This window comes from uncultured Paracoccus sp., assembly GCF_937873615.1.
Taxonomy (GTDB): domain Bacteria; phylum Pseudomonadota; class Alphaproteobacteria; order Rhodobacterales; family Rhodobacteraceae; genus Paracoccus.
The window spans coordinates 1-106,316 of sequence record NZ_CALMYP010000012.1; the positions used below are offsets into that span (position 1 = coordinate 1).

Sequence of the window (106,316 nt, forward strand, 5' to 3'; positions counted from 1 at the left end):
ACGTCGCCCGGATAGGCTTCACGCCCCGGCGGACGGCGCAGCAGCAGCGACATCTGGCGATAGGCGACGGCCTGCTTGCTGAGATCGTCATAGATCATCAGCGCGTCCATGCCATTGTCGCGGAAATACTCGCCCATGGCGGTCGCCGAATAGGGGGCCAGATACTGCATCGGCGCCGGGTCCGAGGCGGTCGCGGCGACGATGATCGAATAGGCCATCGCGCCGGTCTCTTCCAGCTTCTGCACCAGTTGCGCCACGGTCGAGCGCTTCTGGCCGACGGCGACATAGATGCAGTAGAGCGACTTCATGCCCTCGGCCTCGCGGCCGTTATAGTTCTTCTGGTTCAGGATCGTGTCCAGAGCCACGGCGGTCTTGCCGGTCTGGCGGTCGCCGATGATCAGCTCGCGCTGACCGCGACCGACCGGGATCATGGCGTCGACGGCTTTCAGGCCGGTCGCCATCGGCTCATGCACCGATTTGCGCGGCATGATGCCCGGGGCCTTCACGTCGGCGATGGACTGGGTCACGTCCGTCAGCGGGCCCTTGCCGTCGATCGGGTTGCCGAGCGCGTCGACGACGCGGCCCAGCAAGCCCTTGCCGACCGGCACTTCCACGATGGCACCGGTCCGCTTGACGGTGTCGCCTTCCTTGATCGAACGGTCGTCGCCGAAGATCACGACGCCGACGTTGTCGGTCTCCAAGTTCAGCACCATGCCGCGGATGCCGCCGGGGAATTCCACCATCTCGCCGGCCTGCACCTTGTCGAGACCGTAGATCCGGGCAATCCCGTCACCGACCGACAGCACCTGGCCCACTTCGGCCACTTCGGCATCCTGACCGAAGTTCTTGATCTGATCCTTGAGGATCGCCGAAATTTCGGCAGCCTGGATTCCCATTATCCGACCTCTTTCATAGCATTCTGAAGGGAAGCGAGCTTGGATTTGATCGAACTGTCGATCATCTGCGAGCCCAGCCTGACAATCATGCCGCCGATGAGGGTCTCATCGACGCGCGTATTCAGTTTGACCGTCTTGCCCGATTTCTCGGCCAGCGTGGCGGTCAGACGCTGTTTCTGTTCGTCGTTCAACGCAACCGCCGACACGACATCGGCGGTCACCTCGCCGCGTGCCTCGGCAATCAGTTCCTGCAGGCGCGACAGCAGTTGCGGCAGCGCGAACAGGCGGCGATTCTGCGCCATCAGCGCCAGCGTATTGGCAAGGGCGGCGGACAGGCCCATCTTTTTGGCAATGGCGGCGATCCCGTCCTGCTGCTGCTGGCGGCTGTAGAGCGGCGAGGCGATCAGGCCGCGCAGATCGTCGCTATCCGCCAGTGCGGTGCCAAGCTCTGCGATCTGGTCGGAGAGCTGATCGATCCCCCCTGATTCCTTGACGACATCGAACAGGGCCAGGGCATAGCGCCCGGCAATCGAGGCGGAAATCGAAGCGGAATTGGCCACGGTCATCCTTCCGGTTAGCGCGTAACCCCGTCGTCTGGCCGTCCTCCTCGGGGCGGTCGAGCGCGGGGTGCAGCATGTCCTGAGGCCAGTCTTCACCGGCCCGTTATCTCGCGGAGGTCTCTAGCAATTGTTTTCCCCACCCGCAACCGCCTTGAGGCCGGTTCCGGCAGGGTTTTTGCGACATATGGGTGCCCGGACGCGACCGCCCGCCCCCGGACCCGGCGGCGGCTTGCGCAAAGCGGTCGGGCACAGAGGATTGGAACCGGACCGAAATCCCGGCCCGATCATTTGGTCGCAGCAATGATTGCAGGCGATTTCAGCCCACAGAAGGCGCAGATGGCCAGCACCTGCGACGGATTGCCCTGCCCCCGCCGGTTCAGTCCGGGTCGCGGTCCCTTGGGCTGCGCTGACCGATTCCATCGACGACCGGGCCCCGCGCCGGGCGCGGACGGGCGATTCCCTCCAGCACGTCCAGCGGGCTCGGCACCAGCACCCGCCGACCCGGCCCGACCGGCGCCGGCACCTGCTTGGAAAACTCGGCCCAGGTCACCCCGGCCACCAGCATCGAGGCGATCCGCCCCCCGACGCCTTCCCACCACATCGCGCTGCGCAGCCAGAAGCGCCGGTCCGAGGGCGGAATATAGATCGCAGCGCCGCTGTGTTCGGTGACGAAACCCGCCGCCTCGGCCTGCCGTTCCAGCTGACCGGCGGTATAGCTGCGGCCGAAACCGAAAGGCGTGCTGTCGGTCCGCGCCCAAAGCCCGGCCCGGTTCGGCACCATCGCCACCATCCGCCCGCCGGGGCCGAGCACCCGCCAGGCCTCGGCCAGAAGTGCCGCCGGATGATCCGAGGTCTCCAGCCCGTGCAGAATCACCAGCCGGTCGACGCTGCCTGTCTCCAGCGGCCAGGCGGTCTCGTCGCAGAGCAGGCTGTGATTGGCCATGCCGGCGGGCCAGGCCATGACGCCCTGCGGCCCCGGCATCAGCCCAATGACCCGCCGCGCCTGCGCCAGATAGGGCCGAAGCAGCGGCACCGCGAATCCGTAACCGGCCACGGTCATCCCGGTCGCCGCTTCGGCGGGCCAGTTCGCCAGCAGCCGCTCGCGCAGGATGCGCTGCGCCACCCGCCCGAGGGCGCGGGTATAATAGAAGCGGCGCAGGTCGATAACGTCGTGATGCATGGGTCCGGGTTGCAGCGGCTGCCTTCCGCGTCCAGACTGCCCGCAAAAGACCGGAGGTTGCAATGTCCCAGACCGAGATCGTCACCATTCGCTGCCTCAGGGACAATTACGCCTATCTGCTGCGCGCAAACGGCCTGACCGCGCTGTTCGACGCGCCCGAGGCGGCACCGATTCTGGATGCCCTCGCAGAACGCGGCTGGGGGCTGGATCAGATCTTTCTGACCCATCACCATGCCGATCACATCGACGGTGTGGCCGAACTGGTGGCGAATACCGGCGCCAAGATCGTCGGTGCCCAGGCGGACGCGCATCGCCTGCCGGCACTGGATGTCTCGGTTTCCCCCGGCGCGGCGACCGAAGCCGCCGGCCTGCCGGCACAGATCATCGACGTCTCAGGCCATACGGTCGGCCATATCGCGGTTCATGTCCCCGCCGCGCGGGCGGCCTTTACCGGCGACAGCCTGATGGCGCTTGGCTGCGGCCGCATTTTCGAGGGCGATCCGGCGATGATGTGGGCAAGCCTTCAGCGCCTGAACGCCCTGCCTGCCGAAACGCTGATCTGTTCCGGCCATGATTACTGCGCCGGCAACGGTGCCTTTGCGTTAAGCGTCGATCCGGATAACGCCGCCCTCGCATCGCGCCTGCAGGCGGTGGCCTCATCCGCCCGCCCCTGCGCGCCGGCGACGCTGGCGGAGGAGCGCGAGACCAACCCCTTCCTGCGCGCCCCTGCCCTTGCCAGTGCCCTTGGCGTCCCGGATGCGGCCACCGCCTTCGCGGAATTGCGCGCCATGAAGGATCGGTTCTGAACCCTGTTCCCCTGCCTTGAAACCGGACGGAGGCACGCCCAAATTACCATCACTCACGAATGATTTCCTCGCCGGATCGCAGAATTGACTTGAAACGCGGCGAAATCCACCAATCCTTAATATGATGATGACAGTCTGTGCAGGTGGGCCTTCCGGTCCAAACCGCCGGACAGACTGACAGGAGACGCAAGTGCCTTCTTTTACAACCTCGCTGGAACAGGCCATCCACGCAGCGCTCGCGCTTGCCAATGAACGCCGGCACGAGCTTGCGACCCTTGAACACCTGCTGCTCGCCCTGCTGGACGAGCCCGATGCGGTGCGCGTCATGCGCGCCTGCAATGTCGATCTGGACGAGCTGCGCCAGAACCTCAACGATTTCATCGACGACGACCTGTCGACGCTGATCTCGGATGTGGACGGCTCGGAAGCCGTGCCCACGGCCGCCTTCCAGCGCGTGATCCAGCGCGCGGCGATCCATGTCCAATCCTCGGGCCGGGCCGAGGTGACGGGGGCGAATGTGCTGGTCGCGATCTTCGCCGAACGCGAATCCCACGCCGCCTATTTCCTGCAGGAACTGGACATGACGCGCTATGACGCGGTGAATTTCATCGCCCATGGCGTCGCCAAGAACCCCGATTTCAACGAGGCCCGACCGGTCACCGGATCCGATCCCCATGCCGAGGAACCGGCGGCCCCGCAAAGCCAGAAGGAAGAAACGGCGCTGGAAAAATACTGCGTCGATCTGAATGCCAAGGCGATGGAAGGCGAGGTCGACCCGCTGATCGGCCGCGAGATGGAGGTCGAGCGCTGCATTCAGGTGCTCTGCCGCCGGCGCAAGAACAACCCGCTTCTGGTCGGCGATCCCGGCGTCGGCAAGACCGCCATCGCCGAAGGTCTTGCCAAGAAGATCGTCGAGGGCGAGACCCCGGATGTGCTGGCTGGCGCCACCATCTTTTCGCTCGACATGGGCTCGCTTCTGGCCGGCACCCGCTATCGCGGCGATTTCGAGGAACGCCTGAAAGCCGTGGTGAAGGAACTTGAAAACCACGAGGACGCGATCCTGTTCATCGACGAGATCCATACCGTGATCGGCGCGGGCGCGACCTCGGGGGGCGCGATGGATGCCTCGAACCTGCTGAAACCGGCCCTTGCCGGGGGCAAGCTGCGCTGCATGGGCTCGACCACCTACAAGGAGTTCCGGCAGCATTTCGAGAAGGACCGCGCGCTCAGCCGCCGGTTCCAGAAGATCGACGTGAACGAGCCTTCGGTCCCGGATTCGATCAAGATCCTCATGGGTCTGAAACCGCATTTCGAGGCCCATCACGAATTGCGCTACACCAATGACGCGATCAAGGCGGCGGTGGAACTGGCCAGCCGCTATATCAACGACCGCAAGCTGCCGGATTCGGCCATCGACGTGATCGACGAGGCCGGGGCGGCGCAGCATCTGGTCGCGGAATCGAAGCGGCGCAAGACCATCTCTCCGAAGGAGATCGAGGCCGTGGTGGCCAAGATCGCCCGCATCCCGCCGAAGAATGTCTCGAAGGACGATGCCGAGTTGCTGCGCGATCTCGACCGCACGCTGAAACGCGTGGTCTTCGGTCAGGACGCGGCCATCGACGCGCTGACCTCGGCGATCAAGCTGGCCCGCGCCGGATTGCGCGAACCCGAAAAGCCCATCGGCAATTACCTGTTCGCCGGCCCCACCGGCGTCGGCAAGACCGAGGTCGCCAAGCAACTGGCGGATTCGCTGGGGGTGGAGCTGCTGCGCTTCGACATGTCGGAATACATGGAAAAGCACGCGGTTTCGCGCCTGATCGGCGCGCCGCCCGGCTATGTCGGCTTCGACCAGGGCGGGCTTCTGACCGATGGCGTCGACCAGAACCCGCATTGCGTGCTGCTGCTGGACGAGATCGAGAAGGCGCATCCCGATGTCTACAACATCCTTCTGCAGGTCATGGATCACGGCAAGCTGACCGACCATAACGGCCGCACCACCGATTTCCGCAACGTGGTCCTGATCATGACCTCGAATGCGGGGGCGTCGGATCTGGCCAAGGCCGCCATCGGTTTCGGCCGCGACCGGCGCGAGGGCGAGGATACCGAGGCGATCGAGAAGACCTTCACCCCGGAATTCCGCAACCGTCTGGACGCGGTAATCAGTTTCGCACCGCTCTCGCCCGAGGTGATCGTGCAGGTGGTCGAGAAGTTCATCCTGCAGCTTGAGGCGCAGCTGATCGACCGCAATGTCCATATCGAACTGACCGACGAAGCGGCGCATTGGCTGGCCGGCAAAGGTTACGACGACAAGATGGGCGCCCGCCCGCTTGGCCGCGTGATCCAGGAGACCATCAAGAAGCCGCTGGCCGAGGAACTGCTGTTCGGCCGCCTGACCAAGGGCGGCGTGGTCAAGGTTCGGATCGAGGACGACAAGCCCGCCTTCGACATCACCGGCCCCGAAGCCCCGCGCATCGGCGGCAGGTCGAAACCGCCTCTGCTGACTGCGGACTGAGCGCAAGCTGGGGCGTGGCCGCTAGTCACCAATCGGTGTTGCGGGGGCTTTCGGCGCGATATCCGGCATATCGGCCGCCCCGCCGGGCGGTATGTCGGGATCGAAAAGGTCCTCGATGAACAGGCTCAGCAGTTGGTGGCGGTTGGCAACGCCCGCCTTGCGATAGACCGCCGCCGTCTGCGCCTTCACCGTGCCTTCCGAGGTGCCGCGCAGCCCGGCGATCTCGGCCACGCTCAACCCCTTGATCGCAAACAGCGCCACGTCGCTTTCCGCCGGCGACAGGCCCCAGTCGGAAAAGCGCTGCTCGACATGGTCCATGAAGGCGCTCTGGGCGCGATGCAGCCGCGCCTCGGCCTCGCGGCGGCGGCGCAGTGACAGGACCAGCATCCGCGCGCCCAGCCCGATCCCGGCGATCAGCCCCAAAGCCGCGCCGATCTCCAGATATTCCTGATATTGCCAGGCCAGCGGCTCGTAATAGATGCCCATGACCGACAGCAGCATGTCGCTGACGAGATACAGACAGCAGACCACCTGCAAGGCCAGAATGGCCAGCAGCGGCAGATGCCGAAACCAGGCGGTTCGCGCCGCCCGGCGTTTATCAGTCGTCGTCATCACTGTCGTCGCTGTCGCTGTCGTCGCTATCGCGGTCGTCGCGGTCGTTGTCACTATCGTCGTCGCCATCTCCGTCGTCGCGATCGTCATCATCGCTGTCGTCATCATCGTCGCTGCTGCCGGAGCTTTCGCCACCTGAACCGCTGCCAGAACCGCTGCCGCTCGATCCGCTGCGCGAAGCGTTGTCGCTGTCGGACCCGCCGTCAGAGCGGCTGCCACCCTCTCGGCGGAGGAGGTCGCGCAGCAATTCTCCGCTGCGCGGATCGACGACGATTTCCCGGCGCATATCGCCCCGCCGCGCGCTGATGATGACCTTGCCCAGCAACGAGCGGCGCACCTGAATCTGCCTGTATCCCTGGGCCTGCAATTGCGACGCCACCTGCCCGGCCACATCGCGCGTCTGGGCAAGCCCGCTGAACGGCACGACCGCCAGCATCAGGCTCAGGATCAGCCGCCGCAACATGATCGACATGGTCCGATACAACATCACACCGGCAACCCCTTGAAAGAACCGAAGGCGGGCGCGGTCGCACCGCCCCACCCCGTTCTGCCGCAAGAGCAGTACTGCGGCAAGAAATCCCTGCCGCAGTGCCGTTCATCAGTCGTCGTCACCATCGTCATCGCTGTCGTCGTCATCGCTGTCGTCACCGTCGCTGTCGCCGTCACGACCGTCATTATCATCATCGTTGCCATCGTCACTGTCATCGTCACGATCATTGGCGCCGTCGTCACGATCATCGCCATCGTCGCGGTCATCGCGGTCCCGGTCACCATCGTCCCGGTCATCGCTGTCCCGGTCGTCGCTGCCATCGCGACCGTCATCACCGTCATCGTCGCGGTCACGCGGGTCATTGCGATCATCCGCGGCATCGGCGCGGTCATCGGCCCGCTTGCCACCCGAAATCGTCTCGCTCTCGCTCTTGACCACTTCGCCGGTCGCGAGGTCATAGGTGATCTCGACCTTCTGATCCCCGCGCCAGGCTTCGACCTCCATCTGGCCGTCATCGCGGCTGATCTCGATATCGGTAAAGCCCTGATCGGTCAGCGAGCGTGTGACCCGCTCGTCATTGCTCTGCGCCTGCGCGGCACCAAAGCTCAGCATCAAGGCGGTGGCGGCCAATCCGAATGTCATACGCATGTCAGTCCCTTTCTGTCCGTCGCCGGCAAGCCCCGGCGCCCGATCAGCCTGCGCTTTCCCTCGGCTGCCGGCCATTCGCCCAAGGGCCTAAAATCCGGCTATAAACGAAAGTTTATCCCGCCCACCGCCCGGTCTGGCGGCCCTGACCGGGACATGCAAAAAGGCCCGGCATCGCTGCCGGGCCCCGCAATCTCGATCAGACGTCGCTTCAGCTTTCGTCGATCAATTGCTGGCGGGCGACATCGACCAGTTCGGCCATCTTGGCGCGAATCGTGGCCTCGTCGGCCTTGCCGTCCAGGTCCGCTGCCAGCTTGCGATACACATCCTCGTCGCCCGGCTCGTCGAAATCGCTGCTGACCACGGTCAGCGCATAGGCCTTGGCCTCCTCGCCGCTCTTGCCAAGCAGCTCTGCCGCCCATTCGCCCAGCAGGCGGTTGCGGCGGGCCTCGGCCTTGAACTGCAGATCGGCGTCGCGGGCGAATTTCGCCTCGTAAGAGCGTTCACGGTCGTCAAAGGTGGTCATTCAGGTCTCCTTAAACTTCATCCCCACATATGCCCATAGCGCCGTTATATCACAAGCCTGTATCACGCATTCCGGTCCGAACTATTGCCGCGCCGCCGCTTTGCGCCTATAGCCGGGACCAGACCCCCTGCACCCCCCGAAAGGACGGCGGAACCCATGGCACCCCGGCGCAAGAAGATCTACGAAGGCAAGGCCAAGATCCTTTACGAAGGCACCGAGCCCGGCACCCTCATCCAGTATTTCAAGGATGACGCCACCGCCTTCAACGCGCAGAAGAAAGCCACCATCGAAGGCAAGGGCGTGCTGAACAACCGCCTGAGCGAGTTCTTCATGAACGGGCTGACCAATATCGGCGTGCCCAATCACTTCATCCGCCGCATCAACATGCGCGAGCAGCTGATCCGCCAGGTCGAGATCATCCCGCTGGAAGTGATCGTGCGCAATTTCGCCGCAGGCTCGCTGTCAAAGCGCCTCGGGCTGGAGGAAGGCACCCAACTGCCCCGCCCCATCGTCGAATATTCCTTCAAGAATGACGAGTTGGGCGATCCGATGGTCTCCGAGGAATATATCATCGCCTTCGGCTGGGCCGCCCAGCAGGATCTCGACGACATCGTCTCGCTGGCTTTGCGCGTGAACGACTTCCTGTCCGGCGTGTTCTTCGGCGTCGGCATCAAGCTGGTGGATTTCAAGATCGAGATCGGCCGCATCTGGGACGGCGATTTCATGCGCCTGATCGTCGCCGACGAGATCAGCCCGGACAGCTGCCGCCTCTGGGACGTGAAGACCGGCCAGAAGCTCGACAAGGACGTGTTCCGCCGCGATCTCGGCAGCCTGACCGACGCCTATACCGAGGTCGCCCGCCGCCTTGGCCTGATGCCGGCCAATGCCACGCCGATGAACAAGCCCACGCTGATCAACTGAGGACCGCCCGATGAAAGCCCGCGTCACCATCATGCTGAAAGACGGCGTCCTCGATCCCCAGGGCGAGGCCATCCGCCACGCCCTGACCGGCCTCGGCCACAAGGGCGTGGGTGGCGTCCGCCAGGGCAAGGTGATCGAGCTGGACCTTACGGCCACCGACCCCGCCGAGGCCGAAACCGAGGTCAAGCGCATGTGCGAGACCCTGCTGGCCAATACCGTGATCGAAAAATACGCGGTCGAGATCGTCTGAACGGAAGCCCCGCACCGGGGCGCGCCGATCTCTGCCGCACGGCCCCGCCCGAGATTCGGCGGCTGACTTCACACGGCTTGCTTGATCTTCCGTCAGCGACGATCCTCGCCGCGAGCGCGGCAATGAAGACCTGTCCCAAAGGTTGCACAGGACAAAACTGCAGACCGGCTCCGCAGTTTCATTGATGGAGCCTGCAACGGAAGATGGCCCTGCCTTTTGTCAATAAAACCAAGGCATTCTGACAGGTTGTTGATGTCTTGCCGCGATAGCGCGATGTCATTCGCGCCAGGCAACCCGATACCAAAAACAAATGGCCGGAAGGCGACAAACCCTCCGGCCAAATTGGATTCAGGCCTTACAGCAGGAAATTGTCTGCATGAAGCTCTGATGTTTGAACGCCAATGAGCGTGATGCTCGATCCGCCGCCCGTGGTGATAAAGTTGATAACGACATCGCCACCGCTATTGGCGATGGTGCCATCGGCGATCAGGTCGGTCATCTGACCTTCCAGACCGAGCGCCGACAGGTCGATGACATCGCCGTCGTAACCGTCTTCGAAATTGTAGACGACGTCGTGACCATGCCCGGAAATGAAGCCGAAGGTGTCATGGCTGCCGTCGCCGCCATAAAGCTCATCATCCCCGGTGCCGCCCCAAAGCTCGTCCGTACCTGAGCCGGCATAGAGCGTATCCTCTCCGTCGCCGCCGAAAATCACGTCGTCGCCACTGCCGCCGCCAAGCAGGTCATGCCCGTTATAGCCGTACATCTCATCATTGCCGTCCTGGCCCCAGAGGCTGTCATTCCCGGTGCCTGCGCCGATCAGGTCATCTCCGCCACCGCCGACGATAATGTCAGTGCCGGTGCCGCCCCAGATGGTGTCCATCCCTTCGCCGCCGAGCAGGTAGTCGTTATCCGCACCACCGCCCAGAAGATCGTTGCCATTGCCTCCGCTGAGCGTGTCGGCGCCGGTGCCACCCCAAAGGGAATCGTTGCCCTCACCGCCCTCAAGCGAATCATCGCCCGCGCCGCCGCCGAGGTTGTCATCGCCAGTGCCACCCCAGAGAGAATCGTCCCCCATGTCGCCCGCGCCGGCCCAGATCATGTCATCGCCGGCATTGCCGAACATCCGGTCGGCACCTTCGTAACCGATGATCGTGTCGTTGCCAGGAAGACCGGCAATCAGGTCGTCAAGCTCGGTGCCAAGAATCTCATCATTTTCGTTTGTTCCGTAAAGGGTCGCCATTTCAAATCTCCTGCCGAATCTTATCACAACGGAACGTTAACACAGTATGAATATAAATCTATTGCGGATTGCCGCGCCTGAGAAATTAGAAAATCCGCATTGAAAATATGGATAAATCGCTGAGCGACGCACAGATGGCCGGACCTTCATTTCTTGAAGCGCCTCGCCTCAGTTCGAAACTGCCCCCCATTCTCCTGCCAGTCCAAGGATGGAGGGTTGGCTATCCATAGTCTTGCGGCCTATGGCATTATCCGGACATCATCCGCGCGACCCGCCGGTCCATGACGCGCCGCCAAAGTGGCGGCACCATCGCCATCGCCCCCATCACTGGCAGCGACCAGGGCAGCATCGGGCGGGCGTCCTCCCCCTCCAGCCGCAGCGAGGGATAGGGTCGGGACGGATGGGCATGGTGGTCGGAATGGCGCGGCGCGTTGACCATGGCCAACGAGGACAGCGGATGGGGCGCGTCCCAGCTGTGGCGCGGGCCGACCGGCTCGGCCCGGCCATTCCTGATCTGCCGGCGCAGCCCGTAATGCTGGACATAATCCGACAGCATCAACTGCATCTGCGCGTAAAGACACAGCAGCAGGTAATCGAGCCCCGCCCGCAGCCCGAACACCGCCAGCACCAGCACCAGACACAGCAGCCCGCCACCGATCCAGACCGCATAGGGATCGAGCCTGCCCGAACGGCTGATCCGCCGCCGCTCGGCCTCTCGGCCGGCGCGGAAGGAACCGATCCAGGCGCGCGGGAAGAAATGCCAGAAGCTTTCGCCGAAGCGGGCCGAGTTCGGATCGGCATCGGTGGCGACATGGATGTGGTGAACCAGCCGATGGGCGCTGACATGGTGGCCGAACAGCAGGCTGACATAGACCCCCGCGCCCAGCCGGAACAGCAGGCGGCTGCCGCGATGGATCAGCTCATGCGCGCAGGAATTCGAGACCTGCCCGAACCACATGCCGGTGCCCAGAAACAGCGCCACGCGCTCAGCGCCGGTCAGACCGTCGCCGGCAAAGCCGCGCAGGGCCGAGATCAGCAGCACCAGATGGCAGATGGCCAGCAGCGCCAGCAGCGCATCTGCACCGGGAAAGCGCCGGCCTTCCTCGGCATCGCCGAAGCCGCGGGCGATGATCGTATCGGCCAGGGGCGATGCCAGCGCCATCCACAGGAACCCGACCCAGAGCGGCCAGCCGCCCGAGGCCCCGCCCCGGATCAGCAGCAATGCCGGGGCAAGCGCGACAAAGCCGAAAGCCGCGACCGGCGGGACCAGACCCCAGGCCGCCCGCGAGCTCATCACAGCCCGACGAGGGCGCGGGCGAATTCGTCCGGCTCGAAAGCGTCGAGATCGTCGATCTGCTCGCCCACGCCGATGGCATGGATGGGCAGGCCGAAGCGGTCGGCAAGCGCCACCAACACCCCGCCCCGCGCCGTGCCGTCGAGCTTGGTCATCACCAGCCCCGAGACATCGGCGAGCTTCTGGAAGGTCTCGACCTGGGACAGCGCGTTCTGGCCGGTGGTCGCGTCCAGCACCAGCAGCGTGTTATGCGGCGCGGACGGGTCCTTCTTGCGGATGACGCGGACGATCTTGGCCAGTTCCTCCATCAGGTCGGCGCGGTTCTGCAGGCGGCCGGCGGTGTCGATCATCAGCAGGTCGGCGCCCTCGGCCTCGGCGCGCGTCATGGCGTCGAAGGCGAGGCTGGCGGGGTCGGATCCTTCGGGCGCGGTCATCACCGGCACGCCGGCCCGCTGGCCCCAGACCTGCAACTGTTCCACCGCCGCCGCGCGGAAGGTGTCGCCCGCCGCGATCACCACATTCTTGCCGGCGGCCTTGAACTGGCTGGCCAGCTTGCCGATGGTCGTGGTCTTGCCGGAACCGTTGACGCCCACCACCAGCACCACCTGCGGCTTCTTCGGATAAAGCGGCAGGGGCTTGGCGACCGGGGTCATGATCCGGGTGATCTCGGTGGCCAGAAGGGTCTTGAGTTCGGTCGAGGAAACCCGGCGGCCCATGCGCCCCTCGGCGATATTGGCGGTCACGCGCAGCGCGGTATCGACGCCCATATCGGCAGCGACAAGGGTATCCTCCAACTCCTCCAGCATCTCGTCGTCGAGTTCGCGTCGCGGCTCGGCAGGCGCAGCGGCACCACCGCCGAAAAGACGGCCCATCAGGCCCGGCTTCTTCGCCGGCTCTGGCGTGGGCGCGGGCATGGGCTGCGGTGCGGGCTGCGGTGCGGGGGCCGGCTGCGTTTCCGGGATGGGCTGCGGTGCCGGCGCAGGCTCTGGCGCGGGTTCGGGCGCAGGCTCGGGTTCAGGCGGCGGCGCGGCGGGTTCCGGGACCGCTGCCGGTTGCGGATCGGACGCGGGGGTCCCGGCCAAAGGCTCGGGCGAGCCTTCGCCGACCAGATCGTCCAGCCCCTGCCCGATCTTCGAGGATGATTTGGTCAGCCGCTCGCGCAGCTTGGAAAAGAACGACATGGGGACCTCTTTCGCTTGGCCGCGAACCTAAGGCCTCGGGGCGCAAAGGGAAAGGCTCAGAACGCCTTGAAGGTCATCGTGGTCAGGGTGCGCTGGATACCTTCGATGTCGAAGAGGTTCTCGTTCAGCCAATGCCCGGCATCGGCATCCTCGGGCACATAGACCTTGGCCAGCAGGTCGTAATCGCCCGAGGTCGAGTAAAGCTCGGACACGACCTCGCGGTCATAGATGGCGTCGGCGACGGCATAGGTCCGGCCGGGGGCGCAGCGGAGTTGCACGAAGACGGGGCGCATGATCAGCCTTTCCTTGGGTTCGGGCGAAAGATTAGCCCGCCGCGCGCGCCCGGGTCCAGTCCCCGCGCGCAAGCCCGGCATAGAAGCGGCGCAGCATCAGCACGGCGGCGACGCAAAGCCCGATCAGCAGCCCGGCCCAAAGACCGGCCGGCCCCATTCCCAGCGGGAAGGCCAGCAGATACCCCGCCGGCAGGCCGATGGCCCAATAACTGATCCCCGCCAGCCACATCGGCACCCGCGTATCCTGCACCCCGCGCAACAGGCCAAGCGCCTGCACCTGCAGCGCATCGGCCAGCTGGAACAGCGCCGCCCAGAACATCAGCACCGTGGCCAGCGACAGGATCGCGGCGGAATCGGGATTGGCCGGGTCGAGATAGAGCGACACCAGCGGCCCCGGCAGCGCGATGAACAGCAGGCTGGTCAGCACGCCGAATCCGGTTGCGATCCAGATCACCACCTTCGCGGCATCGCGCATCATCGCCCCGTCGCCACGCCCCTGCGCCTGCCCGGCCCGGATGGTCGCGGCATTGGAAATGCCAAGCTGGAACATGAAGGTGATCGAGGCGATCTGCAGCGCGATCCCATGCGCCGCCAGCGCCACGGTGCCGAACCAGCCCATCATGATATTGCTGCCGACGAACATGCCGATCTCGGCCACCAGCGTCAGCCCGACCGGCAGGCCGAGGCGCAGGATGGCACGGAAGGCCGGCCAGTCGGGGCGCCAGAACCGCTTCATCAGCGCGATGGGCCGGGTCTGCGGCAGCCACAGCGCATAGGCCACGATCGCCGCCAGCGTCAGCCCCTGCGTGGTGACCGAGGCGATGGCCGCCCCCCTGACCCCCAGTTCGGGCGCGCCGAAATGGCCGAAGATCAGCGCATAGTTCAGCACGATGTTCAGCGGCAGCCCGGCCAGCGTGATCCAGAGCACGACCTGCGTCCGCTCCATCGAGGCGAGGTAGGAATTCAGCACCATCGCCCAGAGCGTCAGCCCCGCGCCCCAGCCGGCGATGCGCAGGTAATCCTGCGACAGCTGCGCCACGATCTCCTGCTGACCGAGCGCCAGCAGCACCGGCTTCGAGAACCAGAACAGCGGCATGATCAGCCCGGCATGGATCGTCGACAGCCACAGCGCCATGCGGGTGGCGCGGCGGATCTCGGTCCGGTCGTCGCGGGCATGGGCGGCGGCCAGAAGTCCCAGCACGCCGATGCCGAACCCCGCGCCCAGCATCATCAGGATGAACAGGAACGAGGTCGCCAGCACAAGCGCCGCCAGCGCATCGACACCGTACCAGCCGACCATCACCGTATCGCTGATGCCGATGGCCATACGCGCCAGATGCCCGCCGACAAGCGGCAGGCCAAGCGACAGCGTCGCAATGACATGAGGGCGGTAACGCGCGAAATCCATCAGCAGCGATTATCGACTGCCCGAGGATTGGGCAAGAGGGTCAGCCGACCGGGTGGAAGACAGTTGCGGCGGCGGCAGCGATTCGCCGGTCCGCCTCCTCCTCGGGGCCGGTGGCGCCGGGTCGGAAGCGCAGGCGGAAGGCGGCCAACCGGGCCTCGGGATCGGCCTCGGGATAGCCGATCCGGGTCAGGCTGTCGGCAAGGGCCACGTCCTCGCCGGCATTTTCCGGATGCAGCGCCAGCCCCTGCCGCGCCAGCCGCGCCCAGTCGAAGCGCGGGCCGGGGTCGATCTTGCGGCCCGGGGCCATGTCGGAATGGCCGATCACGCCCTCAGGGCCGATCTGCCAGCGGGCCATGATCGCGGGCAACAACGCCTCCAGCGCATCCATCTGGGCGGCGGCGAAGGGGCGGTCGCCGGGATTGACCAGCTCTATCCCGATGGAACGGGAGTTCACGTCCTCCTGCCCCTGCCACGCCCCGGCACCGGCATGCCAGGCGCGCCGATCCTCGGGGACCAGGGGTTCGGTCTCGCCATCCTCATGGATCAGCCAATGGGCCGAGACCTCGGCCTCTGGATCGCAAAGACGGGCGCGGGCCGACGGGCCGTCCTCCATACCGGTGTAATGGATGACGATCAGCGACGGGCGCGCGCCGCCGCGCCGGTCGCCGTGATTGGGGGAGGGGTGGGTCATTCCGGCCCGCAACCCGGCATCGACGCCGGGCGGCAGCCCATCGACAGAATCACCGGCGTTCGGCCATATAATAGGTCGGGTCCCAGCCGCAGACAAAGCCGTCCCCGTCCGGGTCCATACCCATCGGATCCTGCTGCGGTCCGCCCGAGGTGAGGAACATCAGTTGCGCCGCCTCGGCATTGGGATAGCGGGCGCAGGCATGAGCCGCCGTCGCCTCGCTGCCGCCGGCGCGGCTATAGACCTCGGTTCCCGGCAACTGGCTTTGGCTCGCGGCATAGCGGGCAAGCGCATCGGTCTCGGTCTTGACCGGGGCGGGTGCTGGCTGCGCGGCAGCGGGGGCCGCAGCGGTCGCGGTCGCAGCCGGGACGGGTGCCGCAGAAGCCATGCTCTGGCTCAGGGTCGCCGTATTCGAGGGCAGCATCTGCCCGGTATCCGGGTCGTAATAGCCACCGCCGGTGGGGGCGCGGCCCGTCGCCGTGGCCGTGGTCGATGACACACGCTGATAGGCCGTCGGGCTTTTGATTTCTTCAGGCGCGGGGGCGTCGAATGGCCGCTTCTTCGGTACGGTCTGCGGAACCGCGCCCTGCCCGGTCAGCGCCATTTCGCGAGATGCGCGATATTCGTCATAGGGCCGGTCGCTGCCGAAGCGATAGCGCGGGTCCAGCACCTGTCCGGTGCCATCCGCGCAAGCCGAAAGACCCGCAATGCAAGCCAGTCCCAAAAGCACTTTCTTCATCGCGCGTCCTCCTGCATTCGTTATTACCACCATTGTTCCGGTTTTGCGCCAAAACCGGCGGCCCGTTCAAGGGCATAAGCGTGATTCAGCAGATCGCCCTCTTCGAAAGGCCGGCCGATCAGTTGCAGCCCGAGCGGCAGCCCCTGCCCGTCCAGCCCGACGGGGACCGAGATCCCGGGCAGTCCGGCCAGGTTCACCGTCACCGTGAACACGTCCAGCAGATACATCTCGACCGGGTCCTTGTCGGCCATGTCGCCCAGCCCGAAGGCCGCCGAGGGCGTGGCCGGGGTCAGGATCGCATCCACGCCCGAGGCGTAGGCCTGATCGAAATCGCGCTTGATCAGCGCGCGCACCTTGCGGGCGCGGTTGTAATAGGCGTCATAGAAGCCCGCCGACAGCACATAGGTGCCGATCATCAACCGGCGCTGCACTTCCGGGCCGAAACCCTCGGCGCGGGTCTTTTCATACATCTCAACAATGCCATCGCCCTGCCCCAGCTTGGCGCGGCGGCCATAGCGCACCCCGTCATAGCGGGCGAGGTTCGAGGACGCCTCGGCAGGCGCAATGACATAATAGGCCGGCAGCGCGTATTTCGTATGCGGCAGCGAGATATCGACGATCTCGGCCCCGGCATCGCGCAGCATGTCGGCGCCCTGTTTCCACAGCGCGTCGATCTCGGCGGGCATGCCCTCCATGCGGTATTCGCGCGGAATGCCGATCTTCTTGCCGCGAATATCGCCGGTCAGCGCCGCCTCGAAATCCGGCACCGGGATCTCGGCACTGGTCGAATCCTTCGGATCGACCGAGGCCATGGCGCCCAGCATGATCGCCGCGTCGCGCACCGTCTTGGTCATCGGCCCGGCCTGATCGAGGCTGGAGGCGAAGGCGATGGTGCCCCAGCGGCTGACCCGCCCATAGGTCGGCTTCAGCCCCACGGTCCCGGTAAAGGCCGCTGGCTGGCGGATCGAGCCGCCGGTATCGGTGCCGGTCGCCGCCAGACACAGATCGGCGGCCACCGCAGCGGCGGAACCGCCCGAGGATCCGCCGGGCGTCAGCTGCCTGTCGCCCAGCTTCCACGGGTTCACGGCATTGCCATAGGTGCTGGTCTCGTTCGAGGAGCCCATGGCGAATTCGTCCATGTTCAACTTGCCCAGCATCACCGCGCCCGCATCCCAGAGGTTCTGGGTCACGGTCGATTCGTATTCGGGCCGGAACCCGTCGAGGATCCGGCTGGCGGCCTGCGTGGCCACGCCGCGCGTCGCGAACAGATCCTTGATCCCGAGGGGGATCCCGGTCATCGCGGCACCGTCGCCGGCCTTGATGCGATGATCGGCAGCCTTGGCCATCTCTCGCGCCAGTTCGGGGGTCTTGTGCACGAAGGCGTTCAGCGCCCCCGCCCCCTCGATGGCGGTCAGGCAGGCATCGGTCAGTTCCACCGAGGACAGCTTGCCGGCGCGCATCGCGTCGCGGGCCTCGGCAATGGTCAGGGAGTTCAGATCGCTCATTCCACCACCTTCGGCACGGCAAAGAAGCCTTCGCGCGCATCTGGCGCATTGGCGAGGATCTTTTCGGGATAACCGCCATCGGTGACGACATCCTCGCGACGTTTCAGGCGCATGGGCGTGACGCCGGTCATCGACTCGACCCCTTCGACATCGACCTCGTTCAGCTGCTCCATGAAATGCAGGATATTGTTCAGCTCTCCGGCGAGCGCGGGAAGATGTTCCTCCTCGACCGCGATCCGGGCCAGATGGGCGACCTTGCGCGCCTCGTCTTCGGTGATCGACATGGATGCTCCTTTAACCTTGCGGCGGGTTTAGCCGCGCCGGCCCGGCGCTGCAAGCGGGCCGCGCCTTCAGGGCGTGAACGGCACCATCACCTCGGCCTCGATCAGCTTCGCCCCGAGATCGCGCAGCGGCGAGACATCGAGTTCGAGAAGCGGGAAGGTCCGGTAATGCGAGCAGATGATCGTGTCGAAATCGAACCAGCGTTTCGCCGCATAGGCCGCCCGCGCCGGATCCATGGTGAAATGGCCGCCGACGCTGAGAATACCGATATCGGGCCGGTGCAGATCGCCCATCCATTCCATGTCGGCCATGATGTCGGTATCGCCCGAGAAATAGATCACGCGACCCTCGCCCGCGATCATGTAACCGGATTCGCGCCCGGCATAGACCGGCGCGCCGTCCGACCCCGAAAAGGCCGAGGAATGGCAGGCAGCGACCATCGTCACCCTGGCACCGCCCAGATCGACCGTGCCCCCCTTGTTGAAGCCGATGGTCGCGACGCCCTGGCTGCTTTCCCAATATTGCATCAGGTCGTAGATGCCGACGATGGGAATCCCCAGTTCCTTCGACAGGGCCACGGCATCGCTGCTGTGATCGGAATGGCCGTGGGTGATCAGGATATGGGTGGCCCCCGCCAGTGCCTCGGCCCGCTTTTCGGCGGGGAATGACGGGTTTCCGGTCAGCCACGGGTCGATGAGGATCGCCGCATTCTCGATTTCCAGCCGCCAGCTACCATGACCGAGCCAAGTCAGACGCATCGCACTCTCCCATCCTGATCTCACCTATATCGAGAGACTACGTTGGCCTCCCCCAAAAGGACAGCCTGAACCGATTCAGCCAAAAAATGTTAACCGATTTTTAATCAACTTATAGTTGAGTTAACCATCTTTGACCGATGGGGGCGGAAACCGGACATGGCATATCTGATCAAGACCTACACCTTTTCTAGCCCCGTTCCAGTCGCGTCCAACCACCCCTTCGCCGGGCAAGCCAACATCTCGTTCAGCGAGGCGCAGGAAGAGATCATATATCTCGACGACAGAGACAATAAATTTGTTCCGGTAGACGTGAACACCGGCAGGGACCAAAAGCTGCTCAAGGAAACCGAGATAGGCGGCGTCACCCTGCCCGAAGGCACGATGCTCACCTACAGGTCAAATTTGGTGACCATGATCATCGACCCGCAAACAGGCTATCGCTATCTTGTGATGTTTCCCCAACAGGCCGGAACCGCCGTATCTAATATGACAGAGATCGGCGACAGAACGACGGTCATGGTCATTCCGGAAACACCCGATACACCGGAATTCGACCCAAGCCGCACCTACAATTATCATACGGCCCCGCAGAAGCTAGAGATCGTCGTGCAGCCCGCCGCGATCCCGCCCAATTACCTCAGCGGGATGTGTTTCGCGGCCGGCACGCTGATCGAAACCGCGAATGGGTCGCGCCCGGTCGAAACGCTGCGCCTGGGCGATCTGATCCTGACCCGCGATCATGGGCTGCGTCCGCTCAGTTGGATCGGCGGGCGGAAGGTTTCGGCGCGGCTGCTGGACGTGGCCCCGAACCTGCGCCCGGTTACGATCCGCAAGGGCGCGCTCGGTCCCGGCCTGCCGGCGCAGGATCTGGTGCTGTCGCCGCAGCATCGGGTGCTGATGACCTCGACCATTGCCGAGCGAATCGCCGGAACTTCCGAGACCCTGATCGCGGTGAAGCATCTGTGCGGAATGCCGGGAATCGCGGCCAGCCCGACGCCGAAGGGCATCGACTATCATCACCTGCTTTTCGACCGGCACGAGCTGGTCCTGTCCAACGGTTGCTGGACCGAATCGCTGTTCACCGGGCCGCAGGCGATGCGCAGCATGGGACCATCCGCCCGGCGCGAGATCGCCCTGCTGTTCCCGCAGCTTCTCGCCGGAACCGGCTTCGCCCCGGCACGCCCCTTCCTGTCTGGCCGCGACGGGCGCGAACTGGCCCGGCGCCATCTGAAGAACGCAAAGCCGCTTCTGGTCTGAGCGCGCAGCCGCTCAGCGCCGGATCACCACCAGCGTCGACCAGTCGCCGATATCGTCGCGCCGCTCCAGATCGAAACTGGCGGCCTCATAGGCGGCGATGACCTGATCCGCCTGCGTGGTCAGCAGGCCCGACAGGATCGCGCGACCGGCCGGGGCGACATGGCGGGCCATGTCCGGGGCAAGGTCGATCAGCGGCTGTTTCAGGATATTGGCGAAGACCAGATCGAAGGGTGCTGCATCGTCCAGCATCGGGTGATCGAAACCCACGGCCTCGATACATTCGACGCGGCCATCCAGCCCGTTGGCGATCACATTCGCCGCCGCCACATCGACCGCCACCGGGTCGATATCCGAGGCCAGGATCGTGCCCGGCCAGACCCGCGCCGCCGCCATCGCCAGAACCGCCGTGCCGCAGCCGATATCGGCCACGCGATGCGGCTGCCAGCCCGCGCCGACCAAGCGGTCGAGCGCTTCCAGACAGCCCTTGGTGGTGCCGTGATGGCCGGTGCCGAAAGCCATGGCGGCCTCGATCAGCAGCGGCTCGACCCCGGCGGGCAGCTTGTCGGCATCGTGGCTGCCATAGACGAAGAAGCGCCCGGCCTCGACCGGGGTCAACTCGCGCCGGACATGGGCGACCCAGTCGACCTCAGGCAATTCGCTGATGACAAAGGGCTGCGCGCCCTGGGCGGCGGCCAGAAGCGTCAGGCCGATCTCGTCGGGGGCCTCGGTGAAATAGATGCCGACCTCCCAGCGGTCGGAGCCGTCCTCGATCTCGAAGACGCCGGACCCGACCGGCTCGGGCGTCAGTTCGTCACAAAGCTCGGCCAGCCTGTCGGCAGCCTCGCGTCCGGAAACCTGGCTCAGTGCGGTCCATGTCGGCATCAGGGCAACTCATGTCCTTCGGGCATCGAGGCTTCGACGCCGGTGCCACGCATATTGCAATAGCCGTCGGGAACCTTGTGCAGATATTGCTGGTGATCCTCTTCCCGGGCCGGATAGAACGGCCCCGCCGGCAGGATCTGGGTGGTGATCCGGCCCTTGCCGGCAACGGCAAGGCGGTTGCCGTAATCGACCTTCGAGGCCTCGGCCTGCGCCATCTGCGTATCGCTGTGGCACATGATCATCGAGCGATACTGGTCGCCCACGTCATTGTGCTGGCGGTTGCCCTGGGTCGGATCGTGATTGTCCCAGAACAGTTTCAGCAGATGCTCATAGCTGATCCGGGCCGGGTCGAAGGCGATATGGACGACCTCGGCATGGCCGGTACCACCCTGACAGACCTGACGATAGCTCGGGTCGGGAACGGTCCCGCCGGCGAAGCCGACCTGGGTCATCCAGACGCCGTCCTGTTCCCAGAACAGGCGCTCCACCCCCCAATAGCAGCCCATGCCGAAGGTCGCCTGCTCGAATCCCTTGGGGATCGGGGCATCCATCGGGCGGTTGAAGATCGCGTGATTGGCCATCGTCTCACCTCTTGTCCTAATGCCGGTCGCGCCTGACAGCCCCGAAAGTTCAGGCCGGGCGCCGGCGTGCTTCCCCGTTCATTAAGGTATTCGCGGCGTCATTGACCAGAGGCAGGGCGCATTCGGGCGTCAGGCAAAGAAAAACCCCGGCCGCATCACTGCTGGACCGGGGTTCGGTTCGGGCGCGCGGTGGCGCCGCGGTTACACACTCTGGCTCACCACGGCGTCGATATCCGCACGGCAGAGGCCGATATCGTCCAGCTCGCGCTCGGACAGGCGCTCCAGCTCGGCGCGGGTTTCGCGGCGATGCTGCCAGCTGCGCAGGGCTTCGGCAATACGGGCCAGCGGGCCTTGGGCGGCGACGGGGGCGTGGTTCAGGGTCATCATGGTCATCGGAGTATCCTCACTTCCTTCTGCGCCAGGATCGGCGCGTTTCGTCAGTGATCCAAAGATAGGGCCATGCTGCATCTGCAACCAGCCCCGAACGACGCAAAGCCGCTATGCAGAAACCAGATAAGTGTTAGACTTAACAGTGTTTTTTATCACAGAAATGTGAGTGGAACTGTAATATTTCGCCGTATTCCGTGACCGCTAACGCTGCAACGCAGCGTTACCAGTCGCCCAAATGCGCCTGAAACAGCGTCAGGGCCGCCACGGCAGCCGTATCGGCCCGCAGGATGCGCGGGCCGAGGCTGATCGGCGAAACGAACGTAGCGTCACGAAGCCGTTTCTGTTCGGCGGGCGAAAATCCGCCTTCCGGCCCGATCAGCACCGCCCATTTGCCCCGAGCGAGCCCCGACAGCGCATCCGCCGGCCCGACCCGCGATTCGTCGGCCCAGAGAATCCGGCGCGTCTGGTCCCAGCTGTCCAGCAGCCGGGCCAGCGGCACCAGATCGGCCACTTCGGGCACAAAGGTGCCGCCGCATTGCTCGGCGGCCTCGACGGCATGGGCCTGCAGGCGGTCCTGGCGGATACGCTCGGAATTGGTGAAATCGGTCTGCACCGGCAGGATGCGGGCGGCCCCCATCTCAGCCGCCTTCTCGACGATGAAATCGGTGCGCGCCTTCTTGATCGGCGCGAAGATCAGCCAGAGATCCGGCGGATCGCGCTGCGGCGCCACCTGTGCGATGGCCCGCAACTCTCCGCCGCGTTTGGAGGCGGCCAGCAGTTCCGCATCCCAGGCCCCGTCCCGGCCATTGAAGACCTGGATCACCGCGCCCGGTTTCAGCCGCATCACCCCGGAAAGGTAATGCGCCTGATCCGCGCCCAGAGGGACGGCTTGCCCCGGGGCAAGCGGGTGATCTATGAACAGCCTGACTTTCGACATGGGCCATTCCTATGAAACCCGCCTTGCAAATACCAGATGCCGTGCGCGACGCGGTCAACGGAAACTGGGTCGACAACGCGGCGCCGCCGCATTGGCGGCCCTGGCTGCGGCTGAGCCGGATCGACCGGCCGATCGGCACCTGGCTTTTACTGCTGCCCTGCTGGTGGGGGATCGGGCTGGCGATGATGGCGACCGGGCCACGCTGGTTCGACCTCTGGATCGGCATCGCCTGCGCGGTCGGCGCGGTGGCCATGCGCGGTGCCGGCTGCACCTGGAACGACATCACCGACCGCCATATCGACGGCTCGGTCGACCGCACGGCGAAACGGCCGATCCCTTCGGGGCAGGTCAGCGTTCGCGGGGCGGTGATCTGGATGGTGCTGCAGGCGCTGCTGGGGCTGGCCATGCTGCTGACGCTGGGGGGGGCGGCGATCTGGCTCGGCGTTCTCAGCCTGCTGCCGGTGGCCATCTATCCCTTCGCCAAGCGCTTCACCTGGTGGCCGCAGGTATTTCTGGGCATCGCCTTCAACTGGGGGGTGATGCTGGCCTATGCCGCCCATCGCGGCGGGCTGGATCTCGCGCCGATCATCGCCTGGCTGGGCGGGATCGCCTGGACGGTCTTTTACGACACCATCTATGCCCATCAGGATTACGAATTCGACGCGCTGATCGGGGTGAAATCGACGGCGCGCCTGTTCGGCGAGAACACAAAGACCTGGCTTCTGGCCTTTGGCGCGCTGACGCTGGTGCTGCTGGCGCTTGCCATTGCCGCGACCGGGGCCGCAGGTTTCAGCTGGACACTGGCCATGATCGGGCTGGCAGGTTTCGCCGCACATCTGGTCTGGCAGCTTTACACGCTCGATCTGAACAGTTCCGACGTGCAGTTGATGCTGTTCCGGTCCAATCGCGACGCCGGGCTGATCATGGCCCTTTTCCTGATTCTTGCCGGGATCGTGTAGCGGGCCGCGATTTACAACCTGTTCCCATCCGACTAACTCAAGCCTATGGACGAGTTGCAGAAATCCAGTGAGGCCCCCGAGGCCGCGAGGACCGGCGGGCGCATGGCCCGCCTGACCCTGACCGTCCTGACGCTTGTCGTGGCCGGTGCCGGCAGTTGGCTGGCGGCAACCCGCATCGCCGATGAGATCGAGGCGCAGAGCCTCGCCCAGGCCCGCGCCGCCCTGACCGGGGAGGAACTGCCCTGGGCGCGTATCTCGACCAACGGGCTGAACGTGCAGCTTTCCGGCACCGCCCCGGATGAGATGGCCCGGTTCCGCGCGCTCAGCGCTGTCGGCAGCCGCATCGACGACCGCCGGATCGAGGATCGGATGGAGGTGGCGGAACGCGCCCTGCTCGACCCGCCGGATTTCTCGCTGGAACTGATGCGGCAAGGCCCGACCCTGTCGCTGATCGGCCTGCTGCCCGAGCGCACCGACCGCAAGGCCATGGCCGAACGTCTCTCAAAGGCCGGAACCGAGATCACCGACCTGACCGGAACCGCCGCCTTCCCGCCGCCCGAAAGCTGGCGACCGGCGCTGGATTTCGGGTTGCAGGCAGCCGAGGCGCTGGAGCAGGGCACGATCTCGGTCACGCCGGGTCTCGTGCAGATCACCGCCAATGCCGCCTCGCCCGAGGAAAAAGCGCAGATCGAGGCGGCGTTGTCTGCGGCGCAGCCCGAAGGCGTGAAGCTTGCGATGACGGTTTCCTCACCGCTGCCGATCATCGCACCCTATCGCCTGCGCCTGGTGCGCACAGATGGCGTCGCGCGCCTGGAAAACTGCGCCGCCGAGACCGCCCAGTCGCGCGAGCGTATCCTCGCCGCCGCCATTGCCGCCGGCGCCGATCCGGCATCGGACTGCATGCTTGGCATCGGCGCGCCCTCGGGCTGGGAGCGGGCGGTTCTGGCCGCCCTGGACGCGGCCGGTCAGGGCCGGATCGACATGATCGACGAGACCCTGCACCTGACCCTGCCGGTCGAGATGGCGGATGACACCCTGACCGCCGTGCAAGCGGAACTCGACAGCACTCTGCCGGCCAATTTCAAGCTGGACCTCCAGCGGGCCGAAGCCGCGCCAGAGGAAGGCCCCGCCCGCTTCACCGCCGAGATCGGCACCACCCCGCCGGCCAGCATTGCCGGCGTCCTGCCCAATGCCACCATGCGCCAGACCGTGCAATCGCTGGCCCGCGCCCAGCTCGGCCCGGTAGAGGGAGAGCTGAAGCTCGACCCGGACATTCCGGACGACTGGCCGCTCCGGGTCATGGCCGGGCTTGACGCGATGGGGGCGCTCGACCGGGGCCGGCTGCTGGTCACGCCGCAGCGCATCGAGGTTTCGGGCGTCAGCGGCGATCCCTTCGCGACCGAAAAGGCGGTGACGGCGCTTGCCGTGCGGATTGGCGCCGGCGTCGATTACGCCATCGCCATCGCCTATGACCGCAGGCTCGACCCCGAGATCGAGCAGCCCGATGGCACCACCTGCGTCGACCGGCTGAATACCGTCATGCTGGAATCGGAGATCGGTTTCGAACCCGGCGGCGCCCGTATTGCCGGCGATATCGCCCCGGTTCTGGACGACATGCGCCAGATCATGAAGAATTGCGCCGATTTCCGCATCGAGATCGGCGGACATACCGACGCCCAGGGCAGTGAGGCAACGAATATGGCGCTCTCGCTCGGCCGGGCCGAGGCGGTGCTGGACGCGTTGAACACCGCCGGTCTGCCCGTGCAGAACATGGTCGCCGCCGGTTATGGCGAGACCCGACCCATCGCCGAGAACGACACCCAGGAGGGCCGCGACGCCAATCGCCGGATCGAGATGGTGCTGCTGTCGCCCGATCCGGTGCCGCTGCCTGAGCCAGAGGTGCAGCCGGTGACCGGCAGGACCCTTTCAGCCGAAGCTGCGACCGAGGCATTGATGGCCGCAGTCAACGCCGTTCCGCTGCAGGGCGACATCTTGCCCGAACCGCTTTTCGGCACCGAGGCGCTTGCCGCGCCGCCAAAGATCGAACCCGCCGCCGAGGTGCTGGTGGCCACCCCCGATACCCCGCGCCCGCCGGACCGGCCAGATGCGCATCAGCCTGCGGATGCATCCGCCAAGGAGGCGCAATGACTCGTGACGACCTCATTCTCGCCACCGCCCTGATCCTGTTCGCGGCCTTCGCGCTCGGCTGGATCTGCTGTTGGATCATCGGTCGGCTGACGCGGCCGGGCCGGGCCGAATTCGACCGCCACGACCGGCTTGCCGCCGATCTTCACGAGGCCGAATCCGCCCGCGATCAGGCCGTCGCCGAAGCCAAGGAGCGCGAGGCGGCGCTGCATGAACGGCTGGCCTTCGCCAGCAACGAACTGGCACAGGGCCGCGCTGCCCTGCAGGAAGCCGCGGTCGAGATCGAGGAGTTGCGCGACTATATCGACCGCCATGTGGTGAAATAACCGGCCCGATCCCTGCATATGAAAGATCCGCGCCCAGCCCTGCCGCGCGCGGATTTGTGTTACGGCATCACCGTCTCGCCGGGGCTCAGACCCCGGCTTCGACGATGGCGCGGGCCAGAACCGGCACCGAATCCCTGTTCAGCCCGGCAATGTTCAGCCGCGAATCGCCGATCATGTAGATCGCCGCGTCTTGCTTCATCTTCGCCACCTGTTCCGGCGTCGCCCCGAGGCGCGAGAACATGCCGCGATGGCGGGCGATGAAATCGAACTTGTCGGTCCCGGTCAGATTGCGAAGCTCGTCCGCCAGCTGGTTGCGCAGGCTCAGCATGGACAGGCGCACCTCTTCCAGCTCGGTCTTCCAGTCGGTGTGCAACGCCGCGTCGCCGAGGATGGTCGAGACGATCCGCGCCCCGTGATCGGGCGGGAAGCTGTAATTCTGGCGGTTCAGATAGGCCATCGCGCCCTGCGACATCTCGCGGGCGTGATTGTCGCCGGTCAGCGCCATCAGGATGCCGGTCCGTTCGCGATAGATGCCGAAATTCTTGGAACACGAGGCCGCGATCAGCACCTCGGGCAGGCGCATGGCGATCATCCGCGTGGCGGCGGCGTCTTCCAGAAGACCGTCGCCGAAACCCTGATAGGCAAGGTCGATCAGCGGCGTGGCACCGGTCTTTTCCAGCACCTCGGCAATGGCATCCCACTGTTCCGCCGTCGGGTTGGCGCCGGTCGGGTTGTGGCAGCAGCCATGCAGCAGCACCACATCGCCCTTTCTGGCGCGACCGATCCCCTCCAGCATCGCCTCGAAGGCGACGCCACGGGTGGCATTGTCGAAATAGGGATACATCTCGTAAGCCTGACCCATGAAGTTCAGGATCGAGACATGGTTCGGCCAGGTCGGGTCCGAGACATGGATCACCGCATCCGGGTTGGCCATGCGCACCAGTTCCAGCGCCTGCCGAATGGCCCCGGTGCCGCCGACCGTGCCGACCGAGGCAACGCGGCCGCCGGCCACATCGCCCAGCACCAGCGAGGTCATCGCGGCGCGATATTCCTCGGTCCCGGCGAGGCTGGTATAGGCCTTGCTGTCCTGGCTCTCCCAGATCTTCTGCTCGGCCGCCTTGACCGCGCGCATGACCGGCGTCAGCCCGGTCGGGTCCTTGTAGACACCGACCCCGAGGTCGATCTTGCCCTGCCGCGTATCGGCCTTGAATTCGCCCATCAGGGCCAGGATCTTGTCAGGGGCTTGCGGCTTGAGATTGCCCAGCATCATGAGTCTCCGGTTGCGATCTTGCTGTCGGGATGTGCGCCCCATTCGGTCCAGGACCCGTCATAGAGCGCGTGGTTGCGATGCCCCAGCCGTTCCAGGGCAAGCGAAAGCGAGGCGGCGGTGATGCCCGACCCGCAGGTCGTGATCACCGGGCGCGTCATGTCGACGAAGGCGGCGGAAAACAGCGCGCCGAGTTCCTCGGTCGGCTTCATGGTGCCGTCTTCGGCATAGAGACGGTCGAAGGGCAGGTTCTTCGCGCCCGGCATATGACCGGCGCGCAAGCCTTCGCGCGGCTCGGGCGCTTCGCCGCGGAAACGCGGTGCGCCGCGCGCATCGACGATCTCATGGGTGCGCAGATGCGAGGCCTCGGCGATCTGGGCGCGGTCGCGCAGTAGCGCATCGTCGCGGCGCGGGGTCATCCGCGCCGGCGCATGGCGGGGGGCGGCGTCATCGACGGGCCGCGCCTCGGCCAGCCATTTGCCCAGCCCGCCATCCAGCACCGCGACATTGCTCATGCCCATCAGCCGGAAGGTCCACCAAGCGCGTGCCGCGCTGCGGGTCGCGGCCTGATCGTAGATCACCAGCTGATGCCCGTCGCCGATGCCCATGGCGCCGATCCGCTCGGCAAAGAAATCCTCGGGCGGGGCCATATGCGGCAGGTCGCTGTCGGGATCGGACAGGGCGTCGGTATCGAAGAAGATCGCGCCGGGAATGTGGCGGGCGGCATATTCGGCCCGCGCATCGCGCCCGGCGGCGGGCATGTGCCAACTGGCATCGAGGATGCGGATATCCTTGTCCCCCAGCCGGGCGGCAAGCCATGCGGTCGATACCAGCGTCTTCGGATCGTCGATCATGCGCGCCCCCTTCGCCAGCAGATCATGCGCCCCCCGATCTAGCCCCGACAGGGGCGCGGGGCAATGGAAATGCGCATGATTTCCTGCCCCCGTTGCCGCACGCGCCTCAATTGTCGCGCTGCATCAGGCGCACGTCGCGCAGCGCCTCGACCAGAAGCGCGGTCATCACCCCGATGTTCAGAAGCCCGTTCGCCGCCGCCAGCCCGCCCATCAGCCGCCATTCCTCGGGCAGCAGCACATCGCCGAATCCCAGCGTGGTAAAGCAGACGAGCGAGAAATAGACCGCATGTTCCAGATCCTCGAACAGGCCCAACCCCCGGAAGGTCAGCGCCCAAAGCCAGACCCCCGCCGTCATGATTCCCAGCACCCAGAGAACGGCCACCATCATCACCGCCATGCGCTTGGCGTGATAGGGTTTCTGGGTCAGCCAGGGGCGGAAACGCTCGAAGGCGGCCTCCATCAGCGGAAAGGACAGACCCGCGATCAGCATCGTCCCCAGCATCACCGCCGAGCCGAGAATGATCTGATGCAGCATCGCCTGACCTCGTGATTGGGATGTCCAGCATAGGCATCTCCAAATCCAAGCGAAAGACCGCAGGCCATCCGTCTTTACTTCGCCGCCGCCCGCCCCTATCTCTGCCCGACCATGGCCAAGAAAAACGACGATCCGAACTATAAAATCATCGCGGAGAACCGCCGGGCACGCTTCGATTACGCCATCGAAAGCGATCTGGAGGTCGGCATCATGCTGACCGGGTCCGAGGTGAAGGCGCTGCGGACCGGTCAGGCCAATATCGCCGAAAGCTATGCCTCGATCGAGAATGGCGAATTATGGCTGATCAATGCCTATATCTCGACCTATCTTCAGGCCGGGGTCTTCGGGCATGAGGAACGCCGGCATCGCAAGCTGCTGGTGTCGAAGAAGGAACTGGCCCGGCTCTGGGCCTCGGTCGGGCGCGAGGGCATGACGCTGGTGCCGCTGGTGATGTATTTCAACCATCGCGGGCTGGTGAAGCTGAAGATCGGCGTGGCCAAGGGCAAGAAGCTGGCCGACAAGCGCGAGACCTCGGCCAAGCGCGACTGGAACCGCCAGAAGCAGCGGCTGCTGAAGCAGAACCTTTAGGCCTCAGTCCGGCCTGCGGATCTGACGGATGCGCAGGGTGACACGCTGGCGGGTCTCGTCGGGTTCCTCGGCAAGGGCCGACATCAGCGCCTGCATCTCGCCGCGCAGCCCGTGCATCTCGTCCAGCACCGACATCATCAGCGTCAGCGCATCGCCGTCCAGCCCGTAATCCTCGGTCAGGTTGCACAGCAATTGCACCCGGGCCCGGTCGATCTCGCGATAGCTGTCGCCGGCATCCGACACGACCGGCCGGACCACCTGCAGCGCGACATAGCGGGCCAGACGCGGCTCGGTCAGGTCTTCGATCAGGGCGATCAGTTCCTCGGCGGTATAGCGTGCCATGGCTCAGCCCCCCATTCCCTGACGCGGATCATAGCCGTGATCCTGCCGCCACTTTCCCATGAATTCGGCCAGATCGTCGTCGATTTCGGCCGGCATCACCACTTTCAGCTCGACATATTGATTGCCGCCCTTGATGCCCTTGCCCTTCAGGCGCAGCTTCTGGCCGGTCGTCGCCCCCTTGGGCAGGTTCATCGCCACCTTGCCGGTCAGCGTCGGCACCTCGACCCGCGCGCCCAGCACCGCCTCGTCCAGCGAGACCGGCAGGGTGATGGTCACGTCATTGCCGTCGCGCGACCAGTCGGGATGGGCGCCGACATGCAGGCTCAGATAGGCGTCGCCGCGCCCGCCCTCGCCATAGCCCTCGCCGCCCTTGCCGCGCAGCCGGATCACCTGACCGTCGGCAGCCCCCTCGGGGATCTTCACGTCCAGCGTATTGCCGTCGGGCAGCGTGATCCGCGTGGTGCCGCCCTTGGCGGCGGTCATGAAGTCGATATCGAGGTCATAGCGCAGGTCCTGCCCGCGCATGTCGAAGTTCTGACGGGTGCCGCCGCTGCGGCGGAAACCCTGAAACTCCTCGCCCCCGGCGAAATCGCGCGGGTCGAAGCCGCTACCGCCGCGCCGGTTGCCGAACAGATCCTCGAACACATCCGAATAATCGCCGTAACCGGCGCTCGATTGCTGCCGATAGGGGTTGCCGCCCTGTTCGGCGAAATCGCGGTAATAGCGCTGCTGCGGGCGTTCCTGGCCCTGGGCGTCGATCTCGCCGGCATCGAAGCGCGCCCGCTGCCCGGGATCCTTCAGCAGGTCATAGGCGACCGAGGCGGCCTTGAAGCGTTCGCCCGCCGCCGGGTCCGGGTTCAGGTCCGGGTGATCGGTCTTGGCGATCTTGCGATAGGCCTTCTTGATCTCGTCCTGGCTGGCTGTCTTCGACACGCCAAGCGCCTTGTAGGGGTCGTCCATCACCCTGCCCTCATCGTTTCGCGGTCAATGCCGGTCGCTGCACAGGTTTCAACGCGGCGCGCCCGGGTTCAAGCCCTGAAATGCGCCGCCAGCGGTTCCGGCACGGCGAAGTCCTGCAAGGCCCGCGCCCGCGCCATCGGCGACATCTTGCGCGCCGTCAGACGGACGATGCGGTCCATCTCCTCCTCGGTCTGGGTCGTGGAAAACGGGGCCATGTAGTGGCGCATGAAGGTGAAGACGGCGACATCCTCCAGCGCCTGCACCTCGTCGTCGCGCTTGATGCCGTCCTTGCGCAGCATCTTTTCGGCCCGGGCGGCGTCCTCCTCGGGATAGCCCACCTCGCGCATGATCGCACCGACGCGGGCGGCATGGCGGCGGCCCTGCTCGACCCGCCATTGCAGATAGCCGGTGCGGCCCTCGGGGTAATCCTTGCGCGGCAGGGTCCAGCGTTCGACATGCTGGCCACGGCAGGCGATGCGCAGGGCTTCCGAGGCCTCGGGATACAGCTTTTCCTGCTCGGCGCTCATGCGCTGACCGTAAAGCAGTTCCACGGGTTGCCCGTTGTCGAGATTGGGATCGGCGGCATTGGCGGCGTCGATCCGGGCGAAGGCTTGGTCGAGTTTCTGTGTCATGGCGCCATCTTGCCGCGCCGGCCTGGCCATGTCATGCCCAATTCATGCCGCGCGCTGCCGATATCGTCGCACCGACCGCGCCGCGCCGCAAAACTGACCACAAGACGGCACTTTCAGGCGCCGCGCGCGGTTGCGGCACTGGGGACCACCACATGTCAGGCCGCTGCCAATCCCTGCATTGATCCCGGCCCGCCCACGCGTTACCCCCAAACCACAGACGGGGAGACATGAATGAGCCGAATCGACGCCACCTTCGCCCGGCTTCGCGCCGAGAACCGCAAGGCCTTCGTGGCCTATATCATGGCCGGCGATCCCGACCGCGAGACCTCGGCCCGGGTGCTGGCCGGTCTGCCCGGTGCCGGCGTGGATATTGTCGAGCTTGGCATTCCCTTCACCGACCCGATGGCCGATGGCCCGACCATCGAGGCCGCCGGCCACCGCGCCCTTGCCGCCGGTGGCAGCGTCACCCAGACGCTCGACATGGTGCGCGAATTCCGCAAGACCGATAACGAGACGCCCATTGTGCTGATGGGCTATTACAACCCGATCTATGCCCGCGCGGGCGGGGTCGAGCAATTTCTGACCGAGGCGGTCGAGGTGGGTGTTGACGGCATGATCGTCGTCGATCTGCCGCCCGAGGAAGATGCCGAACTGTGCCTGCCCGCACAGGCGGCGGGGCTGAACTTCATCCGGCTGGCCACACCCACGACCGATGACCGCCGCTTGCCGGCGGTGGTCGCGAATACCTCGGGCTTCGTCTATTATGTGGCCGTGACCGGCGTGACCGGCGGCGCGTCCGCCGATGCCGCGACCGTCGGCCCCGATGTCGCCCGCATCCGCAAGGCGGCAGGCCTGCCGGTCGTCGTGGGCTTCGGCATCTCGAGCCCCGACGCGGCCGAGGCCATTGCCGGCGTCGCCGACGGTGCGGTGGTGGGTTCGGCCATCGTCAAGCAGATCGGCGCAGGCAAGCCGGTGGCCGAGGTGCTGGATTTCGTGCGCAGCCTCGCCGACGGCGCCCATCGGGGCTGAACCATGGCCGGTCTCGAATTCGATCATCTGGTCGTCGGTTGCACCGATCTGGGCGCGGGCGAGGTCTGGCTGTCGGGCCTGCTGGGCACAGCCCCCGAACCCGGCGGACGGCACGGCTTCATGGGCACGCATAACCGGCTCTGGCGCATGGGCGTGCGCGAATATATCGAACTGATCGCCATCGACCCCGAAGCCGAGGCCCCGCCCTATCCGCGCTGGTTCGGACTCGACCGGTTCAACGGCGCGCCCCGGCTGGTCGCTTGGGTCTGCCGGATGCAGCCGCTGAAAGCGCCCGAGCACAGCCGGATCATGGAGGCCGCGCGCGGCGATCTGCGCTGGCGCATCTCCATCCCCGAAAGCGGGGTATCCGGCAGCGACGGGCTCGATCCCCTGCGCATCGACTGGGCGGGCGGCCCGCATCCCGCCGATGCCATGCCCGATCACGGCTTCCGGCTGCTCGGGCTGGACCTGAGCCATCCGAAGCCGCCGAAACTGCAGATCGCCGATCCGCGCGTGAAGATCAAAACCGGGGATATCGGGCTGAGGGCCCATATCTCGACCCCGCATGGCAAGGTCACGCTGTGATCCTGCAATGATCGTCAGGGCAGCATTGTCGTGACCCTCGGCTTGGCAATGGCGGCGATCCTGCTCGGCTATCCCTAGCGCAGCGCGGCAAATCCAGTTAGCATCCGCAGCATGCTGGACGCCGTCCCCGCCCCCGCCCCGGAACTTCCCCGCCCGCGCAGCTTCTGGCGGCGTATTGTCGACCGCATGGCCGCCTTTATCGGCGCACGCCGTCCGGCGATCCCGCCCGAGAAATCGGTGGCCTTCACCATCGCGGTAATCGCACTTGGCGCCAAGCTGGCCAAGGCGGATGGCCGCGTCGACAAGGCCGAGGTCGCGGCCTTCCGGCGCGTCTTCACGATTCCCCGTTCCGAGGAAAAGAATGCCGGCCGGGTCTTCGATCTGGCCCGGCAGGATGTGGCCGGCTTTGACGCTTGGGCGCGGCGCATCGCGCGCATGTTCTCCCCCGGCGATCCGGTGCTGGAAAACGTCATCGAAGGCCTGATCATCGTCGCCACCGCAGATGGCGCCATGCATACCGCCGAACGCGACATGCTGGACGAGATCGCCGAAATCTTCGGCGTCCCGCAGGCGCGGCTGGCCACGATCATCGACCGCCACGACCCCGATGCGGCCTGCCCGCCCTGCAAGATCCTTGGCCTTTCGCCCGATGCCACGCTGGAAGAAGGCCGCCGCCGTTGGCGCGAGCTGATCCGCGAACATCACCCCGACCGCGCCATTGCCGCCGGCCTGCCGAAAGAGGCGATCCGCCTGGCCGAAACCCGCACCCGTGCCATCAACGACGCCTGGCAGCGCTTCCGCGCCACCCACGAGCCGCGCACGACCTGAGCACGGGAACCGCAGCAGCGCTGCTGCCGTTTCCTTCACTGGTGACGAAAGGGATGCCCAAAATGCTGATGAAATCACTTTCCGCCCTGCCTCTTGTCGCGCTCCTGGCCCTGCCGGTCGCGGCTCAGGACTGGCAGATGCCCCGCGACGAAGCGCCGCCAAGGGGCCAGCAGGACGAACCGCTCGGCGATCTCGGGGATGAGATCGACAATGCCATGAACCAGCTTTTCAACCGGTTGCAGCCGCATCTGAACGCGCTCGGCGACGAGTTGGCCAATACGATGAACGAATTCACCCCGGCGCTGAACGAAATCTCGGGCCTGATCGACGATATCGGCAATTACGAACGGCCCGAACGGCTGGAAAACGGCGATATCATCATCCGCCGCCGTGCCGATGCGCCCCCGCCCCCGCCGATGGGCGAATTGCAGCGCCTGCTGCCGGATCGCGACGGGGCCGAGACACCCGACACGCCTTGGGAGCCGCTCGATCCCTGGAACCGGCTCGACAAGGGCGAGAGCATGGATGTGCCGCAGACCGAATTGTGATCCGGCGGCTGTCGCCATGAGAAAAGGGGCGGTCGAACCGCCCCTTTTTTGTTCTGAAGCTCGGCTCAGCGCAGAATCATCACGCTGATCGGCGAATGCCGCAACACCCTGTCGGCCTGACTGCCGATCAGGAAGGTGCGCATCTCGTCAGGCGAATGTGACGACATGACGATCAACTCGGCACCCAGCTTCTCGGACATGTCCAGGATCGTCTCGGCGACATGGCCGTGGCCGACATGGGTGGTGACGCGATTATCGCCGGGCAGTTCGCGGGCAACCAGTTCCGTCAGGCTGGCCTTCATCCCGTTCAATGCCTGCTTCTCATAGCCCTTGGGCAGATAGCTGGCGACCCAGGCATTGCCGACATCGTGAACGATGCCCAGCACATGCAGCTTGCCGCCCTCGTCCAGAAGCTGCTGGGCCACCGGGATGGCCTTTTGCCAACTGGCCTCGTGCTGAACGTCGATGGGCAGAAGGATGGTCTTGTACATGATCCTCTCCTTTCACTCAGGCCGTCGCCGCCAGGCGGCGGTCGGGGCTGGCATCGCCGGGGCCGGCCCGGCGACGCTGCATCCAGATGACCAGGGCCAGAAGCGCAAGGGCCGGGATATACATCCAGTATTTCGACGGCGCCGAAGCCGGCTGGCGAACCAGCAGGATCTTCTGATCCCAGTCGAGGCCGGCGGCCTGTGCGGGGCTGTCGAAATTGACGTTGTCGATGACGACCTCGTCCCCGTTCTGGACCACCTCCAGCCCGAGCGCCGCCATGCGGTCGGCACCCGTGGCACCTTCGGGCACGTTCATCTGGACCCGGAACTCGACCGGCTTGCCGACGTCGTCAAGCCCGGCGATGACCAGCCGGAAGGGCTGGCCGACCGTGGATTCGCCCAGAGCCTGCTCGATCTCGGTCGGCGGGCGGTCGTTCCAGGGCGGGGCCACCGTGTCCATCCAGAAGCCGGGACGGAAGATGGTGAAGGCCACCACCAGCAGGATCAGCGTTTCCACGATATTGCTGCGGGTCAGGAACCAGCCCTGCGTCGCCGCCGCGAACAGCAGCATGGCCACGGTCGCGGTGATGAAGACGAAGATGCCATGCACCCATCCCACATCGATCAGCAACAGATCGGTGTTGAAGATGAACAGGAAGGGCAGCGCCGCCGTCCTGAGGCTGTAGAAGAAGGCCACCACCCCGGTCTTGATCGGGTCCCCGCCCGAAACTGCGGCCGCCGCGAAGCTGGCCAGACCCACCGGCGGCGTCACATCGGCCATGATGCCGAAGTAGAACACGAACAGATGGACCGCGATCAGCGGCACGATCAGCCCGTTCTGCTGGCCGAGCGTGACGATGACCGGCGCCAGCAGCGCCGAGACGACGATATAGTTCGCCGTGGTCGGCAGGCCCATGCCCAGGATCAGCGACAGCACAGCCGTCAGGAACAGGATCGCCAGCAGGTTGCCGCCCGACAGCACCTCGACCACATCGGCCAGGGCCGAGCCGACGCCGGTCTGGCTGACCACGCCCACGATGATGCCGGCGGTCGCCGTGGCGATGCCGATGCCGATCATGTTGCGCGCGCCCGCGATCATGCCGTCGACCAGATCGTTGACCCCGGCCCGGAAGCTGGAGGCCAGCGTGCTGTTGCCGTTGTAATCCTCGCCCCGCAGCATCATCATCAGCGGACGCTGGGTCAGCAGGATGAAGATCATGAACGCGGTGGCCCAGAAGGCCGACAGGCCGGGCGACAGACGATCGACCATCAGCGCCCAGACCAGCACCACCACCGGCAGGATATAGTAAAGCCCCGAACGCACGGTCGGACCGGGCAAGGGCAGTTCCTTCACCTCGGCATTCGGGTCTTCGAGCTTCAGCGGCTCTTCCCGCGATCCGACCCAGAGCAGCGCCACATAGACCGCGACGAGCGCGCCGAAGATGACGTAATTGGCCGCCGCGCCAAAGGTCGGACGCACCCAGCCCATGCCGTAGTAAAGCAGGATCGACAGCGCCGAGATCAGCATGATGCCGAAGACGAAGCCGACCAGCCGGCGCAGCCATGGCCCCGGCGTATAGGCGCGCGGCAGGCCCTGCATACCGGCCTTCATCGCCTCAAGATGGACGATATAGACGAGCGCGATATAGGAGATCGTCGCCGGGATGAAGGCGTGCTTGACCACGTCGAAATAGGGGATACCCACATATTCGACCATCAGGAAGGCCGCAGCCCCCATGACCGGCGGCATGATCTGGCCGTTCACCGAAGACGCGACCTCGACCGCGCCGGCCTTCTCGGACGAGAAGCCCACCTTCTTCATCAGCGGGATGGTGAAGGTGCCGGTGGTGACCACATTGGCGATGGACGAGCCCGAGATCAGCCCGGTCATGGCCGAACTGACAACGGCGGCCTTGGCCGGCCCGCCGCGCATGTGACCCATCAGCGAGAAGGCGACCTGGATGAAGTAATTGCCCGCCCCGGCCTTGTCCAGAAGCGCGCCGAACAGCACGAACAGGAAGACGAAGCTGGTCGAGACGCCAAGCGCGATGCCGAAGACGCCCTCGGTGGTGATCCACTGGTGGTTGATTACTTCGGTCAGCGAATTGCCCTTATGGGCGATGATCTCGGGCATGAAGGGCCCGAGGAAGGTATAGACCAGGAAGACCGAGGCCACGATCATCAGCGCCGGGCCAAGCGCGCGGCGCGTGACCTCCAACAGCAGCAGCAGGCCGATGACGCCGACCACCAGGTCCTGCGTGATCGGCGCGCCGATCCGGGTCGCGATATCGCGATAGTAGATATAGATATATAGTGCCGCGAAGACCGAGACGATGGCCATGGCCCATTCCCAGGGCGGCACGAAGTTCTTCGGGCTGCCCGCCAGAATGGCCGCGATCACGACGGCACCGATCAGCGCGATCCACCAGGCCGAACCCGCCGGCCCGCCATGGATGAACATCGCCGTCAGCACCAGCGGCACGGCCAGCGCCAGCCCAAGCTGGACCGGCGTGCGTTCCGCAGGATAGGCCAGATAGGCCAGGAACATCGCGAAGGCGAGGTGGACGGAACGCGTCTCGGTATCGTTGAGGATGCCGAATTCGAACATGAAGGGCAGCGGCGAGGCGATCCAGATCTGGAACAGCGACCAACAGAAGGCCACGATCAGGATGGTCTTGCCGACCCAGCCCGCCGGCGTCCGCGCGCCGGTATCGGAAGAGGCGACGAGTTCGTCCAGTTCGGACTGGCTCAACCCGCCGGCACCGGCTGCGGCATTTTCGATCGCCGCTGCCTCCATCTGGTGATGGCTATGCGTGCCAAGGCCGTCCCCGCCGGCCCCACGCTTTGGATCTTCGTCACTATTCATGTCCAAATCCCTGATACTGGCCGGTTTTGCCCGGCGTCACCTTGGTCTTTATTCTTAGACTGTCATAAAAAAGCGGCCCCGCTGCAAGAGCGGAGCCGCAATTTCGCATTATCAAGTCAGGACAGGCCCCGATTCAGATCACTGAATCCAGCCCTGCTCCTTGTAATACTTCTCGGCGCCGGGATGCAGCGGGGCCGAGTTGCCTTCGCTGACCATGGCTTCCGGGGTCAGGTTGGCGAAGGCCGGGTGCAGGCCCTTGAAGCGGTCGAAATTGTCGAAGACGGCTTTCACGACTTCATAGACGACATCGTCAGAGACATCGGCCGAGGTCACGAAGGTCGCCTTCACGCCGAAGGTGTTGGTGTCAGCGTCGGTGCCGGCATACATGCCGCCCGGGATGACCGCCTTGGCGTAATAGGGGTTTTCCTCGACCAGCTTGTCGATTTCCGGGCCTTCGACCGGCACCAGGTTGGCCTCGACCGTCGAGGTCGCTTCCTGGATCGAGCCGTTCGGGTGGCCGACGGTATAGACGATGGCATCGACCTTGTTGTCGCCGAGCGCCGCCGACTGTTCGGCCGGCTTCAGTTCCGAGGCGAGCGAGAAGTCACCCATGGTCCAGCCCTTGGCATCCAGCACGACCTGCATGGTCGCCAGCTGGCCCGAGCCCGGGTTGCCGACGTTCACGCGCTTGCCCTTGAGGTCGTCGAAGCTGGCGATGCTGGCATCCTTGCGGGCGACGACGGTGAAAGGCTCCGGGTGGACCGAGAAGATCGCCCGTTCCTTGTCGAATTTCTTGTCGCCGGCGAATTCGTCCGAGGTGCCGTTATAGGCGTGATACTGGATGTCGGACTGGGCGACGCCCATGGTCATGTCGCCGGCCTTGATGGCGTTCACGTTGGCGACCGAGCCGCCGGTCGACGGCGCGGTGCACTTGATGCCGGTGGTGGCGGTGTCGCGGTTCACCAGACGGCAGATCGACTGGCCGACGACGTAATACACGCCGGTCTGACCGCCGGTGCCGATGGTGATGAAGGTTTCTTCCTGCGCGCTGGCGGCCCCGGCCACGGTCGCGAAGGCAAATGCCGCTGTTACGGTCTTTACGAAGTTCATTCTGGTCTCCCCAGTTGGTTAGATGCTCAAGCGTCCGATATCTGCGCGAAAAGTGCAACAGTCGACTGCATTACCATGAATTTCTTAATTTTTTGCTGGAATTATCTTGATTTATTGAGTTTTTATTGGCCGCCACGACACTCGATACAAACGAATCCCCATTTCCTGAGACAAGGTGACGTCAGGGCAGGTTCGCGGCTGCTCAAGCACCGTAAAGGGCTTTGGCGCGGGTCTCGAAGGCGCGGACGATGCGGCTCATGGCCTCGTCGAAGACCACACCGATCAGGCGGCCGAGAATGGCGTTCTTGAACTCGAAATCGACGAAGAAATCGACATTCGAGCCGCCCTCGGGCAGATCCTGGAAGGCCCAGCCGGAATGCAGATAGCGGAACGGGCCGTCGAGATAGTCGGTGTCGATCTTCAGCGTCTCGGGCCAGAGGGTGACGCGGCTGCCGAAACGCTCGCGGAAGACCTTGAAGGAGATCACCAGATCGGCTTCGATCACCTCGCTGCCATCCGGTTGCGGCTGGCGCGCCCGGATCCGGGCCGCACTGTTCCAGGGCAGGAATTCGGGGTAGCGTTCGACATCGGCGACCAGATCGTACATCTGGCGGGCCGAGTAAGGCAGCTTGCGGGTTTCGGAGCGTTTCGGCAAATCGGATCCGTCAGTGGCAGGGCGCGGCAGCAATAACCGAAGGTGGAAAGATGAACAACCTGACTTGGCTGATCCGGGCCTCGCGTTGGGCGCGCAAACCGCCCAGCCGGAAGATGGTGATCCTGGTCTTCTCCATCCTCGCCGCCGGGCTGGTCATGCTGGGCCTTGAAAAGCTGGGGCTCTGGCCGGAATGGGCAACGATGGACAGACCCCGGGGTCCGCGCCTGCCGCGCTGATCGGTCGCGGCAGGCTTTCCGGTCAAAGCCCGGCTTCGGCGAAGCTGTTGCACGACGACAGGGTGCCGCCCTCGTATCCGCGCAGGAACCATTTCTGCCGGTCGGCCGAAGACCCATGGGTGAACGCATCGGGCACCACCGCGCGGCCCGCGCTTTGCATCAGCGCATCGTCGCCCACGGCGGCGGCGGCGTTGATCGCCTCGGCAAGATCGTCCCGGTCGATCCGCAGATCCTGGGTCGAGCTACGCGCCCACATGCCGGCAAAGCAATCCGCCTGCAATTCGGTCAGCACCGAGAGGTAATTCGAATCCTCCTTGCTGGCGCTCTGGCGCATCTGGGTCACCTTGGGCAGGATGCCAAGCTGGTTCTGGACGTGATGGCCGACCTCATGGGCGATGACATAGGCGGCGGCCAGGTCGCCCCCGGCCCCCATCCGCTGCGACATCACCTTGAAGAAATCGGTGTCGAGATAGATCCTCTGATCCGCCGGGCAATAGAACGGCCCCATCTGCGCCGAGGCGCCGCCGCAGCCCGATTGCGTGACCCCGGAATAGAGCACCATCTGCGGTTCGCCATAGGCGCGGCCGGTCACCGCCGGCACCGCCTCGCCGAAGACGGTCTCGGTCTCGCGCAGGATCACGCCGGCGAAATCGCCCATCTGGCGGTCTTCCGCCGTCAACTCTCTGGGCTGGCCCGGGCTTTGGCCGGTCTCGCTGACCAGGGGCGAAATATCTATGCCGAAGAAATACCCGAAGGCCAGCACCGCCAGCATGCCGACCAGGCCGATGCTGCCCGCACCGCCCGATCCCATCCTGCGCCGATCCTCGACATTGCGGCTGCCTTGCCGTCCGCGCCATTCCATCTGTTGCACTCCCGCAAAATACCCGCCCCGGACCATCGGCGCGGCGTTCGTAACGCCTGACAACCCTAGGCGGGCTTGACGGTTCCGGCAAGCCGGGCGAGACGGGGGTGCGAAAAGGGATTTTTCAATGCTCAGACGGCTCTACGACTGGACCATGGACCTCGCTGCGCGCCCCTATGCGATGTGGGCGCTGTTTGCGGTGGCCTTCATCGAAAGCTCGTTCTTTCCGATTCCGCCGGATGTGCTGATCATCCCGATGGTGCTGGCGAATCGCCCGGCCTGGCTGCGAATCGCGCTTGTGGCGACGCTGGGTTCGGTGCTGGGTGGGCTTTTCGGCTATTGGATCGGGGCCGCGCTGATGGACAGCGTAGGCCAGCATATACTTGCCGCCTATGGGAAAGAGGCCGATTACGCCGCCCTATCCGCACGTTTCGACGAATGGGGCGTCTGGGCGGTGCTGATCGCCGGGCTGACCCCCTTCCCCTTCAAGGTGATCACGATCTTTTCAGGCGCGGTGCACCTGAACCTCGTGGTCTTCGTCCTTGCCGCCATCGCCGCCCGGGCCACGCGCTTCTTCATCGTCGCCTGGCTGCTGTGGCGATACGGCGCACCGATCCGTGATTTCATCGAGAAGCGGCTTGGCCTTATCTTCACGCTGTTCCTTGTCGGCCTGATCGGCGGCTTCTATCTGGTGAAATACCTATGACCACCCTGACCTCACGACAGCTTGCGATCCTGGCCGGTGCGGGATCGGCAGGCATGCTGCTGGCGGCGCTGTTCTTTCAGTGGCTGGGCTATGCGCCCTGCGAGCTTTGCATCCTGCAACGCTGGCCGCATCTGGCCGCCGCCATCATCGCCGCGCTGATCGCCTTCCACGACGCCCGGCTGCTGCGCTGGCTGGGTGCGATCGCGGCGGGTCTTGCCTGCGCCTTCGCCATCTATCACTCCGGGGTCGAGTTCGGCTGGTGGCAGGGGCCGGTGGCCTGCACCGGCGGTCTTGGCGATATCGGCGCCATGTCCACGCAGGACCTGATGGCGCGGCTGCAGACCGCCCAGGTGGTGCGCTGCGATCAGCCGCAATGGTATTTCCTCGGCCTCAGCATGGCCGCCTGGAACGCCATCCTCTCGGCCATGCTGACGGGGATGTGGCTGCGCGCCGCATTTGGGCGCGGGATCGGCCGCTAGCGGCGTTGCACCCAACCAAGTGCAGGTGCTATACCACGCGGCAACAAGATATTGAGGCGTAAGACGTGGCGGATACCCCCGAAGACGAGTTGGAAGTGGGCAATGGCATCGACGGCGATGACGGCGAGGCCCCGGCCCGCGAGGTCATGCATCACGACGGCCCGCAGATCGACATCACCAACGAAATGCGGTCGAGCTATCTCGACTATGCGATGTCGGTCATCGTCAGCCGGGCCATCCCGGATCTGCGCGACGGGCTGAAGCCGGTTCACCGCCGCATCCTCTATGCGATGCACGAGACCGGCAACACCCATGACAAGCCCTATCGCAAATCGGCACGGCCCGTCGGCGATGTCATGGGGAAATATCACCCTCATGGCGATGCCGCGATCTACGACGCGCTCGTGCGGATGGCGCAGGGCTTTTCCATGTCGCTGCCGCTTCTGGATGGGCAGGGCAATTTCGGCTCCATGGATGGCGATCCGCCGGCGGCGATGCGTTACACCGAAGTGCGCATGGCCAAGCCCGCCGATTACATCCTGGCCGATATCGACAAGGACACGGTCGATTTTCAGGACAATTACGACGGCAAGGACCGCGAGCCCACGGTTCTGCCCTCGCGCTTCCCGAACATGCTGGTCAATGGCGCCGGCGGCATCGCCGTCGGCATGGCCACCAATATCCCGCCCCATAACCTGGGCGAGGTCGTCGATGCGACGCTGGCCCTGATCGAGAACCCGGACCTTTCGACCGAGCGCCTGATGGAGATCGTGCCCGGCCCCGACTTCCCGACCGGCGCCACGATCCTTGGCCGCTCGGGCATCCGCAAGGCATATCTGGAAGGCCGCGGCTCGATCATCATGCGGGCCAAGACCCGGATCGAGGAGATCCGCAAGGATCGCTTCGCCATCGTGATCGAGGAGATCCCCTATCAGGTCAACAAGGCCACGATGATCGAGAAGATCGCCGAACTGGCCAAGGAAAAGCGGATCGAGGGCATCGCCCATGTCCAGGACGAATCCGACCGCCACGGGGTGCGCGTCGTCGTCGAGTTGAAACGCGATGCGACGCCGGATGTGGTCTTGAACCAGCTGTTCCGCTTCACGCCGATGCAGACCACATTCGGGGCGAACATGCTGGCCCTGAACGGCGGCCGACCTGAACAACTGACCCTGCGCGACTTCCTGACCTATTTCATCCAGTTCCGCGAGGAAGTGGTCGCCCGCCGCACCGCGTTCGAGCTGCGCAAGGCGCGCGAGCGCAGCCATATCCTCTGCGGTCTGGCGGTCGCGGTGTCGAACGTGGATGAGGTGGTGGAAACCATCCGTTCGTCGGCCGATGCCGCCGAGGCCCGCGAGCGCCTGATGAGCCGCCGCTGGCCGGCGCATACGATCCTCGAATATCTCAAGCTGATCGACGATCCGCGCCACCCGGTCAACGACGATGGCACCTATAACCTGTCGGAAACCCAGGCCCGTGCGATCCTCGATCTGCGCTTGCAGCGCCTGACCCAGCTTGGCGTGCAGGAAATCACCGAGGAACTGAAATCGCTGGCCGATTCGATCCGCGAATACCTGGCGATCCTCGGCTCGCGAGAGCGGATCATGGGCATCATCGCCGATGAGCTGACCGAGGTGAAAACCCTCTTTGCCGTGCCGCGTCGCACCGAGATCGGCGAATGGTCCGGCGACATGGACGACGAGGACCTGATCGAGCGCGAGGACATGGTCGTGACCATCACCTCGGGCGGCTATATCAAGCGCACCGCGCTTGCCGAATTCCGCGCCCAGAAGCGCGGCGGCAAGGGCCTGTCGGGCATGGCCACCAAGGAAGACGATGTCGTCACCACGCTTTTCGTGGCCAATACCCATACCGAACTGCTGTTCTTCACCACCGGCGGCATGGTCTACCGGCTGAAGACCTGGCGGCTGCCGCTTGGCGGGCGCACGGCCCGGGGCAAGGCGCTTGTGAACATCCTGCCCATCGACGGCGGCACCTCGATCGCCGCACTTCTGCCGATGGATGCGCCGGAAACCGAATGGGACGATTATCAGGTCATCTTCGCCACCGATGGCGGCGAGGTGCGGCGCAACGCGCTGTCGGATTTCACCAATATCATGCGCAACGGCAAGATCGCCATGAAGCTGCCCGAAGGCACCAGCCTGATCGGCGTGCGCATGGCAACCGATGACGACGATGTCATGCTGGTCACCGCCAGGGGCCGCGCCATCCGCTTTGCCGCGACCGATATCCGCGTCTTCCAGAGCCGCGCCTCGACCGGGGTGCGCGGCATCCGGCTGGGGGCCGGCGACAGCGTCGTCAGCATGTCCGTCATCCGCCATTTCGAGGCCGACCCGGCCGAACGCGCCGCCTATCTGAAGATGCGCCGCGCGGTTGCCGGCGCGCTCGATGACGGGGCCGAACCCGACGAGGACGAGGATGCCGTGGCCGAGGGCAGCATCACCCAGGAACGCTATGCCGAAATGTCGGCGGCCGAGGACCTGATCCTGACCATTACCGCCAAGGGCTCGGGCAAGATCAGTTCCAGCTTCGATTATCCGCTGCGCGGGCGTGGCGGCCAGGGGGTCATGGCGATGGACAAGGCGCTGCGCGGCGGCCAGCTTGTCGCCTCGTTCCCGGTCGAGCCGGACGATCAGATCATGCTGGCGACCTCGACCGGGCAGTCGATCCGGGTGCCGGTGGACGGGATCAGCTTCCGCTCGCGCTCGGCCGGCGGGGTGCGGGTTTTCAACACCACCAATGGCGAAACTGTTGTTTCCGTTGCACGGATCGCGGATCAAGGCGAGGATGAGGGTGACGAATCCGCCGAATCCTGACCGAGAGGACTGACTTGGAGCAACAGAATCAACTGCTGCGCGACAGGCTGCAGACCGGCTTTCTGGGCATCATCGCCTTCGCATTGCTGATGTTTCTGTTGGTTCAGGCCCGGTTCATCCTGATCTGCCTGGCCATTGCGATCATCATCTTCTCGCTGACCTCGGACGCCATCGGCGCCATCGCCCGCCAGCGGGTGCCGAACTGGCTGGCCACGGCGCTGGCTCTGCTGCTGATCGCGGGCGGCCTGCTCTGGGCCTCGACCACGGTGGTCAACCAGATCAACCAGGTGGTCACCACCTCGATCTCCTATGCCGAGCAGTTTCAGGCCGCCCTGCCCTCATTGCTGGAATGGATGGGCCCCGAGGCGCAGCAGACCGCCGAGACGGTGATCCGCACCATCAACCTGACCGGCTGGATGCGCAGCATGGCCGGCAGCGTCGCCGGCAGCGCCTCGACGCTGCTGTCGGCGGCGGTGCTGATCATCCTTTTCGTCGGCTTCATGTTCGCCGAGCGGGTCTGGTTCCCGCTGAAGATCGACAGCCTGCTGAGCGGCGACAAGGTCGCCGCCGCCCATGTCCGCCAGATCATCGCCTCGATCATGCGACGGGTGAACCGCTATCTGGTCGTGAAAACGCTGGTCAGCGCCGCGACCGCGCTTTGTGTCTTCGGGATTTTCACCGCCGCCGGCCTGCCGCTGGCCGGGGCGATCTCCATGCTGACCTTCGCGCTGAACTTCCTGCCCTCGGTCGGCTCGATCATCGCCACCGCCATCGCCGTGGCCCTTGCCTATGTGCTGAGCGCCGATATCAGCACCACGCTGGCCATCGGTGCCGGCTGCACGGCGGTGCAATTCGCCATCGGCAATGTGCTGGACCCGATGCTGCTTGGTCAGACCCTGCGCCTGTCCAGCTTCGGCATCATCCTGTCGCTGGCCTTCTGGGGCGCGATCTGGGGCATTCCGGGCATGTTCCTGGCGGTGCCGATCATGGTCGCGATCATGATCGTCTGCGCCCATATCCCCTGGCTGCGCCCGGTCGCGGTCTTGCTGTCGCGCGAAGGCCACCCCGATGACGGGATGACCGACGACTGAAACCGCCGATCAATCGCGGAAATTCCGGCTTTCCTTGATCTGGTCCCAGGCCCAGACGACCTCGGCCAGCCGCTCCTCGTCGGAACGGTCGCCGCCATTCATGTCCGGGTGCAGCACCTTCACCAGCGATTTGTACTGCTTGCGGATTTCGCCCTTGGTCCAGCCGTCGCGGGCCTCAAGGATATCCAGCGCCCGGCGCTCGGTCGGCGGCAGCTTGCGGCGCAGCGTCGCCTCGCGCACCGAGGGGTCGGTGCCATTGGCGCCCAGGATCTCCAGCGGGTCGTTGACGCCATGGCGCGCCCAGGCCTGTTCCTGCGCCGCCTTTCCGAACGGCTTGGTCGGGCGTTCCCAGACCGTCGCATTGTCCAGAAACTCCTGGAACTCCTCCTCGGACTGACCCTGGAAATAGTTCCAGTTCAGATTGTATTCGCGCACATGGTCCTTGCAGAACCAGTAATAGTCATCCAGCGCCCGTGGCGATTTGGGCGCGCGATACTGGCCCGCCTCCTCGCAGCCCTCCTTGTCGCAGACGCGGGTGGAGGTCTCGAAGGCGCCGGTCATGCCCCGCCGGCCCTTGGAACGGCGCTTCTTGTCCGTCTTGGCTGAAAGATCGAATCCGAAAGGGTCGTCGTTACTCATACCGATGCCTTGTTCTCGTCGGGGTCGACAGTCTAAGCTATTTGCGACCGGATGAAAGGGGGGCCGTGATGATTGCCGAAGAGATGCGCGAAAGACTGCAGGCCCTGTCGCCCACCACGCTGGAGGTGATCGACGAATCCGAACAGCATCACGGCCATGCCGGCTGGCGCGAGGGCGGACAGACGCATTTCCGCATCCGCATCAACGCGCCGGAACTGGCCCCCCTCAGCCGGATCGAGCGTCACCGCCTGATTCACCGCACGCTTGGCGATATCGTGCCGCGCATCCACGCGCTTGCCATCGAGATCGTCTGACGAAATACCGGCTTCGCCCGGATTTCGCCGGACCCAAAATGCAAAAAACCGGGCATCTGCCCGGTTCGTGCAAAAAAGAAACTGGAGCGGGCGATGAGATTCGAACTCACGACCCTAACCTTGGCAAGGTTATGCTCTACCCCTGAGCTACGCCCGCATCCGTTTCTGGCCGGTGCCTCTTGGCCGCCGGTGAGGGGTGATTTAGGTCAGGCCGCTGGGGGGCGCAAGCGGAAAAAACACCCTTCAGCGAAATTTTTTCGCACCGCGCCGCATTCGGCCAGCAGGGCCTGAACCACCGCCCTGCCCGGTTCGGCTGGACGCCCCTGCCCGCACGCGCTAAGCCTCGGCCAGCAATGCAGCCCGGCGATCAGGAGCCCCGCTTATGGCCAAACGCCCGATCTTTCAGGACGTCACCGCAGACACACCGCGCCCCGCCCCGACAACGGCCGGCGGGCTGATCGACGCCGCCCCCAAGGGCGCGCGCCGCGCCATCCGCGCCTGGCTGATCGTGATCTTCGTCATGGTCGCGGCGATGATCGCGCTTGGCGGGGCCACCAGACTGACCGGATCGGGCCTGTCGATCACCGAATGGAAGCTGGTCACCGGCACCCTGCCGCCGATGGACGAGGCCGCCTGGCAGGCCGAATTCGACGCCTATAAGCAGATCCCGCAATATGTTCAGGAAAACGCCGATATGGACCTGACCGGGTTCAAGCGGATCTACTGGTGGGAATGGTCGCACCGGCTGTTGGGCCGGCTGGTGGGGCTGGTCTGGGGGCTGGGCTTCCTGTTCTTCTGGGCGACGAAGCGGATCCCCACCGGCTGGGTGCCGCGCCTGCTGGGCCTCGGCGTCCTTGGCGGAATGCAGGGCGGCATCGGCTGGTGGATGGTCCATTCCGGCGTCGCCACCACGACGCTCACCTCGGTCGCCAGCTATCGGCTGGCCATTCACCTTGGCCTTGCCTTCGCGATTCTGGGGCTGATCGCCTGGTACGCGATGCAGCTTTCCCGATCCGAGGCCGATCTGTTGCGCGCCCGCCGCGCCGGCGAGGCGAAGCTGTTTTCCATGTCCACCGGGCTGATGCATCTGGCCTTTTGCCAGATCCTGATCGGCGCGCTTGTCGCCGGCATCGACGCGGGCCGGCAATATACCGGCTGGCCGACCATGGGCGGCGAATGGATCCCGGCGGCGATCTGGAACCCGGCGCTTGGCTGGCGCAACCTGTTCGAGAACCCGGCGCTCGTGCAATTCGTCCATCGCATGATCGGCTATCTTCTGGCGATCTTCGCCGTCGTGGTCTGGATGCGCGCCCGGCGTTCGCCCCATGCGGTGACGCGCGGGGCCTTCACGGCCATGATCCTCGCCATGGCGCTGCAGATCGTGCTGGGCATCCTGAACGTGATCCACGCCGCGCCCCTGTCGCTGGCATTGCTGCACCAGCTTGGCGCGGTGCTGCTGTTCGTGCTGATCCTGCGGGCGCGCCACCATGCCCGCTATCCCTTTGAAACCTCGATTCGTGGAACGGTGAAATGAGCGATTTCGACGCCCTGATGGACTTCCAGCGCACCACCGAGGCGCTGTCCTCGGTTTCCGAACGTCTCGGCTGGGACCAGGAAACCGTGATGCCGCGCGGCGCGACCGAGCAGCGGGCCGAGGAAATGGCCGCCATGGAGGCCGTGCTGCACGAGCGCCGCACCGATCCGCGCATCGGCGAATGGCTGGACGGGGCCGAGGCCGAGATCGAGGATGCCGAAGACGCCCGGATGCTGGAACTGATCGGGCGCGACTATCGCCGCCAGACCCGCATTCCGGCGCGGCTGGCGACGGAACTGGCGCGCGCCACCTCGCTGGCGCAGGGGATCTGGGCCGAGGCCCGCGCCAATGAGGATGTCGCGGCCTTCCTGCCGACGCTGTCCGAGATCCTGATGCTCAAGCGCGAGGAAGCCGCCGCCATCGCCGATGGGGGCGACGCCTATGACGCGCTGCTGGACGATTACGAACCCGGCGCCACGGCGGCCTCGGTCGGGGCGATCTTCGCCGATCTGCGCCCGCGTCTGGTGCAATTGCGCGACGATGTCATGGGGGCCGACCACCAGCCCGCGCAGCTGAGCGGCCAGTTCCCGGCCGAGACGCAGCTGCGCCTGGCCCGGCAATGCGCCACCGCCTTCGGTTACGACTGGTCGCGCGGGCGCATGGATCTGGCCGTGCATCCGTTCAGTTCGGGCCGCTGGCAGGACAGCCGGATCACCACTCGCGTGGTCACGGCGGAACCCTTCAACTGCCTTTATTCCACCACCCACGAGGTCGGCCATTCGAATTACGAGCTCGGCATCGACAGCGATTACGCCTTCACCGCGCTTGGCCGCGGCGTCTCGCTTGGCGTGCACGAATCGCAATCGCGGATTTCCGAGAACCAGATCGGCCGTGGCCGCGCCTTCACCGGCTGGCTGTTCGACCGCATGTCGGACGCGTTCGACGGGCTGAACATCGACAATGCCGACGACTTCTATGCCAGCGTGAACCGCGTGGCAGCGGGCTATATCCGCACCGAATCCGACGAGGTGCAGTATAACCTGCACATCATGATGCGCTTCGATCTGGAACGCGACCTGATCGCCGGCAAGCTGGATGCGACCGATCTGGAAGAGGCCTGGAATGCCCGCTTCCTTCGGGATTTCGGGGTGGCCGTGGACAAGCCCTCGAACGGGGTTCTGCAGGATGTGCACTGGTCGGTCGGGCTGTTCGGCTATTTCCCGACCTATGCGCTTGGCAATGTCTATGCCGGCTGCCTGAACCGGGCCATGCGCGCGGCGCTGCCCGATCTCGACGCCGCGCTGTCCGAGGGCGACGCCACCCCCGCCGTCGAATGGCTGCGCGAGAATATCCACCGCCATGGCAGCCTGATCGCGCCGGTGCCGCTGATCGAACAGGCCAGCGGCGGCCCGGTTTCGGCGGCACCGCTACTGGACTATCTGGAGGAGAAATTCGGGGCGATCTACGGGCTGTAAGGCGGACCGGGAAGGCGGGCCGCCTCAATCCGTGCGGTGCCCGCCCCATTGGCCCTGCGACAGCACCAGCGGCCGGCCCGGCGCGGTCTCGACCCTGAGCACGCGACCGATGACAAGCGTATGGTCGCCCGCGTCATGCGCGGCCTCCTGCGCGCAATCGAAACGGCTGAGCACGCCCGGCACAAGCGCCACGCCCTCGGGCGTCAGATCATGCGCCAGCCCCTCGAACTGCGCCCCGCCACGGGTGAAGCGGTCGGCCAGATGCTTCTGGTCCTCGGCCAGGACATGGATGCTGAAGAAGGGCGCGCGGGCGAAGATATCGTGCCGGCGCGAGAACTTGCCCGGCGACCACAGCACCAGCGGCGGCGCCAGCGAGACCGAGGCGAAGCTGTTCGCGGTCATCCCCTGCGGCCCCCCGGGCGAGGCGATGGTGACCACGGTCACCCCGGTGGCGAAATTGCCGAGCGCATCGCGGAACTCTCGGGCATGGGCGTGATCGGGGATGAAGCCGGTCATGGCACCTCGTGGCCGAGCGCCGCCTGATAAAGGATGAACCAGTCCTCGCGGTCCAGATCGACCCGGAAGGCCTCGGACATCGCCGCGATCCGCGACAGCCTGTTGGTGCCGATGACCGGCATGATCCGGGCCGGATGGGCCAGCAGCCAGGCAATGGCAAGGGCGGCCATCTCGCAGCCCTTCGCCGCCGCCATGTCGCGCATGACCTCGACCAGTTCCGGCTGCGCACCGGCAAAGAGCGCGCCACCGGCCAGCGGCGACCAGGCCATCGGCGCCATGCCCTGACGCTGGATGAAGGAAAGCTCGCCATTGGCGAAGGGTTCGGGCGCGGCCAGCGAAATCTCGATCTGGTTGACGCGAAGACGCTGGCGCATGGCGTCCTGCAGCAGTTCCGTCTCGTCACGGTGGAAATTCGACACGCCGACCGCGCGGACCTTGCCCGATTCGACCAGATCGTCGAGCGCGCGCCCGGTCTCGCCCGCATCCATCATCGGATCGGGGCGATGGATCAGCAGCAGGTCGATCCGATCAATGCCGAGATCGCGCAGACTGGCATCGACCGAGGCCGCGATATGGCGCGCCGAGGTGTCGTAATGCTTGACCCGCGCCGATCCATGTCGCCCCATCGGCGCGACGATCCCGCATTTGGTCACGATCTCGAACCGGTCGCGCAGCCCCGGCGCCGCTTTCAGCGCCGCGCCAAGCAGCGATTCGGCGGTATAGCCGCCATAGATATCGGCAAGATCGAGCGTGGTGATCCCCTGCGCCAGACAGGCCTCCAGCTTGGCGCGGATATGGGCGGGGCCGGTATCGTCGTCATCGGCCACGCGCCACATGCCGTAAGCCATGCGGCTGAGCGTCACGCGATCGGCAATCTCGATACGCTCCATTTCCATCGCCAGCCCTTCCGACACGGTCCCTGTTCAGGCCAAGCCATACGACGCGGGCGCGGGAATTGCCACGCCCCGGGGCGGCTTTTGCGCCGCTTTCGGGCCGTGGCGGGTGCGGTTCAATCGGCCATGCGGCGCAGATAGGTCCAGGTCGGCACCCGGGCATTGCGGGCGACCGACCAGCTTTCGGCATCGCCAAGATAGGCGAAACCGCAATTGGTCAGCACCCGGGCCGAGCCGGGATTGTCCTGAAAGACCTCGGCGAAAAGAGTGCGCGAGCCATGCGGATTGACCGCGACCAGGCCCGAGACCGCCTCGCTTGCGAAGCCGGTATTCCAGAAGCCGGCACCGACCCAGAAGCCCAGTTCGGACTGGTCGTCCTCCATCCGGGTAAGAGAGACCACGCCCAGCACCTCGCCCAGACCGTGGGCCGAGCCGTCGATGGCCCAGACATCCTCGCTGCGCTCGGGGTCCATGGCGCGGCTGACAAAGGCCTCGGCGGCGCCGGGCGGCAGCGGATGGGGGATGGCGCGCGTGCCCTCGGCCACACGGCGGTCGGCGGTGTAATGCGCGATCAGCCCGACATCGGAACGGCGCAGCGGTCTCAGTTCCAGCCGCTCGGTCGCGATGACCGGCTGCTCATGCGCCAGATCGCCGGCAACTTGTGCGAGTGCTGTCATGATCTCTCCTCCAACAGGGACGATACGCGCCCCAAAACGAGAAGGGGGACCGGCTTGCGCCGATCCCCCTGTCTGTGCCGGGTTTATATCGGCTTACTGGGCGGCCTCTGCATTTGCTGGCATGACCGAAATATAGGTGCGGCCCTTGAGACCCTTCTTGAAGGTCACTTCGCCGTCGGTCAGCGCGAACAGGGTATGATCGCGGCCCATGCCGACATTGGCGCCCGGCCACCAGGTGGTGCCGCGCTGACGCACGATGATATTGCCTGCGATGGCGGCCTGACCGCCGTAAAGTTTCACGCCAAGACGGCGACCGGCGGAGTCGCGACCGTTCCGGGACGAGCCGCCTGCTTTCTTGTGTGCCATGACTTAAAGTCCTCTTGTTCGATAGGGTCAGATCGCTGACCCGAATGTTCCGTTCAACCGGCGCGCCCGTTGGTCACGCCCGGTCAGATCATGCCTCGTCCGAAGCCTTCGCGGCCTTCTTGGCGCGGGCCGGCTTCTTCGCAGCGGGTTCGGCGGCATCGGCAGCTTCAGCCTTCGGCGCGGCTTTCTTCGCCTTCGCGGCCGGCTTGGCTTCGGTGGCGGCAGCGGCGCGGATGCCCAGAGCAGCCTTCACGCCCGACTTGTCGGCACCTTTTTCCAGCACCTCGGTCACGCGCAGCAGAGTCAGTTGCTGACGGTGGCCACGGGTGCGCTGCGAGCTGTGCTTGCGGCGGCGCTTGACATAGCTGACGACCTTGTCGGCCTTGATCTGTTCGATCACTTCGGCCTGCACGGCGGCACCGGCAACCAGCGGCGCACCGACGGTCGAGCCGACCATCAGGATCTCGTTGAACTGCACCTTTTCGCCGGCATCGGCGGCCAGCTTCTCTACGCGCAGCACGTCGCCCGCCTGAACGCGGTACTGTTTGCCGCCTGTCTTGAGAACTGCGAACATCTGTCTTTCCTTCGTATCCCGCATCCTGCGGCCCCGGCAAAGCCGGCGTTTCGGGGAAAAATCCCCGCCTTCGGACGGCGCACCCCTGATGGGTGATGGTTCAAAAACATAGCACCGGCCAAGGGCGGATGCCCGGCCGGTCGCGGGCTTATGGCGGATTCGGGGGGCGAAGTCAAGCGAGGCGGGGCCGAAGCCGCTGCCATGACGGCGTTTCGACGAGCTTAGCACGCGCCCTGCCCGGCTTGAAACCCCGCCCGCACCTGCTATCAGGGGCACAGTGCTGCCACAAAGGACATTTCCGATGGATTTCGAAGCCCTCCGCAAAGCCGATCCCGATCACTGGAACCTCGCCAGTTCGATCCGGGTTCTCGCCATGGACGCCGTCCAGGCCGCCAATTCCGGCCATCCCGGGATGCCGATGGGCATGGCCGATGTGGCCACGGTGCTGTTCACCAAACACCTGAAATTCGACGCCTCGGCACCGCACTGGTTCGACCGCGACCGCTTCATCCTGTCCGCCGGGCACGGCTCGATGCTGCTTTACGCGCTGCTCTACCTGACCGGCTACGAGGATATGACGCTGGATCAGCTGAAGAACTTCCGCCAGTCCGGCGCCAAGACCGCCGGTCACCCGGAATACGGCCATGCCGACGGGATCGAGACCACCACCGGCCCGCTGGGTCAGGGCATCGCCAATTCCGCCGGCTTCGCCATTGCCGAGGAAGCCGCCCGGGCCGAATTCGGCGCCGATATCTGCGATCACCGGACCTGGGTCATCGCCGGCGACGGCTGCCTGATGGAGGGCATCAGCCAGGAAGCCATCGCCCTTGCCGGTGCGCAGCGACTGGGCAAGCTGATCGTGCTCTGGGACAATAACAACATCACCATCGACGGCCGCGTCAGCATCGCCGACAAGACCGATCAGCACGAGCGTTTCGCGGCTTCGGGCTGGCGCGTCCTGTCCTGCGACGGTCACGACGCCGCCGATATCGACCGCGCGCTGAGCGAGGCGAAGAACTCCGACGGGCGTCCGACCCTAGTCGACTGCAAGACCATCATCGGCTTCGGCGCGCCGAAGAAGCAGGACACCGCCGGTGCCCATGGCTCGCCCCTCGGGGCCGAGGAAATCGCCGCCGCCCGCCATAATTACGGCTGGGATCATGCCGAGTTCATCATCCCCGACGACATCCTGGCCGCATGGCGCAAGGCCGGTGCCCGCGGTGCCGAGGCCCGCGCCGCCTGGCAGAAGCGCGTCGATACCCTGCCCGCCGGTCAGCGCGACGAATTCGCCCGCCGCATCTCGCATGAAATCAGCCACAAGCTGGCGCCGGCCATTGTCGCGCTGAAGGAACAGGCGCTGTCCGCCAAGCCCAAGGTCGCGACCCGCAAGGCCTCGGAAATGGTGCTGGAGGTCATCAACCCCTTGCTGCCCGAAATGTTCGGCGGCTCGGCCGACCTGACCGGCTCGAACCTGACCAGGACCGCCGATCTGGGCGATTTCAACGCCGAGAACCGCGACGGCCGCTATATCCGCTATGGCATCCGCGAACATGGCATGGCGGCGGCGATGAACGGCATCTTCCTGCATGGCGGCTTCCGCCCCTATGGCGGCACCTTCATGACCTTCACCGATTACGCCCGCGGCTCCATGCGGCTGTCGGCGCTGATGGGGATCGGGCCGGTCTATGTCATGACCCACGATTCCATCGGTCTGGGCGAGGACGGCCCGACCCACCAGCCGGTCGAGCATCTGGCCATCTGCCGGGCCACGCCGAACACGCTGACCATGCGCCCCTGCGACCTGATCGAGACGGCGGAAGCCTGGCAACTGGCGCTGGAAGCGACCGGCGCGCCCACGGTCATGGCGCTGTCGCGTCAGAACCTGCCGGTCCTGCGCGAAACCGCAACCGAGAACCTGTCGGCCAAGGGGGCCTATATCCTGCGCGAGGCCTCGGCCACGCCGCAGGTGATCCTGCTCGCCACCGGCTCCGAGGTCGAGATCGCGGTCAAGGCGCGCGAGGCGCTGGAAGCCGCAGGCATCGCCACCCGTGTGGTCTCGGTCCCCTGTATGGAACTGTTCCGCGCCCAGCCGGCCGAATACCGCCGCGAAGTGCTGCCGAAAGGCCCCGCGCGCATCGCCATCGAGGCCGGCATCCGCCAGGGCTGGGACTGGCTGCTTCTGGGCGAGGGCGGCACCGAGGACAAGGCCGCCTTCATCGGCATGGCCGGTTTCGGCGCCTCGGCCCCGGCGGAGGAGCTTTACAAGGAATTCGGCATCACCGCCGAAAACGTGGTCGAGACCGCGACGGGGCTTGTGTGAGGCCCCGCCTCGCACCCCCTCATGACATGAACAAAGGGCCGCAGCACATTGATTTTGCTGCGGCCCCGGCCTGCCGATGAGGCCTTTGCCCAAATCCTTCGGATTGTTCGGACGCGCCCGCGACGGTCGCGCCATGGCGCATGGCAACCAGCAGGCGCGCGGCATCGCCTTCCTGCTGCTGTCGGTCTTCATCTTCACGATGATGGATGCGACGGCGAAATATCTGGGCGAGTTCTATGCCCCCGCACAGGTGGTCTGGGCGCGCTATATGGGCAATTTCGTGGTGCTTGCGCTGTATTACCGGGGCAGGTTTCTGCCCAGCCTGCGCGCGCGTCAGCCGATGGCGCAGCTTGGCCGGGCGCTGTGCCAACTGGCCTCGGTCTCGCTGTTCTTCACCGCGATCCAGCATATCGGCATTGCCGAAGCGACCGCGATCATGGACATGAACCCGGTGCTGATCACCCTTGGCGCGGCGCTGTTTCTGGGCGAGCCGGTGGGCTGGCGTCGCATCGCCGGCATCGTCGTGGCGATGATCGGGGCGATGATCATCATCCGGCCCGGCATGGGCGTGTTCGACCCCGCCGCCATCCTGCCGCTGATCGGCGCCTTCACCTATGCCGCCGGCGCGCTTCTGACCCGCGTGGTGCGCACGGATTCGCTGGCCACCTCTCTGGTCTGGACGGTGCTGGTCGGATTGATCGCCAGCAGCCTTGTGGTGCCGTTCTTCTGGCAGCCGATCGCGGTCGAACACCTCTGGGCATTCGCCCTGATCGGCATTTTCGGCGCCCTGTCGCAGGCGCTGCTGATCCATGCCTTCTCGCTGGCCGAGGCCGGGGTGATCGCCCCCTTCGGCTATACCGGGCTGCTCTGGGCCGCGCTGTGGGGCTGGATGTTCTGGGGCGTGCTACCGGATCGCTGGACGGTTCTGGGTGCCTGCATCATCGTGGCGGCAGGCCTTTATATCTGGTATCGCGAGACCCGAGTGGCCCGGAAGGAGCGCGCCGCGCATGGCTAAGGCCAAGACAGAAGACGAGATGGTCTGGACCGACAAGCTGGCCAATGCCGCCTTTCTGGGCGTCATGGCGGTGGCCCGGCTTCTGCCCTATCGCCGCCGTATCCCGGTTGTGGGCTGGTTCTTCTCGCGCCTTCTCGGACCCATCGCCGGCTGGTCGCGCCGGGCGCGCGAGAATCTGACGCTCGCCATGCCCGAACTGTCGCCGTCTGAGCGCGCCCGCATTGCCCGCGAGGTGCTGGACAATGCCGGGCGCTCCATGGCCGAGATCTATTCGGGCGAGGAATTCACCGCCCGCATCCGCGACACCGACAGGCTGACCGGCCCCGGCCTTGCCGCACTGGAGGAAGCCGCCGCCAGCGACCGGCCCGTCATCCTCGCCTGCGCGCATTTCGGCAATTACGACGCCATGCGCGCGGCACTTTCTGCGCGCGGCTGGCCGGTCGGCGCGCTCTATCGGCCGATGAACAACCCGGCCTTCAACGCCCATTACATCCCCGCCATGCGCGCCATCGCCGAGCCGATCTTCCCGCGCGGCAGATCCGGCTTCGCCGCCATGCTGAAATTCCTGCGCGGCGGCGGGATGCTGGCGCTTGGCTTCGACCAGTTCGTCCATGACGGCACCAAGCTGGATTTCTTCGGCCTGCCCTCGCGCACGGTGCTGACCCCGGCGGAGCTGACCCTGCGCTATGACGCGCTTCTGGTGCCGATCAACGGCATCCGCCAGCCCGATGGGCTGAGCTTCTCGGTCGAGGTCGGCCAGCCCATCGCCCACACCACCCCCGAGGAGATGATGCAGGCGCTGAATGCCGATCTGGAACGTCAGATCCGCGCCCGTCCGGGGCAGTGGTTCTGGGTCCACCGCCGCTGGAAGAAGCGCGACCGCTGACCGCCTTGGCGGCGCGGTCGAGAATAATCAGGCCGCCCCGTCCGGCAGCGGATCCGCATCGGGCTGCGACCCTTCGCCCTCGCCCTTCCTGACCGCCTTTGCCTCGGCCCGGGCCTGTTCGCGTTGTTTGCCGGCCTCCTCAGCCTCGCGCCGGATGCGGTCGGCCAGTTCCGGCGGCATCAGCGAGACGATGCGCATCCCCGTCCGGCCGCTCAGTTCCTCGTCGCGACCGACGAAACGGGCCTTGCCGTCATGGACCACGGCCAGCGGAATCGCCCCCTCGCGGGCGGAATGCCAGTCATCCAGCGTATATTCCTCGGTCAGGCGGGTGGTGCGGAAGATCCAGCCATTGCCCAAGAGGTCCAGATATTGCGCCAGCGTGCGCCCGCCATTGACGCCGCGCCCGCCCAACTGGCTGGGCAAGGCGTGGCGGGCCTGTTCCTCCTTGACGCGGGCGATCTGCCAGATCGCGTCGCGACCGAATTCCGGCGCCAGGTCGGTCGCCACCAGGGTGTTATAGGCATCGTTGTCCGAGGCCGCGAAGATACTGGAAAAGGCCATGAACTCGACCCCGTTATCGGCGGTTTCCGACAGGATGTCGCCGTAATAGGTCGCCACCCCGGCGGCGCGCGCCGAACGCAGCTGCCCCCGGTTCGGATCGGTGACCAGCACATTTACCCCGGCATTGCCAAGCGCCTGCGCCAGCCCGGTCGAGAAGGTCGAGCCGCCGACGATGATCATCCCCGGCGTGCCGGCCGAGGTCAGGCCAAGCCGCGCCGCCAGCGGCTTCAGCGTGAAGCCGTGCAGCACCACCGTCACCAGCACCAGCACGAAGGCCAGGGGTTGCAGCACCGCGCCATCCGGCACCCCTTCGGCCACCAGTCGCTGCGCGAACAGGCCCGAGACCGCCAGCAGCACCACCCCGCGCGGCCCGGTGAAGGCCACCATCAGCCGCTCGTTCATCGGGATCGCGGTGCCCAGAAGCGAGATCAGCACCGTCAGCGGCCGCACCAGCAGCACCACCGAGAGGATGAACAGCAGCGCGCGCCAGTTCAGATGCTCCAGCGATTCCAGCCGCACATTCGCGGCCAGCAGGATGAAGACGCCGGACAGCAGCAGCGTCGTCGCCTGCTCCTTGAAGCGGTAGATCTCGGTGTAAGACGGCAGGTCCGCATTGGCGATGACCAGCCCCATCACCGTCACTGCCAGCAAGCCCGATTCATGCAGCACGGAATCGGACAGCGCAAAGACCGCCAGCACCAGCACGAAAAGCATCGGCACCTTCATGTATTCCGGCACCAGCGCGCGGCGGAAGGCCGCGACCACCATCAGCGCGGCACCGTAACCCAGAAGGGCGGCGAAGACGATGCCCTTGCCGACAACCCAGATCGCATGGGTCGCCGTCAATTGCTGCTGGACGACCATGACCACGACAAGCGCGCCCACGGCGACAAGCGCGCCGACCGCATCGTTGACGATGGCCTCCCATTGCAGAAGCTGGGCCGGGCGGTTGTGCAGCTTGGCGGCGCGCAGCAGCGGCGCGATCACGGTCGGGCCGGTCACGATCATGACCCCGCCGAAGACGACCGAGCTTTGCCAGCTGAGCCCGGCGATCCCATAAAGCGCCGCCGAAGACAGCAACCAGCCAAGCGGCGCGCCCAGCACCACCAGCCGCCGCACACCGGGGCCCGCATCCTCAAGCTGGCGGAAGTTCAGCGTCAGCCCGCCCTCGAACAGGATCACCGCCACGGCCAGCGAGATCATCGGCGCCACCAGCGGGCCGATATCGCGCGAGGGCACGAAGATCCCGGTCAGCGGCCCCAGGATCAGCCCGGCCAGCAGCATCATGACGATGCCCGGCAGCCGGAACCGCCAGGCCAGCCATTGCGCGCCGACACCGACGACGCCCACAAGCGCAAATGCCTCAACCGGGCTCAGCCCGCTTTCGGGGGTTACTGCCATGCCTGTTCCCTCGTTCAATCCACGCCAACAGATGCCGGCCTGATTCTGTTCCTCATCTGCCGCAACGAAATGCGGCAATTTTTTGACAAGATTGACGAGTAACCGCGATTAAGCTAGGGCAATTCGCGTTCGCATCCGGCGGACGAACGAGGGGCGTGCAATGGCGTCCCATTTTTTCATCTGCGCCCGAGGCGCAGCGAATGGACGCATATGACCAGATTTTCTGACCTGAAGCTCGATCCGAAAGTTCTCAAGGCCGTGGCCGAAGCTGGCTATGACAGCCCGACCCCGATCCAGGCGGGCGCGATCCCGCCGGCGCTGGAAGGCCGCGACGTGCTGGGCATCGCCCAGACCGGGACCGGCAAGACCGCCAGCTTCACCCTGCCGATGATCACGCGGCTGTCGCGTGGCCGGGCCCGGGCGCGGATGCCGCGCTCGCTGGTCCTTTGCCCGACGCGGGAACTGGCGGCGCAGGTGGCGGAAAACTTCGACATCTATGCCAAGCATACCCGCCTGACCAAGGCGCTGCTGATCGGCGGGGTTTCCTTCGGCGAGCAGGACAAGCTGATCGACCGCGGCGTCGATGTGCTGATCGCCACGCCGGGCCGGCTGCTGGACCATTTCGAACGCGGCAAGCTGCTGCTGACCGGGGTCGAGGTGATGGTGGTCGATGAGGCCGACCGGATGCTCGACATGGGTTTCATCCCGGATATCGAGCGTATCTTCCAGCTGACCCCCTTCACCCGGCAGACGCTGTTCTTCTCGGCTACCATGGCCCCCGAGATCGAGCGCATCACCAATACCTTCCTGCACACGCCCGAACGTATCGAGGTCGCGCGTCAGGCCACCACCTCGGAAACCATCACCCAGAAGCTGGTCGAGATCACGCCGACGCGGAAGGACCAGACCGCCAAGCAGAAGCGCGAATTGCTGCGCGCGCTGATCGAGGCCGAGGGCGAGGATCTGAAGAACGCGATCATCTTCTGCAACCGCAAGACCGAGGTCGATATCGTCGCCAAGTCGCTGAAGGCGCATGGCTTCGACGCCGCCCCGATCCATGGCGATCTGGACCAGTCGCAGCGGATGCGCACGCTGGACGCGTTCCGCGACGGCTCGCTGCGTTTCCTCGTGGCCTCCGACGTGGCGGCACGCGGGCTCGATATTCCGGCGGTCAGCCATGTGTTCAACTTCGACCTGCCCTCTCATGCCGAGGATTACGTCCACCGCATCGGCCGCACCGGCCGCGCCGGGCGTCAGGGCACGGCCTATTCCATCGCCACACCGGCGGATGAAAAATACCTGTCGGGCATCGAGAATCTGGTGAAGCAATCCCTGCCCCGCGCCGAGGCGCCCGAAGGCTTCTCGCTCTCTGACAATGCCCGCAGCGCGCCGCGCGACAGCGGTCGCGGCAGCAGCCGGTCGCGTTCGCGCTCGCGCCGGGACGACCGCAAGGACGACCGCCGCGACGAGGCGCCGGCAGCGCGCCAAGAGGCCCCCAAGGAAGAAGTCCGCAGCACATCGCGCGACGACCGCCGGCCTGAACCCCGCGACGAGCGTCGCGACAGCGCGCGCGGGGATCGCCGCAACGACCGCCGCGACGGTGGCCGTCAGGTGCAGGGCATGGGCGAACATGTGCCGGACTTCATGACCCAGAGCTTCGCCGACGCGCTCGCCGCAACCGAAGCCACCATGCAGCAGAACGACGCTGCCGCTGCCGCCCGCGAGGTTGAGCAGAAACGGGCCGAGGAACGCCGCGCAGAGGAGAAGAAACAGGCCGAGGCCAGGCGCGAAGAAGAAGCCAAGGCCGCCGAAGCCGCCACCGGGGCCGATGCCACCACCGAGGCAGCGCCGGAAGCCGTCGAAGAGCCGAAGAAGCCTGCGCGTCGTCGCGCCCCGCGCAAGACCGCCGCGAAGGCCACCGAGGCGGAAGCCGCGCCGGCTGAGGCCGCGCCGGTCGAGGCCGAGGCAGCCCCGGCAGAGGAACCGAAGAAGCCTGCCCGCCGTCGCGCCCCGCGCAAGACCGCCGCGAAAGCCACCGAGGCGGAAGCCGCGCCGGCCGAGGCCGCGCCGGTCGAAGCCGAAGCAGCCCCGGCGGAAGAGCCGAAAAAACCCACCCGCCGCCGCGCCCCGCGCAAGACCGCCGCGAAAGCCACCGAGGCTGGCGAGGCCGCGCCTGTGGACGCCGCATCGGCAACCGGCACCGAATCGTCGGAACCCACGGAAGGTTGATCCGCCGATGCCCCGCATGACGGCAGACGCACCCCGAAGCTGGGGGCGGGGCTGGCGGGGCGGCGTGCTCGACCTGCTGCTTGGCGCGGGCGTAGCCCTCGGTCAGGTGCCCTGGGGGCTCTGGCCGCTCAGCCTGCTGGCGCTGGCTATCGTCGTCTGGCGGGTCGCCCATGCAACGGGTCGGCGCGGCGCGACCTGGCGCGCATTGGCGGCGGGAACCGGCTATTTCGCCCTCGCGCTCAGCTGGATCGTCGAGCCCTTTCTGGTCGAGCCCGAGATCTATGGCTGGATGGCCCCTTTCGCGCTTCTCCTCATGGCGCTTGGCGGCGGTATTTTCTGGGCCATGCCGGGCTGGCTCGCCGGGCGCCTTGCCGACCCCGGCCCGAGGCGGGCCATGGCCTTCGGCGCCGGTCTGGTCCTGTCAGACTGGCTGCGCGGCTGGATCTTTACCGGCTTTCCCTGGGCGCAGCTTGGCCATATCTGGATCGACACGCCCGCCGCACAGGCCGCAGCCTTCATCGGCGCGACCGGCCTTTCGGCCCTGACCGTCAGCGCCGCCGCCCTGCCGCTGGCCTTCTGGTCGGGCCCCGCATTGCAGCCGCGCGGGGCATGGCCGGGGGCCGCGCTGTCGGCCCTGCTCGTGGCCACGTTCTGGGCCGGGGGGCTGTCGCGGCTCGATACGCCGGTCCAGTTGCGCGACATCACCCTGCGCCTCGTGCAGCCCAATGCCGAGCAGGCGCTGAAATGGGACCCGGAATGGGCGCAGGTCTTCTGGCAGCGGCTGTTGCAGGAAAGCGCAGCCCCGCCCGAAGGCCCCGCCCCCGATGCGGTGATCTGGCCCGAAACCGCCGTAAGCTTCCCGCTGGAGGTGGCCGGCGACGCCCTGCCGATCCTCAGCGAAGCCGCCAATGCCACGGTGCTGATGGGCATCCAGCGCAGCGACGGGCCGCGTTTCTATAACTCGCTGATCGAGGTCCGGCCCGGCGGCGCGGTGGCGCAGGTCTATGACAAGTTCCACCTCGTCCCCTTCGGCGAATATATCCCCTGGGGCGATGCCATGGCCCGGATCGGCATCCGCGCCTTCGCGGCACAGCTTGGCAACGGCTATTCCGCCGGTCCCGGCCCGCACCTGATGACGCCCGCAGGCCTGCCGCCCTTCCAGCCGCTGATCTGCTATGAGGCGATCTTCCCGCAGCATCTGCGCGCCGTCGAGGGTGCCGAATGGCTGCTGCAGGCGACCAATGACGCCTGGTTCGGCACCGTTTCTGGACCTTATCAGCATCTGGCGCAGGCGCGGCTGCGCGCCATCGAATCGGGTCTGCCAATGATGCGGGCCGCGAATACCGGGATCACCGCCGCCATCGACCCTTTGGGGCGCGTGACCGCCGAATTGCCGCTTGGCGTGGTGGGCCATATCGACGCCGCCCTGCCCGCGCCCCTGCCCCGGACGTGGTGGATGCGGCTTGGCCGCTGGCCCACGGTGCTGGCAGCCCTTGCCCTGCTGCTGGCAAGCCTGCGCCGCCGCCGGCGCTGACCGCCATCTGCGCATGAAAAAACCGCGCCTTGGCGCGGTTCATTCAACTCCGTCGGTTGGCAGATCTTACTTGATCTTGCCTTCCTTGTATTCGACATGCTTGCGCACAACCGGGTCGTATTTGTTGACCGTCATCTTTTCGGTCATGGTGCGGGCGTTTTTCTTGGTGACATAGAAATGCCCGGTCCCGGCCGTCGAGTTCAGACGGATCTTGATCGTCGTCGGCTTCGCCATTGGTCTTAACTCCTGCTGCGGCGGCGCCCAAAGGCCACCGCGAAAATTCGTAGAAGCCGCCTTTTACCGTCGCAGCCTGCGTTGTCAACCGGAAAACAGTGCCCGGAACTGCCTTTCGCCCTCTGCGCTGAAGCGGATGACACGACTGTCCTTCTCGCGCCGCGCCCGTGCCCGGCATCATGGGGACGAATAGAACACGCGGATGGCCTGTAAGCCGGATTCTGTCCAAGGGTTGCCCCTCTGGATGACCATTCCTCTGCGCACCGCATTGCTGCGGGCGTCAAGCTGCCAACCCGGACCTTCTGGCGCAAGGCGGCGCTGCCGTTGCCGGCACGAGGTCCCTATTCGGCATTGCTCCCGGTGGGGCTTGCCATGCGGGGTCTGTTACCAGCCCCCCGGTGGGCTCTTACCCCACCGTTTCACCCTTGCCCGCGCAAGCGCAGGCGGTCTCTTCTCTGTTGCGCTTTCCCTGGGGTTGCCCCCGCCGGGCGTTACCCGGCACCGTTGCCTCATGGAGTCCGGACTTTCCTCGACTTTCGCCGCGGTCATCCGGCCATCCGCGTGAGCGCGATATGCGGGGTTTTGCCGCCCCGGTCAAGAAGCCGCCGGCATCGGCGGGACCCCGCGCCCGACACACGCATATCCAGAAAATGCCGATTTGCACTTTACCCTAGGGAAAACCGGGCCGACAAATGGAACATATTTGGAGGGGGAGAGGATTATGACCGAGAAAACCAAATATCTCTATGACGGGATGCGACTGCCTTTCATCCTGCTGGTGACCTGTTTCGCGGCCTGGGGCATCGCCGCGAACATGACCGATCCGCTGGTCAAGGTGTTTTCCAAGATCTTCTCGATGTCGACGCTGCAGGCGTCCTTCGTGCAGTTTTCCTATTACGGCGCCTATTTCTGCCTGGCGCTGCCGGCGGCCTTCATCAACCGGCGGTTCTCCTACAAGACCGGGGTGCTGGTCGGGCTGGGTTGCGCCATTGTCGGGGCCTTCCTGTTCTACCCCGCCTCACAGGCGATGACCTTCGGCTTCTTCCTGATGGCGCTGTTCACGCTGGCGGGCGGGCTGTCGATCCTTGAGACCTCGGCCAATCCTTTCGTCATCGCCATGGGGCCGGAACATAACGCCACGCGGCGGCTGAACTTCGCCCAGGCCTTCAACCCGGTCGGCACCAATATCGGCGTCTTTCTGGCGGCAAGCCTGATCCTGCCGCGCCTGAACCCGGCCAGCGAGGCCGAGCGCGCCGCCATGGCACCCGAGGCGCTGCAGGCAATCCAGGTCGAGGAACTGGGCGCGGTCATGGTCCCCTATGTCGGCTTTGCCTGCGTGCTGGTGCTGATCTGGATCGCCATCGCCGTCATCCCGATGCCGACCAAGCGCGAATTGAGCGCCGAAGGCCATGAGGTCCATTTCGGCGCCACCCTGCGCCGGCTGTTGAAGAACCGTCACTATCGCTTTGGCGTCATTGCACAATTCTTCAACGTGGCCGGGCAGACCTGCACCTGGACCTTCACCATCCAATATGTGATGGAGGCCATCGGCGGCAATGAGGCCGAGGCCGGCTGGTATCTGCAGGCCAGCCTGATCGTCTTCCTGATCTCGCGCTTCGTCATGGTCTGGCTGATGGGCTATCTGCGCCCGGCCATGCTGCTGATGCTGATGGCGCTTTGCGGCACGGCGCTGTGCCTCTTTGCGATGAGCAGCCCCAATATCGCCGGGGTCTGGGCAGTGGTGTCGATCTCGGCCTGCCTGTCGCTGATGTTCCCGACCATCTACGGCATCGCCCTGCACGGGCTGGGCGACGATACCAAATTCGGTGCCGCCGGTCTGGTCATGGCGATCCTCGGCGGGGCGCTGATGCCCTTGGTGCATGGCGCGGTGATGGATGCGAAGGGGGCGGCGTTTTCCTATCTCGTGCCGGGGCTGTGCTTCCTGGTGGTCGCCGCCTACGGGATGTTCGACCTGCGCAGCAAGGCGCGCCATGGCGGCGCGGGTGCCGAACAGCCCGCCTGACAGATCATGCCGCATTGCAGCATCTGCAATGCAGCTTTGACCAGATGGCGGTTGTAGCACAGCGATTGCTGGCCATATCCTTTCTGCAGAAGCAAAAGGAAGGGAAACCGCAATGCTTGGCTATTTCGCAATCTATGGCGGCCAGTATTCCGATCTGGTCCGCAAGCAGACCAAGACCCGCCGCTGGTGGCAGGTCTGGTTGCCGCATCAGATCGACGCGCTGAACTGAGGCGCAACAGGATGAGTAACGAGGCATAAAGGCCGGGCTGATGCCCGGCCTTGTTCTTTCCATCCGCCGATGCCAGAGGTGGCCTGCAACAGCGCAACGGCTGGGGCTTGCAATGGTCACAACCGGGCAGGACAATTCCCTTGAGGGAAGGCGGATGAACAGGACAGCGGATCTTCTTTGCATCGGTGCCATGCTGTGGGACGTGATCGGCCGCAGCCCGCGTGCCATGGCGCCGGGCGCCGACCTGCCCGGCCGCGTCGCCCATATTCCGGGTGGCGTGGCGCTGAACGTGGCGCTGGCAATCGCCCGCTGGGGCATGTCCCCGGCGATCCTCTCGGCGGTCGGGCGCGATGCCGAGGGCGAGGCGCTGATCGGCGCGGTGGCCGCGCGCGGCGTGATCACCGACTTTCTCTGCCGCGACGGTGGGCCGACCGATGTCTATATGGCGATCGAGGATGTGAACGGGCTGATCGCCGCCATTGCCGACGCGCATTCGCTGGAGGATGCGGGCGACATGGTGCTGGCCCCGATCCGCGATGGCCGGCTGGCCTCGGCGGCACAACTCTGGCGCGGCGTGGCCGTGATCGACGGCAATCTGACCACCGAACAGCTTTCGCGCATCGCCGCTGAGCCGGGCCTCTCTCAGGCCGATCTGCGCATCGTGCCGGCCAGCCCCGGCAAGGCCGAGCGGCTGGCACCGCTGATCGGGGCCGCCCATGGCTGCTTCTATCTCAACCGCCTTGAGGCCGAGGTGCTCTGCGGTCATGCCCTGCCCGATGCCCCCGCCGGGGCCGAGGCGATGCTGGCGCGCGGCATGAGCCGGGTCATCGTGACCGATGGCGGCGCGGCGGTCGCTGACGGGCTGGCGGGACATGGCGTCCTTGTCGCCCATCCGCCGCCGGTCGCCATCGCCCGCGTGACCGGTGCCGGCGACTGTTTCCTGGCCGCGCATCTGGCAGCCGAGCGCGAGGGCCGGCTACGGGCCGAGGCGCTCGGCCTTGCCGCCGAGGCCGCCGCAATGCATGTTTCCGGAAAGGACGTTCCATGACCGATTTCTTTGACATGACCCCCGAAGTCGCCGCGGCGCTTGCCGATGGCGCCCCCGTCGTCGCTCTGGAATCGACGATCATCACCCATGGCATGCCGTTTCCGCAGAACCTCGAAATGGCCCGCCGGGTCGAAGAGGAGATCCGCAAGGGCGGTGCCACCCCGGCCACCATCGCGGTGATCGAGGGCCGCATCCGCATCGGGCTCGACGATGCGGCGATGGAGCGACTGGCGAAGACGCCGCAGGCGCAGGTGATGAAGCTCTCGCGCGCCGATCTGGCCGCCTGCGTGGCCAGCGGTCGCACCGGGGCGACCACCGTCGCCGCGACCATGATCTGCGCCCGGCTGGCCGGGATCGAGGTTTTCGCGACCGGCGGCATCGGCGGCGTCCATCGCGGGGCCGAGATCAGCTTCGACATCTCGGCCGATCTGCAGGAACTGTCGCAGACCCCGGTCACCGTGATCTGTGCCGGCGCCAAGGCCATTCTCGACCTGCCGAAGACGCTGGAGGTGCTGGAAACGCTCGGCGTGCCGGTCATCGCCTATGGGCAGGACCAGTTGCCGGCCTTCTGGTCGCGCGAATCGGGCCTGCGCGCGCCCCTGCGCATGGACAGCGCAGCCGAGATCGCCCGCGCCGCCGCCACCCGCCGGGCGCTGAACGTCCCCGGCGGCCAGTTGATCGCCAATCCGATCCCCGCCGGGGCCGAAATCCCGCGCGCCACCATCGCCCCCATCGTCGATCAGGCGCTGGCAGATGCCGCCCGCCACCGCATCGCCGCCAAGGCGGTCACGCCCTATCTGCTGCAGCGGATTTTCGAGCTGACCGAGGGCCGATCCCTGGCCGCGAATATCGAGCTGGTGATGAACAATGCCCGCCTCGGCGCCGGCATCGCCACCGAGTTGGCGGCGCTGAAGGGATAGACCGACTGCGGGCTTGACCGGGCTGGTCTATCCGCCCGGGGCCGGCGGCAGGAAGATCGAGGACAGATCCGTCGAATCGCGCCGGCCGATATCGTCGGCATGGTTCTCGATGAAATCATGCGCTGCCGCCTGCCCGGCCTCGAACATGCGGGTCAGCATTCCGGGATCGGGCATGACCTTGCTGCGCGCATTCAGGTCGTTCATCAGCGCGTCGTCCATGATCATGTGGACCAGCACGTTCTTCATCACCCGGCCACCCTGCAACCGGCCCTCGGCATGAAGGCGCTTGACGAAGTTGATTGCCCTCAGTTCCGACAGAAGCGCTGCGTTGAAGCTGATCTCGTTGACCCGGTCGGCGATTTCCGCCGGCGTATGCGGCACCGCCTCGCGGCGCATCGGGTTGATGTTCACGATGACGATGTCGCGCGGCAGATCCGGCTCGTAAAGCGGCCAGAGCGAGGGGTTCCCGGAATAGCCGCCATCCCAATATTCCTCGACCTGGCCGGTCGCCGGGTCATGGATCTCGACCGCGCGATAGATCGTCGGCAGGCAGGCCGAGGCCAGGACCGCATCGACCGTGACCTCGGCCCCGCTGAAGACGCGCGGCAGGCCGGTGCGCACATTGGTGGCATTGACGAAGATCTTCGTCGGGCTTTCCTGCCCAAGTTTCGGATAGGGCAGCGTTTTCAGAACGATGCGCAGCGGATTCGCATAGAACGGCCCGTAATCGTAGGGGCTGAACAGCCGGGTCAGGTTCTCGAACCAGGCGAAGGGGGAAAAGACCTCGGTCACCCGCTCCATGCTGCGCGGGGTGGGGAAGAAGGAATGCAGCCAGCGCACGACGCGGGAATCGCTGACCTGCCCGATCTCGGACCAGATATGGGCCATGTTCTCGCGCGCCGCGCGCCGACCGCTGCGGCCCTTGGCGGCGGCCAGCCCGGCCTGCAGCGCGGCCCCGTTCATCGCCCCCGCCGAGGTGCCGCTGATCGCCGCGAAATCCAGCCAGGTCTCGTCCAGAAGCCGGTCGAGCACGCCCCAGGTAAAGGCCCCATGCGCCCCGCCGCCCTGCAAGGCCAGATTGATCCTGCGCTGTTCCATGTTTCGCGTCCTGCCGGTTTCCTTGCCGGGAACCTAGGCCATTCCGCCCCCATGCCGCAACGCCGCATAAAAAAGCGGGTGGCCGGCGCTAAGCCAGACCACCCGCAAGGCACTGAACCGGGGCCGGGGACGACCGAGACGGAACAGGTCAGGCAGACAGAATTGCAGGGATCCAGAGGATGGCGACAGTGCTGACACAGATCACGACGACGCCAAGGGCATCCGCCACCAATTCGCGGATCGAGGCGTTCTCGGCGCTCAGTACGGATTTCATCGCTTCAGTCATGGCAATCTCCCATCGAGTTGCCCTTTTGTTCTCATATCTCGCCGAGTCGCGCAAGAACTTTTTAAGAACATTTTAACCTGTGTGAATCAGCCGGATCGCGAGATCCTGTTCCATCAGCCAGAGCAGCACCCGCACCGCCCGCCCCCGGTCCGAGACCATCTTGGGGTCACGTTCCAGGAAAGCGCGGGCATCGGACTGGGCGATCTGCATCAGCCCGGCCTGACGTTCCAGATCGGCGATGCGGAAGCGCGGCAGGCCCGATTGCGCGGTGCCGATCAGATCGCCCGCCCCGCGCATCTCCAGATCGACCTCGGCAATGCGGAACCCGTCCTCGCTTTCGCGCAGGGTCTCAAGCCGCCGCGCACCGCCTTCCGACAGCGGCGTGTGATACATCAGCACACAGCTTGACGCCGCCCGCCCGCGCCCGACGCGACCGCGCAGCTGGTGCAACTGCGCCAGACCGAAGCTTTCCGCCCGTTCGATCACCATGATCGAGGCCTCGGGCACATCGACGCCGACCTCGATCACCGTGGTCGCGACCAGGATCTGTGCCCGCCCGGCGACAAAATCCGCCATGGCGGCATCGCGCTCCTCGGGCGGCATCTGGCCGTGGACCATGCGCACCGCATCCCCGAACCGCGCCCGAAGCGCCGAAAACCGCGCCTCGGCGGCGGTCAGGTCGGACAGCTCCGACTCCTCGACCAGCGGACAGACCCAATAGGCCCGCGCGCCACCCGCCACGGCCTTGCCGATGCGGTCCACGATCTCATCCAGCCGGCGGTCGTCCAGCATGATCGTGGCAATCGGCTTGCGGCCCGGCGGCTTCTCGTCCAGCACCGACAGATCGAGATCGCCATATTGCGACAGCGCCAGCGAACGCGGGATCGGCGTCGCCGTCATCACCAGCACATCGGGCGGTGCAACCTCGCCCTTGGCGGCCAGTTTCAGCCGCTGCGCGACGCCGAAACGGTGCTGTTCGTCGATCACCGCCAGCCGCAGGTCATGGAAACGCACCTCGTCCTGAAACACCGCATGGGTGCCGACAAGGATGTCGATCCGCCCTTCCGCCAGATCGGTCAGGATATTGGCCCGCGCATCGCCCTTGTCGCGCCCGGTCAGCGCCTCGATGCGGATGCCCGCCGCCTCGGCCAGCGGCATCAGCGCCCTGAGATGCTGGCGGGCAAGGATTTCGGTCGGGGCCATCATCACGCCCTGCCCGCCGCCCTCGACCGCGATCAGCAGGGACAGCATGGCGACCAGAGTCTTGCCGGCGCCCACATCGCCCTGCAGGAGCCGGTTCATGCGCCCGTCCGAGCCCATATCGGCCTCGATTTCCGCGACCGCCCTTGTCTGCGCCCCGGTCGGCGGCCAGGGCAGGCTGCCAAGCACCCGCTTCCGCAGATGCCCGTCGCCGCGCGTGGGCCGGCCCTTGCCGCGCCGGTGCTGGCGGCGCGCCAGTGCCAGGGTGATCTGATGGGCGAAAAGTTCGTCATAGGCCAGCCGGGCCCGCACCTTGGCCGTCGGCGCGAGATCGGAAGGGGATTTCGGCGCATGGGCCTGCGACAGCGCCTGCTGCCAGCCGGGCCAGCCCTCGCGCGCGAGCAGGGCCGGGTCGATCCATTCCGGCAGTTCCGGGGCGCGGGTCAGCGCCGCCTCGGCGGCCTTGCCCATCTGCCGCTGGGTCAGCCCGGCGGTCAGCGGATAGATGGGCTCGTAATCGGCCGGCAGCGCCTCGCCCTCGGGCAGCATGTGATCGGGATGGACCATCTGGGCGATGCCGTCGAACAGTTCCACCTTGCCGGAAACCACGCGCTTCTGACCGATGGGCAATTCCTTTTCCAGCCAGTCGCGGCGGGCATGGAAGAAGACCAGAACCAGATCGCCAGCCCCGTCCGAGCAGATGACGCGGTAAGGTCGACCCCGCGCCGTGGGTGCTGCGTGGCGGGTCACGGTGACGGCGATGGTGGCGATCTCGGGCGGGCGCAGGTCGGAAATGCGGGCGACGTTGCGGCGCGCGATCCCGCCCGATGGCAGGGTGAAGATCAGGTCGCGCGGGCGGGTGATGCCCATGCCTTCCAGCGCCTCGGACGCTTTCGGGCCGATGCCGGGCAGGGTCTCGGCCCCGGCGAAAAGCGGGAACAGGACCGGCGGGCGACCCTTCGGCGCTATCCGATCAGCGTCAGCCATGCGTCCTCGTCGATGACCTCGACCCCCAGTTCCGCCGCTTTCGTGGCCTTCGACCCGGCCCCCGGCCCGGCGACCAGCAGGTCGGTCTTGGCCGAAACCGATCCGGCGACCTTGGCCCCAAGCGCCTCGGCCCTTGCCTTGGCCTCGGCCCGGGTCATCTTTTCCAGCGTGCCGGTGAAGACCACGGTCTTGCCCGCGACCGGGCTGCCGGCGGTCGCGGCAATCTTCGCATCCTCGACGGTCAGTTGTGCAACAAGCGCGTCGATCGAGGCCCGCTCCTTCGCCTGCGCGAATGTCGCACAGAGCGATTGCGCCACCACCGCGCCGATCCCGTCGATCGAGATCAACTCGTCATAGGCCTGCCGCGCCGCCTCGGGCAGGTCCGGTGCCTGCGCCAGCACCGCGTCGCGGGTGGCGGAAATGCGGGCGCGGCGGCCTTCCTCGGCGGCGGCGGCGCGTTCCTGAAGGATCGCCTCGTCGGCCTCCAGATGCCGCTCGGCCGCAGGAATCGCGGCATCGAGCGTGGTCACGAGGCTGTTCCAACTCACGAAATGCCGGGCAAGGTCAGAGGCCGCGCCCTCGCCGACATGGCGGATGCCAAGCGCATAGATCAGCCGGTTCAGCGCAATCTCGCGCCTTGCGTCGATGGCGTCGAACAGGTTGCTGGCCGAGGTCTCGCCCCAGCCGTCGCGGTTCTTCAGCTTGCCGAGCGCCGCCGCATCGCGGGCGCGCAGGGTGAAGATATCCGCCGGGGCGCGAATCGGCAGGGTCTCGTCGCGATAGAAGGCCTCGATCTGCCGGGCACCGAGCCCCTCGATGTCGAATGCGCCCCGGCTGACGAAATGTTTCAGCTTTTCGATTGCCTGCGCGGGGCAGATCAGGCCGCCGGTGCAGCGGCGCACGGCATCGCCCGGCTCTCGGATGGCGGCGGAACCGCATTCCGGGCAGCTATCGGGGAAACGGTAAGGCACCGCTTCCGCAGGGCGCTTCGCCTCGTCCACCTCCGAGACTTTCGGGATCACATCGCCGGCGCGATAGACCTTCACCCAATCGCCGATGCGGATATCGGTGTCGCGTATACGTTCCCCGGTCGAGTTGATGCCGGCGATGTAATCCTCGTTATGCAGCGTCGCATTGGACACGGTGACACCGCCGACCGTCACCGGATCGAGCCGCGCCACCGGCGACAGCGCCCCGGTGCGGCCGACCTGAATCTCGATATCGCGCAGCCGCGTCCAGGCGGTCTCGGCCGGGAATTTATGCGCAATCGCCCAACGCGGCGTGGTCGAGCGGAAACCCAGCCGCGCCTGCAGCGCAAGGTCGTTGACCTTGTATACCACCCCGTCGATATCATAGCCGAGGCTGGAGCGTTGCGCCTCGATCGCCTGCCAATGGGCGACCATTTCGGCGCTGTCACGGCAAAGCGCGGTCAGCGGGTTGGTCTGAAAGCCGAACCCGGCCAGCTTTTCGACCGCACCCATCTGCGTCGCCGCCAAAGGCGCGCTGACTTCGCCCCAGGCATAGGCGAAGAACTTCAGCGGGCGGGCGCGGGTGATTTCGGGATCGAGCTGGCGCAGCGAACCGGCGGCGGCATTGCGCGGATTGGCGAAAACCCGCGCGCCCTCGCCCGCATTCAGCGCCGCGAAATCGGCATGGGACATATAGACCTCGCCCCGGACTTCCAGGATCTCGGGCGGATTGCCGCGTAGTTGATGCGGAATGTCAGGAATGGTCAGGGCGTTGGCGGTGACATTCTCGCCCACCGCGCCATCGCCGCGCGTCGCCGCCTGCGTCAGTTGGCCGGCTTCGTAACGCAACGACAGCGACAGCCCGTCGATCTTCGGTTCGGCGGTGAAATCCAGTTCCGCCCCCGGCGCGAGGCCCAGAAAGCTGCGGATGCGGGCGGTGAATTCGTCGATCTCCTCTGCCGCGAAGGCATTGGCGAGCGACATCATCCGCTGCGCATGGGTGATCTTGCCAAAGGCCTCGGACGGTGCGGCGCCGACCTGCCCCGTGGGGCTGTCGGCGCGGGCGAGTTGCGGAAACGCCTCTTCCAGCGCCTGCAACTCGCGCTTGGCGCGGTCGTATTCCGCGTCCGAGATCGTCGGCGCGTCCTTCTGGTGATAGTCGAGATTGGCCCGCTCCAGAAGATCGACAAGCGCCGCCATGCGCGACGCGGCCTCATCCTCGCTGAGCAGGGCGGGATCGGTCGTGCCATTTTCGGGCGCCACCGAAACGGCATCCGCCGCCTTCGCCTGCCCCTCGCCGTGTTCCGGTTCCGCCATCCCTTGCCCCCGTCTGCCTTTGCCGGGGCGCCCTGAGCGGTCGCCCCCGCCTGAACGGTGATAGACCGGGAAATGCGTCGAGACCAGATGCCGAACGAAACCGCCGCCCGGCCCCGCCACCGCCCCGCGTAGAGGGGGTTCAGCCGGACGGCGTCACCGGCAGCGCGGTCAAACCGATTGTCAGGCCCCAACCGCCAGTTTTTCGGGCGCGGCATGTTGCGGGTCGCGCAGGACATAGCCGCGCCCCCAGACCGTCTCGATATGGTTTTCGCCACCCAGGGCTTCGGACAGCTTCTTGCGCAGCTTGCAGATGAAGACGTCGATGATCTTCAATTCCGGCTCATCCATGCCACCATAGAGATGATTCAGGAACATCTCCTTGGTCAGGGTCGTGCCCTTGCGCAGGCTGAGCAGTTCGAGGATCTGGTATTCCTTGCCCGTCAGCGGCACCGTCTTGCCATTCACCTCGACCGAGCGCGCGTCGAGATTGACGACCAGATCGCCCGTACAGATCACCGCTTGGCTGTGTCCCTTGGAGCGGCGGATGATCGCCGCGATCCGGGCCACCAACTCCTCTCGGTGGAAAGGTTTGGTCATATAGTCATCTGCCCCGAAACCGAATCCCCTCAGCTTGCTTTCGGTGTCGTCCGAGCCGGTCAGGATCAGGATCGGCGTGTCGATCCGCGACAGCCGGATCTGGCGCAGAACCTCCATCCCGTGCATGTCCGGCAGGTCGAGATCGAGCAGGATCAGATCATAGTCGTAGAGCCGGGCCAGATCGATCCCTTCCTCGCCCATATCGGTCACGAAGACATTGTAGCTGGCATGGGTCAGCATCATTTCGATGCCGCGGGCAGTGGTTGGGTCGTCTTCAACCAGAAGTATACGCATGGACAGGTCCCCCATAAATCGAAGTTCACGATGGCAAGAATGATATCAAATAGTTAATACCACGTTAGCAAACACTCTAATCACATTTTATTCAATCATAGGTTGTTTAATTTGTTGAATGGCTGTGATGCGCAGCGCGCGGTATCCATGATTCTCGACCGTGGCCAACCAGTGATCGAACTCCTCGTCCGACAAACCATAGCGAGCGATGGCCTCGCCCCGCTCCAACAACCCGAAGCGCACGGCATTGACGACAATGGCCTTTCGGCTGGCAACCCAACGTGTGTTCACCGGCGGCAGGTCGGCGAGGGAGAGCACGTTTCCATCGGGCAGCGTCACGGCGCGGGGACCGTAGGATTTTCGCAGATACATGAGGCGCCTCCTTTCTGCTGCATTCCTGCCACAGAGAATTTAACCTCGAATGAAGCCGCCCCTTGAGACCAGCCCGAAAATTCCTATAATTTTCAGCAAAAGCTGGCGAACCCGACGCCGCCGAAAGGACATTCCGTGACCGTCACTACCGCAATCCGGCCAGATACGGGCCTGAATTCACTGGGTTTTGCGAAACCTCCGGCACAGACGCGCGTCGTCGTGGCCATGTCGGGCGGTGTCGACAGTTCGGTCGTGGCGGCCTATCTGGCCGAGCAGGGATACGATGTCGTGGGCGTCACCCTGCAACTTTACGATCATGGCGCGGCACTGGCGAAAAAGGGGGCCTGCTGCGCGGGTCAGGATATTCACGACGCCCGCCGCGTCGCCGAGCGTATCGGATTTCCGCATTACGTCCTTGATTATGAAAACAAGTTCCGCGAATCCGTGATCGACGAATTCGCCGATGCCTATCTGGCCGGCGCGACCCCGGTGCCCTGCATCCGCTGCAATGAGCGGGTGAAGTTCCGCGACCTGCTGGAGACCGCCCGCGATCTCGATGCCGATTGCATGGCGACCGGCCATTACATCCAGCGCAAGGATGGCCCGGCGGGGGCCGAGTTGCACATGGCCGCCGATCCGAACCGCGATCAGAGCTATTTCCTGTTCTCGACCACGCAGGAGCAGCTGGATTTCCTGCGCTTCCCGCTCGGTCATCTGCCCAGCAAGGCCGAAACCCGGGCGATGGCGGCGAAATACGGGTTGTCGGTCGCCGACAAGCCGGACAGCCAGGATATCTGCTTCGTGCCGAACGGCAATTATGCCGCGGTGATCGAAAAGCTGCGCCCCGGCGCCGCCGATCCGGGCGAGATCGTGGATATGGAGGGCAATGTGCTGGGCAATCATCGCGGCGTCATCCATTACACCATCGGCCAGCGGCGCGGGCTGGCCATCGGCGGCCTCGGCGATCCGCTTTATGTGGTGAAGCTCGACCCCGAGACCCGGCGCGTCATCGTCGGCCCGCGCGAGGCGCTGTCGACGCGAATCGTCCCGGTGGGCGAGGTGAACTGGCTCGGCGACGGGCCATTCGAAGGTGCGGAACGGGAAATCTCGGTCCGCATCCGCTCGACCCGGCCGCCGCGCGGCGCGATCCTGCGCCCGACCGGGCCACGCAGCGCCGAAATCGAGCTGCTGGACCCCGAAGAGGGCGTCAGCCCCGGTCAGGCCTGCGTCTTTTATGAAACCGGGGGCACGCGGGTGCTGGGCGGCGGCTGGATTCAGGCCCGCCGCTGACGGCGATCCAGAAAATCCAGCACCGATTGCGCCGCCCGCAGCCCGGGCGGCGGGCCGCCCGCGCCCAGACGCTGCATGGTCAGCGCCATGGCCTCGGACTGGGCGGCACGCTTCTCGGGGCTTTCCAGCAACTCGAACAGGGCTTCCGCGATCAGGTCGTCGCGGCAGTCGCGGCCAAGGAATTCGGGAATGGCGCGAGTCTCGCTGACCAGATTCACCAGCGTCACCGTATCCGTCTTCAGCAGCATACCGATCAGCCAGCGCGACATCGGCGCCATGTCATAGGCAATGACCATCGGCACGTCATTGGCGGCAAGTTCCAGACTGACCGTGCCCGAGGCCGCCAGTGCCAGATTGGCGGCCATGAAACCGGCGAGCTTGTCGGCGGGGTCCTCGACCACGATGGGCGCGGTCGGCCAGCGGCGGGTCATGTCGCGCACCATGCGCGAGACGCCGGGCACGGTCGGGATGACCACGCGCAATTCGGGGATGCGGTCGCGCAGGCGGATCAGCGCCTCGTCGAAGCGCGGCCCGAGGCGCGTGACCTCGCCCCGGCGCGATCCGGGCAGGCACAGCACCACCGGCGCATCGGGCGCGATGCCATGCGCCTCGCGGAAGGCTTCGGACTCGGCGCGGCTGGCGCGGTCCTCGGCCACGACCGGATGGCCGACGAAATCGCAGCTCATCCCGGCGGCCTCCATATAGGGCGGCTCGAAGGGCAGCAGCGCCAGCACATGATCGACGACCCGCGCCATTTTCGCCGCCCGGCCCGGCCGCCAGGCCCAGACCGAAGGGGCGACATAATGGATGACCGGGCCATCATAGCCAAGATCCTTCGCCGCCCTGGCCACGCGCAGGCAGAAATCCGGGCTGTCGATGGTGATCAGCGCATCGGGCCGGCCCTCGGCCACGGCCTGCGCGGTCTCGACGATGCGGCGTTTCAGCTGGCGGTATTTCGGCAGCACCTCGGTAATGCCCATGACCGACAATTCGTCCATGGCGAATCGGCTGTCGAGCCCCTGCGCCGCCATCTCCGGCCCGCCGATCCCAGAAAAACCGATCCCGGGCCGCAGCGCCTTGAGCCCGGCCATCAGCGCCCCGCCCAGCTTGTCACCAGAGGCTTCACCGGCGATCAGGAAGACGTTCATCGCGTAACTCCCCCGTCGTGAATGGCTGCGCGCGATCCCGGAAGGATCAGCGCGCCCAAAGGAAAACGCCTGCGGCGCGGGCCCGTTCCACGGCGTCCTCGCGCTCCAGCAGGATCACCCCGCCGGCCTGCCAGGCAATGCCGGCAAGCCCGGCCCGCGCGGCCTGATCGACAGTGTCGGGACCGATGGTCGGCAGGTCGATGCGGCGATCCTGCCCCGGCTTCGGCGCCTTCCAGAACACCCCGCGCGGTCCGTTCGGGCGCGGGCGCATGTCGCGGTGATCGGCCACGAAATCCAGCATGGCGCCGGTGCCCGGCAGGGTCTCGACGGCGATGCAGAGCCCCTGCGCCACCACGGCGCCCTGCCCCAGATCGAGGCCCCCGAGCCCTTCGACAATGGCTGCCGCGCGGTCGGTATCGGCAATATCGGCGGCGGTCGGTTCGCCGACCAGAAGCCCTTCGCCCGGCACCAGATCGGGGCAGATCTCGGCGGTGCCGGCGACGGTGAAGCCGGCCTCCTCGAACAGCGCGATGACCTCTCGCAGGGCGGCATCGTCGCCCGATTGCATCGCCGTCAGGATGCGCGGCACCAGGCTTGCGGTGCGCGGATCGAAGGCCTCGGGGTCGAGGCGCGGACGGCGCACCGCCCCGGCGAAGGTGACCCGGTCCACGCCCTGTTCGGCCAGTCGGTCGAAGAAGGGCACCAGCCGTTCCAGCCGGAAGGTCTCATGCGGGATCGGCGGGGCGAAACCTTCCAGCGCCGCCACGACCGGGCTGTCCAGCCGCGCGGCGATGGCCGGGGCAAGCATCCCCTGCCCGGCGATGATGGCGGTTCTGCTCATAGCGGTTTCAGGAAACTGCGATCCGAGGGGCCGAGGATGAAATCCAGCATCTCCTGGACCATGGCGCCGTTCTCGGCCCCGGCCATCTCTCGCGCGCGGGCGCGGAACGAGCCGTCATGCAGGCGCGACAGCGTGGCGCGCAATTCGGCGATCTCGGCCCGGCTGGCGCCCCGGCGCTTCAGCCCGACCAGGTTCAGCCCGTCCAGATGGGCGCGGGGCCCCTGCACCAGCCCGTGCGGCACCACATCGGCGGTGACCATGGACAAGGCCCCGATCATCGCCCCGCGCCCGAGGCGCACGAATTGATGGATGCCGGACAGACCGCCGACGATCACCTCGTCCTCGACCACGCAATGCCCGGCCACGGCGACAGAGTTCACCAGCACGACATGGTTCCCGATCCGGCAATCATGGGCGACATGGCAATTGGCCATGAACAGCCCGTCATCGCCGATGCTGGTCACGCCGCCGCCGCCCTCGGTGCCGGGCTGCATGGTGACATATTCGCGGATGCGGTTGCGCGCGCCGATCTCCAGCCGGTTATCCTCGCCGCGGAATTTCAGATCCTGCGGGTCGTGACCAATGGAGGCGAAGGGATAGATCACCGTCCCGGCCCCGACCGAGGTATCGCCGGCGATCACGACATGGGACTTCAGCTCGACCCCGTCGCCAAGCCGGACCCCTGAGCCGATCAGGCAGAAGGGGCCGATGCGCGCGCCCTGCCCGATCTCGGCCCCCGGCTCGACGATCGCCGATGGATGGATCAGCGTTTCAGCCATCCGCGTCTCAGCCATTCGCGGTCCCGCCGGCGGGCTGGTCCATCATCGCGGTGAACTCGGCCTCGCAGGCCATTTCGCCTCCGACCATGCCCTTGCCCTCGAATTTCCAGATCTTGCCGCCGCCGCGCTTGACGGTGACATGCAGTTCCAGCACGTCGCCCGGCACCACCATGCGGCGGAACTTCACCTTGTCGATGGCCATGAAATAGGTGCGCATCCCCTTGTCGGCGAGATCGAGGCTGACCCCCACCACCACGGCGGCGGTCTGCGCCATCGCCTCGACGATGGTCACGCCCGGCATGACCGGCTGGTTCGGGAAATGACCCTGGAAATGCGGCTCGTTGAAGGTGACGTTCTTGATGCCGACGCCCGAGACGTTGGGCACGATGTCACGCACCTTGTCGATCAGCAGGAACGGATAGCGATGCGGGATGATCCGCTGGATCAGGCCGATATCGGCTTCGGTCGGTGTCGTCTCGGCCATGTGTCTGCCTTTCGAATGGGTTACAACAGGTGCTAGCAAAGCGGGGGGGAGATTGGCAAGCCGAAGGGCGTCTTTGGGCGAAAGGGTGTCAGGCGCGGCGGCGGCCTTCCAGCAGCCAGCCGGTCAGCGTCGCCCCGGCGATCAGCAACAGCCAGGCCCAGCCGGGCAGGATCGGGTTGCGCGACAATCCGGTCACGGTTTCGGCATCGCGGGCGACAAGCCCGATCCAGGGCCGGGCGATGCCCTGCCCCTGGGTCGGGCGTCCGGCCTCGACCCGGCGCAGATCGGGAATATCCTCCGAAAGCGGCTGGACCGAGCCGCCCGTGGCCTCGATCAGCCCGGCCAGTTCCGCCGGATTGGCGACGGTGCGGTCGAATTCGCGCGGGCTGGCCGGGCCGATGACGATGGAGCGCGTCAGATCGCCCTGCCGGACCGAATAAAGCCCGGGCACCCCAGCCGGATAACGACCCGTGAAATGGCCGGGGCGCTGTTCTTCCAGCACCACCTCGGCCAAAGCGCCATCGGGACCGGTGACCTGCGCCGGGGTGTCGATCTCGCCCAGGGATCGCCGGGTGATGTCCAGCACCTGACCCGTGGCGCGCAGATCCAGCGCCTCCTCCTCAAGCTCGGGCTCCTTCATCGACCAATGCGCGACCCGGCGCATGAGGTCGAGCTGCGGGCCGCCGCCCTCGAACCCCCGCCCCCAGAGCCAGAGCTGATCCGAGGCGATCAGCGCCACCCGCCCCTCGCCCTGACGGCGCAGCATCAGAAGCGGGCGGTTGCCCTCGCCGATCATGGCGATGGTGCTGTCGGGCGCAGGAAATGTCTCGATCATGCGCAGCCAGCGGCCCCAGGTCTCTCCCGGCTCGACGGTGCCGTCCTCGGGCGGGGCGCCGGGCAGGTCCTCGGTCACCGGGTGGCGGCGGCCGGCCTCGGTCAGGCGCGGGGTGAAGGGGGTCTCGATCAGCCGCCCGCTTGGCCGCGCCGGCAGGATTTCCCCCAGCGAGGAACGGGCGATGCTTTCGACCCCGGCGAATTCCGGCCCGGCCGAGACCAGCACCGCACCGCCCTCTTCGACATAGCGGCGGATATTGTCGTAATATTGCGGCAGCAGGATGCCGCGCATCCGGTAGCGGTCGAAGATGATCAGGTCGAAATCCCGGATCCGCTCCATGAACAGTTCTTCGGTCGGAAAGCGGATCAGCGCCAACTCGTTTACCGGGACGCCGTCGAATTTTTCCGGCGGGCGCAGGATGGTGAAATGGATCAGATCGACATTCGCATCGGATTTCAGCAAGTTGCGCCAGGTTCTTTCACCGGGATTGGGCTCTCCCGAGACCAGAAGCACCCGCAGCCGGTCGCGCACGGCATTCACGCTGAGGGCCATGCGGTTGTTGATGGTGGTCAACTCTCCCGGCTGGTCGTCCAGCGAGAGAAGCAGCACATTGGGGCCGGCGGTATCGAAGGTCACCGGCAGTTCGATCCGGGTGCCGGGAACGACGGCGACGCTGTTGATCTCCTTGCCATCGAGGCTGACGCGCAATTGCGTTGGCGCATGGGCCGCATCGGGCACCGCGCCTTCATCGGCGATATGCAGGCGGATGATGACCGGCTTGCCGATCAGCGCAAAGCGCGGGGCCTCGTCGATGACGATGCGCCGGTCCCAGTCCTCGGGCGTTCCGGTCTGCAACAGATGCACCGGCGCAGGCGCCGTGGCCGGCAGCGCCGCGCCGTCATGCGCCAGCCCGTCGCTGAGGACGAGGACGCCCGACAGCCGGTTCGCCGGCTCCTCGGCAATGGCGCGCGACAGTGCCGCGCCAAGCAGGGTGCCATCCTCGGCATCGCCAAGGGTGATGCGGCGGATCTCGGTGCCGGGCCATTGGCCAAGCTGTTCCTCGATCCGGGCCATGGCCGCATCGGCCTGTTCGCGGCGTCCGGGCAGCGTCTGGCTGGCGCTGCGATCATCGACCAGCAACACGATATCCGACAGGGGCCGCGCCGTGCCGCGCTCCAGCCCCGGCCCGGCAAGCGCCGCCGCGATCAGGCCGAGCGCCAGCCCCCGCCACCACGCCCCGCGCAGCCCCCGCCAGAGCGCGACCGCCAGTGCCAGCACCGCCAGAACGGCCACCAGAGCCGCCAGCCATGCCGCCGCCTGCCAGCCGATCAGCGGCGCCAGGATCGGATCGAAGACCAGCCCGCCCCAGCTCATGGCAGATCCTCCTGCCGCAGGCGTTCCAGCAGGTCCGGCACATGGATCTGGTCGGATTTGTAGTTCCCGGTCAGCACATACATGATCAGGTTGACGCCGAAGCGATAGGCCATCTCGCGCTGACGCTCGCCCTCGCCGCCGATGCCTACTATGGCATGGACCGGCAACCCGCGATCATCGACGGCCCAGGCCTCGGCCCAGGCATTGCCGCCCATGACCACCGGCGAGACCCCGTCATTGACGGTGCCGGCGGCGACATTGGCGGCCTCGACCCAGACCTCGCCGCCGGCGAAGCGGCCCGGCATGTCCTTCAGCAGATAGAAGCTGCGGGTCAGGACGTGATCCTGCGGCACCAGTTGCAGGGGCGGCATGTCCAAAGGCCCGGCCAGCCGGCGCAGATCGCCCGATCCGTCCGGCCCGGTCCCGGCGATATCGGCGTCGCGGGTGTCGAACAGGATCATGCCGCCACCACGCAGATAGCGGTTCAATTGCAGATATGCCTCGGCCGAGGGGATCGGCTGATCGGGGCCGATGGGCCAGTAGAGAAAGCTCATCAGCGACAGATCGGCGCGTTCGAGGTCGATGGCGACGGGTTCGGTCGGCTCGACCGTGGTCCGCTCGGTCAGGATCTGCGACAGCCCGATCAGGCCGGCGCGCGACAGATCGTCGAGCGTCTCATCCCCGGTCACCACATAGCCCATGGCGAATTCCGACGCCGCACGGACCAGTTCCAGGTCGATCTCCTGTGCCTGCGGGCTTCCGGGCAGCGCCGGGACGAACAGAAGGCCGGCGATCAGCGCCACGGCAAGACTGCCCCGGCGCAGGATGACGCTGCCGAACAGATCGAGGATCAGCGCGGTTGCAGCGGCCAGAAGCAGCCAGCCGATCAGCGGCTGACCCTGCGGGCGCGCGGTCTCGACCACGGCGCCGGGCCAGTCGGCGGCGGCGATGGGGCCGCCCGCATTCACCGCCGCGATCCGCTCTCCCGAGGCATAGACCCCGGCGGCCAGCCCCGGGGCCGCGCCGTCGGCCAGCACAGCGCCCTCGACCGGGGCCGGATCGCGCGCCGGGCTAAGGCGGCCGAACCCGTCCAGAAGCTCGGTCGCGGTCCAGATGCCGTCGCGCGGATCGGTGCTGTCGGCCTCGGCGACGCTGCGGCCCGCACTGGCCACCAGCCGCGACAGCATCTCGACGAACAGGCCCGAGATCGGCAGCGAGGACCAGTCGGCATTGGCGGTGGAATGAAACAGCACCACCTGCCCCTTGCCATATGGCGCGCGCGTCACCAGCGGCGTGCCATCGGCAAGGGCGGCGATGCTCCGCTCGGTCAGGTCGGGCGCGGGTTCGGCCATCAGCTGGGCGCGGATGGTCACGTCTTCGGGCACGATCAGCCCGGCAAAGGGGCCATCGGCAGGGAAAGGCGCAATCGGGCGCGGCTCGCCCCAGCTCAGCGCGCCGCCCATGTCGCGCCCGCCGGGACGCAGGCGCACCGGCAGAAGCGGCTCGTTCGGCAGATCCGAGGAGGCCGCCATGCGCGGCCCGGCAAAGCGGATCAGCAGCCCGCCCCGATCCAGCCAATCGGCCAGCGGGCCGGTCGCGTCCAGCCCGACCTGATCCATCAGGACGATGACATCGGGCCGCGCGGCAAGGGCATCGTCCAGCCCGGCCTCGATCAGCCGGGCCGAGGTGGCAAGCGCATTGCGCAGGAAATGCGCCGGCGACAGCAGCGCCTGCCCTTCCGAGGTCGCGCGCCCGTCCCCGATCAGCGCCACCACCGGACGGCGCAACCGGTCGTCGCCCAGAACGATGGCCGCCGCCGAATCGACGCCATCGACCTGAAAGCGGGTGACGCGGCCCAGCAGTTCCGGCGGCAGATCGACGGGCACGGGCCGCGTGGTCACGCCCTCGCGGGTCGAGGGTGCCTCGGGCGTCAGCCGGGCCAGTTCGCGCGGAATGCCCTGCGGATCCGGGCCGAGCGCGCGGATCTCGGGCGCGGCATCGCCGATCGTGGCCAGTTCCAGCAGCGGGCGGGCACCGCTTTCGGCCATGCGCAGGCTGACCGGCGGGGCGGCTGGCGGAATCACCTGCACCGGGCCACGGGTATTGAGCGCCTCAAGCCAGGCCGGGCGATGTTCATGGTCGAGCCCGTCGCTGAGCCAGAGCGTGCGCAGACTGCCCTCGGGCGTATCGGCCAACATGGCGGCAGGGTCGTCCGGGTAACTGCCGGGCCAGGGCCGTGGCAGCGCCGCGCGCAGCAGCGCCGGCACGCTGGCATCGGCCCCGAAGGTCAGCGCCGCCGCATCGAATTCGCCATCCGCCAGCAGCACCGCCACCGGGCGGCCATCGCCAAGCGCGGTCTCGGCGGCACGGATGGCGCGGCTGCGGGCACTGTCCCAGCCCGGCGCGGCGGTGGCGCCGCCATCCATCACGATCAGCAGGGCATCGCCCTCGGCCAGGGGCGGCGCCGGGCGCCAGACCGGCTGGGCGAAGGCCAGGATCACCGCCGCCACCGCCATCAGCCGTAGAAGCAGCAGCCACCAGGGCGTGCGCCGGGCAATCGGATCGGGATCTTCCAGCCCGGCAAGCAGCACCGTGCCCGGAAAGCGGATGCGGCGCGGCACCGGCGGCAGCGCGCGCAGCAGCCACCACAGGACCGGCAGCGCGGCAAGCGCCAGCAGCAGCATCGGCGCGCCGAAACCTATCGGGCCAAGCATCATCATCGCGCCGCCAGCACCCCGTGCAGCCAGATCAGCGCCTCGGACAGGGGCTGGCCCAGATCATGGGTGCCGAAGACCAGCCCGGACCGGCTGGCCAGCCCCGCCAGCATCTCGCGCCGGGCATCCAGCCGGGCCAGATAGGCGCGGCGCAGCCCCTCGGCATCGCGGGTCTCGTGGCGAAGCCCGCCCGCGGTCTCGAAGCGGAGAGCACCGGCAAAGGGAAAACCCTCCTCGTCGGGATGCAGGACCTGCAACATGACCCCGGTCGTCCCCAGATCCGCCATGCGCTGGATGAACGCATCGAGGCGCGCGTCATGCTGCAGGAAATCGTCGATCAGCACCGCGACCTGCCCCGGCCGCGCCGCGCCCGGATCGGGGTGATCGCCATCCCCGGACAGAAGCCCCATCGAGCCCATCGCGAAACCGATCTTCTCGGCCTGGGCGGCACCTGCCCCGGCCTGCTCGCCCAGAAGCGCCACGCGCTCGCCGGCGCGGATCATCGACAGCGCCAGCGACAGCCCGATCATGCGGGCGCGTTCGAACTTGCTTTCGCCCTTCTCCGACTGCCCGCGATAGCCCATGCCGGCACCGCGCCCGACCCAGATCGCAGCGGTGCGCGCGGTCTGGCGCTCGCGGTCGCGGACGAATTGCGAATCGCCCCGGGCCGAGCGGCGCCAGTCGATGGTCGCCGCCGTGTCGCCCTCATGGGCGGGGCGGTATTGCCAGAAATCCTCGCCGGTGCCCGGGCGGCGCAGCCCGTGCCCGCCCGGGGCCACGACCGGCGCGACCCGGCCACGCGCCAGCACAAGGGGCGGCAGCGCGGCGGATGCCGCCTCGGCCCTTGCGCGCAGCACGGCGATCTCGCTGGCCGGGGCTGCGGTCACGCCGCCTGCCGGAACTGGGCGTCACGGATGCGCGCGATCACGGCCTCGGTGGTTTCGCCGCGCGCCCGGGCGCCAAAGCTCAGCGCCATGCGGTGACGCAGCACCGGCGCGGCCATGGCATCGACATCGTCGAGCGTCGGGGCGAAGCGCCCGTTCAGCACCGCCCGCGCCCGGGTCACCAGCATCAGCGCCTGCGCCGCGCGCGGCCCCGGCCCCCAGCTGAGCGTCTCGGCGATCCAGTCGGCGCTGTCCGGTCCCGGACGCAGCGCCCTGACCAGATCGAGGATCGCATTCACCACCGTCTCGCCCACCGGCATCCGCCGGATCAGCGCCTGCGCGGCGATCAGCCCTTCGGCATCGAGCACCGCATGGGGGGCGGCTTCCTCGATGCCGGTCGTGGCCAGAAGGATGGCGCGCTCGGTCTCTCGATCCGGGTAATCGACATCGACCTGCAGCAGGAAGCGGTCCAGTTGCGCCTCGGGCAGCGGATAGGTGCCCTCCTGCTCGATCGGGTTCTGGGTCGCGAGCACATGGAAGGGCCGGCCAAGCGGGCGATGCGCGCCGCCGATGGTCACCTGACCTTCCTGCATCGCCTGCAGAAGCGCCGATTGCGTGCGCGGGCTGGCCCGGTTGATCTCGTCGGCCATCAGAAGCTGGGTGAAGACCGGACCTTCGACAAAGCGGAACTCCCGCCGCCCGTCACCGGCCATGTCCAGCACTTCCGAGCCGAGGATATCGGCCGGCATCAGGTCGGGCGTGAACTGGATGCGCGCATCCTCAAGGCCCAGCACCGTGGCCAGCGTATCGACCAGCATGGTCTTGCCCAAGCCCGGCTGGCCGACCAGAAGCGCATGGCCGCCGGCCAGAATCGCGGCCAGAACCTGCTCGACCACCTCGTGCTGGCCGACGAAGCGCCGCTCGATGCTGCGGCGCGCCTGCAACAGGCGGTTGCCCAGATCGGAAACCTCGTCAACCAGTTTGTCATCCTCGGTCATGACAACTCTCTCATTCTGCTCTATGACATATGAAACCATGTATCGTTGCTGGGTGAAATGGTTAATCGGTCCGGGAGTACAGGCGAGGAGATGCAGGCAGGAATCCGCAGCGAAGGGATCGCAGCCGTGGCGCAGCGCGAAGGCCTGCGCGGTCCGGCCCCGGTGCATCTGTGGAACCCGCCCTATTGCGGTGAAATGGACATGGAAATCCGCGCCGATGGCAGCTGGTTTCACGAAGGTACGCCGATCGGGCGGCCCAACATGGTCCGCATGTTCGCCAATATCCTGAAATTCGAGGATGGCCGACACTATCTGGTGACCCCGGTCGAGAAGATCGGCATCAGGGTCGTCGATGCCCCCTTCATCGCCGTCGATGTGGATTTCGACCAGGATGGGATCACCTTCACCACCAATATCGGCGATAGCGCGCGTCTGGACGGCGCGCATCCCTTGACCATGGCCGGCACAGCCGATGCGCCGCGCCCCTATGTCGAGATCCGGGGCGGGCTTCTGGCCCGGATCGACCGCAAGAGTTTCTACCGGCTGGCCGAAGCCGCCACCCCCGGACCCGATGGGCGCATGGGGGTCAATTCGGCGGGACTGTTTTTTCCACTGGAGCTTTAACGATCATGGCACGTTTTGCCGCCAATCTGACCCATCTGTTCAACGAACTTCCCATGCTGGAACGGTTCGACGCCGCCAGTCGCGCCGGTTTCAGGGGCGCCGAGATCCTGTTCCCCTACGATCTCGTCGTCCCCGACCTGCGCCGCGCGGCTGATGCGGCAGGCCTCGACATCGTGATGATCACCTGTCCGCCGCCGAACTGGGCCGGCGGCCCGCGCGGCTTTGCCGCCGTTCCCGAGGTGCAGGAGCGTTTCCGCCACGATTTCGAACGTGCGCTGCGCGTCGCCGAGGCACTGTCGGCGCGTCATATTCACGTCATGGCAGGCAAGGCGAAGGGACCGGAAGCTTACGCCTGTCTGGTGGAAAACCTGGGTTGGGCGGCCCATCGCGCACCACATGCCAGCCTGACGATTGAGCCTAAGAACGCAACCGACAAGCCCGGCCATTTCCTCGATTCCTTCGATCTGGCGCTGCAGGTGATCGAGGCGGTCGGCGCGCCCAATCTCGGCCTGCAATTCGATGCATACCAGGCCCATATGATGACCGGCGATGTGCTGAATACGTTCAAGGCCTGCCAGCATCGGGTTCATCATATTCAGATCGCAGGCGCAACGGGCCGGCACGAGCCGCGCGATGGCGATATCGATTACGCCGAATTCCTGCGGGCGGTGGAAGCGTCCGGCTATTCCGGCTGGATCTCAGCCGAATACCATCCGCGCACCACGACCGGCGCCGGGCTGCACTGGATGTCGTCGGAACTCTACCACAGCTAAGGCCAAGGCCGCGTTTGCGCCGCTCAGATCCGGCGCAGGGCGATCACCGCGTTGAGGCCGCCGAAGGCGAAGGCGTTGGACAGCACCGCCTCGACCTGCGCCTCGCGGGCCTCGTTCGGCACCACGTCGAGCGCGCATTCCGGGTCCGGTTCCTCATAGCCGATGGTCGGGGCGATGATGCCCTCGCGCAGGGCCATGATGCAGGCCAGCAATTCGACCGCACCGGTGCCGCCGATGATATGGCCATGCATGGACTTGGTCGAGGAAATCATCAGCCGGTCGGCGTGATGGCCGAAAGCATGGGCGACAGCGGCGCATTCGGTCTTGTCATTGGCCGCCGTGCCGGTGCCATGGGCATTGATATAACCGATCTCGTCCGGGTTCAGCCCGGCATCGCGCATCGCCCCGGTAATCGCGCGCTCGGCCCCTTGCGCGCTTGGCATGACGATATCCTGCGCATCCGAGGACATGGCGAAGCCCACCACCTCGGCCAGGATTTCGGCCCCGCGGGCGCGGGCATGGTCGTAATCCTCGAACACGAAGACCCCGGCCCCTTCGCCCTGAACCATGCCGTTGCGATTGCCCGAGAACGGCCGGCAGGCGTCCTTCGACATCACCCGCAGCCCTTCCCAGGCCTTGACCCCGCCAAAGCAGAGCATGGCTTCCGAGCCACCCGCCAGCATGACCTTGGCCGCACCCGAACGCACCATCTGGAAAGCCTGCCCCATCGCGTGATTGGAACTCGCGCAGGCCGTGGCCACCGTATAGGACGGGCCGCGCAGCCCGTATTCCATGCTGACATGGCTGGCGGCGGCATTGTTCATCAGCTTCGGCACGACGAAGGGGTGAACGCGGTTCTTTCCTTCCTCGTAGACGACGCGGTAATTCTCGTCCCAGGTGTTCAGCCCACCGCCGGCGGTGCCCAGAATGACACCAGAGCACAACCCCAGCTCGCCCTGAAAATCCAGACCCGACTGGGCCACGGCCTCTTTCGCGGCCAGCAGCGTGAACTGGGTGAACTTGTCATAAAGCAGGATCTGCTGACGGTTGAACCAGGTTTCCGGCTGCCAGTCATGGATCTGCGCGCCGATCTGGATGGTCAGCCGCTCGACATCGCGGAATTTCAGATCGGTGATGCCGCAGCGCCCCTCGCGAAACGCGTCCAGGGTCGAGGGCACATCGAGGCCAAGCGCGTTGACCGTGCCCATGCCGGTGATGACGACCCGCCGCAAACCGTTACGCCCCTTGCTCATGCCTTTTCGGCCACCAGCTTTTCGACGGCGGCGAAGATGCTGCCCATGTTCGAGATGTCGAATTCCGATTTCTCGGGCTCATTGGCGTTGAAGGGGATGGTGATGTCGAATTCCTCCTCCAGTGCGAAAATCGATTCGACCAGCCCGAGACTGTCGATGCCAAGTTCCGCCGGGCTGGCCGCGTCGGTTACCTGATCGACATCCAGCATCGCCTGTTCGGCAATGATCTCTCGGATGCGGTTACGAATATCGCTCATCTGGTCCTCCGATGGGTCTGGCAGGGCTCAGGCCTTGTCCAACAAGTCTGTAACAGATTTCTGAAGCTTGGCGACCGTGGCGGCAAGTCGCGGCAGGCGGCGGGTGGCGCGGTCGATTTCCATCCGCGCGGTCATCTCGACCGCCGGACTGCCCAGCACGATGCGCCCGGCGGGCACGCGGCTGAAGAGCTTGCTGGCGCCCCCCGCGATCACGTCGTCGCCCACGGTGATATTGTCCGAAACCCCGCATTGCCCGGCCAGCACCACCCTGTCGCCAATCACCGAGGAGCCGGCAATGCCGACCTGCCCGCAGATCAGGCAATCCTCGCCGACGATGACGTTATGGCCGATATGGACGAGGTTATCGAGCTTGGTGCCGCGCCCGATCCGCGTCGCCCGGATCGTGCCCCGGTCGATGGCGCTGCCGGCCCCGATCTCGACATCGTCGCCGATCTCGACCCCGCCGAGGGAATGGATTCGAACCCATTTCTGTTTCTTGATTTCTTCGCGTTTTCCAAGCGTTCGGCGCATTTCCTCGACGCCGGACTCCTCGGGCGTGACAAAGGACAGCCCGTCCGATCCGATCACCACGCCGGGCTGGATCACCACGCGGTCGCCGATGTTCAGCCCGTGCTGCAGGCGCGCGCCCGCCAGGATCAGCGCATCCGCCCCGATCCTGGTGCCGCGCGCGATGGAGACATGGCTGGCGATGCGGGCGCGCGGCCCGATCTTTACGCCCGCGCCGATCACGACAAAGGGGCCGATGGCCGCATCCGCGCCGATCTGCGCGGATGGGTCGATCACCGCGCTCGGATGGATGCCCGGCGCGATATCGGGGCCGGGATCGAAGCTGCGCGTCAGCCCGGCCATCACCAGTCGCGGGCGCGGCGCGAAGATCGCCGCCGCCAGCCCATAGGCTTCGGGGTCCATACCCTCGGCCAGGATCGCCACATCGCCCGGTTTCAGCGCCTCGGCATATTTCGGCGCCATCGCCAGTGTGATCTGGCCCGGCGCGCCCTGCCCCGGCTCGGCCGCGCCGCTGACCGCAATGGACAGATCGCCCCAGGCGCGCGCATCGAGCGCCGTGGCGAGTTCCTTGATCGTGACCTGCATCGCGGTCTCCTTTCGCGGAATGATCTAGACATCCGCAGCCGGCTTTGCCAGCCCCGCGAATTCCGAAGCCGCGATCAGCTGTTCGCTTCCGCCGCCTTCTGCATCGCATTCCAGACCCGCGCATCGCGCCCATAGACATCGGGATAGGTCCGCAGCTTGCCATCCGGGCCGGGAATGGTCGTGAAATAGACCAGATGGATCGGCAGCGGTTCGTCCAGCTTGATCCAGCGCTCCTCGCCCGTGCTCAGCGCGCGCTGGAACAGGCCCTTCGGGTCGCTGCTGTTGCCGCGCAAAAGCTCGTAAGCCAGATCGAAGGGCCGACCGACGCGCACGCAGCCATGCGAATAGGCGCGCGTCGCATTGCCGAACAGCCCCTTGGAGGGCGTGTCGTGCAGATAGATATTATAGGGGTTCGGGAACATGAACTTGACCTGGCCAAGCGCATTGTCGGCCGAGGGCTTCTGGCGCAGCGTATAGGGGAAGTTCCGGTCCGTGTATTGATTGAAGTCGATATTCTCGCGCGGGATCACCCGACCGCGCCGGTCGACCACGTCGAGATGAGAGACCGCATAGCGATTGGCCCGCAGCTTCGACAGATAGGATTGCGCCGCGATCGAACGCGGCACGTTCCAGCGCGGGTTCGGAACCACGAATTCCATCCTATCGCTGAATTCCGGGGTTTCCCAATCGGCCTCCGGCTTGCCGACGACGACGCGGGTCTCGAAGACGGTCTGGCCGCCCTCGCGGATCTCGGCCATGTAGCTGGGGATGTTCACCCAGATCATGCGGGTGCTCAGATCGTGGCCGTTCAGCCAGCGCATCCGCTCCATCGCGATCATCAGGCGGCGGGTCTGCGGGCCGGTATCGGCGCCGTTCAGGCGCGCAAGCGTCTTCGGACCGGCGACGCCGTCATCGGGCAGCCCGGCGGCGCGCTGATAATCGGCCACCGCCCCGGCCAGCCCCTCGTCGAAGGATTGCGGATCGACCGGCGGGGTGGCGGCCTCGAAACCGATGCTGGCCAGCCGCTGCCGCAGGTCGGCCACATCCGGGCCGGAGGTGCCGATGCGATAAAGCCCCGAGGCCACGTCCGGCGCGCCCGGCGGCGCCACCAGCGAGGCCTGCTTGGCCAGCATCTCCTTCATCTGCAGATAGGCCGGATCCTGCGGCTCCAGCGCCGCCAGAGCCGCGGCCGGATCGCCACTCGTCATCCGATCCAGCAGGGCCGGCATGTCGACCGCGATCACCTCGCGCTTGTTCATCCCATCGGTGCGCGCCGGATCGACCAGCCCGTTCGAGACATCGTCGGCCCAACGCGAGAGCACCCGTGCAAAGCGCAACTCGGTCCCGACATCGCGGGCCGGGGTGTCGGGATCGAGACCGCTGGTATCGTAACGCTGCGGCGGAAGCCCGTGCAGCGGCGCCTGCCTGACCGCATCGAGCAGCGCCGCGCGGCGCGGGGCGGCCTCGGGACCAAGGAAGACCGGCTTCAATCCGTGAGCGCCGTAGAAAGCCGCCAGCCCCGGATCGCCGGCGACGGATTGCGCCAGCTGCATCTCGAATTCCGAGAAATCCAGCTTCGGCGCCGGAAATGCGGCGACCATGGCTGGCAGGACTGCCAAGGCGGCACCGGCCACCAGGGCACGGCACAGCCGATTCGGAAACTCGTTCACCTTTTGACCTCTGCTCGGGCGTTTTCCTTAATGTGCCAGCCCTGCGACAATGCGTCCAGCATCGTCGCCCTGCGACGGCTCTTGACGTGAAATCCTTGGGCCAACCGTGTTCTTGCGGGCACAGACAGGCGGATTTTCGCCGAAATGGGCAGTATCTCGCTCAGCCTGGAACGAAATGGCTTCGACCTGTGGCGAGATGGTGACATATTCTTCATCAGTCCCGGGATAAACACGGGACAGGCCACCCCGCGTGGTGAGTTAAGAAAAGCAGGACAGGCGATCTGAAATGACAATCGACATCACCCGCCGCGGCATCATGGGTATTTTTGCCGCAACGACCGTTGCCGCTGCCCCGGTTGCAGCCAACGCCTTCGGAATCTTGCGCAAGTCCGGCGACTATCGCCGCATCAACATGTATTCGCCGCGCACCGGCGAAAGCATCGACACCGTCTACTGGATTGATGGCAAATACATCCGCGACGCGCTGAACGAGATCAACTATTTCATGCGCGACTGGCGCACCGGTCAGGCCATCGGCATCGACCCGCGCAATATCGACATCGCGACCGCCGCGCACCGTCTGATGCAGACCAACGAGCCCTATATGATGCTCTCGGGCTATCGTTCGCCCAAGACCAATGCCATGCTGCGCGCGCGTTCCTCGGGTGTGGCCCGGAACTCGCTGCACATGTCGGGCAAGGCCGCCGACATGCGGCTGAAATCGCGTTCGGTCAACCAGATCTACAAGGCCGTCGCGGCCTGCCGCGCCGGCGGCGTCGGCAAGTATTCGCGCTCGAACTTCGTGCATATGGATTGCGGCCCGGTCCGCACCTGGGGCGCATAAGCGCACCCAAGGACATCAGCCAAATGGCCCGCCCCCGTGGCGGGCCTTTGCTTTTGGGCAGGCGGGTTCCGCAGTCAGTCGCCGGAAGCGGACAGCTCGTCGATGACCTTTCGCCACAGATCCGCCGATTGCGCCCCCGGCACAACCTGGCTTCCGGCGATGACAAAGGTCGGCACCGCGCGGATGCCGCGTTCGCGGGCATGGGCCTCGCGGGCCAGCACCTCATCGCGATCCGCATCGCTGGCGAGAAGCCGCAGGATCATCTGCCGGTCCATTCCCGCATCTGCGCCGATCCCGGCCAGCACCTGAGGATCGCCGATATCCCTGCCCTCGCGCCAATGGGCCCGCATCAGGCCCGACATGACCAGGCTCTGCGCGCCCTCGATCCCGGCCCAATGCAGCAGCCGAAACCCGTCGAGCATCTGCGGCACCCGCTTGATCGCGGCCATGTTGATCCACAGACCCAGCCGTTCCGCCGCCCGCAGGACCGGCTCGTTCGCGGCGATGATCCCGGCCTCGTCGCGGAACTTCGCCCGCATATAGTCGACATGGTCCACCCCCGAGGGCGGCAGGTTGGGGTTCAGCCGGAACGGATGCCAGGTGATGGCGAAATTGTGGCCGGGACGCGTTTCCAGCGCCTGATCCAGTTCGGCCTTGCCGATCATGCACCACGGACAGGTCGGATCGGCGAAAATGTCCAGTGTGGTCAATGTCCCGCCCCCAATTTCAACGGCAATTCTGCGTCTGGTGAGGGATAGCGAGGCAGAGGTTGCGATGCAATGCGCAGGCATTCCTCACGGCTTATCCGCATTTTCGCACGACCCTTGGCAGATCGTAAAACCTGTCGCTGCGCGGCAGAAATCGACGCGCAATGAGGAACGGCACAAAATGGACCGAGCATCATTGAAACAGGAAATCAGGTCATAATCGGCTGCATGATCGCCATACGGGCATCAAGCATTCCGGCGCGTCAGAAACGCCCAAGCGCAACGCTATGCCCTAGGTAAAGGCGAAAATATGCGCTCAGTTCAAGACCCACTGCCGCGTCGGGCAAACAGGCAGGTATCAATCAGAGACAACCAGTATCCTGATCGCCCCAAACCGGAAAATTGCGGGAATGACGAGAAGGCCCCTCCCGCAACAAGATGTCAGAGCAGTTTCAGATCCGAAGCAGATTCGCGACCGTCACGGCCCGCCTGCAGCTCGAAGCTGATTTTCTGGTTGTCCTGCAGACCGGTCAGACCGGCGCGCTCGACCGCAGAAATATGCACGAAGACATCCTTGCCGCCCGAATCGGGGGCGATGAAGCCGTAGCCTTTGGTGGTGTTGAACCATTTAACGGTGCCAGTGGCCATTCCGTTCTCTCCTTCGAATTTCCCGATCGCGGGCTTGCGACCGGGCCGTGCAGCCCTTTCGATATTCCGGCTGCCCCGTGAAGGGAGGCGGTAGAAAGTCATGCTCACGCCGTAACCCTTGAAGTAATACAGACAAAACGCAAGCAGGAAACGCCGCCGAATGTCACGGCAGCGTTAATCTTTAATGACATCGGCATATTTCAGCCGAAATCAGGCGGGGTTGCCTCATGGTTAAGCGTGGAAACCACCTCATCAAGGGCGATGGAGCGGCTTCCCTGCTGATCCAAACGCCGCATCGAGACAGTTCGTTCCTCAACTTCCTTCATTCCGATGGCAAGAATCACCGGAACCTTCGCAACGGAATGCTCGCGAACCTTGTAATTGATCTTCTCGTTGCGGATATCGGCCTCGGCGCGAATGCCTGCCGCCTGCAGGGTCGAGACGATCTCGCGCACATAATCGTCGGCATCCGAGACGATGGAGGCCACGACCACCTGACGCGGTGCCAGCCACAGGGGCAGCTTGCCGGCGAAGTTCTCGATCAGGATGCCGATGAAGCGTTCGAAGCTGCCGAGCGTGGCGCGGTGCAGCATGACCGGGCGGTGTTTCGCGCCATCTTCACCGATATAGGAGGCATCCAGCCGTTCGGGCAGGACGAAATCGACCTGATGGGTGCCGCATTGCCAGTCGCGGCCGATGGCGTCGGTCAGCACGAATTCCAGCTTCGGCCCATAGAAGGCGCCCTCGCCCGGATTCACCTCTGGCTCGATACCGGCGGCGCGGGTGGCCGACAGAAGCGCGCTTTCCGCCTTGTCCCAGACCTCGTCGGAACCGGCGCGATGCTCGGGGCGGGTGGCGAATTTGACCCGGAACTTGTCGAAGCCGAGATCGCGATAGATGGCCGAGAGGAAGTCGATGAAGCGCCTGGTCTCGCTTTCGATCTGATCCTCGGTGCAGAAGATATGCGCGTCGTCCTGGGTGAAGCCGCGCACCCGCATGATCCCGTGCAGCGCGCCCGAAGGTTCATAGCGGTTGCAGGAGCCGAACTCGGCCATGCGCAGCGGCAGGTCGCGATAGCTCTTCAGGCCGACATTGAATATCTGCACATGGCAGGGGCAGTTCATCGGCTTGAGCGCGTTGACGGTCTTCTGCTTGGCGTGCTCCTCGTCCACCTCGACGATGAACATGTGGTCCTGGTAATTTTCCCAGTGACCGGATTCCTCCCACAGCCGCCGGCTGACCACCTGCGGGGTGTTCACCTCGACATAGCCGCCGGCGCGCTGACGGCGGCGCATGTAATCCTGCAACGTGGTGTAGATGTTCCAGCCGTTCGGGTGCCAAAAGACCTGGCCCGGGGCTTCTTCCTGCATGTGGAACAGGTCCATCTCGCGGCCGAGCTTGCGGTGATCGCGCTTCGCCGCCTCCTCCAGCATGTGCAGATGGGCCTTCAACTCGTCCTTGTTGCGGAAAGCCACGCCATAGATGCGTTGCAGCATGGGGCGCGAACTGTCGCCCAGCCAATAGGCCCCGGCGACATGGGTCAGCTTGAAGGCATCGGCGGGCAGTTGCCCCGTGGTCTGAAGATGCGGGCCGCGGCACAGGTCCTGCCAGTCGCCATGCCAATACATGCGCAGGTCTTCATTGCCCGGGATGCGGTCGATCAGTTCCACCTTGAACGGCTCGCCGCGCTGTTTGTAATAGGCGACCGCGCGGTCACGGTCCCAGACCTCGGTACGGACAGGGTCGCGGGCGGCGATGATCTGCTTCATCTTTGCCTCGATCTGGCCGAGATCTTCGGGCGTGAAGGGTTCCTCGCGGTCGAAATCGTAGAACCAGCCGTAATCGCGGACCGGGCCGATGGTGACCTTCACATCGGGCCAGATCTCCTGCACGGCGCGGGCCATGACATGCGCGAAATCGTGGCGGATGAGTTCCAGCGCCGGCGCGTCGTCCTTCATCGTGTTGATGGCGATGGCGCCGCTGTCATGGATCGGCCAGGCGAGGTCGATATGGCGACCGTCGAGGCTGGCGGAAATCGCCTTCTTGGCGAGGCTCGGCGCAATCGACTGCGCCACTTCGGCGGCGGTCACCCCGGCGGGATAATCGCGCGAATTGCCATCGGGAAATGTCAGGGAAATCTGGCTCATGGCCGTCTCCTCGTCGGTTTGGCGCCCACGGAACGCCCGGTTGCGGGTTATGTCAGAGCCGCTGACATGCGCCGGATCGGCGATGCTGTCAACCGTCCGGCCTGTCCGCCTCGGCAAGTGCGGCGATCTTGCCCGCATAGCGCGCCTCGGCCTCGGCCTGGGCCTCTGCCACGCCGGGCAGCGACAGCAGGCGGGCCATCTCGGCGGCGGTTTCGGCGCCATAGCGGGCGGTGATGCGGCGGTCGGCGATATTGGCCGCCGCGAATTGCGCCCAGTAACTCTCGTTCCAGCGTTGGCCGATCTCCTCGCCGATTGCCGCCGCGCCATTGCCGCGCAACCCGCGCAGCAGGAAGGATTCGATGGATTTGATCGTGTAGTGATTATACCAGGCGCAGTCATGGGCGATCAACCGGGGCGGAAAGTTCCGCAGATGGGTCCAGAGCTTGCCGTCATCTGGCACCGCCATGACCTCGCCATTGCCGCGCATCGCGGCGATATCGCCGCCGCCCAGAAACCCGACCGGATGGTGGTTCTGCACTCCGCGCCAGCGCCCCTGCCCCCGGCTGAGGCTTTTGACCGGGGCGTTCTGGCGCGCTTTCTCGGGCAGGCGCCGGGTAAACTGCTCGGTCACGCGGCCGGGCTGCCATGCCTCGTTTTCAGAGGTTCCGAAGCTGAGCGCCGAGAGCGAGATCACATCGACCTCCGGCCCGGCAAGCGCGGTCAGGTCGCCGACCCGACCCGCACCGACATTCACGAACAGGAATTCGTCGACATCCAGCGCCATGATCCAGTCGGCGCGGTCGGTATCGAAGGCCTCGCGCATCTTCTCATAGGCGCGCCGCTGCGGGCGTTCGCCCGGTTTCAGACGGTTCGGCAGATGGGTGATGGCGCCCTGCGCGGCAAGCGCGTCGAGCAGCAGATCGGTGCCATCGCTGCAATCGTTGCTGGCGACATGGATGGCATCGAAGCCGAGCACGCGGTGATGGGCCACGAATTCCAGCACGAAAGGGCCTTCATCCTTCATCGAACTCATCAAGACGTGGCGCATCATCATTCCCGGCTAGCCAATGCCGCGAAATCTGCCGCCGATCCGGCCCTGGCACAAGGGCCGGGGCGCAGATTTCGCCGGGCGCAGGACTTGCCCTTGCTGGGTCAGGGGTATAAGCGCAAGGCACCGCGACAGGTGACAGCAATGACATCCCCGAACCCAACGCCGCCCGTATCAACGCCGGCGCGCAAGCTTCCTCTTTTCGAATTCGTCGCCATGCTGGCGGTGCTTTTCGCGACGGCGGCCTTCTCGGTCGACGCCATGTTACCGTCGCTTTCCGAGATTGCCGCCGAGCTGTCGCCCGAGAACACCAACCGCGCGCAGCTTGTGCTGATGTCCTTCATGGCCGGCATGGGGGTGGGCACCGCCTGCGTCGGCCCGATCTCGGATGCCATCGGGCGCAAACCCTCGATCATTCTGGGGTCGGGGCTTTATATCGCCGCCTCGGCCGGTGCCATCTTCGCCAATAACCTGACGCTGCTTCTGGTCCTGCGCTTCATTCAGGGCATGGGTGCCTCGGGACCACGCATTGCCGGAACCGCACTGATCCGCGACCTTTATGCCGGGCGCGAAATGGCAAGGATCACCAGCTTCGTGATGATGATCTTCATCATGATCCCGGCCCTCGCCCCCGCCCTGGGAGAGTTGATCATCGAAAGCGCCGGAAGCTGGCGTGCGGTCTTCGGCGCCTTCATGGTCTTCGGGACCATCGGCATCACCTGGGTCTGGCTGCGCCAGCCCGAGACCCTGCCGCCCGAACGCCGTGTGCCGCTGAACCGCAAGCGGTTGGCCGCCTCGATCCGCGAGGTGTTGGGCAATCGGCAGGTCATGCTGTGCACGCTGGTGCTGACCCTGGGTTTCGCGCAGATGTTCGCACTTCTGTCGAGTTCGGAACAGCTTTTCGGCATCACCTATGGCCGCTCCGAGAGTTTTACCCGCTGGTTCGCTGTCATGGCCGTCCTCTCGGGCGCTGGCACCATCATCAATGCGCGTTACGTCATGCGCTATGGGATGCGCCGGATGGCGCGGGCCGCCTATGCCATGCAGATCGTCGCGGCATCGCTTGCGCTCCTGCTGGTCGCAAGCGGGGCGCTGCAAGGCGATGCAGCCTTTTACGGCTTCTTCATCTGGGCGGTCAGCCTGTTTTTCATGGCCGGCGTGACTTTCGGCAACCTGAATGCACTGGCGATGCAGAACATGCCGCATCTGGCCGGCGTGACCGCCAGCATGGTCGCGGCGCTGTCCGCGCTTGGTGCCGTAACCATCGCCGCCCCGGTCGGCCTTACCTTCAACGGCACGCCAACCCCGATGATGCTGGCGGCCCTGGTCTGTTCGTCGCTGGCCTGGCTGCTGATGGCACGGCTGCGCGACTAAAGCGCAAAGCGCGCGGCATTGGCGTGGATCTCGCCCTGCGAGGCAGAGCGCGCACGCGCTGCAAGCCCGATCCCCGCCTGTTCAGCCGCCGCGACCGCCGCCGAGCTTGGCGCCGCAAGCGCAACCATGACCGGCGCGCCAAGCGTCGCCACCTTCTGCACCAGATCGACCGAGACCCGGCTGGTCAGGATCACCGCCCCCGCACCGATCAGCCCGGCATGACCGCCCCGGATCAGCGCCCCGGCCAGCTTGTCGAGCGCATTGTGCCGCCCGACATCCTCGCGCAGCGCAATCAGCCCCTGCCCCGGCACATAGAATCCCGCCGCATGTGTCGCCCCGGTTGCGTCACGCAGCGCCTGCCCCGCATCTGTCGCGGCAACGGCCCGGTCGAGATCCTTTGCCGTCAGGACACAGGTGCCGCGCACCGGCCCGAGTTCTCGCATCGCCGCCGACAGGGTTTCCACCCCGCAGAGGCCGCAACCCACCGGGCCGAGCGTCCGCCGGCGCCGGGCGATGAAGCGCTGCCCGGCCTCTGGCTTCAGCCAGATGCGAAGATCGACGCCCTGCGCGACCCGTTCGGGTGTGACGGCGTCAATCTCCTCGGGGCGGGCGATGCCTTCGGTCAGGGAAAAGCCATAGGCAAAATCCTCCAGATCCGCAGGCGTGCCCATCAGCACCGCCTGGGTGCTGCCGTCATAGGTCACTGCAAGGGCGGTTTCCTCGGCCAGCGTGACCTCGATCTCTGCCCCGTCCGAGATCCGCCTTGCAGGGGCGGGGATGCTGCTCAATTCGACACCTCGCGGATCATGGACAATGAACGAACCTTGCCGGTCAGCCTTCGGCGGCCATCACGGCGGTCATGGCGTGATAGATGTCGGGCTTGCCGGGGAACAGCGTCTCGACCGGGCGGCCCTCGGGGTCGATCTCGGCATACCAGCTGCCGTTCTTGTGGTCGATGTGGTGGCGGTCGAGATGGGTCCAGAACTTATCCAGATCCTTCAGCCAATCCGCATCGCCGGTGGCGCGGTGCAAGGCATGGGCGGTGGCGACGGCCTCGGCCACGGGCCACCACAGCCGGCGACGATTGTCGATCTGGCCGTCCCAGTCCAGCGTATAGGCGAACCCGCCCTCGGGCAGCCAGGCATCGGCAAGCGCGCGGCGATAAAGCCCCTCCGCCGCCTCGACCGTCCAGTCGTCCTGCGGGTCGTTGCCGCCGGTTTCGCGCAGTTCCAGCACCAGCCGCGCCCATTCGATGGCATGGCCGGGCGTAGTGCCGGGCGGGCGGAACATCGGATCGCCCTCGAAATCGCGGTCGATCTGCCAGTCGGGCGTATAATGCTCGGGCACGACCCAGCCTTCGGCGCGGGCATGGCGGTCGATCATGAAACCGGCAATCGAACGCGCCATGGCCAGATCCGCCGGATCGGCCCAGGTCCGATGGGCGGCGATCAGCGCCTCGGTCAGGTGCATATTGGCATTGCCGCCGCGATAGGCGGGCGGATCGGTCCAGTCGGCCTCGAACGTGTCCGAGACCGCGCCCGGATCGAGTTCCCAGAAACGGCTGCGCAGCACCGTCATCACCGTCTCGCGCAGGCGCGCCGCGTCGGGATGGCCGATCCCCCCGGCCGAGGCCGCCGCCAGCAACACGAAGGCATGGCCGTAAGCCTGTTTCCTGCTGTCGAGCGGCCCGGCATCGTCCACCGCCCACCAGAAGCCGCCATTCACCGGGTCGAGATGGCCGGCGAACAGGAAGCTCATGCCGTGATCGACCACCGCGCGCGCCTGCGGATGGTTCAGCCCTGCCCCCTGGGCGAAGGCATGGATCATCCGCGTGGTCTCGTGCAGCTCGCGGGTATTGCCGCGGCCGCGCGGGTCGTCGGGCAGCGGCCTGCCATCGGCGGCCAGCTTGTAGAACCCGCCGGCAGGGTTCAGCGCGCGGGCATGGAAATCCAGCAGGCGCCGGGCTTCGGCACGCGTCCAGTCGGGTCCGTAATCGGTCATTCTGCTTTTCCTTTCGGCCACAGCCTTCGCGACATGGCTTGCCTGCCGCCGCAAAACAGTCAATATGTTCGACGAAACATAACGGAGTCGATCATGCAACGTCCCATGCGTCTCGCGGGCCTTGTCGCCCTTGTCGCCCTGCCTGCCTCTGCCGAGCAGGTGAATGTCTTCGCCGCCGCCTCGATGAAGACCGCGCTCGACGAGGTCGCGGCGCTTTTCACCGAAACCACCGGCAACGAGGTGGTGATCAGCTATGCCGGCTCGAACGCGCTGGCAAAGCAGATCATCGACGGCGCGCCCGCCGATATCTATATCTCGGCCAATACCGCCTGGATGGACGAGGTCGAGGGCGCCGGCATGATCGCCGAGGATGCGCGCCGCGATATCCTTGGCAATACGCTGGTGCTGATCGCCCATGACGACATCGCCCCCATCGAGATCGGCCCCGAGACCGACCTGAAAAGTATGATCGGCGACGGCAAGCTGGCCATGGCCCTGGTCGATTCGGTGCCAGCCGGCCAATATGGCAAGGCGGCGCTGGAAAGCCTTGGCCTCTGGGCTTCGGTCGAGGGCTCGGTCGCGCAGGCCGATAATGTGCGCGCGGCACTGGCGCTTGTCGCCCTGAACGAGGCACCTTACGGGATCGTCTATGCCACCGATGCCGCAGCCGAGGACCGGGTTCATGTCGCGGGCACCTTCCCCGCTGACAGCTATCCGACCGTAACTTATCCCACCGCCCTGTTGACCGGCGCCGCCGATCAGGCCGACCGCGACTTTTTCGCCGCCTTGAGCGACGACACTTCGGATGCCATCTTCGCCGAAAATGGCTTCAAGGTGCTGGACTAGGCATCGGGCGGACCGGCGGGAAAGAAAACGGATGGACTGGCTGACGCCGCAGGAATGGCAGGCGGTGACGCTCTCGCTCAGGGTGTCGCTCTGGGCGGTGGCGGCCAGCCTGCCCCTGGGAATCTTCGTGGCCTATGCGCTGGCGCGCTGGCGCTTTCCCGGCCATGCGCTGCTGAACGGGGTCGTGCATCTGCCCCTGATCCTGCCGCCGGTCGTCACCGGCTATCTGCTGCTTCTGGGCTTCGGACGGCGCGGTATCTTCGGCGCCCCGCTGGCCGAATGGTTCGGAATCGTCTTCGCCTTCCGCTGGACCGGGGCGGCGCTGGCAGCGGCGGTCATGGCCTTTCCGCTGATGGTGCGCACCATCCGCCTGTCGATCGAGGCGGTGGACCCAAGGCTGGAACAGGCGGCATCGACGCTTGGCGCCGGCCGGCTGGCGACCTTCGCCACCGTCACCCTGCCCCTGATCCTGCCCGGCGTCATCGCCGGCAGCATCATCGCCTTCGCCAAGGCCATGGGCGAATTCGGCGCCACCATCACCTTCGTCTCGAACATCCCCGGCGCGACCCAGACCCTGCCGACGGCGATCTATTCCGAATTGCAGGTCCCCGGCGGCGAGGCGCAGGCGGCCCGGCTGGTCATGGTCGCAATCGGTATCGCGCTTGCCGCACTTCTGGCCTCGGAATGGCTGGGCCGGGCGGTGGCGCGCAGGATTTCCGGCTCATGACGCTGTCGGTCGCGCTGAAGCAGAGTTTCGAGGATTTCTCGCTGAATCTGGCCTTTACCGCCGGGCCGGGGGTGACGGCGCTGTTCGGACGCTCGGGTGCCGGCAAGACCACGGTGGTCAATGCCGTCGCCGGGCTGCTGCGGCCCGATCATGGCCGCATCAGCGTCGATGAGCGGCTGCTTCTGGACACGGCCGAGGGCGTATTTCTGCCGCCCTATCGGCGGCGCGTCGGCTATGTCTTTCAGGATGCGCGGCTGTTTCCGCATCTGAGCGTGGGCGGCAATCTCGATTACGGCCGCCGTTTCGCCCCCCGAGCAGAGCGTCCCTCGCCCGCGCGCGTCGACGAGGTGGTGGCGCTTCTGGGCATCGGCGCGCTTCTCGACCGTCGCCCCGGCGCGCTGTCCGGTGGCGAAAGGCAGCGGGTGGCGCTTGGCCGCGCCATCCTGTCGGCCCCGCGCCTGCTGCTTCTGGACGAACCGCTTGCGGCGCTGGATGAGGCCCGGAAATCCGAGATCCTGCCCTATCTGGAGGGGCTGCGCGATCTCGGCCTGCCGATCCTTTATGTCAGCCATTCGGCGGCAGAGATCGCCCGGCTGGCCAGCCATGTCGTCATGCTGGAGGCCGGGCGCATCACCGCCGCCGGCCCGGCCGAGGCGGTGCTGTCCGATCCCGCCAGCGCCGGTGCCCTTGGTCGCGAGACCGGGGCGCTGATCCATGCCCGGGTCGAGGCGCAGGACAGCGACGGGCTGGCGCGGCTGGCGACCCCCGCCGGGCCGATCTGGGTCGCCCGCCCCGACCTGCCGCCGGGGGCGCAGGTCCGGCTGCGCATCCTCGCGCAGGAGGTCATGCTGGCGACCGAAGCGCCGAAAGGCATCTCGGCCCTGAACGTGCTGATGGGCCAGATCGACCACATCGGCGAGGAAGCCGATGGCAGCGTGCTGGTGCGGCTGCGGCTGGGGGAAGAGGCGGCGATCCTGTCGCGGATCACCGCGCGTTCGCGCCGGGCGCTGGATCTGGCGCCCGGGCGGCACGTCTATGCGATCCTGAAATCGGTCTCGATCGCCGAGGTGTCACGGGGCTGAAGTGGCGTGGGTTGACGTGGCATGGGGCGCTGACGCCCCTGCCCTCAGGCGTTGAACAGGAAATGCAGAACGTCGCCGTCCTTGACCTCGTAGGTCTTGCCCTCGACGCGGAACTTGCCGGCCTCGCGCGCGCCGGCTTCGCCCCTGCCGGCGACGTAATCGTCATAGGCGATGGTTTCGGCGCGGATGAAACCACGCTCGAAATCGCCATGGATCACGCCGGCGGCCTGCGGGGCATTCGTGCCCTTGCGGATGGTCCAGGCGCGGGCTTCCTTGGGACCGATGGTGAAATAGGTCTGCAGGCCCAGAAGGTCGTAGCCGGCGCGGATCAGCCGGTCCAGCCCGGCCTCGTCCAGCCCCATTTCCGACAGGAACATCTCGGCCTCCTCGGCATCGAGCTGGCTGATCTCCTCCTCGATCCGGGCCGAGATCACCACATGCCCGGCGCCCTGTTCGGCGGCCATCTTCGCGACCTTTTCCGACAGCGCATTGCCGCTTGCCGCCTCGTCCTCGGCGACGTTGCAGACATAAAGCACCGGCTTTGCGGTCAGCAGTTGCAGCATGTTCCAGGCCTTGCGGTCGTCATCGGCGACCTCGACGCTGCGGGCGGGACGGCCGGCCTCCAGCGCCTCCTTGGCGGCGCCCATCAGCCGGGCGTCCTCCTTGGCTTGCTTGTCGCCGGCATTGATCTTGCGGCTGAGATTTGCCAGCCGCTTTTCCAGGCTTTCGAGATCGGCGATCATCAGTTCGGTCTCGATGGTCTCGGCATCGGCGATGGGATCGACGCGGCCTTCGACATGGGTCACATCGCCGTCCTCGAAACAGCGCAGCACATGGGCGATGGCATCGACCTCGCGGATATTGGCGAGGAACTGGTTGCCCAGCCCTTCCCCCTTCGAGGCCCCCTTCACCAGCCCGGCAATATCGACAAAGGTGATCCGGGTCGGGATGATCTGCTTCGAGCCGGCGATTTCCGCCAGCGTGTCCAGACGCGGATCGGGCACGGCCACGTCGCCCACATTCGGCTCGATGGTGCAGAACGGAAAATTGGCCGCCTGCGCGGCGGCGGTGCGCGTCAGCGCGTTGAACAGGGTCGATTTGCCGACATTCGGCAGCCCGACGATCCCCATGCGAAAGCCCATGTTCCGTTCCTCGTGTGCCGGATCTCGAATGCGCCGCTTCTAAGCATCCGCCGCCCCCGGCGCAACCCGCCTGCTTGGGCTGCTGCCGGACACGGCCCGAAAGTTATCCACAGGCCGCTGAGCGGAAAACAGGCAGAAAACGATTCGGATAAAATAATTCAAATGTCATTTACAACAGGAGAAATTTTGCGAAAATCATTGCCGGAATCAGCAATGGGAGATTCCGGCCCTACACGTTAACAGGAGACGAACATGATTGCTTTCAAGTTTCTCACAGTTTTCGGTGCCGCAGCTCTTTTGACATCCGTCGCAAATGCAGAAGTCCTTTCCCCGGGCTCGGATAACTTTACCGAGGTCGGAAAAGAAGGTCCCTGGACGATTTATGCAGATGCAAACCGCCAATCCTGTCTGATCGAGGGTCTGGACGGCGCCGGGAACGTCGTCCAAATGGGGCTGACCAGCGATCACTCGCTCGGTTATGTCGGTGTTTTCACCCCCGCAGATGTCGGCCTTGCCAATGGCGGCACCCAGGAAATCACCATCGGCGTCAACGGCCATGCCTATTCCGGCGAGGTCAAGATGCGCGAGCATGGGCTGGCCGACGGCTATCAGGGCGGTTATTTTCTGGCCAATAACCCCCAATTCGTCGAGGACATGATGGTGGGTCAGGTTCTGATCGCCTTCCCAAACGACTCGGGCCAGGGGGTTGAAGTGGACCTGACCGGAAGTCGCGCGGCTATTGAGGCTGCTGCAAGCTGCACGCAAAGCCTGATGGCACAATAAATCGCGACACGTCCATCAACGCACCCAGCCTGATTTCCGGCTGGGTGTTTCCATGACGGTTCGCTGAATCATGATTATTTATGCAAAAGGTCATGGTTCGGCTGTAATCTCTAAGTCCGATCACATCATCACGACAATAAAAATAATTCGATCTTGAAAATCTCTGATTTAAAAAATTCATTTCGTTCACAGTTTAGGTCTATCACCAAGGATATATTTCGGAAATACAATCAAGTTTCAGGCAGGTCATGGCTCCGATGCACAAATGCACAGGAGATTTCTGGGATACGGAACCACCAATGGATCAATCATCGAGGCCGCGCCGAACCTGATTTCGGCGCTCACCCATGCGGGCGGGAACCGGTTGACCGTCCGGCTGCCCAAAGGGTCCGAAACATCAGCCCTGCGCGTCGTCCGGAACCAGGCGCCGCACATAGCGCACGCCAACTTTCGATTTCAGCATCCGCTTCGCGGTGTCGTACAGCCCGGCATCGCGCAACACGCGTTGAGTACGGTAGTGAACCGTAAATATCTCGCGATCCTCGGGAAGCGGCTTGCCTTTAAGCCTGCCACCCAGGATGAAATGCTGCTCCTCAGGAAGAATGTTCCACATCAGACCGGCCTTCCTGATCGCCACCGGCAGCGTCATCTGGTCGAGATACGGGCGCCGCTTGGGGATATGCTCGGCCCGGTCCAACTGGCGCGCGCAATCATACCAGACCTGCCCGAAATGCCGCCCGTCAGGCAGAGTCTCGGGGAAACCGACCAGTCCCGAACTGAAATAGGGCGGCACCTTCTTGCGTCTGCGCATCAGGCTCATCCGCTCCTCGGGCACATCCATGTCGAAGACTTCGTAAAGATCTTTCCAGATCGATGCGTCCGCCCACATCATCGAAGCTGCCTTGGAGCAGGAGACATGCCCCGGCACGAAAAGATTCTCGGGCCGGTTCGGGCGCAGAAACAGAATGTCGCTGTCGAGGAAGGCCGAATAGGCGGTGTCGCGAGGCTGCAGAGCGGCGATGATCTTGTTGCCGTGCGGATAGGGCGTGTCCCACATTCCTTCAGTCCGCATCGGCCGGATCTCGGCATTCATCATCTCATGTGCCTTGAACACGGCGGGGTGCAACTCGTCCATCCGATGTTCGGGACAATAGCCGATGGCCTGCACATCCTCGCCAAAATAGGTGCGGATCGAGGCGAGAAGATCGCATGCCATAATCTGATAATCGGGCGGCTCGACGATATAGAAGAAGGCCACCTTGCCAGTCATCGCCGGATTATCCATGCGCGCATTCACCATGATGTCCCCTGCCAGTCCTCGAACATCGGCACTCTAGAGAAGCGGCTGCACGGTGACAATCGGGGATTGAAAAGGCCCGAATCTTCGCGATTCCCGGGGAGAACCTGGTGGGGGAGACTGCTTCTGCTTTCGTTAAATCGGGTCAGGCAACACCCGCGCGTTCGGCAGGGTCGAGGCGTCAGGTTCCCCGCATTTGGTCTTGCGGACCGGGGCCACAGGGGGCAGCGCCTGCTGGCCAACTCAAAAGCCGAAAGCGCATGGAAAACAATAAGATGATTGGCGGACCCGGAGCGATTCGAACGCCCGACCCCCAGATTCGTAGTCTGGTGCTCTATCCAGCTGAGCTACGGGTCCGCTGT

At 65.8% G+C, this 106,316-nt stretch carries 102 protein-coding genes, 2 tRNA genes, 1 other RNA gene and 2 pseudogenes; 38 read left to right on the forward strand and 69 right to left on the reverse strand.

Annotated elements, in window-relative coordinates:
* The 3 genes from Q0330_RS02830 to Q0330_RS02840 form a co-directional block, all read right to left on the reverse strand.
* Positions 1-896 (reverse strand): HAS-barrel domain-containing protein (locus tag Q0330_RS02830; RefSeq protein WP_366518286.1); only part of this gene is annotated, 896 nt, incomplete at its 3' end.
* The gene (locus tag Q0330_RS02835; RefSeq protein ID WP_299474148.1) at positions 896-1,456 is read right to left on the reverse strand and encodes a F0F1 ATP synthase subunit delta; all 561 of its coding nucleotides are present in this window, start codon (positions 1,454-1,456) and stop codon (positions 896-898) included. The genes Q0330_RS02830 and Q0330_RS02835, both read right to left, overlap by 1 nt.
* A 376-nt stretch (positions 1,457-1,832) precedes the next feature.
* Complete coding sequence (locus tag Q0330_RS02840; protein WP_299474151.1) at positions 1,833-2,636, reverse strand: methyltransferase domain-containing protein; 804 nt, start codon at positions 2,634-2,636, stop codon at positions 1,833-1,835.
* A gap of 62 nt (positions 2,637-2,698) precedes the next feature.
* Between Q0330_RS02840 and gloB the strand changes: the two genes are divergently transcribed.
* The gene (gene gloB / locus Q0330_RS02845) at positions 2,699-3,442 is read left to right on the forward strand and encodes a hydroxyacylglutathione hydrolase (protein WP_299474154.1); all 744 of its coding nucleotides are present in this window, start codon (positions 2,699-2,701) and stop codon (positions 3,440-3,442) included.
* A gap of 190 nt (positions 3,443-3,632) precedes the next feature.
* The gene (clpA, locus tag Q0330_RS02850) at positions 3,633-5,954 is read left to right on the forward strand and encodes an ATP-dependent Clp protease ATP-binding subunit ClpA (RefSeq protein WP_299474157.1); all 2,322 of its coding nucleotides are present in this window, start codon (positions 3,633-3,635) and stop codon (positions 5,952-5,954) included.
* Between the two features lie 21 nt (positions 5,955-5,975).
* Here the strand turns inward: clpA and Q0330_RS02855 are convergent, their stop codons facing one another.
* The 4 genes from Q0330_RS02855 to Q0330_RS02870 all read right to left on the reverse strand — a co-directional run bounded on the left by Q0330_RS02855 (position 5,976) and on the right by Q0330_RS02870 (position 8,227).
* On the reverse strand, positions 5,976-6,566 hold the full coding sequence (locus Q0330_RS02855) for a helix-turn-helix transcriptional regulator (protein WP_299474160.1): 591 nt from the start codon (positions 6,564-6,566) through the stop codon (positions 5,976-5,978).
* The gene (locus Q0330_RS02860; RefSeq protein WP_299474163.1) at positions 6,553-7,038 is read right to left on the reverse strand and encodes a hypothetical protein; all 486 of its coding nucleotides are present in this window, start codon (positions 7,036-7,038) and stop codon (positions 6,553-6,555) included. The genes Q0330_RS02855 and Q0330_RS02860 overlap by 14 nt, the downstream gene beginning before the upstream one ends.
* Positions 7,039-7,164: 126 nt before the next feature.
* Positions 7,165-7,704, reverse strand: coding sequence for a PepSY domain-containing protein (locus tag Q0330_RS02865; protein WP_299474166.1), 540 nt, complete (start codon positions 7,702-7,704; stop codon positions 7,165-7,167).
* A gap of 208 nt (positions 7,705-7,912) precedes the next feature.
* Complete coding sequence (locus tag Q0330_RS02870; RefSeq protein ID WP_299474169.1) at positions 7,913-8,227, reverse strand: DUF1476 domain-containing protein; 315 nt, start codon at positions 8,225-8,227, stop codon at positions 7,913-7,915.
* Between the two features lie 156 nt (positions 8,228-8,383).
* On the opposite strand from Q0330_RS02870, the gene purC reads away from it, so the two are divergent.
* On the forward strand, positions 8,384-9,148 hold the full coding sequence (purC, locus tag Q0330_RS02875; protein WP_299474172.1) for a phosphoribosylaminoimidazolesuccinocarboxamide synthase: 765 nt from the start codon (positions 8,384-8,386) through the stop codon (positions 9,146-9,148).
* Positions 9,149-9,158: 10 nt separating this feature from the next.
* Positions 9,159-9,398, forward strand: coding sequence for a phosphoribosylformylglycinamidine synthase subunit PurS (gene purS / locus Q0330_RS02880; protein ID WP_299474174.1), 240 nt, complete (start codon positions 9,159-9,161; stop codon positions 9,396-9,398).
* A gap of 355 nt (positions 9,399-9,753) precedes the next feature.
* On the opposite strand, the gene Q0330_RS02885 is transcribed toward purS, so the two are convergent.
* From Q0330_RS02885 to Q0330_RS02930, 10 genes are all read right to left on the reverse strand, one after another.
* Complete coding sequence (locus Q0330_RS02885; RefSeq protein ID WP_299474177.1) at positions 9,754-10,641, reverse strand: calcium-binding protein; 888 nt, start codon at positions 10,639-10,641, stop codon at positions 9,754-9,756.
* Between the two features lie 247 nt (positions 10,642-10,888).
* Positions 10,889-11,935, reverse strand: coding sequence for an alkane 1-monooxygenase (locus Q0330_RS02890; protein WP_299474180.1), 1,047 nt, complete (start codon positions 11,933-11,935; stop codon positions 10,889-10,891).
* Complete coding sequence (gene ftsY / locus Q0330_RS02895) at positions 11,935-13,116, reverse strand: signal recognition particle-docking protein FtsY (protein ID WP_299474183.1); 1,182 nt, start codon at positions 13,114-13,116, stop codon at positions 11,935-11,937. Before ftsY ends, Q0330_RS02890 begins: the two co-directional genes overlap by 1 nt.
* A gap of 56 nt (positions 13,117-13,172) precedes the next feature.
* Entirely contained in the window at positions 13,173-13,409 is a 237-nt protein-coding gene (locus Q0330_RS02900; RefSeq protein ID WP_299474186.1) for an Lrp/AsnC ligand binding domain-containing protein, read from the reverse strand.
* Between the two features lie 31 nt (positions 13,410-13,440).
* Positions 13,441-14,817: an MATE family efflux transporter gene (locus Q0330_RS02905; protein ID WP_299474189.1), complete on the reverse strand. Its 1,377-nt coding sequence runs from the start codon at positions 14,815-14,817 to the stop codon at positions 13,441-13,443.
* 40 nt (positions 14,818-14,857) lie between these two features.
* Entirely contained in the window at positions 14,858-15,508 is a 651-nt protein-coding gene (locus tag Q0330_RS02910; protein WP_299474192.1) for an N-acetylmuramoyl-L-alanine amidase, read from the reverse strand.
* A gap of 49 nt (positions 15,509-15,557) precedes the next feature.
* A complete protein-coding gene (locus Q0330_RS02915) occupies positions 15,558-16,244 on the reverse strand; it encodes a hypothetical protein (protein ID WP_299474195.1) in 687 nt (228 codons plus the stop codon).
* Between the two features lie 23 nt (positions 16,245-16,267).
* Entirely contained in the window at positions 16,268-17,749 is a 1,482-nt protein-coding gene (gene gatA / locus Q0330_RS02920; protein WP_299474198.1) for an Asp-tRNA(Asn)/Glu-tRNA(Gln) amidotransferase subunit GatA, read from the reverse strand.
* The gene (gene gatC / locus Q0330_RS02925; protein WP_299474201.1) at positions 17,746-18,033 is read right to left on the reverse strand and encodes an Asp-tRNA(Asn)/Glu-tRNA(Gln) amidotransferase subunit GatC; all 288 of its coding nucleotides are present in this window, start codon (positions 18,031-18,033) and stop codon (positions 17,746-17,748) included. Before gatC ends, gatA begins: the two co-directional genes overlap by 4 nt.
* A gap of 66 nt (positions 18,034-18,099) precedes the next feature.
* Positions 18,100-18,789 (reverse strand): metal-dependent hydrolase, encoded by a 690-nt coding sequence (locus tag Q0330_RS02930; protein WP_299474204.1) that lies wholly within the window; start codon positions 18,787-18,789, stop codon positions 18,100-18,102.
* A 156-nt stretch (positions 18,790-18,945) separates the two neighbouring features.
* Between Q0330_RS02930 and Q0330_RS02935 the strand changes: the two genes are divergently transcribed.
* The gene (locus Q0330_RS02935) at positions 18,946-20,046 is read left to right on the forward strand and encodes a Hint domain-containing protein (protein ID WP_299474207.1); all 1,101 of its coding nucleotides are present in this window, start codon (positions 18,946-18,948) and stop codon (positions 20,044-20,046) included.
* A 12-nt stretch (positions 20,047-20,058) separates the two neighbouring features.
* Here Q0330_RS02935 and Q0330_RS02940 read toward each other — a convergent pair whose 3' ends face one another.
* The 4 genes from Q0330_RS02940 to Q0330_RS02955 form a co-directional block, all read right to left on the reverse strand.
* Positions 20,059-20,928: a 50S ribosomal protein L11 methyltransferase gene (locus Q0330_RS02940; RefSeq protein ID WP_299474210.1), complete on the reverse strand. Its 870-nt coding sequence runs from the start codon at positions 20,926-20,928 to the stop codon at positions 20,059-20,061.
* A complete protein-coding gene (msrA, locus tag Q0330_RS02945; protein ID WP_299474213.1) occupies positions 20,928-21,509 on the reverse strand; it encodes a peptide-methionine (S)-S-oxide reductase MsrA in 582 nt (193 codons plus the stop codon). The genes Q0330_RS02940 and msrA overlap by 1 nt, the downstream gene beginning before the upstream one ends.
* A 201-nt stretch (positions 21,510-21,710) precedes the next feature.
* Positions 21,711-21,902 (reverse strand): DUF1127 domain-containing protein, encoded by a 192-nt coding sequence (locus Q0330_RS02950; RefSeq protein WP_299474216.1) that lies wholly within the window; start codon positions 21,900-21,902, stop codon positions 21,711-21,713.
* A 217-nt stretch (positions 21,903-22,119) separates the two neighbouring features.
* On the reverse strand, positions 22,120-22,836 hold the full coding sequence (locus Q0330_RS02955) for a 16S rRNA (uracil(1498)-N(3))-methyltransferase (protein WP_299474219.1): 717 nt from the start codon (positions 22,834-22,836) through the stop codon (positions 22,120-22,122).
* Positions 22,837-22,847: 11 nt separating this feature from the next.
* Here Q0330_RS02955 and ubiA point away from each other — a divergent pair, with 11 nt between their 5' ends.
* Genes ubiA through Q0330_RS02970 form a run of 3 tightly spaced genes read left to right on the forward strand, consistent with a single transcriptional unit; the run spans position 22,848 to position 26,266 of the window.
* A complete protein-coding gene (gene ubiA / locus Q0330_RS02960; RefSeq protein WP_299474222.1) occupies positions 22,848-23,795 on the forward strand; it encodes a 4-hydroxybenzoate octaprenyltransferase in 948 nt (315 codons plus the stop codon).
* A gap of 45 nt (positions 23,796-23,840) precedes the next feature.
* Positions 23,841-25,943, forward strand: coding sequence for an OmpA family protein (locus Q0330_RS02965; RefSeq protein WP_299474225.1), 2,103 nt, complete (start codon positions 23,841-23,843; stop codon positions 25,941-25,943).
* The gene (locus Q0330_RS02970; protein ID WP_299474228.1) at positions 25,940-26,266 is read left to right on the forward strand and encodes a hypothetical protein; all 327 of its coding nucleotides are present in this window, start codon (positions 25,940-25,942) and stop codon (positions 26,264-26,266) included. Before Q0330_RS02965 ends, Q0330_RS02970 begins: the two co-directional genes overlap by 4 nt.
* Positions 26,267-26,351: 85 nt before the next feature.
* Here Q0330_RS02970 and Q0330_RS02975 read toward each other — a convergent pair whose 3' ends face one another.
* The 3 genes from Q0330_RS02975 to Q0330_RS02985 all read right to left on the reverse strand — a co-directional run bounded on the left by Q0330_RS02975 (position 26,352) and on the right by Q0330_RS02985 (position 28,922).
* Positions 26,352-27,533 carry an amino acid aminotransferase gene (locus tag Q0330_RS02975; RefSeq protein ID WP_299474231.1) on the reverse strand — a complete coding sequence of 394 codons (1,182 nt, stop codon included), beginning with the start codon at positions 27,531-27,533 and terminating at the stop codon, positions 26,352-26,354.
* The gene (gene sseA, locus Q0330_RS02980; RefSeq protein ID WP_299474234.1) at positions 27,533-28,387 is read right to left on the reverse strand and encodes a 3-mercaptopyruvate sulfurtransferase; all 855 of its coding nucleotides are present in this window, start codon (positions 28,385-28,387) and stop codon (positions 27,533-27,535) included. The genes Q0330_RS02975 and sseA overlap by 1 nt, the downstream gene beginning before the upstream one ends.
* A 106-nt stretch (positions 28,388-28,493) precedes the next feature.
* On the reverse strand, positions 28,494-28,922 hold the full coding sequence (locus Q0330_RS02985) for an ion channel (RefSeq protein ID WP_299474237.1): 429 nt from the start codon (positions 28,920-28,922) through the stop codon (positions 28,494-28,496).
* Positions 28,923-29,033: 111 nt separating this feature from the next.
* On the opposite strand from Q0330_RS02985, the gene smpB reads away from it, so the two are divergent.
* Complete coding sequence (gene smpB, locus Q0330_RS02990) at positions 29,034-29,510, forward strand: SsrA-binding protein SmpB (RefSeq protein ID WP_299474240.1); 477 nt, start codon at positions 29,034-29,036, stop codon at positions 29,508-29,510.
* 3 nt (positions 29,511-29,513) lie between these two features.
* Here smpB and Q0330_RS02995 read toward each other — a convergent pair whose 3' ends face one another.
* The 3 genes from Q0330_RS02995 to Q0330_RS03005 all read right to left on the reverse strand — a co-directional run bounded on the left by Q0330_RS02995 (position 29,514) and on the right by Q0330_RS03005 (position 31,444).
* Entirely contained in the window at positions 29,514-29,852 is a 339-nt protein-coding gene (locus Q0330_RS02995) for a hypothetical protein (RefSeq protein ID WP_299474243.1), read from the reverse strand.
* Positions 29,853-29,855: 3 nt separating this feature from the next.
* Positions 29,856-30,812, reverse strand: a complete 957-nt coding sequence (locus tag Q0330_RS03000; RefSeq protein WP_366518292.1) for a DnaJ C-terminal domain-containing protein — start codon at positions 30,810-30,812, stop codon at positions 29,856-29,858.
* Positions 30,813-30,880: 68 nt separating this feature from the next.
* The gene (locus Q0330_RS03005) at positions 30,881-31,444 is read right to left on the reverse strand and encodes a DUF4202 domain-containing protein (RefSeq protein WP_299474249.1); all 564 of its coding nucleotides are present in this window, start codon (positions 31,442-31,444) and stop codon (positions 30,881-30,883) included.
* 231 nt (positions 31,445-31,675) lie between these two features.
* Here Q0330_RS03005 and trpA point away from each other — a divergent pair, with 231 nt between their 5' ends.
* From trpA to Q0330_RS03025, 4 genes are all read left to right on the forward strand, one after another.
* Complete coding sequence (gene trpA, locus Q0330_RS03010) at positions 31,676-32,473, forward strand: tryptophan synthase subunit alpha (RefSeq protein WP_299474252.1); 798 nt, start codon at positions 31,676-31,678, stop codon at positions 32,471-32,473.
* Positions 32,474-32,476: 3 nt separating this feature from the next.
* Positions 32,477-33,058: a VOC family protein gene (locus tag Q0330_RS03015; RefSeq protein ID WP_299474255.1), complete on the forward strand. Its 582-nt coding sequence runs from the start codon at positions 32,477-32,479 to the stop codon at positions 33,056-33,058.
* A 111-nt stretch (positions 33,059-33,169) separates the two neighbouring features.
* Complete coding sequence (locus Q0330_RS03020; protein WP_299474258.1) at positions 33,170-33,886, forward strand: TerB family tellurite resistance protein; 717 nt, start codon at positions 33,170-33,172, stop codon at positions 33,884-33,886.
* 68 nt (positions 33,887-33,954) lie between these two features.
* Entirely contained in the window at positions 33,955-34,434 is a 480-nt protein-coding gene (locus tag Q0330_RS03025; RefSeq protein WP_299474261.1) for a hypothetical protein, read from the forward strand.
* 65 nt (positions 34,435-34,499) lie between these two features.
* On the opposite strand, the gene Q0330_RS03030 is transcribed toward Q0330_RS03025, so the two are convergent.
* From Q0330_RS03030 to Q0330_RS03045, 4 genes are all read right to left on the reverse strand, one after another.
* On the reverse strand, positions 34,500-34,925 hold the full coding sequence (locus Q0330_RS03030; protein WP_299474265.1) for a universal stress protein: 426 nt from the start codon (positions 34,923-34,925) through the stop codon (positions 34,500-34,502).
* Positions 34,926-34,941: 16 nt separating this feature from the next.
* Entirely contained in the window at positions 34,942-37,788 is a 2,847-nt protein-coding gene (locus tag Q0330_RS03035; RefSeq protein ID WP_299474268.1) for a TRAP transporter permease, read from the reverse strand.
* A 138-nt stretch (positions 37,789-37,926) separates the two neighbouring features.
* Entirely contained in the window at positions 37,927-38,898 is a 972-nt protein-coding gene (locus tag Q0330_RS03040) for a TAXI family TRAP transporter solute-binding subunit (RefSeq protein WP_299474271.1), read from the reverse strand.
* A 202-nt stretch (positions 38,899-39,100) separates the two neighbouring features.
* Positions 39,101-39,553: a type II toxin-antitoxin system RatA family toxin gene (locus Q0330_RS03045; RefSeq protein WP_299474274.1), complete on the reverse strand. Its 453-nt coding sequence runs from the start codon at positions 39,551-39,553 to the stop codon at positions 39,101-39,103.
* Positions 39,554-39,603: 50 nt separating this feature from the next.
* On the opposite strand from Q0330_RS03045, the gene Q0330_RS03050 reads away from it, so the two are divergent.
* The gene (locus tag Q0330_RS03050; RefSeq protein ID WP_299474277.1) at positions 39,604-39,789 is read left to right on the forward strand and encodes a hypothetical protein; all 186 of its coding nucleotides are present in this window, start codon (positions 39,604-39,606) and stop codon (positions 39,787-39,789) included.
* Between the two features lie 22 nt (positions 39,790-39,811).
* Here the strand turns inward: Q0330_RS03050 and Q0330_RS03055 are convergent, their stop codons facing one another.
* Positions 39,812-40,651 carry a neutral zinc metallopeptidase gene (locus Q0330_RS03055; RefSeq protein WP_299474280.1) on the reverse strand — a complete coding sequence of 280 codons (840 nt, stop codon included), beginning with the start codon at positions 40,649-40,651 and terminating at the stop codon, positions 39,812-39,814.
* Between the two features lie 127 nt (positions 40,652-40,778).
* On the opposite strand from Q0330_RS03055, the gene Q0330_RS03060 reads away from it, so the two are divergent.
* The 4 genes from Q0330_RS03060 to Q0330_RS03075 all read left to right on the forward strand — a co-directional run bounded on the left by Q0330_RS03060 (position 40,779) and on the right by Q0330_RS03075 (position 45,764).
* On the forward strand, positions 40,779-41,357 hold the full coding sequence (locus Q0330_RS03060) for a YqaA family protein (protein ID WP_299474283.1): 579 nt from the start codon (positions 40,779-40,781) through the stop codon (positions 41,355-41,357).
* Positions 41,354-41,836, forward strand: coding sequence for a disulfide bond formation protein B (locus tag Q0330_RS03065; protein ID WP_299474286.1), 483 nt, complete (start codon positions 41,354-41,356; stop codon positions 41,834-41,836). The genes Q0330_RS03060 and Q0330_RS03065 overlap by 4 nt, the downstream gene beginning before the upstream one ends.
* Before the next feature lie 146 nt (positions 41,837-41,982).
* Positions 41,983-44,673: a DNA gyrase subunit A gene (gene gyrA / locus Q0330_RS03070; RefSeq protein WP_299474423.1), complete on the forward strand. Its 2,691-nt coding sequence runs from the start codon at positions 41,983-41,985 to the stop codon at positions 44,671-44,673.
* Positions 44,674-44,687: 14 nt separating this feature from the next.
* The gene (locus tag Q0330_RS03075) at positions 44,688-45,764 is read left to right on the forward strand and encodes an AI-2E family transporter (RefSeq protein ID WP_299474289.1); all 1,077 of its coding nucleotides are present in this window, start codon (positions 44,688-44,690) and stop codon (positions 45,762-45,764) included.
* Positions 45,765-45,773: 9 nt separating this feature from the next.
* On the opposite strand, the gene Q0330_RS03080 is transcribed toward Q0330_RS03075, so the two are convergent.
* Positions 45,774-46,403: a J domain-containing protein gene (locus tag Q0330_RS03080; protein WP_299474292.1), complete on the reverse strand. Its 630-nt coding sequence runs from the start codon at positions 46,401-46,403 to the stop codon at positions 45,774-45,776.
* 65 nt (positions 46,404-46,468) lie between these two features.
* Here Q0330_RS03080 and Q0330_RS03085 point away from each other — a divergent pair, with 65 nt between their 5' ends.
* Positions 46,469-46,717 carry a BolA family protein gene (locus Q0330_RS03085; RefSeq protein WP_299474295.1) on the forward strand — a complete coding sequence of 83 codons (249 nt, stop codon included), beginning with the start codon at positions 46,469-46,471 and terminating at the stop codon, positions 46,715-46,717.
* Positions 46,718-46,799: 82 nt separating this feature from the next.
* Here Q0330_RS03085 and Q0330_RS03090 read toward each other — a convergent pair.
* Positions 46,800-46,874: transfer RNA gene (locus tag Q0330_RS03090), tRNA-Gly, on the reverse strand.
* 225 nt (positions 46,875-47,099) lie between these two features.
* Between Q0330_RS03090 and ctaA the strand changes: the two genes are divergently transcribed.
* Complete coding sequence (gene ctaA, locus Q0330_RS03095) at positions 47,100-48,251, forward strand: heme A synthase (protein WP_299474298.1); 1,152 nt, start codon at positions 47,100-47,102, stop codon at positions 48,249-48,251.
* A complete protein-coding gene (locus tag Q0330_RS03100; protein ID WP_299474301.1) occupies positions 48,248-49,726 on the forward strand; it encodes a carboxypeptidase M32 in 1,479 nt (492 codons plus the stop codon). The genes ctaA and Q0330_RS03100 overlap by 4 nt, the downstream gene beginning before the upstream one ends.
* A gap of 24 nt (positions 49,727-49,750) precedes the next feature.
* On the opposite strand, the gene Q0330_RS03105 is transcribed toward Q0330_RS03100, so the two are convergent.
* The 5 genes and pseudogenes from Q0330_RS03105 to rplU all read right to left on the reverse strand — a co-directional run.
* Positions 49,751-50,242: a flavin reductase family protein gene (locus Q0330_RS03105; protein ID WP_299474304.1), complete on the reverse strand. Its 492-nt coding sequence runs from the start codon at positions 50,240-50,242 to the stop codon at positions 49,751-49,753.
* Positions 50,239-51,132, reverse strand: coding sequence for an aldo/keto reductase (locus Q0330_RS03110; RefSeq protein WP_299474426.1), 894 nt, complete (start codon positions 51,130-51,132; stop codon positions 50,239-50,241). The genes Q0330_RS03105 and Q0330_RS03110 overlap by 4 nt, the downstream gene beginning before the upstream one ends.
* Positions 51,133-51,251: 119 nt before the next feature.
* Positions 51,252-51,812: a GNAT family N-acetyltransferase gene (locus tag Q0330_RS03115; protein ID WP_299474307.1), complete on the reverse strand. Its 561-nt coding sequence runs from the start codon at positions 51,810-51,812 to the stop codon at positions 51,252-51,254.
* Between the two features lie 93 nt (positions 51,813-51,905).
* Positions 51,906-52,178, reverse strand: a complete 273-nt coding sequence (rpmA, locus tag Q0330_RS03120) for a 50S ribosomal protein L27 (protein WP_299474310.1) — start codon at positions 52,176-52,178, stop codon at positions 51,906-51,908.
* A gap of 112 nt (positions 52,179-52,290) precedes the next feature.
* Positions 52,291-52,752 (reverse strand): annotated as a pseudogene (rplU, locus tag Q0330_RS03125) (50S ribosomal protein L21); the annotation flags it as partial.
* A gap of 301 nt (positions 52,753-53,053) precedes the next feature.
* Between rplU and tkt the strand changes: the two are divergent.
* The 3 genes from tkt to Q0330_RS03140 all read left to right on the forward strand — a co-directional run bounded on the left by tkt (position 53,054) and on the right by Q0330_RS03140 (position 56,973).
* Positions 53,054-55,072, forward strand: a complete 2,019-nt coding sequence (gene tkt / locus Q0330_RS03130) for a transketolase (protein ID WP_299474313.1) — start codon at positions 53,054-53,056, stop codon at positions 55,070-55,072.
* 103 nt (positions 55,073-55,175) lie between these two features.
* Positions 55,176-56,087 carry a DMT family transporter gene (locus tag Q0330_RS03135; RefSeq protein WP_299474316.1) on the forward strand — a complete coding sequence of 304 codons (912 nt, stop codon included), beginning with the start codon at positions 55,176-55,178 and terminating at the stop codon, positions 56,085-56,087.
* On the forward strand, positions 56,080-56,973 hold the full coding sequence (locus Q0330_RS03140) for a lysophospholipid acyltransferase family protein (protein WP_299474319.1): 894 nt from the start codon (positions 56,080-56,082) through the stop codon (positions 56,971-56,973). Before Q0330_RS03135 ends, Q0330_RS03140 begins: the two co-directional genes overlap by 8 nt.
* 27 nt (positions 56,974-57,000) lie before the next feature.
* On the opposite strand, the gene Q0330_RS03145 is transcribed toward Q0330_RS03140, so the two are convergent.
* Complete coding sequence (locus Q0330_RS03145; protein WP_299474322.1) at positions 57,001-58,935, reverse strand: sodium:proton antiporter; 1,935 nt, start codon at positions 58,933-58,935, stop codon at positions 57,001-57,003.
* 210 nt (positions 58,936-59,145) lie between these two features.
* Between Q0330_RS03145 and Q0330_RS03150 the strand changes: the two are divergent.
* Both Q0330_RS03150 and lnt read left to right on the forward strand, forming a co-directional pair.
* A pseudogene (locus Q0330_RS03150) lies at positions 59,146-60,594 on the forward strand (DEAD/DEAH box helicase); the annotation flags it as partial.
* A gap of 586 nt (positions 60,595-61,180) precedes the next feature.
* The gene (gene lnt, locus Q0330_RS03155; protein ID WP_299474325.1) at positions 61,181-62,698 is read left to right on the forward strand and encodes an apolipoprotein N-acyltransferase; all 1,518 of its coding nucleotides are present in this window, start codon (positions 61,181-61,183) and stop codon (positions 62,696-62,698) included.
* 66 nt (positions 62,699-62,764) lie between these two features.
* Here lnt and rpmG read toward each other — a convergent pair whose 3' ends face one another.
* Positions 62,765-62,932 (reverse strand): 50S ribosomal protein L33, encoded by a 168-nt coding sequence (rpmG, locus tag Q0330_RS03160; protein WP_011750518.1) that lies wholly within the window; start codon positions 62,930-62,932, stop codon positions 62,765-62,767.
* Positions 62,933-63,126: 194 nt separating this feature from the next.
* Positions 63,127-63,493: RNase P RNA component class A (gene rnpB, locus Q0330_RS03165), an RNA gene on the reverse strand.
* A 160-nt stretch (positions 63,494-63,653) separates the two neighbouring features.
* Between rnpB and fucP the strand changes: the two genes are divergently transcribed.
* From fucP to Q0330_RS03180, 3 genes are all read left to right on the forward strand, one after another.
* Positions 63,654-64,955, forward strand: a complete 1,302-nt coding sequence (fucP, locus tag Q0330_RS03170; RefSeq protein WP_299474329.1) for an L-fucose:H+ symporter permease — start codon at positions 63,654-63,656, stop codon at positions 64,953-64,955.
* A gap of 383 nt (positions 64,956-65,338) precedes the next feature.
* Positions 65,339-66,232, forward strand: coding sequence for a PfkB family carbohydrate kinase (locus Q0330_RS03175; RefSeq protein ID WP_299474332.1), 894 nt, complete (start codon positions 65,339-65,341; stop codon positions 66,230-66,232).
* Positions 66,229-67,152, forward strand: a complete 924-nt coding sequence (locus Q0330_RS03180) for a pseudouridine-5'-phosphate glycosidase (RefSeq protein WP_299474335.1) — start codon at positions 66,229-66,231, stop codon at positions 67,150-67,152. Before Q0330_RS03175 ends, Q0330_RS03180 begins: the two co-directional genes overlap by 4 nt.
* Before the next feature lie 27 nt (positions 67,153-67,179).
* On the opposite strand, the gene Q0330_RS03185 is transcribed toward Q0330_RS03180, so the two are convergent.
* From Q0330_RS03185 to Q0330_RS03210, 6 genes are all read right to left on the reverse strand, one after another.
* Positions 67,180-68,250 (reverse strand): patatin-like phospholipase family protein, encoded by a 1,071-nt coding sequence (locus Q0330_RS03185; protein WP_299474338.1) that lies wholly within the window; start codon positions 68,248-68,250, stop codon positions 67,180-67,182.
* Between the two features lie 148 nt (positions 68,251-68,398).
* Positions 68,399-68,524: a hypothetical protein gene (locus Q0330_RS03190; RefSeq protein ID WP_299474341.1), complete on the reverse strand. Its 126-nt coding sequence runs from the start codon at positions 68,522-68,524 to the stop codon at positions 68,399-68,401.
* 84 nt (positions 68,525-68,608) lie between these two features.
* Complete coding sequence (gene recG, locus Q0330_RS03195; protein ID WP_299474344.1) at positions 68,609-70,723, reverse strand: ATP-dependent DNA helicase RecG; 2,115 nt, start codon at positions 70,721-70,723, stop codon at positions 68,609-68,611.
* Positions 70,702-72,891, reverse strand: a complete 2,190-nt coding sequence (ligA, locus tag Q0330_RS03200) for an NAD-dependent DNA ligase LigA (RefSeq protein ID WP_299474429.1) — start codon at positions 72,889-72,891, stop codon at positions 70,702-70,704. The genes recG and ligA overlap by 22 nt, the downstream gene beginning before the upstream one ends.
* Positions 72,892-73,188: 297 nt before the next feature.
* Positions 73,189-73,899 (reverse strand): response regulator transcription factor CtrA, encoded by a 711-nt coding sequence (gene ctrA / locus Q0330_RS03205; RefSeq protein ID WP_299474347.1) that lies wholly within the window; start codon positions 73,897-73,899, stop codon positions 73,189-73,191.
* Between the two features lie 87 nt (positions 73,900-73,986).
* A complete protein-coding gene (locus tag Q0330_RS03210; RefSeq protein ID WP_299474350.1) occupies positions 73,987-74,271 on the reverse strand; it encodes a DUF1153 domain-containing protein in 285 nt (94 codons plus the stop codon).
* Between the two features lie 153 nt (positions 74,272-74,424).
* Here Q0330_RS03210 and mnmA point away from each other — a divergent pair, with 153 nt between their 5' ends.
* Positions 74,425-75,561, forward strand: a complete 1,137-nt coding sequence (gene mnmA / locus Q0330_RS03215) for a tRNA 2-thiouridine(34) synthase MnmA (RefSeq protein ID WP_299474432.1) — start codon at positions 74,425-74,427, stop codon at positions 75,559-75,561.
* On the opposite strand, the gene lpxB is transcribed toward mnmA, so the two are convergent.
* The 8 genes from lpxB to Q0330_RS03255 form a co-directional block, all read right to left on the reverse strand.
* Positions 75,546-76,709: a lipid-A-disaccharide synthase gene (gene lpxB / locus Q0330_RS03220; RefSeq protein WP_299474353.1), complete on the reverse strand. Its 1,164-nt coding sequence runs from the start codon at positions 76,707-76,709 to the stop codon at positions 75,546-75,548. The two genes, mnmA and lpxB, sit on opposite strands and share 16 nt — an antisense overlap.
* A 46-nt stretch (positions 76,710-76,755) precedes the next feature.
* Positions 76,756-77,550 (reverse strand): UDP-2,3-diacylglucosamine diphosphatase LpxI, encoded by a 795-nt coding sequence (gene lpxI, locus Q0330_RS03225; protein WP_299474356.1) that lies wholly within the window; start codon positions 77,548-77,550, stop codon positions 76,756-76,758.
* Positions 77,547-78,329: an acyl-ACP--UDP-N-acetylglucosamine O-acyltransferase gene (gene lpxA, locus Q0330_RS03230; protein WP_299474435.1), complete on the reverse strand. Its 783-nt coding sequence runs from the start codon at positions 78,327-78,329 to the stop codon at positions 77,547-77,549. Before lpxA ends, lpxI begins: the two co-directional genes overlap by 4 nt.
* 7 nt (positions 78,330-78,336) lie before the next feature.
* Positions 78,337-78,813: a 3-hydroxyacyl-ACP dehydratase FabZ gene (fabZ, locus tag Q0330_RS03235; RefSeq protein ID WP_299474359.1), complete on the reverse strand. Its 477-nt coding sequence runs from the start codon at positions 78,811-78,813 to the stop codon at positions 78,337-78,339.
* 88 nt (positions 78,814-78,901) lie between these two features.
* On the reverse strand, positions 78,902-81,022 hold the full coding sequence (locus Q0330_RS03240) for a hypothetical protein (RefSeq protein ID WP_299474362.1): 2,121 nt from the start codon (positions 81,020-81,022) through the stop codon (positions 78,902-78,904).
* Positions 81,019-83,742: a DUF4159 domain-containing protein gene (locus Q0330_RS03245; RefSeq protein WP_299474364.1), complete on the reverse strand. Its 2,724-nt coding sequence runs from the start codon at positions 83,740-83,742 to the stop codon at positions 81,019-81,021. Before Q0330_RS03245 ends, Q0330_RS03240 begins: the two co-directional genes overlap by 4 nt.
* Positions 83,739-84,623 (reverse strand): DUF58 domain-containing protein, encoded by an 885-nt coding sequence (locus Q0330_RS03250; RefSeq protein ID WP_299474367.1) that lies wholly within the window; start codon positions 84,621-84,623, stop codon positions 83,739-83,741. The genes Q0330_RS03245 and Q0330_RS03250 overlap by 4 nt, the downstream gene beginning before the upstream one ends.
* Positions 84,620-85,618: a MoxR family ATPase gene (locus tag Q0330_RS03255; RefSeq protein ID WP_299474370.1), complete on the reverse strand. Its 999-nt coding sequence runs from the start codon at positions 85,616-85,618 to the stop codon at positions 84,620-84,622. The genes Q0330_RS03250 and Q0330_RS03255 overlap by 4 nt, the downstream gene beginning before the upstream one ends.
* A 90-nt stretch (positions 85,619-85,708) precedes the next feature.
* Here Q0330_RS03255 and Q0330_RS03260 point away from each other — a divergent pair, with 90 nt between their 5' ends.
* Complete coding sequence (locus Q0330_RS03260) at positions 85,709-86,242, forward strand: DUF1285 domain-containing protein (RefSeq protein ID WP_299474373.1); 534 nt, start codon at positions 85,709-85,711, stop codon at positions 86,240-86,242.
* A gap of 5 nt (positions 86,243-86,247) precedes the next feature.
* A complete protein-coding gene (locus Q0330_RS03265; protein ID WP_299474376.1) occupies positions 86,248-87,015 on the forward strand; it encodes a TIM barrel protein in 768 nt (255 codons plus the stop codon).
* A gap of 23 nt (positions 87,016-87,038) precedes the next feature.
* Here Q0330_RS03265 and Q0330_RS03270 read toward each other — a convergent pair whose 3' ends face one another.
* From Q0330_RS03270 to Q0330_RS03285, 4 genes are all read right to left on the reverse strand, one after another.
* Positions 87,039-88,247 carry a beta-ketoacyl-[acyl-carrier-protein] synthase family protein gene (locus Q0330_RS03270; protein WP_299474437.1) on the reverse strand — a complete coding sequence of 403 codons (1,209 nt, stop codon included), beginning with the start codon at positions 88,245-88,247 and terminating at the stop codon, positions 87,039-87,041.
* Between the two features lie 17 nt (positions 88,248-88,264).
* Entirely contained in the window at positions 88,265-88,525 is a 261-nt protein-coding gene (locus Q0330_RS03275) for an acyl carrier protein (RefSeq protein ID WP_299474379.1), read from the reverse strand.
* Between the two features lie 27 nt (positions 88,526-88,552).
* Positions 88,553-89,638, reverse strand: coding sequence for a UDP-3-O-(3-hydroxymyristoyl)glucosamine N-acyltransferase (locus tag Q0330_RS03280; RefSeq protein WP_299474382.1), 1,086 nt, complete (start codon positions 89,636-89,638; stop codon positions 88,553-88,555).
* A 74-nt stretch (positions 89,639-89,712) separates the two neighbouring features.
* A complete protein-coding gene (locus Q0330_RS03285; protein WP_299474385.1) occupies positions 89,713-91,308 on the reverse strand; it encodes a L,D-transpeptidase family protein in 1,596 nt (531 codons plus the stop codon).
* A 286-nt stretch (positions 91,309-91,594) separates the two neighbouring features.
* Between Q0330_RS03285 and Q0330_RS03290 the strand changes: the two genes are divergently transcribed.
* The gene (locus Q0330_RS03290; protein WP_299474388.1) at positions 91,595-92,152 is read left to right on the forward strand and encodes a DUF882 domain-containing protein; all 558 of its coding nucleotides are present in this window, start codon (positions 91,595-91,597) and stop codon (positions 92,150-92,152) included.
* A gap of 74 nt (positions 92,153-92,226) precedes the next feature.
* Here the strand turns inward: Q0330_RS03290 and Q0330_RS03295 are convergent, their stop codons facing one another.
* The 4 genes from Q0330_RS03295 to Q0330_RS03310 form a co-directional block, all read right to left on the reverse strand.
* Positions 92,227-92,862: a DsbA family oxidoreductase gene (locus Q0330_RS03295; RefSeq protein WP_299474391.1), complete on the reverse strand. Its 636-nt coding sequence runs from the start codon at positions 92,860-92,862 to the stop codon at positions 92,227-92,229.
* A 438-nt stretch (positions 92,863-93,300) separates the two neighbouring features.
* A complete protein-coding gene (locus Q0330_RS03300; RefSeq protein ID WP_299474441.1) occupies positions 93,301-93,507 on the reverse strand; it encodes a cold-shock protein in 207 nt (68 codons plus the stop codon).
* 200 nt (positions 93,508-93,707) lie between these two features.
* Positions 93,708-95,654: a threonine--tRNA ligase gene (gene thrS, locus Q0330_RS03305; RefSeq protein ID WP_299474393.1), complete on the reverse strand. Its 1,947-nt coding sequence runs from the start codon at positions 95,652-95,654 to the stop codon at positions 93,708-93,710.
* 88 nt (positions 95,655-95,742) lie between these two features.
* Positions 95,743-96,687 (reverse strand): glycosyltransferase family 2 protein, encoded by a 945-nt coding sequence (locus Q0330_RS03310; RefSeq protein WP_299474396.1) that lies wholly within the window; start codon positions 96,685-96,687, stop codon positions 95,743-95,745.
* 159 nt (positions 96,688-96,846) lie between these two features.
* Here Q0330_RS03310 and Q0330_RS03315 point away from each other — a divergent pair, with 159 nt between their 5' ends.
* Positions 96,847-98,076 (forward strand): multidrug effflux MFS transporter, encoded by a 1,230-nt coding sequence (locus tag Q0330_RS03315; protein ID WP_299474399.1) that lies wholly within the window; start codon positions 96,847-96,849, stop codon positions 98,074-98,076.
* On the opposite strand, the gene fdhD is transcribed toward Q0330_RS03315, so the two are convergent.
* Together fdhD and Q0330_RS03325 are read right to left on the reverse strand one after the other, a co-directional pair.
* Entirely contained in the window at positions 98,073-98,864 is a 792-nt protein-coding gene (fdhD, locus tag Q0330_RS03320; protein ID WP_299474402.1) for a formate dehydrogenase accessory sulfurtransferase FdhD, read from the reverse strand. The genes Q0330_RS03315 and fdhD overlap by 4 nt on opposite strands.
* Before the next feature lie 43 nt (positions 98,865-98,907).
* Entirely contained in the window at positions 98,908-100,077 is a 1,170-nt protein-coding gene (locus Q0330_RS03325; RefSeq protein WP_299474405.1) for an AGE family epimerase/isomerase, read from the reverse strand.
* Between the two features lie 93 nt (positions 100,078-100,170).
* On the opposite strand from Q0330_RS03325, the gene modA reads away from it, so the two are divergent.
* The 3 genes from modA to modC are packed head-to-tail and all read left to right on the forward strand — an operon-like array spanning position 100,171 to position 102,732.
* Entirely contained in the window at positions 100,171-100,923 is a 753-nt protein-coding gene (modA, locus tag Q0330_RS03330) for a molybdate ABC transporter substrate-binding protein (RefSeq protein WP_299474408.1), read from the forward strand.
* Positions 100,924-100,954: 31 nt separating this feature from the next.
* Positions 100,955-101,650 (forward strand): molybdate ABC transporter permease subunit, encoded by a 696-nt coding sequence (gene modB / locus Q0330_RS03335; RefSeq protein WP_299474411.1) that lies wholly within the window; start codon positions 100,955-100,957, stop codon positions 101,648-101,650.
* On the forward strand, positions 101,647-102,732 hold the full coding sequence (modC, locus tag Q0330_RS03340; protein ID WP_299474444.1) for a molybdenum ABC transporter ATP-binding protein: 1,086 nt from the start codon (positions 101,647-101,649) through the stop codon (positions 102,730-102,732). The genes modB and modC overlap by 4 nt, the downstream gene beginning before the upstream one ends.
* A gap of 44 nt (positions 102,733-102,776) precedes the next feature.
* Here modC and ychF read toward each other — a convergent pair whose 3' ends face one another.
* Positions 102,777-103,874 carry a redox-regulated ATPase YchF gene (ychF, locus tag Q0330_RS03345; protein WP_299474414.1) on the reverse strand — a complete coding sequence of 366 codons (1,098 nt, stop codon included), beginning with the start codon at positions 103,872-103,874 and terminating at the stop codon, positions 102,777-102,779.
* Positions 103,875-104,126: 252 nt separating this feature from the next.
* On the opposite strand from ychF, the gene Q0330_RS03350 reads away from it, so the two are divergent.
* On the forward strand, positions 104,127-104,657 hold the full coding sequence (locus Q0330_RS03350; RefSeq protein ID WP_299474417.1) for a hypothetical protein: 531 nt from the start codon (positions 104,127-104,129) through the stop codon (positions 104,655-104,657).
* Positions 104,658-105,054: 397 nt separating this feature from the next.
* Here Q0330_RS03350 and Q0330_RS03355 read toward each other — a convergent pair whose 3' ends face one another.
* Positions 105,055-105,957 carry a hypothetical protein gene (locus Q0330_RS03355; protein WP_299474420.1) on the reverse strand — a complete coding sequence of 301 codons (903 nt, stop codon included), beginning with the start codon at positions 105,955-105,957 and terminating at the stop codon, positions 105,055-105,057.
* A 277-nt stretch (positions 105,958-106,234) separates the two neighbouring features.
* Positions 106,235-106,311 (reverse strand) — tRNA-Arg (locus Q0330_RS03360).
* Between the last annotated feature and the right edge of the window lie 5 nt (positions 106,312-106,316).

What these genes read in the sequence shown, in the direction of transcription:
- Q0330_RS03030 (WP_299474265.1), bottom strand. Translation starts at nt 34,925, where the DNA reads ATGTACAAGACCATCCTTCTGCCCATCGACGTTCAGCACGAGGCCAGT.
- Q0330_RS02930 (WP_299474204.1), bottom strand. Translation starts at nt 18,789, where the DNA reads ATGCGTCTGACTTGGCTCGGTCATGGTAGCTGGCGGCTGGAAATCGAG.
- rpmG (WP_011750518.1), bottom strand. Translation starts at nt 62,932, where the DNA reads ATGGCGAAGCCGACGACGATCAAGATCCGTCTGAACTCGACGGCCGGG.
- Q0330_RS02935 (WP_299474207.1), top strand. Translation starts at nt 18,946, where the DNA reads ATGGCATATCTGATCAAGACCTACACCTTTTCTAGCCCCGTTCCAGTC.
- trpA (WP_299474252.1), top strand. Translation starts at nt 31,676, where the DNA reads ATGAGCCGAATCGACGCCACCTTCGCCCGGCTTCGCGCCGAGAACCGC.
- Q0330_RS03000 (WP_366518292.1), bottom strand. Translation starts at nt 30,812, where the DNA reads ATGGACGACCCCTACAAGGCGCTTGGCGTGTCGAAGACAGCCAGCCAG.
- Q0330_RS03350 (WP_299474417.1), top strand. Translation starts at nt 104,127, where the DNA reads ATGATTGCTTTCAAGTTTCTCACAGTTTTCGGTGCCGCAGCTCTTTTG.
- ubiA (WP_299474222.1), top strand. Translation starts at nt 22,848, where the DNA reads ATGAAACCCGCCTTGCAAATACCAGATGCCGTGCGCGACGCGGTCAAC.
- Q0330_RS02910 (WP_299474192.1), bottom strand. Translation starts at nt 15,508, where the DNA reads ATGACCCACCCCTCCCCCAATCACGGCGACCGGCGCGGCGGCGCGCGC.
- thrS (WP_299474393.1), bottom strand. Translation starts at nt 95,654, where the DNA reads ATGAGCCAGATTTCCCTGACATTTCCCGATGGCAATTCGCGCGATTAT.
- ychF (WP_299474414.1), bottom strand. Translation starts at nt 103,874, where the DNA reads ATGGGCTTTCGCATGGGGATCGTCGGGCTGCCGAATGTCGGCAAATCG.
- Q0330_RS03355 (WP_299474420.1), bottom strand. Translation starts at nt 105,957, where the DNA reads ATGGTGAATGCGCGCATGGATAATCCGGCGATGACTGGCAAGGTGGCC.
- Q0330_RS03290 (WP_299474388.1), top strand. Translation starts at nt 91,595, where the DNA reads ATGACAATCGACATCACCCGCCGCGGCATCATGGGTATTTTTGCCGCA.
- Q0330_RS03035 (WP_299474268.1), bottom strand. Translation starts at nt 37,788, where the DNA reads ATGAATAGTGACGAAGATCCAAAGCGTGGGGCCGGCGGGGACGGCCTT.
- Q0330_RS03245 (WP_299474364.1), bottom strand. Translation starts at nt 83,742, where the DNA reads ATGATGATGCTTGGCCCGATAGGTTTCGGCGCGCCGATGCTGCTGCTG.
- lpxA (WP_299474435.1), bottom strand. Translation starts at nt 78,329, where the DNA reads ATGGCTGAAACGCTGATCCATCCATCGGCGATCGTCGAGCCGGGGGCC.
- fucP (WP_299474329.1), top strand. Translation starts at nt 63,654, where the DNA reads ATGACCGAGAAAACCAAATATCTCTATGACGGGATGCGACTGCCTTTC.
- Q0330_RS03255 (WP_299474370.1), bottom strand. Translation starts at nt 85,618, where the DNA reads ATGACCGAGGATGACAAACTGGTTGACGAGGTTTCCGATCTGGGCAAC.
- lnt (WP_299474325.1), top strand. Translation starts at nt 61,181, where the DNA reads ATGACGGCAGACGCACCCCGAAGCTGGGGGCGGGGCTGGCGGGGCGGC.
- Q0330_RS02995 (WP_299474243.1), bottom strand. Translation starts at nt 29,852, where the DNA reads ATGGCACGCTATACCGCCGAGGAACTGATCGCCCTGATCGAAGACCTG.
- Q0330_RS03325 (WP_299474405.1), bottom strand. Translation starts at nt 100,077, where the DNA reads ATGACCGATTACGGACCCGACTGGACGCGTGCCGAAGCCCGGCGCCTG.
- Q0330_RS03190 (WP_299474341.1), bottom strand. Translation starts at nt 68,524, where the DNA reads ATGAAATCCGTACTGAGCGCCGAGAACGCCTCGATCCGCGAATTGGTG.
- Q0330_RS02860 (WP_299474163.1), bottom strand. Translation starts at nt 7,038, where the DNA reads ATGTCGATCATGTTGCGGCGGCTGATCCTGAGCCTGATGCTGGCGGTC.
- Q0330_RS02965 (WP_299474225.1), top strand. Translation starts at nt 23,841, where the DNA reads ATGGACGAGTTGCAGAAATCCAGTGAGGCCCCCGAGGCCGCGAGGACC.
- lpxI (WP_299474356.1), bottom strand. Translation starts at nt 77,550, where the DNA reads ATGAGCAGAACCGCCATCATCGCCGGGCAGGGGATGCTTGCCCCGGCC.
- gyrA (WP_299474423.1), top strand. Translation starts at nt 41,983, where the DNA reads ATGCATCACGACGGCCCGCAGATCGACATCACCAACGAAATGCGGTCG.
- Q0330_RS02970 (WP_299474228.1), top strand. Translation starts at nt 25,940, where the DNA reads ATGACTCGTGACGACCTCATTCTCGCCACCGCCCTGATCCTGTTCGCG.
- Q0330_RS03180 (WP_299474335.1), top strand. Translation starts at nt 66,229, where the DNA reads ATGACCGATTTCTTTGACATGACCCCCGAAGTCGCCGCGGCGCTTGCC.
- Q0330_RS03275 (WP_299474379.1), bottom strand. Translation starts at nt 88,525, where the DNA reads ATGAGCGATATTCGTAACCGCATCCGAGAGATCATTGCCGAACAGGCG.
- recG (WP_299474344.1), bottom strand. Translation starts at nt 70,723, where the DNA reads ATGGCTGACGCTGATCGGATAGCGCCGAAGGGTCGCCCGCCGGTCCTG.
- Q0330_RS02885 (WP_299474177.1), bottom strand. Translation starts at nt 10,641, where the DNA reads ATGGCGACCCTTTACGGAACAAACGAAAATGATGAGATTCTTGGCACC.
- Q0330_RS03210 (WP_299474350.1), bottom strand. Translation starts at nt 74,271, where the DNA reads ATGTATCTGCGAAAATCCTACGGTCCCCGCGCCGTGACGCTGCCCGAT.
- modC (WP_299474444.1), top strand. Translation starts at nt 101,647, where the DNA reads ATGACGCTGTCGGTCGCGCTGAAGCAGAGTTTCGAGGATTTCTCGCTG.
- Q0330_RS03185 (WP_299474338.1), bottom strand. Translation starts at nt 68,250, where the DNA reads ATGGAACAGCGCAGGATCAATCTGGCCTTGCAGGGCGGCGGGGCGCAT.
- sseA (WP_299474234.1), bottom strand. Translation starts at nt 28,387, where the DNA reads ATGATCGACGATCCGAAGACGCTGGTATCGACCGCATGGCTTGCCGCC.
- Q0330_RS02940 (WP_299474210.1), bottom strand. Translation starts at nt 20,928, where the DNA reads ATGCCGACATGGACCGCACTGAGCCAGGTTTCCGGACGCGAGGCTGCC.
- gatA (WP_299474198.1), bottom strand. Translation starts at nt 17,749, where the DNA reads ATGAGCGATCTGAACTCCCTGACCATTGCCGAGGCCCGCGACGCGATG.
- ligA (WP_299474429.1), bottom strand. Translation starts at nt 72,891, where the DNA reads ATGGCGGCGCTTGTCGATCTTCTGGAGCGGGCCAATCTCGACTATCAC.
- Q0330_RS02865 (WP_299474166.1), bottom strand. Translation starts at nt 7,704, where the DNA reads ATGCGTATGACATTCGGATTGGCCGCCACCGCCTTGATGCTGAGCTTT.
- Q0330_RS03060 (WP_299474283.1), top strand. Translation starts at nt 40,779, where the DNA reads ATGCTCAGACGGCTCTACGACTGGACCATGGACCTCGCTGCGCGCCCC.
- purS (WP_299474174.1), top strand. Translation starts at nt 9,159, where the DNA reads ATGAAAGCCCGCGTCACCATCATGCTGAAAGACGGCGTCCTCGATCCC.
- Q0330_RS03065 (WP_299474286.1), top strand. Translation starts at nt 41,354, where the DNA reads ATGACCACCCTGACCTCACGACAGCTTGCGATCCTGGCCGGTGCGGGA.
- fabZ (WP_299474359.1), bottom strand. Translation starts at nt 78,813, where the DNA reads ATGGCCGAGACGACACCGACCGAAGCCGATATCGGCCTGATCCAGCGG.
- Q0330_RS03020 (WP_299474258.1), top strand. Translation starts at nt 33,170, where the DNA reads ATGCTGGACGCCGTCCCCGCCCCCGCCCCGGAACTTCCCCGCCCGCGC.
- Q0330_RS03145 (WP_299474322.1), bottom strand. Translation starts at nt 58,935, where the DNA reads ATGGCAGTAACCCCCGAAAGCGGGCTGAGCCCGGTTGAGGCATTTGCG.
- Q0330_RS03105 (WP_299474304.1), bottom strand. Translation starts at nt 50,242, where the DNA reads ATGACCGGCTTCATCCCCGATCACGCCCATGCCCGAGAGTTCCGCGAT.
- Q0330_RS02975 (WP_299474231.1), bottom strand. Translation starts at nt 27,533, where the DNA reads ATGCTGGGCAATCTCAAGCCGCAAGCCCCTGACAAGATCCTGGCCCTG.
- Q0330_RS03100 (WP_299474301.1), top strand. Translation starts at nt 48,248, where the DNA reads ATGAGCGATTTCGACGCCCTGATGGACTTCCAGCGCACCACCGAGGCG.
- modA (WP_299474408.1), top strand. Translation starts at nt 100,171, where the DNA reads ATGCAACGTCCCATGCGTCTCGCGGGCCTTGTCGCCCTTGTCGCCCTG.
- ctaA (WP_299474298.1), top strand. Translation starts at nt 47,100, where the DNA reads ATGGCCAAACGCCCGATCTTTCAGGACGTCACCGCAGACACACCGCGC.
- Q0330_RS02985 (WP_299474237.1), bottom strand. Translation starts at nt 28,922, where the DNA reads ATGCTGCATCAGATCATTCTCGGCTCGGCGGTGATGCTGGGGACGATG.
- Q0330_RS03110 (WP_299474426.1), bottom strand. Translation starts at nt 51,132, where the DNA reads ATGGAGCGTATCGAGATTGCCGATCGCGTGACGCTCAGCCGCATGGCT.
- Q0330_RS02915 (WP_299474195.1), bottom strand. Translation starts at nt 16,244, where the DNA reads ATGAAGAAAGTGCTTTTGGGACTGGCTTGCATTGCGGGTCTTTCGGCT.
- Q0330_RS03055 (WP_299474280.1), bottom strand. Translation starts at nt 40,651, where the DNA reads ATGGAATGGCGCGGACGGCAAGGCAGCCGCAATGTCGAGGATCGGCGC.
- Q0330_RS03260 (WP_299474373.1), top strand. Translation starts at nt 85,709, where the DNA reads ATGCAGGCAGGAATCCGCAGCGAAGGGATCGCAGCCGTGGCGCAGCGC.
- Q0330_RS03280 (WP_299474382.1), bottom strand. Translation starts at nt 89,638, where the DNA reads ATGCAGGTCACGATCAAGGAACTCGCCACGGCGCTCGATGCGCGCGCC.
- Q0330_RS02905 (WP_299474189.1), bottom strand. Translation starts at nt 14,817, where the DNA reads ATGGATTTCGCGCGTTACCGCCCTCATGTCATTGCGACGCTGTCGCTT.
- Q0330_RS03315 (WP_299474399.1), top strand. Translation starts at nt 96,847, where the DNA reads ATGACATCCCCGAACCCAACGCCGCCCGTATCAACGCCGGCGCGCAAG.
- ctrA (WP_299474347.1), bottom strand. Translation starts at nt 73,899, where the DNA reads ATGCGTATACTTCTGGTTGAAGACGACCCAACCACTGCCCGCGGCATC.
- ftsY (WP_299474183.1), bottom strand. Translation starts at nt 13,116, where the DNA reads ATGTCGTTCTTTTCCAAGCTGCGCGAGCGGCTGACCAAATCATCCTCG.
- rpmA (WP_299474310.1), bottom strand. Translation starts at nt 52,178, where the DNA reads ATGGCACACAAGAAAGCAGGCGGCTCGTCCCGGAACGGTCGCGACTCC.
- Q0330_RS03240 (WP_299474362.1), bottom strand. Translation starts at nt 81,022, where the DNA reads ATGAGCTGGGGCGGGCTGGTCTTCGATCCGATCCTGGCGCCGCTGATC.
- Q0330_RS03025 (WP_299474261.1), top strand. Translation starts at nt 33,955, where the DNA reads ATGAAATCACTTTCCGCCCTGCCTCTTGTCGCGCTCCTGGCCCTGCCG.
- lpxB (WP_299474353.1), bottom strand. Translation starts at nt 76,709, where the DNA reads ATGAACGTCTTCCTGATCGCCGGTGAAGCCTCTGGTGACAAGCTGGGC.
- Q0330_RS02840 (WP_299474151.1), bottom strand. Translation starts at nt 2,636, where the DNA reads ATGCATCACGACGTTATCGACCTGCGCCGCTTCTATTATACCCGCGCC.
- Q0330_RS03050 (WP_299474277.1), top strand. Translation starts at nt 39,604, where the DNA reads ATGAACAACCTGACTTGGCTGATCCGGGCCTCGCGTTGGGCGCGCAAA.
- gatC (WP_299474201.1), bottom strand. Translation starts at nt 18,033, where the DNA reads ATGTCGATCACCGAAGACGAGGCGCGCAAGGTCGCCCATCTGGCCCGG.
- Q0330_RS02890 (WP_299474180.1), bottom strand. Translation starts at nt 11,935, where the DNA reads ATGAGCTCGCGGGCGGCCTGGGGTCTGGTCCCGCCGGTCGCGGCTTTC.
- Q0330_RS03005 (WP_299474249.1), bottom strand. Translation starts at nt 31,444, where the DNA reads ATGACACAGAAACTCGACCAAGCCTTCGCCCGGATCGACGCCGCCAAT.
- Q0330_RS03140 (WP_299474319.1), top strand. Translation starts at nt 56,080, where the DNA reads ATGGCTAAGGCCAAGACAGAAGACGAGATGGTCTGGACCGACAAGCTG.
- Q0330_RS03115 (WP_299474307.1), bottom strand. Translation starts at nt 51,812, where the DNA reads ATGACAGCACTCGCACAAGTTGCCGGCGATCTGGCGCATGAGCAGCCG.
- Q0330_RS03175 (WP_299474332.1), top strand. Translation starts at nt 65,339, where the DNA reads ATGAACAGGACAGCGGATCTTCTTTGCATCGGTGCCATGCTGTGGGAC.
- Q0330_RS02855 (WP_299474160.1), bottom strand. Translation starts at nt 6,566, where the DNA reads ATGACGACGACTGATAAACGCCGGGCGGCGCGAACCGCCTGGTTTCGG.
- Q0330_RS02900 (WP_299474186.1), bottom strand. Translation starts at nt 13,409, where the DNA reads ATGCGCCCCGTCTTCGTGCAACTCCGCTGCGCCCCCGGCCGGACCTAT.
- gloB (WP_299474154.1), top strand. Translation starts at nt 2,699, where the DNA reads ATGTCCCAGACCGAGATCGTCACCATTCGCTGCCTCAGGGACAATTAC.
- purC (WP_299474172.1), top strand. Translation starts at nt 8,384, where the DNA reads ATGGCACCCCGGCGCAAGAAGATCTACGAAGGCAAGGCCAAGATCCTT.
- modB (WP_299474411.1), top strand. Translation starts at nt 100,955, where the DNA reads ATGGACTGGCTGACGCCGCAGGAATGGCAGGCGGTGACGCTCTCGCTC.
- Q0330_RS03080 (WP_299474292.1), bottom strand. Translation starts at nt 46,403, where the DNA reads ATGAGTAACGACGACCCTTTCGGATTCGATCTTTCAGCCAAGACGGAC.
- Q0330_RS02955 (WP_299474219.1), bottom strand. Translation starts at nt 22,836, where the DNA reads ATGTCGAAAGTCAGGCTGTTCATAGATCACCCGCTTGCCCCGGGGCAA.
- Q0330_RS03040 (WP_299474271.1), bottom strand. Translation starts at nt 38,898, where the DNA reads ATGAACTTCGTAAAGACCGTAACAGCGGCATTTGCCTTCGCGACCGTG.
- Q0330_RS03310 (WP_299474396.1), bottom strand. Translation starts at nt 96,687, where the DNA reads ATGAGTTCGATGAAGGATGAAGGCCCTTTCGTGCTGGAATTCGTGGCC.
- Q0330_RS03300 (WP_299474441.1), bottom strand. Translation starts at nt 93,507, where the DNA reads ATGGCCACTGGCACCGTTAAATGGTTCAACACCACCAAAGGCTACGGC.
- msrA (WP_299474213.1), bottom strand. Translation starts at nt 21,509, where the DNA reads ATGGCCAATCACGCGATCTTCAACCGCCCGATGGATGCCCCGATCCCC.
- Q0330_RS02870 (WP_299474169.1), bottom strand. Translation starts at nt 8,227, where the DNA reads ATGACCACCTTTGACGACCGTGAACGCTCTTACGAGGCGAAATTCGCC.
- smpB (WP_299474240.1), top strand. Translation starts at nt 29,034, where the DNA reads ATGGCCAAGAAAAACGACGATCCGAACTATAAAATCATCGCGGAGAAC.
- tkt (WP_299474313.1), top strand. Translation starts at nt 53,054, where the DNA reads ATGGATTTCGAAGCCCTCCGCAAAGCCGATCCCGATCACTGGAACCTC.
- Q0330_RS03015 (WP_299474255.1), top strand. Translation starts at nt 32,477, where the DNA reads ATGGCCGGTCTCGAATTCGATCATCTGGTCGTCGGTTGCACCGATCTG.
- Q0330_RS02950 (WP_299474216.1), bottom strand. Translation starts at nt 21,902, where the DNA reads ATGACCATGATGACCCTGAACCACGCCCCCGTCGCCGCCCAAGGCCCG.
- Q0330_RS03265 (WP_299474376.1), top strand. Translation starts at nt 86,248, where the DNA reads ATGGCACGTTTTGCCGCCAATCTGACCCATCTGTTCAACGAACTTCCC.